This window comes from Brevundimonas sp. (genome assembly GCF_041648055.1).
In the GTDB taxonomy this organism is placed as follows: Bacteria; Pseudomonadota; Alphaproteobacteria; order Caulobacterales; family Caulobacteraceae; genus Brevundimonas.
In genome coordinates this window covers 564451-677612 of record NZ_JBAZPS010000001.1, presented here as the reverse complement: position 1 = coordinate 677612, position 113162 = coordinate 564451, and the positions used below count along the sequence as shown (strand labels likewise).

Below are 113162 nucleotides of genomic sequence, written 5' to 3'. Positions count from 1 at the left end.
CGATGCCGGCGATCTCGTGACCTGGCACGATGGGATAGCGGGTATTGCCCAGGTCGTTCTTCACGATGTGCAGGTCGGAGTGGCAGACGCCCGCGAACTTGATCGCGATGGCCACATCATCCGGACCCGGATCGCGCCGCTCGAAGCTGTAAGGTGCCAGTGGCTTGTCGGAAGCGGTGGCGGCAAAGGCGCGGGTGGCGATGGGCATGGGCTGGTCTCCGTGATCAGGGGTTCAGGTGTGGCTGGCGGACCCGCTTCGCAACGCCATCAGCCCAGTTTCTTTATCAGCGCCTGCGCCGCCGCCGGGTTGCGCACCTTTGCGCCCGAGATGAAATAGGCGAAGACGTCACCGCGTTTCGCCCAGGCCTTCGTTTGTTTCGCCACCGCATCCAGTTCGTCCGAGGTCATGCCCGTGGGCTCATCCTCGCGGCTGGACATCAGCCGGGCATAGGTGAAGTCGGCTGTCGGCTGGTCGATCCGGGGCCATTCGGGCGCTTCGTCATCGACGGCATAGACGATGGCTGCACCGTATTTTGCGGCTAAGTCGTAGAACTGCTGCGTGTCGAACGTCGGGCTGCGGACCTCCAAAGCGTGGCGCAGACGCAGGCCGTCCTTCTCGGTCGGCAATAGTTTCAGGAAGCCCTCGAAGTCCTCGGCATCGAACTTTTTGGTGGCCATGAACTGCCAGTTGATCGGCCCCAGCTTGTCGCCCAGCGCCGTCAGCCCCTGGTCCAGAAACCGGTCGAAACTCTCCTTGCCGTCGCTCAGCACCTTGCGATTGGTGCAGTAGCGGCTGGCCTTGACCGAGAAGACGAACCCTTCGGGCGTCTCGTCTCGCCATTTCATCCAGCTGTCGGGCTTGAAGGTGGAATAGTAGGTGCCGTTGATCTCGATGCTCGTCAGCGCCCGGCTGGCGAACTCCAGCTCGCGCTTCTGGACCAGATCGGACGGATAGAAGACGCCTCGCCACGGCTCATAGGTCCAGCCGCCGATGCCTGCGTAAATCTGACCGCTCATGTCCCGCCTCTTGTCCAGGAGACAGATTACGCATCGTCGATGGCACACGCCAGCGGATAGCGGTGTGGTTTCTCAGCCCGCGATCGCCGCCTGCATCCCGGCCAACAGGCTGGCCGCGGTGATGGGTTTGGGGACGTGGTGATCGGCACCGGCGGCGAAGGCTTGATCCCGATGTTCGGCCATGGCGTTGGCGCTGAGCATGACGACGGGCGTACGCGGGCGGGCAGGGCTGCCGGCTTCGAGATCGCGGATCGCGCGCGTGGCGGTCAGGCCGTCCATCACCGGCATCTGCATGTCCATCAGGACGATGTCGAACAGGCCGCGCTGGAATGCCGCCAGGGCCTGCGCACCGTCGTCCACGGTGACTACCTCCGCCCCGTGTGTGCCGAGGATGAGCTGGACCACACGCTGATTGGTGGGATGGTCCTCGGCCAGCAGGACGCGTAGGGCGGGCAGGGGGACATCCGCGACCTCGGGCTGGCGAGGTTCGGCCCTGGCAAGGCCAGTCTCCAGGCGCACGAGCGGCAGCTCGACTATGAACCGGCTCCCGACACCGGGGGTGGAGGTCGCCGAGATGTGCCCGCCCATCAGCTCCACCAGGGCCAGGCAGATCGACAGTCCCAGACCCGAGCCGCCGAACCGCCGGGTGATGCTGCTGTCGGCCTGGCTGAAACGGTCGAACAGGCGTCGGGCGTGATCCGGACCGAAGCCCACCCCGGTATCCTCGACTTCAAAGCGCAGCAGAGCGTGGCCGTCCTCGTCATCTGAGACGGCGAAGCGGACAGTGACCGAGCCGGTCGCGGTAAACTTGACGGCATTGGACAGCAGATTACCCAGCACCTGGCGGATACGGGTGCTGTCGCCGATGAAGGTGCCGTGAGCATCGGCCGGGCGCTCGACGATGAAGGCCAACTCGCGATCTTCGGCGCGCAGTCGCATCAGATCGAGGGGTGCGGCGATGGCTTCGTCCAGATCGAAGGCGCGGGCCTCGATGTCCAGCTGTCCGGCCTCGATCTTGGAGACGTCCAGGATGTCGGAGACCAGCCGCTCAAGTGTGCCGCCGGAGGCCGAGATCAGCGAGACCATCTCGGCCTGTTCGGGGCTGAGGGCGGTGCGGGACAGTGCGTCGACGATGCCGATGACGCCGTTCAGGGGCGTGCGAATCTCGTGGCTCATATTGGCCAGGAAGTCGGACTTGGCGCGGTTGGCTGTTTCGGCGGCGGTCTTGGCCTCGATCAGGGCGCGTTCGGCAGCGACCTTCTCGGTGACATCGCGGGCCACGCCATAGATGCGGTCGCCAAAACGGTGGGCGCGCCATTCAAGGGTGACGTCGTGGCCGTCCCTGTGGCGATAGCGGTTCACGTGACCGACGACGGGGTCGCCTGGTCGGCGGTTTTCCACCTCGACGACGCTGTCCAGGGTGCCCGCCTCGTCCTCGGGATTGAGCAGGTCCAGCAGGCGCCGACCCTCGATCTCATGCGGGTGGTAACCCAGGACGGTGAACCAGGACGCGCTGGCCTTGACCACCAGACCGTCCAGATCGCGAACGACCAGCAGGTCGAGCGAGACGTCAAAGAAGGTGTCCAGATCGACCCGCGCAACGTCACCGGTACCGACGACGTCGGGCGAGGTGGCGAGGGTCAGACAGGTCATCGGCAACGCTTCCTGCTGGGAACACCACTCATCTACCTGCGAGGGGTTAAGGTCACCTTTGCGGTGACAGATCAGTAGGCGAAATCACGGTAGATTCGCTCGACGTCGCCCTGCCAGTCGCCGTGATACAGCTCCAGCAGGCGTTCCGCCGGGGTGATGCCGCTGTCGGCGATGTCTTCCAGTTCGGACAGATAGCCGCGCTCGTCGACCATGCCGCCGCTGAAGCGGGCGCGGTTCTTGAGGCCCTGTTTGGCGATATTGACCAGGTCGACGGCGATGTCGCGCACACTGCGGCCCGCGACTTCGGCCTTGAGGCCCAGGCGGGTAACGTCGCGGCGCAGGCGTTCGTGGTCGGCGATGTCCCAGTCCTTGACCAGATCCCAGGCGGCAGCCAGCGATGGCGCATCATAAAGGATGCCGGCCCACAGCGCCTGCAGCGCGCAGATCCGACTCCACGGACCGCCGTCGGCCCCGCGCATCTCCAGATAGGCCTTCAGCCGGACCTCGGGAAAAAGAGTGGTCAGGTGGTCGTTCCAGTCCTTCAGCGTCGCGCGCTCGCCCGGCAGGGCGGGCAGACCGTCAGTCATGAACGACCGGAACGACTGGCCGGACAGGTCGACATAGGTCTCGCCGCGCTTGGCGAAATACATCGGCACGTCTAGCGCGTAGTCGGCGTAGCGTTCGAAGCCGAAGCCGTCCTGGAAGACGAAGTCCAGCATGCCGGTGCGGTCTGGATCGGTGTCGGTCCAGACATTGGCGCGGGCGCTGAGGAAGCCGTTCGGCTTGCCTTCGGTAAAGGGCGAACACGCGAACAGGGCGGTGGCGATCGGCTGCAGCGCCAGGGAGGTGCGGAACTTGGCCACCATGTCGGCTTCGCTGTCGAAGTCCAGGTTCGACTGAATGGTGCAGGTGCGCAACATCATGTCCAGGCCCAGCGTGCCCTTCTTGGGCATATAGGCGCGCATGATGCCATAGCGGCCCTTGGGCATGATGGGCACGTCCTCGCGCCGCCACATCGGGTCGAAGCCTGCGCCCAGGAAACCGAGGTTCAGCTGGTCGGCGACCTGTTTGACCTCCATCAGGTGGCGGCCGGTCTCATCGCAGATTTCGTGCACATCCTTCAGCGGGGCACCGGACAGTTCGAACTGCCCGCCGGGCTCCAGGCTGATGGAGGCGGTCATGCCCTCTGAATTCTTGCGCTCCAGGGCGATGACGTGGCCAGCCTCCTCGACGGGGGTCCAGCCGAAGCGCTGCAGGCCGGTCAGCATGGCCAGGATGCCGCTGTCGCCCTCATAGGTCGGGCGCCGCAGGGTGGTGCGGTCAAAACCGAACTTCTCGTGCTCGGCCCCGATACGCCACTGGTCGCGGGGCTTGATGCCCTTCGACATGGCCCCGATCAGATCATCTCTGGAAAGCGGCGCGTGATCGGCCATCTGTAACCCCTGCTGTCGCGGCTAGATGGTGGGAAAAGCAGCACTACTCAAGAGGCTGTCGGCTTGCAGCTTATCTTTCCCAGTCGCCGGCTGCCGCCTGCCACAGGGTCATGGCGGCGATCGCGGCAGTGTCGGCCCGCAGGATGCGCGGACCCAGCGAGACGGCGGTGGTGAAGGGCAGGGCGCGCAGCCGCTCGCGCTCTTCGGGCGAGAAGCCACCTTCCGGACCGATCAGGATCGCCCAGGGACCCTTGGGGGCGTCGTTAAGAGCCGCCAGTGCCGGCGCGCCGCCCGTTTCGTCGCAGAACATCAGGCGGCGGCCGTCCTCCCAGCCGTCGAGAATGTCCGACAATTTCACCGGGTTGTCGATGACTGGCACGTCCAGACGCCCCGTCTGTTCGGCGGCCTCTTCGGCGATGGCGTCCAGACGGTCCAGGCGGATGCGGTCGGTATTGGTGCGCTGGGTCAGGGTCAGGCGAACCCGGCGGGCGCCCAGTTCGGCGGCCTTCTCGACGATGGTTTCGACCCGCGCCTTCTTGACCACGGCCACGATCAGGTCGAGGTCGGGGCCGAAGGTCTGGGGCCGCACAAGTTCCTGCGCCTTCAGGATGACGCCCTTCTTGAGCACCTCGGCGACCACGCAGCGCCACTCGCCGTCCTGGCCATTGAAGACCAGCAGGTCGTCACCTGTCTTCAGCCGCATCACCTGGGTCAGGTAGCGCGACTGGTCGAGCGTCGGCGCGACTGCGGCACCGGCAGACAGAGGCTGGGGGACGTGGAGGCGGATCATGTCCGGCTCTGTGCCGTCAGAGCGTCCGTGCGATCAAGAGCTTCATGATCTCGTTGGTGCCGCCATAGATGCGCTGGACGCGGGCGTCCTTGTACAGCTGGGCGATCGGGTATTCGTTCATATAGCCATAGCCGCCGTGCAGCTGGAGCATCTCGTCGATGGTCTCGCCCTGGATGTCGGTGACCCAGTATTTGGCCATGGAGGCGGTGGCGGCGTCGAGCTGCCCCTTCAGATGCAGGCCGATGCAGTGGTCGGTGAAGACCTTGGCGACGGTCAGCTTGGTCTTGACCTCGGCCAGTTTGAACTGGGTGTTCTGGAAGTCGAGGATGCGTTTGCCGAAGGCCTTGCGCTCTTTCACATAGGCGATGGTCTCGGACAGGCCACGCTCGGCGGCGGCGACGCCCTGGACGGCGATGTTCAGCCGCTCCTGCGGCAGCTGCTGCATCAGCTGGACGAAGCCCTGGCCCTCGTTGCCGCCGATGACGTTTTCGGCGGGGATCTTGACGTCATTGAAGAACAGCTCGGAGGTATCGTTGGCCTCCATGCCGATCTTGTGCAGGTTCCGGCCGCGTTCGAACCCTTCTGCACCGTCGGTCTCGACGACGATCAGCGATGTGCCCTTGGCACCCTCGGCCGGATCGGTCTTGGCCACCACGATGATGAAGTTGGCCAGCTGGCCGTTGGTGATGAAGGTCTTGGAGCCGTTCAGGACGTAGCCGTTGCCCGACTTGACCGCGGTGGTCTTGATGCCCTGCAGGTCCGAGCCCGCGCCCGGCTCGGTCATGGCGATGGCCCCGACCAGCTCGCCCGAGACCAGCTTCGGCAGCCAGCGCTGCTTCTGCTCCTCGGTGCCGTAGTGCCAGATGTAGGGCATGACGATCGCATTGTGCAGGCTGATGCCGAAGTGGTCGGCCCCCTTCCAGCCCAGCTGACGCATCAGCACGACCTCGTGGCGATAGTCGCCGCCCATGCCGCCGTCTTCCTCGGGCATGGAAATCCCCAGCAGGCCCGCATCGCCCGCATCATTCCAGAGCTGGCGCGGCACCGAGCTGTCGGCGATCCACTGCGCGAACTTCTCGGGCGGTGCGTGCTCGTCGATCCATTTTCCTACGCTGTCGGAGAAGAGGGTGATCTCCTCATCCTGCATGAAGTCGGGGTCGGGGCTGTTGAGGATGTTCATGAGCGGCGTAACTCCAAATCAGGTCTAATCGCGAACGAGGCGAGCGTCAGTCACGTGGCCGTCCTTCATACGAAGCACGAGCCACTCGGAGTCCAGGGACAGCCAGCTTCTTTCCGGACCAAGACGGTAAACAACGTCCCACTCCGAAAAATAGCCGGTGAGAGGTGGCGGACCCAACAAGTCGATGACCTCTGCTTGTGACTTACCGATCAGAACGCCGGTTCTGACGAGGTCATCAGCCATCGGATTCCTGCCGCCGCTCCAATAATCTGCCTTGGCCCACATGTCCGGGTCAAAGGTGGGCTTGGTGGTCGCCCAACCTGCGATGCCACCGAGCGCAGCAGCAACAGCGAGGGCAGCAACCCTCAGGATCAGAACGCCTCCGCTGGAAGCGCCATCAGAACGTCAGCACCGGTCTTCAGCTTGGCCAGGTGGGCGTGGGCGTCGGGCAGGATGCGTTCGACGAAATAGCGGCCGGTGGCGATCTTGTTGGCATAGAAGGGATCGTCGGAACCTGCGTCGATCTTTGCCTGCGCGGCCTTGGCCATCTGGGCCCAGAGGTAGGCCAGGGCCGTGATGCCGAACAGGTTCAGGTAATCGGTCGAAGCGGCACCGGCATTGTCGGGATTGGCCATGCCGTTCTGCATCAGCCACATGGTCGCCTCCTGCAGCTTCTTCTTGGCATCGGCCAGACCCTCGACGAAGGGCTGGATAGGACCTTCGCCGCCATTTTCAGCCACGAAGGCGTCGATGTCGGCGAACCAGCTCATGATGGCACGGCCGCCCTGCGACGGCAGCTTGCGACCGACAAGGTCCAGCGCCTGAATGCCGTTGGTGCCTTCGTAGATCATGGTGATCCGCGCATCGCGCAGATACTGCGAGGCCTGGAAATGCTCGGTATAGCCGGACCCGCCGTGGACCTGCATGGCCAGGCTGGCGACGTGGAAGCCCTTGTCGGTCAGATAGGCCTTCAGCACCGGGGTGATCAGGCCCATGTAGTCATTGGCCTTCTGCGCTTCGGCGGCGTCTTCGGAGCGTTGCAGGTCGGCCTGGAGCGCGGTCCACAGGATGAAGGCCTGGCCCCCTTCGACGAAGGCCTTGGCCTCCATCAGCATGCGGCGCACGTCGGGGTGGACCATGATGCTGTCGGCGGGGCCGTCGGGGTTCTTGGGTCCGGTCAGGCTGCGGCCCTGCAGGCGGTCCTTGGCGAACTCGACGGCGGCCTGATAGGCGGCGTCGCCGATGGCCAGGCCTTGCAGGCCGGTGCCCAGGCGGGCCTCGTTCATGACCACGAACATGTTGTTCATGCCCCGGCCTTCCTCGCCGATCAGCCAGCCGGTGGCCTCGTCATATTGCATGACGGCCGTGGCGTTGCCGTGGATGCCCATCTTGTGCTCCAGGCCCGCGCACATCAGGCTGTTGCGCTCACCCAGGCTGCCGTCGTCGTTGACCATGACCTTGGGCACCAGGAACAGCGACAGGCCCTTGATCCCGGCGGGCGCACCTTCGACGCGGGCCAGGACGGTGTGGATGATGTTGTCGGTGAAGTCGTGCTCGCCGGCCGAGATCCAGATCTTCTGGCCGGTGATCTTGTAGGTGCCGTCGCCCTGCGGGACCGCCTTGGTCCGCACCATGCCCAGATCCGTGCCGCACTGGGGCTCGGTCAGGTTCATCGTGCCACCCCACTCGCCGGTCGCCATCTTGGGCAGGTATTTGGCCTTAAGCTCTTCCGAGGCGTTGGCATGGATGCCGGCATAGGCCCCGGCGGTCAGACCCGGATACATCGAGAAGGCGGCGGAGGCGGCGGCGGTGAACTGGCCGAAGGCCATCGACACCACGGCGGGCATGCCCTGTCCGCCATAGGCCGGATCGGCCGCCAGCGCCGGCCAGCCCGCCTCGACCATGGCCTTGTAGGCCTCCTTCCAGCCCTTGGGCCCGGTGACCACGCCATTGTCCCAATGGCAGCCTTCCTTGTCGCCCGAGTGGTTGATCGGGGCGATGACTTCCTCGGCGAATTTGGCCCCTTCTTCCAGGATCTGACCGACCAGATCGGACGAGACGTCGGCAAAGCCGGGCTGGTTGGCGTAGCGATCAATCTCCAGAACCTCATTGAGGATGAAGGTCAGGTCGCGGACGGGGGCCTTGTAAGCCATGGGTCAGGCTCTCGCTTTGAAGGGGTGAAAGGTGTGGTCGGGGTTCATGCGGGCCTGAAGCAGGCTGGCATATTCTTCGGCACCGGGCAGCAGGTCGGGGCGGTATTCGCCCAGCTTGCGCTCCATGACAGCGCAGGCCTCCTCGGCGGTCTCGATGGCGGCATCCAGGTCTTCGCGCTGCTGTTTCAGGGCGGCGATCTGGGCGCGGTGTCGACGCAGCGCCACGGCCATCTGATGGGTGTTGTGATCGTCGTGATCGTAGAGATCGAGCATCTGCTGGATCTCGACCAGGGAAAAGCCGATGCGGCGTCCGCGCAGGATCAGCTTCAGCCGGGCGCGGTCGCGGGCGTCATAGACGCGGGTCTGGCCCTTGCGCGCAGGGGTAAGCAGGCCCTTGTCTTCGTAGAAACGCAGGGCCCTGGCCGTCGCGCCGAACTCTCGGCACAACTGGCGGATGGAGTAGGTGCGATGATCGTCGGCGGTCGCCATGGGCAACGTCATAACTTGACGTGCACGTAAAGGGAAGCCTTGGCGCACTCAGGATGGTAGGGATGCGACAATGGCCCGCAAACACGTCAACGATGCCGGTACCGCCAAGCGCGATCTGCCCAGCAAGGTATGCGCGGTCTGCGGCCTGCCGTTTAGCTGGCGGCGCAAATGGGCGCGCGACTGGGATCAGGTGAAGGTCTGCTCGGACCGGTGCCGGGCGTCGAAGCCGAAGGCCTAGCGGACCTCGCGGCCCCGGAACCACAGCACCGGCAAGGTCATGGCGATCAGGATGGCATTGGTGATGGCCGGTCCGGCTTCCAGACCCAAGGCATGGACAACCAGCATGATGGTTTCCAGCGCCAGCAGGCCTGCGGCGGCGGTCAGCATCAGCGGACGGCCGTGCTTCCAGGACACGACCGGGGCCAGCAGCAGGATGGCCAGCACGATCTCGGCGACACCCAGGCCGCGCACCATGTTGGCGGGCATCAGCGCGGGCCAGCTCATCAGCTGGACCAGATTGGTCATCGGCTCGGTCAGCTTGGCATAGCCGGCGGCGGCGAAGAACATCGCCAGCCAGCCCTGCAGCGTCCACAGGGTGAGGTTGCGGTAGCTCGCGAACAGGCGCGAACGTGCGGGGGTCAGAACCTGAGAGGTCATATGATTATACGCCGGGGAGGGCGCTCGCTTCTTGATTGGTAACAGTCGCGATATCGGATTGAGCCCGCCGGTTCGCAAGGGTCTTATAGCCGCGCTTGTGCGATTTGTCATCAACAGATGACATCAGCTGATGACTTATTGTTTCGGGCGGCGGAAATGCCACACGGACCTGGCGGTCAGAGGCGTGACTGGCGGGCCTGTTCGATCCGATCCAGCTTGGCGTACAGAGCTGACCAGTCGTCACGATCGGCGATGTCGGCCCAAATCGTCTCGACCTCGTCGATCAGCATCTCTTCCGGCTCGGGCTGGGCGAAAACGGGGTGTTCTAGACGTTCGGGTCGGTCCGGCGTGTGTTCGAACAGGGCAAAGCGGAAGGCGTCAAAGGCTTCGCCCTGGTACAGCTTGCCGCGCGGCCCGCCGAGCGCCCGGGCCGAAGAGGCGAAGCCGGCGAACCAGTCGTGGAACAGTGGCTCCCAGCGCAGGGCCTCGCCGCCCTCCTTGAGCAGGGCCAGGGTCGCGTCCAGTAGCCGCTGGTCCGCCGCCTCGCCGAGGCTGAGCACGCCGAGGCGGGACAGGAAGGCCGCGCGCAGTTCGCGGATATAGGCGGGACCAAAGCCATTAAGGGCGTCGGTCAGGGGTTCGGCCTCGGCGACCAGTTTCAGCGCGCCGCCCAACTGGGTCAGAGCCCAGAACACGGCTTCGGGCTGGCGGGCGAAGGCATACAGGCCGGTCTGGTCGAAATAGGCGGCGGTGAACTCGGGCTGGTATGAGGGCAGGAAGCGCCACGGGCCGTAGTCGAAGCTTTCGCCCGTGACGTTCAGATTGTCGGTGTTCAGGACGCCGTGAACGAAGCCTGCCGCCACCCACCGCGCCGCCAGCCGGGCCGAGGCCTGAACGACGGCAGCATAGAAGGCCGGGGTGTCTCCCGCCGTGACGCCGGGATGGTAGAGAGCGCGCGCATGCTCGACCAGGGTCTCGACCAGGTCCGGCCGGTTCAGATAGGCCGCTCGCTGGAAGGTGCCGAACCGGATGTGGCTGTGCGACAGTCGCACCAGGACGGCGGACCGGGTCGGTGACGGCTCGTCGCCGCGCTCCAGCGCCTCGCCCGTTTCGATCAGAGACAGGGCGCGACTGGTGGGCACGCCTTGCGCCTCCAGCATGGCGGCGGCCAGTACCTCGCGCATGCCGCCCTTCAGCGTCAGTCGCCCATCACCGCCTCGCGACCAGGGCGTAATGCCCGAGCCTTTGGTGCCGAGGTCGAGCAATCTCTGTTCTGGGGCGCTATCGTTCGCGACGCGATCGCTCTCTGCTTGAGTGTAGGATGTTTCGCGCATCTGGGCCGCCAGGAACCCGCGTCCGTCGCCAAGGTCGGCATTGTAGTGACGGAACTGGTGGCCATGATAGCGCATGGCGATGGGGCCGGGCTGGCCGGGCAGGGGCTCGAACCGCCCGAAAAGGGTGATCCATTCGGCATCGGTCAGTGTGTCCAGCCCGACCGTCGCAGCGGCCCGGTCGTTGCGAATACGCAGAATAGTTTGCGGAAAATCCGCCGGCTTCACGGCATCGCCAAACCCATCGCCTAGGGCAAAGAATTGTGGATCAGGGCGATAGGCGGACGAAACGGGCATCGGGCGCAGATGCGACCTGTATCCGTCCTGCGCAACCGTCCGTGGCCCGGTTCGTACCCGAACCTGTGCTGCGGGTGCGTCTGCTTGGTGTCGATGCAGTTCCAGATCGGGCGGACGCTACTGCTGCGGGCGCGATCACGCCGGGATCCCCGGCGACGCAAGAAAGTGGTCGTCGCAGATGCGGATACTGAGGTCAGTCAGGCGAATATTGACCTAAGGTCATCGTTTTTTGTCGCTTTTGCGTCACAGTTTGGCGTCTCGGACGGTTGAAATGTGTCGTGATGTTGTGCGGCTCCTTGTCGCTGACTCTGGCTTGCCTTACCCAAAAGGTTGGACTTTCCGCGCTCCATCAGAAGAGGGCGGTCCAAGGGATCAGGAAACGCCGCGGTGACCGCTCAATGCGGGGCCCCGGCATAACGTCGGGGAAGCCATATGCGCCTTACCAATCTGCTTCGTTCCACAGCCTCGGTCGCCGTCGTCGGTGCCGTGGCCTTCGGCTTCGCCGGTGTCGCTTCGGCCCAGTCCGTGCCGCAGGACGGCCCTACCACCATCGACGACATCATCGTCACCGCCCAGAAGCGCGAACAGAACCTTCAGGACGTGCCGATCGTGGTCACCAGCCTGTCAGCCGAAACCCTGCAAGACGCGGGTGTGCGCGACATCAAGGACCTGCAGATCCTGACGCCGGGCCTAACCGTCACCTCGACCTCGTCGGAAGCCTCGACCACGGCGCGTATCCGCGGCGTCGGCACGGTGGGTGACAACCCTGGCCTCGAAAGCTCGGTCGGCGTGGTCATCGACGGCGTCTATCGCTCGCGCAACTCGGTCGGCTTCGGTGATCTGGGCGAGCTGAGCCGCATCGAGGTTCTGAAGGGACCGCAAGGCACCCTGTTCGGCAAGAACACCTCGGCCGGCGTCATCAACATCATCTCGGAAGCTCCCTCCTTCACGCCGGGCTTCAACGCCGAAATCGGCGTCGGCAACTATGGAGCGATGAATGCCTCGGGTTCGGTGACCGGCCCTATCAGCGATCAGCTGGCCTTCCGCGTGTATGCAGGTCGTCGTGTTCGTGATGGCTTTATGAATATCGACGTAGGTGACGGACCGCGTCCCGAGACTGACGACAACAACCAGGATTTTTCGACTGTCCGCGGCCAACTGCTCTGGCTGCCAAACGATAACACCTCCTTCCGCCTGATTGCCGACTACTCCAGCCGCGACGAGTATTGCTGCGTAGGCACCCAGATCCGGACCGGTCCAACCTATCCGTTCGTCGATGGTCTTTCGAACGGCACGGGCCAGCGTCCGCCCGCGACGGGCTTTGGACCCCTGCCGTTCTCGCGTACCGGCTACGCAAACCGCTCCAGCGGCCAGGAAGTCGAGGACAAGGGCGTGTCGCTTGAAGCCAACTTCGACATGCCGTCGCTGTTCGGCGGTGCCACCCTGACGTCGGTTACGTCGTGGCGTAAATGGACGTCGTCGCTGGGTCAGGATGTAGACTACACGGGCGCTGACCTGCTGTACCGCGTACAGGATGGCGATTATGGTTATTCCGTCGGGAACCTCACCCAGGAGTTCCGTCTCGCCGGCCAGACCGATCGATTCGACTGGCTGGTCGGCGTGTTTGCCACCAAGGAGGACATCGGTCGTACCGACAGCTACTACTTTGGCTCGGACTATACCCCCTACCTCTCGTTTATTCTCAGCGCGGCCTTAAACCGTGCCAACCCCGCGCTGCCGGTCAGCCCCAATGACATTGGCTGCTTCACCGCTGTGGGTCAGACGCCCGCTGGTCTGGGCGGCTGCCTGGCTACGGGCGGAGCGGCCGGCGGTGGTGGCATCGGCTTCATCACCGGCCAGGGCGTCGAGGACAACTACGATCAGGAATCGACCTCGATCGCACTGTTCACCAACAACAGCTGGCACGTCACCGACGCCTTCGACATCACCCTGGGCCTTCGGTACACCATGGATGACAAGAGCCTCGACGCGCAGCAGCGCAATGTGAACGGAAACGGCAACACCTGTAATGCCACTCTGGCCAACGCAGCATCGATCGGTGCCGTTCTGGGAGCGAGCGCACCGACGATCATTGGCAACATCTGCCTGCCTTGGGCCAATTCGGCCTACAATAACCGCAACATTTCGGAGAGCTTCGACGATACCGAATTGAGCGGTACCATCAAGGCAGCCTATCGCCTGAATGACTCAGTTCTGGCCTATGTATCCTATGCTCGTGGCTACAAGAGCTTTGGCTATAACCTAGATCGCGTGCAGTCGGGCATCACCCCCTCCGCTTCGCTGCTCTTCGATTCCGAAGTCGTGGACAGCTACGAAGCTGGCGTGAAGATGACGCTGCTGGATCGTACCCTGCTGCTGAACGCCACCTACTTCGACCAGACGTTCGAGAACTTCCAGCTCAACACCTTCCTGGGTACCGCCTACGTGGTGGAATCCATTCCTGAGCTGACCTCGCGCGGCGTCGATGCCGATTTCGTGTGGTTCTCGCCGGTCGAAGGTTTGAGCTTCCAGGGTGGTGTCACCTACACAGACGCCAAGTACGGCAACTTCACCGCCGCAGATCTGACTGCTCCGGGTAACTTCCCGCAACTGTCGCTGCTCCCGGGCGCGCGCGCTTCGTTCGCTCCGGAATGGTCAGGTACTCTGTCGATCAATTACGATCGGAACCTGGGCAATGGCCTGCGCGGCGGGTTCAGCCTGGCCGGCAAGTATGTGACCGACTACAACACCGGCTCCGATCTTCTGCCCTACAAGCAGCAAGATGGCTTTGCTACCGTCAATGGTCGCATCATGCTGGGCACCGAGGACGAGCGTTGGACGGCCGAGTTCTGGGTCCAGAACCTGACCGACGAAGAGTATGTCCAGGTCGCGTACAACGCTCCGCTGCAAGGCTCGGCATTCCAGACCACGATCCAGCCTAACGGGACCTTCTATAACCCGGCGCTGGACACCCAGACCTATGATGCGTTCCTGGGTGCACCGCGGACCTACGGCGCGACCTTGCGCTTCAAATACTGATCCCGCCGGATTACGAGGAACAAGCTGGGCCGATCGGGAAACCGGTCGGCCCTTTTTGCTTCGCGGATGACGCAGCGCACCGGAGGCACCTGAGCGCCTAGGCCGCCATTATTGGTCTTTGAAGGCCGCATCCCACCAGAGAAAGGCCCGCCGGTCTGACCGGCGGGCCTTGCAGTTCTTGGTCCGGAACGCTCTTGGCCTATTCGGCCGGCTGTGCGGTCGGCGCGCCAGTACTGACCTTGCGCTGGCCCGCGAACATCCGGCCCAGGCGTCTACGGCCCCAACCAGCGACGTCATCCACGATGGTGAAGATGGCCGGGATATAGAGCAGCGAAAGGAAGGTCGAGGAGATCAACCCGCCGACCACGGCTATGGCCATGGGCTGGCGAAACTCGACATCAGCACCCCAGCCGATGGCGACAGGCAGCATGCCCGCGCCCATGGCGAAGGTGGTCATCAGGATGGGGCGTGCCCGCTTGTGTGCGGCATCCAGGATGGCCTCATGACGGGTCATGCCATCCTTCTCGGCGATGATCACATAGTCGACCAGCAGGATGGAGTTCTTGGCTGCGATTCCCATCAGCATCAGCACCCCGATCAGCGAGGAGATCGAGAAACTGGACCCGCCCAGCAGCAGGGCCAGGAAGGCCCCTCCGATGGCGAGTGGAAGGGCCGCCATGATGGTAATCGGATAGGCGAAGCTTTTGAACAGCAGGACCAGAACGGCATACATGAGCAGAATGCCGGTCAGGAAGGCGATGGAAAAGCCGGAGACCATCTCCTGAATGAACTCTTCGTCGCCGGCGGCGACCTGACGAACGCCCTCGGGCAGATTCTGTACGGACGGCAGTTCCAGGACCGCAGCCGAGGCCTCGCCAGACCGTATGCCGTTCAGTTCTGCAGTGATTGAGGCGATACGTGAGCGATCCTGGCGCAGGACCTGTGACGGTCCGGAGCCGAATTGAATGTCCGCTACCGCACTGAGGGGAACTGTCGCGCCTGAAGCGGTGGGAACGCGAAGGTTCTCAATAACCGACAGGTCCTCTCGTGCCTCCGGGCTGAGAAGAATCCGGATTGGAATCTGACGATCGCCGAGATTGAATTTGGCCAGGGCCTGGTCAACGTCGCCGAGAGTAGCGACGCGCACGGCCTGGCTGATCGCCTGGGCCGAGACACCCGCCAATGCCGCCTGATCGGGTCGGGGTGTGACCACGATCTCGGGTCGGGCGATGGCAGCTGTATTGATGACGTTGGCCAGGCCGGGCACGCCGCGCATCTCGGTTTCAACCGCTCGGGCAGCATTGGCCAGTGTCTCCGGGTCGTCGCCCAGGAGGGCGAAGGTATAGGTGGTGCCGTCGCTGGGCCCACCGCCCGCGATGACGACGCCGGCCCCGATGCGGGCCCCTGGAATGGACTTCCAGCCGTCAACCATTTCGCGGGCGAAGGCCTGCTGGCTGAGGTCACGATCGCCCTTGCCCACCATGTCGGCATAGACGGTGGCCTGATTGACGTCCTGGCCGCCGATCGCGGCATAGACGGACACCACCTCGTCGCGGGCCTGAAGATCGTGGGTCAGGCGCTGAACGATAGCGTCCGTTTCACGCAGGGTCGATCCGGGTGGGGTCTCGATCGAGAAGGCCGCACGGCCTTGATCGCCGGAGGGCTGGAACTCAAACGGCACCCGCGTGGCGATGAAGCCTGAAAACAGGAACAGTCCGATGCCCATGGCGAACACCTTCCAGCGGTTCCCTAGGCACCACTTCAGCATCTTGAGATAGCGCGGCATCCACGACGGGTCGCGGTCTTCGTGGTTGGTGTGACGCAGCAGATAGGCCGCCATCAGTGGCGTCAGGGTCCGCGCCACCACCAGCGAGAAGGCGACCGAGATACAGGCGGCCAGAGCAAAGGCCTTGAAGAACTGGCCGATGATGCCCGGCATGAAGCCGACCGGAGCGAAGACCGCGATGATGGTGGCCGTGGTGGCCACGACCGCCAGACCGATCTCGTCAGCTGCCTCCATCGAGGCGTCATAGGGCGATTTGCCGTCGCGCATGTGCCGGACGATGTTCTCGATCTCCACGATGGCGTCATCGACCAGAATGCCAATGGTCAGCGACAGGGCCAGCAGAGTGACCACGTTCAGAGACTGGTTCAGTGGCTCCAGGATCAGGAAGGTGGGGATCAGCGACAGCGGCATGGCCGTGGCCGCGATCAGGGTCGCCCGCCAGTCCCGTAGGAAGATGAAGACCACGACCACGGCCAGGGCCGCACCCAGCAGCAGGGCCTCCAGCGAGGCGAGGTAGCTCTCCTCGATATACTCCACGCTGGCCGTGACCTGTTCGATCTCCAGCTGGGGGTTGGCCTCGTCCAGTTCGGCGACGCGTTCGCGCACGCGCTCGGCGACCTGAACCTCCGACGCCTCACGCGACCGCAGGAAGCTGAAGGTGACGGCCTCCTGACCGTTGAAACGCGCCAGACGGCGTGGCTCGGTCCAGCTGTCGCTGACGGTGCCCAGCTGATCCAGGCGGATGGTTCGGCCACCCGACAGGGGAATCAGCGTCCCGGCCAGCTGGTCCACCGAACCGGCCGAGCCCAGGGTGCGAATGGCCCGCTCGGAGCCCGCCACGGTCACACGGCCGCCCGGCAGGTTGTTGTTGACGGCCGTCAGGGCCTGACTGACCTGGGCCGCCGTGACGCCGTAGGCACCAAGACGGCTGGGATCGAGTTCGACCCTGATCTCCCGATCCACGCCCCCGGAGCGATTGACCTCTCCGACGCCGGGAATAGCCAGAAGCTCTCGAGCAGCCGTATTGTCGATGAACCAGCTGATCTGCTCCGGGCTCATGGAACCCGAGCGGACGACATAGGTGATCAGGGCGTCGCCGGTGATGTCGATACGCGCGACCGTCGGCTCCTGCATGTCCTGAGGCAGGTCGGCGCGCAGTTGGCTGACGGCGTTTCGGGTATCGTTGGTCGCGCGCTCGACGTCGGTTTCCAGCTCGAACTGGACCGTGGTGATCGAGACGCCGTCCAGGATCTGGGAGCTGATCTGGCGCACGCCCGATTGGCCGGCCAGGGCGTCCTCGATCAGGCGGGTGACTTGTGTTTCCATCTCGGCCGGGGCTGCGCCGGGGCGTGCGGCTGTGATCGAGACCAGCGGGAAGGCGATGTCTGGGTTGTTGTTGATCCGCATCCCCATAAAGCCGACGATCCCGCCGACGGTCAGCAGGATGAACATCAGGATGATCGGGATGGGGTTCTTGATCGACCAGGACGAAATGTTGTTCATGACGTCACTTCCGAGCAGGCGCGGTCGTCTGTTGAGCCGGGGCGGCAGGACGTTGGGCGGCCTGGACGGTCACACGGTCCCCTTCATTCAGGAAGCCCGCGCCTGACACAACGATACGCGCGCCCGGCTGGACATTGGCCACGGCAGTTCGATCTGCGGAACGATTGACGACCGTCACGGGAATGAAGCGGACCGTGTTATTGGTCTGCAGGATGAACACGCCTGCGCGGTTGTCGCGGTACAGCACCGAGGCGGTGGGCACGGTCACGCCGGGTTGGGAGCCGACGTCGATCCGGGCGCTCGCAAACATGCCGGGCTTGAGCCCGCTGTTGGACGCCAGGGCGATGCGGGCGATGCCCAACCGGGTCTCGGGATTGACTTCGGACGTCACGATGCGGACCGTCCCGCTGGTTTCGCCGGCCTGATCAGATGTAATTGCGGCCGTCATACCGGCCCGGATCAGGGGCAGGTCGGTCTCCGGCACCTGGGCATCCAGCTCCAGACGTCCGTCGCGGACCATGCGGAACAGCTCGGTGCCCGCGGCGACGATCTGGCCGCGGGTCACGCTGCGGCTGATGATCAGGCCTGAGACGGGCGCGCGGATGGTCGCCTGGCTGAGCTGGGTCTGGGATTGCGCCAGGGTGGCGCGGGCCTGGGCCACTCCGGCCTGTGAGCTGCGCTGGTTGGCCAGGGCCGTGTCCAGCGAGGCCTGGCTGAGGAAGCCGCGGTCCTCCAACTGCTGGGCGCGATCCAGGGCCGCGTCGTCACGGGCGGCATTGGCCTGGGCCGTCTGGAGAGCAGCCTGCTGCTGGCGCACGGCAGCCGAAAGGAGCGCGGTATTCAACTGCACCAGGGGCTGGCCCTGGCGCACATAGCTGCCTTCATCGACCAGGACGGCCGTGGCGACCAGTCCGCCGGTCTCGGCCCCGATCGGCACTTCTTCCCAGGCCGAAACGCTGCCCGACGCGGTCACGACGCGAGGCAAGGCGGTTTCGGTGGCGGTGGCGACGGTCACGGTCTGGCTGGACGCGCCGGCCCCGTCCTTCTTTTCGGCCTCGCCATGTCCGCCGCAGGCGGCGACAGTCAGTCCGAGGGCTACGACAAGGCCCAGGGCGCGGAGGGTTTGGGTTGAGCGCACGAGAAATCCCCTGAGATGCGGCATTGGGAGCCCGCAGCCCGTGTAGAAACAGATGGCTTAAGTCATCAAGCGTTGATTACCCTGTTCATGGGCCGATCTCAAACGCTGACGCACACTCTTACAGCGAAGTAATCCGCAAGGCGGGATGGCGGCGGACGCCGTGCCGCTTTGGCGAACGGCACAGGCCGTGCTAACCGCGCCCCAGCATGACGACACCTCCTATCGACCGAATCCGCAACTTCTCCGTGGTGGCCCATATCGACCACGGCAAATCGACCCTGTCCGACCGCCTGATCCAGGTGACCGGAGGCCTGACGGCGCGCGAGATGTCGTCGCAAGTCCTTGATAACATGGACATCGAGAAGGAGCGGGGGATCACGATCAAGGCGCAGACGGTGCGCCTGAACTATCGGGCCCAGGATGGGCTGGACTACGTCCTGAACCTGATGGACACGCCGGGGCATGTGGACTTTGCCTATGAGGTGAGCCGGTCGCTGGCGGCGTGCGAGGGCAGTCTGCTGGTGGTCGATGCGTCGCAGGGGGTCGAGGCGCAGACCCTGGCCAATGTCTATCAGGCCATCGACAACAACCATGAGATCGTGCCGGTCCTGAACAAGATCGACCTGCCGGCGGCAGAGCCCGAGCGCGTCCGCCAGCAGATCGAGGACGTCATCGGCATCGACGCCAGTGACGCCGTCATGTGCAGCGCCAAGTCCGGCATCGGCATCGAGGATGTGCTGGAGGCCATCGTCACCCGCCTGCCGGCCCCCAAGGGCGACCCCAATGCGCCGCTGAAGGCCCTGCTGGTCGACGCCTGGTACGACGCCTATCTGGGCGTGGTCGTGCTGGTGCGCGTGTTCGACGGCACGCTGAAGGCGGGCCAGCGCGTCAAGATGATGCAGAACGGCTCGACCCACCTGATCGACCGGGTCGGGGTCTTCCTGCCCAAGAACACCCCGGTCGAGAGCCTGGGGCCGGGCGAGGTCGGCTTCATCACCGCCCAGATCAAGGAGGTCGCCCACGCCGCCGTCGGCGACACCATTACCGATGAGAAGAAACCCACGGCCGAGCCGTTGAAGGGGTTCAAGGAAGTCCAGTCCGTCGTCTTCTGCGGCCTGTTCCCGGTCGATGCCGCCGATTTCGAGGACCTGCGCGCCGCCATCGGCCGCCTGCGCCTGAACGACGCCAGCTTCACCTATGAGATGGAAAGCTCGGCCGCCCTGGGCTTCGGCTTCCGCTGCGGCTTCCTGGGCCTGCTGCATCTGGAGATCATCCAGGAGCGCCTCAGCCGCGAGTTCAATCTGGACCTGATCGCGACGGCCCCCTCGGTCGTCTACAAGATCCAGAAGCGCGACGGCACCGAGATCGACCTGCACAACCCCGCCGACCTGCCCGATGTGATGCAGATCGAGACGATCAGCGAGCCCTGGATCAAGGCCACCATCCTGACCCCCGACGAATATCTGGGCGGCGTCATCAAGCTGTGTCAGGACCGCCGCGGCAGCCAGATCGAACTGTCCTACGTCGGCACCCGCGCCCTGGTGGTCTATGAGCTGCCGCTGAACGAAGTGGTCTTCGACTTCTACGACCGGCTGAAATCCATCTCCAAGGGCTATGCCTCGTTCGACTACGAGATCACGGACTACAAGGTCGGCGACCTGGTCAAGATGAGCATCCTGGTCAATGCCGAGCCGGTCGACGCCCTGTCCATGCTGGTCCACCGCGGCCGGGCCGAAACGCGCGGACGCGGCATGGTCGAGAAGATGAAGGAGCTGATCCCGCCCCACATGTTCGTCATCCCGATCCAGGCGGCCATCGGCGGCAAGATCATCGCCCGCGAAACCGTCCGCGCCCTGCGCAAGGATGTGACGTCCAAATGCTACGGCGGCGACGCCACCCGCAAGAAGAAGCTGCTGGAGAAGCAGAAGGCCGGCAAGAAGCGCATGCGCCAGTTCGGCAAGGTGGAGATCCCGCAGGAGGCGTTCATCGCCGCGCTGAAGATGGATGAGGATTGAGGGGGCTATGCCAAGTGCCGTTAGCCGATCAGCTTGCGCGCGTCGGCGGCTCCTGACAGGTTCATTACGAGTCAGACAATAGGGGCGGGCAATGATTGAACTCTACGGCGTGAGCCACGACGCGGTCATCAAAAGCGCCGTCGGTCAGGCGAGCACTAACTACAGATTTGCTCTTGATAGAATATTTCCACTGATTGACAAATTCCAAGAACAGCGCAAGGTTCAGCGCAAGAAATTCTATGAAAGACTAAGAGGCGACATCCTGAAGGGATGTCAGATGCCGCCGATTACACTAGCTTTCGTCGATGAGGCGATGGCGTCTTCGCTCGACTCCAAAGCCCTTTCGGATTTTATCAATAACAATATCTCGCAGGGTTATGTACTCGACGGCATGCAAAGGCTCAACACGCTGAGCGACGCCTCGATCGAGAACGATTTCGACGACCAACTAAAGCTTCCTGTCAATGTAATCATCGCCGAACGGTACGACCTGCTTCTGTACCGCATGATTACGTTAAATAACGGTCAGAAGCCGATGACCGCTCGACACCAAATCGAGATGTTGACGAAAGGTATGCTCGACATCGGTGATATTGGCATAAACGTTTTCTCTGAGAAAGAGACGGAAACCGCAAAGCCTCCGCCTGGATCCTTCCGAAGGAGCGACATTGCGGAAGCCTACACGGCGTTCCTAACAGACAGTGTCCACAACCAGAACGCCCGGATTATTGAGTCGAAGTTAGACGAAATTCTTGTCGGCAAAGTGATGGACAGCGACATCACTGAATCCGAAATCTCATTCCATGACATTCTCGGTCTCGTTGCGAAGTTCGCCGCAGACGTTAAGGGGCGGGATTGGCTCCGGCTAGGCAATAATCTGATTGGCTTTACAGTTGGAGCGAAGCGGAGTTACGGAACGCTTTCCAAGTTCGATTCTGAGCGTTTCGGCAGCCTTACCGAACTTTTCGAAGAGGCGTTTGAGGCAATCAACGTTTCGAAGGTGAATGTAGGGAAAACGCGCCGGGAGCTTTCCCGTGACTTCATTGAGAAGGTTGACCAGTTCGCGGCGCGGGATGTCGACGAAGTGACCGAGGCCTTCCATGAGGCCACTTTGGTGGACTGACGTGGCCGGCATCCTCACTCTCAATGAGCCGGGACACGGAGGGTACCAGCCTGCCGCGCCCTTCGGCCTGCATTCTGATGGAGTGCCTCCGCACGAAATTCTTCGTCTGCTCCTTGGGAGCGTAAATGTCACGGAGAGTTCAACTGGGGCACTGACACAGTTTGAATTTAGCCGTTGAGGGGTGTGCCACCCCGAGACACGACCTCCAGACCAACTCTGGAGATGTCCCAATGCGGCACAGAACTGATTTTGTCTCGATCCCCTTCGCCAACCTGGCTGTCCGCCGCCGCTGTGTGGACGGCTCCGTCCAGTTCGTCGGCGCTATCGATGGCCGCGACTGTGTTCACTCTCCCACTTTCGAAGGTGCGGTCCAGTCTTTGCTGCGTCGTGCCTGTCACGTCGCTGTCCATTAGGTCAAAGTTATAGTAACGGCCACAGCGGAAGGAACTTTGTTCGGCTTAGGGCCGAGTCAATCTGTTCGGATATAGTGTAACGAGCGCTATCAATAATTAGGCTGGACTCCACGTTAACGATGTGGGAACGCTGAACGCGAAAAGCGGACTCATGACGGCGTTTTTGGACTCGATCTGCGCAAGACGAGTCTATCGAGTGGTTGGATTTGGTCGCTCGGCACTATTTTGGTAAGAGTCGCCTGAGGCGCAGGAGGCAGTTGATGAACAAGGCAGAACGCGCCGCTCTCCTTCAGGAATTGAAACGCACCACCGGCCAGATCAACCCGGACGGCAGCCCGTTCATCGACGACGGGGAAATCACCGATCCGAAGGTGTTGTCCCGGTTCTCCCAACCCTCTCGCGAGAAGATCAAGGCGCTCGCCGAGCGTATGGCGCGCAAGCCGCCGACTGACCGGGTCAAGAACTAACCCGGCCTGGCAGCGAGGCGCGCGTCACATGACGTATCTCCCGCTGGGCCACGGTCTTCGCCAGCACTTCCTCGGCCCGCAGGTCAAGCCGGGCGGACAGGAACCGTTCGTTGGAACCCTATCGCCGCACGGAGGAGAAGTAGCCCGTGATCAGGATCAAACGCCCGGATTGGCGCCGGACCATCCCGGAGGATCAAGACGGCGGCTTGATTCCCTGGCGACTCAATCTGGCCCCGGGGCGGCGTTCGCGATGGCAAAGTCCAAGCCCTGAGAGATTGTGCCAAAGCAAGGGCGCTGCTTCGTCGAACGGCGTTCTTGGCCAACGCGAGGGCGGGTGGCCGCTCCGGTCGATGCTCGCGAGACGGCAGATCAATCGGGGTGACTACGGCCTGAGATCAGTCCGGACCGGCCCGAGGCGGTAAGGGCCAGACGCCACGGCCCCTTGCTGAAGGATTGCGGGCACGCTAATAACCGACTGATCAGTTATTAGGACGACCCTCAATGTTGCCTCCCGGTGAACCCAAATGGCGCCGCCGCGCGGCTGACCGGCCCAAAGAGATCATCTCGGCCGCGCTTGAGGTCTTTTCCGAGCACGGCTTCACCCGAGCCCGGCTGGACGACATCGCCAGGGCGGCAGGGGTCTCGAAAGGCGCGCTCTACCTGTATTTCGAAACGAAACAGGATCTGTTCAAGGCCGTGGTCCAGGACGCCATCGAACCGAGACTGCTGAAGATTCGAACCGGCGCCGGGACCGAAATCCCCTTCGACGAAGCCGCGCGGCTGGGCGTCGGCGTTCTCGTCTCCGCGATCCAGTCGAATCCCCGCATCGGCGGAGTGTTGAAGCTGATTGTCGCGGAAAGCCGGAACCTGCCCGAACTGGCCCTGATCTGGCATCAAACCGTGATAACGCCGCTGCTTTCTCTGATCTCAGACATCATCCGTCGCGGTCAACGGTCCGGCGACGTCCGGTCCGGCGACCCCGAATTGTTCGCCATGGGGCTGTTGGGTCCACTCGTACTGGGGCTGCTGTGGCGGGAAACCTTCGAACCCATCGGGGCCGACCCGTTGCCGCTTGAGGCGCTCGCATCCCAGCACCTGGACACGGTCCTCAAGGGAATGAAGGCGTGAGGCGCCGGCTCATCTACAGGATCGCCGCCGTTGTCGGTGTCGTCGCGACGGGGGCCGCGGTCTGGTCGTTTCTACAGACCGACCAGACGAACCGGCCCCTTTCCGGCTACGTCGAAGGCGAGTCGGTCTATCTCGCGGCGCCCGCCTCCGGCGCGCTCGAAGCCCTGTATGTACGGGAAGGCGACCGCGTCCAGACCGGCGCGGTGACCTTCCAGATCGACCCCGGCGTGCAGCAGGCCCAGGAGCGCGGCGCGGCGGCGTCCGTCGAGGCCGCCCGAGCCCGCGCGGACGATCTCCGCACGGGACAGAGGGCGCAGGAACTCGAGGTGTTCGACACCGAACTCGCCGCCGCCCAGGCGCAGCTCCGGGAAGCCGAAGCCAGCTATGCCCGGATCGAACCCCTGGTGCGCCGGGGCATCTACGCGCCGGCCAGGCTCGACCAGGAGCGAGCGAACCGGGACACGGCGAGGGCGCAGGTCGAGGCCGTCCGCCGTCGCCGGGAGGTGGCCACGCTCGGTGCGCGGGAAGACGCGCTGCGCGCCGCCGAACAACAGATCCGCCAGGCCGAGGGCGGCCTGAACGAAGCCGAGGTTCGCCTGCGCACCCTCTCTCCCCGGGCGCCGGTGGAAGCCCGTGTCGAGGAAATATTCTTCCGCCAAGGCGAATTCGTCCCCGCCAATCAACCCGTCCTCGCGCTGCTGCCCGACGCAGAGGTCAAGTTGCGGTTCTTCGTGCCGGAGCGCGAGTTGATCCACTATCGACCCGGGGCCGTGGTCAGGTTCAGCTGTGATGGCTGCGGTGCGCCGCGCAAGGCCCGGATCACCTGGATCAGCCCGCGACCCGAGTTCACTCCGCCTATCCTCTACAGTCAGGGGAGCCGGGATCGGCTGGTCTTTATGATCGAGGCGGCGCCGGAAAATCCACGCTCGCTCCAGCCGGGTTTGCCGGTCGATGTTCAGCGGTTGCGAGGCACAAGATGACTGTTGCAAGTCCGGTTATCGATGTGCGGGGCCTTAACAAGTCGTTCGGAGCCCTCCACGCGGTTCAGGACTTTGGCATCACCGTCGAGCGGGGACGAATATGCGGATTTCTCGGTCCGAACGGGGCCGGGAAGACGACCACGCTTCGTCTCTTGTGCGGTCTGCTGACGCCAGACAGCGGCCAGGGTGAGGTTCTTGGCTACAATGTCATGAGCCAGTCCGAGCTGATCAAACGCCGGGTCGGCTACATGACCCAGAAATTCTCGCTCTATGACGACCTGTCCATCGAGCAGAACCTGATCTTCACCAGCCGGGTTCACGAACTGGACCGCCGGGCCGCCCGGGTCGAGGCCGCACTCGAACGTTTGGGGCTGGTCAAGCGGCGGCGACAGTTGGCAGGCACCCTCTCCGGCGGCTGGAAGCAACGTCTGGCGCTGGCCGCCGCGACGCTGCACGAACCCGAGTTGCTCCTGCTCGACGAGCCGACCGCCGGCGTCGATCCCGAAGCCCGGCGGACCTTCTGGGACGAAATCCATGCGCTCTCCGACGAGGGCATGACCGTTCTGGTGTCCACGCATTACATGGACGAGGCGGAACGGTGTCACGAGATCGCCTATATCGCCGGAGGTCGAACGCTGGCCCGGGGTACGGCCGACCAGGTCATCGATGAGTCCGGCCTGACCACATTCCTCGCGGAAGGACCGAACGTCGGGCGGCTCATTGCACGCCTCCGGAACCAGGCCGGCGTCGAGATGGCGACGGTGTTCGGCACGACCTTGCACGTCTCCGGCCGGGATCGCCCGGCGCTCGAAGACGCCATCGCGCCCTTCCGCGGCCCGCAAGTCGTCTGGAAGGAGACGCGGCCCACCCTGGAGGACGTGTTCATCCAGTTGACGGCCGACCTTCAGCGAGAGTCGGACTGATGCTCTCTGCGACCCGCATCTGGGCTGTGATGGCCAAGGAATTCATCCAGCTCACGCGCGATCACCTCGCCTACGCCATGATTCTCATCATGCCGATCCTCCAGCTGGTGCTGTTCGGCTATGCGATCAATGACGATCCGCGAAACCTGCCGACCGCCGTCTATGTGCAGGACCACGGAAGCTTTTCGCGCTCGTTTCTGAGCGCCCTGACGAACAGCGGTTATTTTCGCATAACGCAGTCGGCGAACAGCCAGGCCGAGCTGGACAGGTCCCTGGCTCGCGGCGAGGTCCAGTTCGCCGTGGTGATCCCGCAGGATTTCACGCGTCGGGTTGTCCGCGGGGAAAATCCCACGATCCTGATCGAAGCCGACGCCGCGGATCCTTCGGCGACGGGCGGAGCTCTGGCCGCGCTCGCCGGCCTTCCGGGCCAAGCGCTGGCTCGCGACCTGACCGGCCCGCTGGTCCGGTCGACCCAGGGCGCCCCGTTCGAGGTCATCGTTCACAGGCGTTACAATCCGGAGGGCATCACCGCCTTCAACATCGTTCCCGGCCTGCTCGGGGTCATTCTGTCGATGACCCTGGTCATGATGACGTCGCTGGCCATGGCGCGCGAGCGGGAGCGCGGTACGCTGGAAAGCCTGCTGGCGACGCCTGTGCGGCCGCTCGAAGTCATGATCGGCAAGCTCGCCCCCTATGTCGGTGTGGGCGTTGTCCAGGTGACCCTCTTCCTGGTGATGGCTCGGCTCCTGTTCGACGTCCCCATGGTCGGCGGCTGGGACGCCCTTGTTGTCGGCGTCATGCTCTTCATCGTGGGATCGTTGGCCCTCGGCTTCTTCCTGTCCACCCTCGCCCAGACCCAGATGCAGGCCATGCAGATGTCCATCTTCTACATCCTGCCGTCCATGCTGCTCTCCGGATTCCTGTTCCCCTTCCGCGGCATGCCGGACTGGGCCCAGGCCCTGGGCTCATTGATCCCGGTCACCCATTTCCTGAGGATCGTCCGCGGCGCCCTGCTGAAGGGCGTCGGTCTGGCCGACGCCTGGCCAAGCGTGATGGCGCTGGCCGCCTTCGTCGTCGTCGTCACGGCCCTCGCGATCATGCGCTACCGGACCACTCTCGACTGATATCGCGTCAAGCACCCCGTTTGGCCGCCTAAGCGGCGATGCTTCTCGATTCCGCGGCCTCTGACGACCACCAGCGATGCATCGCCCCAAGCGCGGTCCGGCATTCATTCAGGCCCGATGGGGTCAAGGCGTATCCGGATTTTGACCGTGTGCGGATGGCGCCAGGATCAAGCGCCGTGCGCAACTCAGAAACATAAACATAAACGCTACGGCGGCTGAGCCCAAAACAACTGGCGCTGACGATCTCGCCTTGGGCCCGCCAGAGCATGGAAAGCACCCGCGCGCGGCCTGCGGACACACCAAACCACTGCACGAATGCAAGGTCTTCGGCGACCAGGACATCGTTCGCAGCGGGCCTAGAATGCATGTCGACAATATGATTTGCCTGCTATTTATTTGCAACCTATATGGCGGGAATGACCACCACCGACATCCCGCTCGGCCGCGCGATCGGCTTGGCAAGCCGCAAATGGCGTCTGCGTCTGGACGAGCGCCTCAGGCACCTCAACCTGACGCAGGCCCGTTGGCATGTTCTGCTTGAACTCAAAAAAGCGGACAGGATGTTGAGCCAGAAAGATCTGGCGGCGCGCATCGGCATCGAGCCTCCCACGCTCGTCCGTCAGCTGGACGACCTGGAACGACGCGGACTTGTTCGCCGCGAGGCGATCGAAGGAGACCGAAGGACCAACGCTGTCTACCTGACAGAGGCCGCCGGGCCCGTTCTGGATGCGATTCTGGAGATCGCCGAACAGGTCCGGCGCGAGATCACCGGGGGATTGTCCAGGGACGACCTGACCACCGCCACCCGGGTCATTGCGCACATCAACGAAAGACTAGACGACAAATGAGCGACGCTCCCTCGCCTCCCCCCGCCGCCCCGAAGGAAAAGTCCAAACGAGGGCGGCGCAGGCTGATCATCCTCGTCGGCGTCGTCGTAGCCGTCGTCGCACTCGTTTTCGGCTGGATTCACCTGCGGGCGGGAAGTGTGTCGACCAACGACGCGCGCATCGCCGCTCACGTCGTCGCCGTCAGCAGCGAGGTCTCGGGACGGGTGGTTGATCTTCAGGTCCGCGCGGGCCAACGGGTCCGCGCCGGGCAGCTCCTGGCGCGAATTGATCCCGCGGACTCTCGACTGGCCCTCGAACGGATCGATGCGGAGATCGCGCGGATCGAGGCCCAGCAGAGCCAGCTCCGGGCGCAACAGGCGGCGGTGGTGAGGCGCGTCGGAGAGCAGATGGGCGTGTCGGCGGCCGGAGTGTCAGCAGCCCAGGCGGAGGCTCTGGCCCGCCAGGCGGAAGTCGCTGCGGCGCGCAGCGCCTTCGAGCGGTCAAGGACCCTGTTCGAGCGGGGCCTGGTGGCCCAGAGCCGTTTTGACGAGGATCAGGCCCGTCTTCGCGCGGCCGAACAAAATGCGGCGCGCGCCCAGGCTCAAATCGCGGGGTCGCGGGCCCAGGTCGGCGTCACCCGCGAAGGCTCCAGCGAGGTCGAGGTGCTGGAGGCGCAGGTCGCCGCCCTTGAGGCTCAGAAGCAAGGGTTGCTGGCTCAACGCGGTCAGCAGAATCTGGATCTCGGCCGTCGGGAAATTCGCGCCGCGTTCGACGGCGTGGTCGATCAGACCTTCGTCGATCCGGGAGAGTTCGTCGCCGCCGGCACGCGGCTGCTGATGTATCACAACCCGTCTGAGATCTGGATCGATGCTAACGTGAGGGAGACCGAGGTCCGCAAGATCACCATCGGGGCCCCTGCGCGGGTGAAGATCGACGCCTATCCCGGCCAGACTTTCGAGGCTCGGGTCTCTCAGGTGGGCGGGGCAGCGACCAGTCAGTTCGCCCTGCTTCCCAATCCCAACCCCAGCGGGAATTTCACCAAGGTTACCCAGCGTATCCCGGTCCGACTGGAGGTCGCCCAGCAGGAAGGGCGGTTGCGTCCTGGCATGATGGTCGAGGTGACGATAGATGTCGTCGACTGACGCCTTTTTCGTCCGCTTCGGCCCCGGTTACCGGTGGCTGGCCACCCTGACCGCGATGGTCGCCGCGATCGCGGTGGTGCTGTCTTCGACGATCGTCAATGTCGCGATCCCGGCGATCATGGGTCAGTTCGGCATCGACTCGATCCAGGCCCAGTGGCTGTCGACCGGTTTTCTGGCGGCCATGACGGTGACCATGCTGATGACGGCATGGTGCGAACGCGCGTTCGGCCAGCGGATGACGATGATCGGCGCGCTGGCGCTGTTCCTGTTCGGCTCCGTTATCGGCGGCGTCGCGCCGGATCAGACGGTGCTGGTGATTTCACGCATCCTTCAGGGCTTGGCCGCCGGCCTCGTCCAGCCGCTGGCCATGGTGGTGATGTTCCAGGTCTTCCCACCGCAGCAGCGAGGGGCGGCGATGGGCATTTTCGGCATCGGGGTCGTGCTGGCGCCGGCCCTCGGTCCTTGGGTGGGCGGGGTTCTGATGGACAATTTCGATTGGCGCTTCCTCTTCTATCTGGGGATTCCGTTCGGAGTCGTCGGTATCGTCCTCGCCAACCTGTTCTTGCCGTCGCGGAACCCGGACCTTGACCGGCAACGGCTCGACTGGCCGGCGATCGTCTATCTTTCCGTATTTCTGTTGTCCGTGCTTCAGGCCATCTCGAGCGGCCAGCGCCTGGGGTGGGACTCCAACACCGTGCTCGGTGAAATCGCACTGGCCGTCGCGGCCGGCGGCGCCTTCCTCTGGCATGAACACCGAACCCCGCATCCGATGCTCGATCTCAGGCTGTTCGCAAACGCGCCCTTCGCCGCAGCCTGTGTCGTCAGCTTTGTCCTTGGGGCCGGACTGTTCGGCTCGACCTATCTCCTGCCCATCTTTGTCCAGCAGATCCAGAATCTGACGCCAACCCAGGCCGGGCTGCTGCTGATGCCGGCCGGGTTCGCCCTCGTCTTCGTATTTCCACTCGCCGGCAAACTCAGCGATCTCGCCCCTCCGGGCGTGCTCATCGGTCTCGGCATGGCCATTTTCGCCTATGCCTCCTGGTTGCTCTCGCATGTCAGCGTCGATACCGCCTTCTGGACGTTGGCTTGGTGGACGGTGATCAGCCGGGTCGGCATGGGGTTCGTCTTTCCGTCGCTGAGCGCCGGTTCGCTGACCGTCCTGCCGCCACAGCTCCTCAGCCAGGGGTCAGGCGCGATGAATTTCACCCGACAACTCGGCGGCGCCCTGGGCACCGGCCTGCTTGCGGTCATCGTGGAACGGCGCACCGCCTTCCACGGCGATCTCATCGCCGCCACCCAGACGCCGGACAACGTCGCCACCTCGGCCTATGTTCAGGGCGCCGGCCGGGTGATCGGCGAACTCGGCGTCAGCGGGCTGGACCAGGCCGCCGCCTCCGGTTGGCTGCTGGGCCAGACGGTCGTCTATCAGGCCGCGGCGGCCGCTTATCGCGACGGTTTTCTGATCACGGCGGTCGTCTTCGCGGGGGCCCTCCTGCCCACCTACATTCTTCATCGCGCCCTGCAATCCAACCGCAAGCCTTCCGCCGCACCGCCGACGGCGCTGGAGGCCGAGGGTGACATCGAAGCCGGGTTCGCGCTCGAACCGGTCCTGGCGGATGATCCCGGTCCCCAGGCAAAGCGCGGCGCGGCATGACGACGTCGCGAAGAGCTTCACTCGTTTTCCGGGCGAATGGATGAGGACTGAATGTCCACCAATGTGCGCACGACGGCGGTGAACCGGGGGCCGCGCGCCCGGATTTGCTCGCGCGCGAGGTGCGGCTGCAAGGCGTTGAGTCGCGTGGCGAAGCCGATCATCAGATCGAGCACGGCGAGAGCGATGTCCTCGGCGAGCTCGGCCGGCAAGCCGGGGGTCCGCTGCGCCAGCAGCGCGGAAAATACGCCCACGCTTTGCCCCACCGACGTCGCGACCGTTTCCCGGACGGTGTGAAAGGTCTCGTCCTCGGTGAGCAGGAATCCCATGAGGGCACACCCTTCCGGCGCGACCAGGATCTCAAGACACCGACGCACGAACTCCTCCAACCAGTCTTCCCCTTGGCCGGCGTCCGTCAGGGATGCCCGAACATGCGAGCGCCAACGCTCCAGCGCGTCCCGGATGGCGGCCTCGATGAGCTGGTCCTTGGAGTTATACCGTTGATAGATCGTCCGTTTGCTCATGCGCGCATGACGCGCCACCGCTTCGATGGTGGTGCGGGAATACCCTTGGTCGACGAAGATCCGCCACGTCGCGGCCAGCAGGTCCGGCTCTATGAGCTCAGCCTTGTCGTGTGGCGGACGTCCGACCTTGGGAGCACGCGCGGTCGACTTGTCAAAAGCGGAGGCGTTCGGAGGCATTTCCACGTTGTAGGGAACTCGGCCCAAATGAGCGAGTTCCTACGCGGTAACGGTACGGCGTATTACCCTTGTTAATGGACGAGCCCATGCAGAACCTTCGTGCCGCGCTGATTGCATTTCTTGGGTTGACCTTGGGCGCCTGCGCGACCGTGGATCGCGCGCCGGAAATGTCGCTTGCGGAGCTGGAGCGGGGCCTGATCGCCACCCAGGATCCGAGAATCGCCCCTGGCGATGAAGCCCGGCTGGAGCGAATCGCCGAGGACTTCCGGAGGCGGCTCGCGGGCAGCGATCATCGCCGATCCATCCTCGCCCTGTCGGGAGGGGGTGCAAACGGAGCGTACGGCGCAGGCCTTGTGGTCGGCTGGACCCAGCGGGGCGACCGGCCCGAGTTCGACATCGTGACGGGCGTGAGCACCGGCGCGCTTGCGGCGCCCTACGCCTTCCTGGGGCCGGACTGGGACGACGAGCTGGCGGCGGCCTATTCCGAAGGCAAGACCGAGGGGCTGTTGAGCTGGCGCAGCTTCGCCGCCTTTCTCTCCCCGGGGCTTTTCAGTCCCCGAACGCTGGAAGCCCTCGTCGAAGAGCACGTGACGCCGGCCTTGCTGGCGGAAATCGCCCGGGAGAACCGGGAGGGGCGAAGGCTCTTTGTCGCCACCACCAATCTGGATTCAGGCGAGACGGTCATCTGGGACATGGGACTCATGGCGGAGGCGGGCGACGAAAACGCTCTGCGCCTGTTCCGCCAGGTTCTGCTCGCGTCGGCGAGCATTCCGGGCGTCTTCCCTCCGGTGCTGATCGCGGGGGTGACCGAGGGCGGGACGGTGCGTCAGGAAATGCACGTCGACGGGGGCGTGAACACGCCCTTCCTGGGAGTTCCGGAAGGCATGATCCTGAGCGCGGAAACGCTGCCCGGCTGGCGTGGCAGCGAGCTGTTCATCATCGTCAACGGCAAGTTGGCACAGGAATCCCGCGAGACACGGGGAAGTCTGCCGGCGGTCCTTGCCCGTTCGTACAACAGCATGAGCCGAGCGTCGTTGCGCACCAGTCTCGCCGCCCAGGGAGCTTTCGCGCGCCGGAACGGCATGCGCGTGAGCGTGGCCGCCATTCCGCCGGAGGTCGAAGCGTCTGCCCTCGATTTCGATCAGAACGCCATGATGACCCTCTTCGAAGAGGGTCGCCGCCGCGCGGCGAGCGGCGCCGCCTGGGCCCCGTTGGACATCGAACTGGTGGAGCCCCCCTCCCCGCCGGACGTCGCCCGCCCCGCCGAACCGGCTTCCGAACACCAGTAACCCCCGGCACAAAATGACAGAGACGAGAAGAACTCCCCGACGGGTTCCGTCGGAGGCCGCGGTCGCTTGCCTGGCCGTGATGGCCCTCTCAACCGCGGCCAGCGCCCAGGAAGACACCCGCGAAGTCCGGGTCGCCGTCATGCAGCACGACGTTCTTCACCCCGGGTCCGCCGATCGCGAAGGTGGAGCCAATCTGGAGGTGGCGCTGCTGAGCCGTCCCATCACCGCCCTCGACGCGGTCGGCCGGCCCCGGGCCTATCTGAGCGGCTCGCTGAACAGCGACGGCGACACGAATTTCGCTTCGATCGGGTTGTCCTGGCGCCGCGCCGTCTCGGACCGGGTCAGCGGGGAGTTTCAGTTCGGTTATGCCGTACATGACGGGGTGCTGGACACGGACGATCCCGTGGAGGCGCGGTCCCGGCTTCTGCTGGGCTCGCGAGACCTCTTCCGCACCGCCCTGGGCCTTGACTGGGAAGTCTCAGCGGACGTCAGCATCGGGGTGCAATGGGTGCATCTGTCCCATGGACAGATCCTGGGAGATGGACGCAATCAGGGCATCGACACCGCCGGCCTGGTGATGACCTACCGGTTTCGCTGACGGACGGGGATGCCCGCCAGGAGGATCCAATCCGCCATGGCGGTTCCCCGCATTCACGACTTTCGCCCGCCTGAGTTGACGGAGACGGAAGAGGGGCGTCAACTCAGCGCTTCGGTTATCCTCGCCTTTGGCGCGCGAGCGCGGTCTCGCGGAGCGTCCTCGACCTTCGGGAGGCCGGTTGATCGGCGGAGGCCGCAGGTTGAGTCGACAAAGCGGAGCGATCGACCGGGACAAGCAGAACGCCATTCTTGAGGCTGCGATCGATGTTGCGGGCGGCGCAAGGCCCTCCCTGGCCGCGGTCGCCAGCAGGGCGGGGGTATCTCGCCAGACCGTTTACAATCAGTTCGGCGACGCGCAGGGCCTGAGGCGTGCGGTTCTCATCTGGTGCGAGGCAGCGCTCCGGGAACCGTTTCAGAATTTTCCCACCCAATCGGACACCCGAACCACCTTGGCCGCCTATGCGGAATCCGCCTTGAGGCATATGCGCACCGCCCGGTACCAGCGCGCGATCCGCGCCGTCGGCCGGGTCCTGCCCGACGACAAGACCCTGGCGAATGCGATCTGCGCTGAAATCTCGGAAGCGTGCACGTCGAGCCTCAAAGACTTCCTTGAGCGGGAGATGAGAGCAGGACGCCTGGAGGGCGCGGATCCGGACGAGGCCGCCGCTGAGTTTCGCGCCATGACGCTGACGCGGACCCAACTGCGCATGCTCGCGGGCTTGTTCGACGCCGCCGAGATCGGCGACCCCTCAAAAGAGGCCCGCACCGCTGCTGACCGATTTCTACGGCTGATGGGTGCGGGCGCGAGGAAACATAGTCCCTCTTCACGGTTGGACTCCAACGACCGTCGGGTGGAACGCCAGCCTTAGCGCAGGGGGCGAACGCCCAGCGGCGCGGCCGGCGGGCGGCAGTTTCTTTGCAGGCCGACGCCCTTGAGGAATGATCGGCGCACCAAACCCGCCTGAATTGATTGCTGAACCCGGCGGCTGTGCTGTTCCGCGCCGGACAGACGGCGGACCCAGCTGCGCATGGGAATGAAGTCCGTCACCGTGTCTCGAACGACGTCCAGCGCGGCACCGGCGGCGATGTCTTCCGTTCGTTCGACGCTCGCCCGTTCAGGATCGTCAAGATCGGGTCCCAGCGCCTCGTCCAGGCGTGCGACCTCGGCCGATATCAATCTGCACCCGCTGAGGCCTGCAAGCTCATAGGGATGGACGACTGCTTCGGTCAGAACGGCGGGAATCGCGTCGCGGCGCACATTCAGATCTTCGAGCGGTGTCGCTGCGGCGTCGGCGACACCCGCCCTGAACGTCTGCGTCCCCCGGTGAAGGGACATGCCGCCATTGCATGCCGCCAGCGGGGCGACGAGCAGGAGAAACGCTATGGATTTTCGCAGCATGATGGTCCTCAACCAGACGACTGACGCGGCAGGGGAAGCGCAGCGCGGCCGAGGACCGCGCTGCGCCGGGAGGAAGGACACCCAGACAAGGGCATTGACGAAACTCATTTGGGTACCCGAGCGTTCCATTTCGGGTCTTCGTCTTGAAGGCGTTTTGTGGCGGGCTCGTCTGTGCGGAAGATTTCAATGCTGATGGCTTGCGCTATGGTGGGCGTCGGGTCCTGCGGACAGAAGGAAGGGGCTCCGGAACCGGTCGAAGCGGTTCCTCTGGAGGCGCCAATGGCGGCCACCGATGACCCGGAGATCAGCGACGTCAATTCGCCCGAGGGATATCTTGTCGCCGCCTGCTATGACGACCTGTATATCCTCGCGGCGGCGAAGGCGATCAAGGCCCGATCCCCGGACCCAGAGATCAGGGCTCTGGCCACCCGTCTGGAGACACGACACGTCCAGTTGCTGGCGATTCAGTCAACCTTTCTGGCGGATCTCGGCGGGGCAGCAGCCCCCTCGCGCCTGTCGGCCCGGCATGCCGCCTATGTCGCCGATCTCGAAGCCGCCGCTCCGCGGGAGCGTGATCGGCTCTGGTTGACGCAGCAAATCACCGTGCTGCTCGACTCCTCTCTGCTGCACACCACCTTCTCGCTTCACGCCGACGATCCACGTCTGAAGTCTCATGCCCAGGCAGCCAGCCTCTCGGCCCAGAACCATCTGGACGAAGTCCGCCGCCTCGGAGGTGACAAGCTGCGGCCCCTGGCCGCCTGAAACACTTGGTGATCCGGGTGAAAGGGGTGCGGGCGCACGCGTCCGAACGTCTCCACCTGACGGTGTCGGAGGCTGAGGGGGGCCAGGGTTGCAGAATTTCCGAGGGCGGCGTCACCGTGTCGACGGCGACCCGCGCGGAGGGTGTGAGGCGTTTCATCCGTGCTTCTTCGTCAGAAGTGCAGGTAGTGAGGGGTCTCTTTGACGTTCATCGGATGAGAGCCTCTGCGCCAATGATCGTGCAATTATGAGACGCGACCTGGCTTGATCTCCTGAACCCCCATCAGGAGTTCACGGAACCTCCTTGAGCTTCGGCTGGGATTTGTTCGAACAGCGTTTGTCGAACGTTCCCGACTTGTGTTCCGCTAGGTCCATCTTCTTCCGGCGGGCCGAAGCTAAGGCGGCCAGCGTCCGGTAGCCATGATCTCGTCTTCTAAGGCAGTGGCTTGGAGAAAAGCTTGGCGATCATGGGTTCATAGACGTCCCGCTGGCCGCGACAGCAGTCGGCGACTAGGAACAGAAGCAGGTCCTGCACATGAGGCATGTTGGCTCGGTAGAGAATTTCACGGCTGATCCGGTCGCTTGTTATCAGGTGCGCCTTCTTGAGGACCGACAAATGCGACGACAGGCTGCTCGCCGGCAGCTTGGCGTTCGGCGTCGAACGGTTCAGCTTCTCCAGCATTGCGGTCGGCTTCATCCCGTCGGGCTCCGCGTCGATCAGCATTTTAAAGACCTCCAGCCTGGGCTCGTGACCCAGTGCCGAAAGAGACTCGACCGCAATCCTCGTTTCCATATTTTGAACCTAGTCGAATAGCCGTATTGGTCAAGCCCCCACCAATTGTCGCAATCGGTGGGGTGGGTTAAAGATCAGTTCGAGCAACTTTCCGTCGTTTCCGGTTTGTTCATGTGGCGGATTGTCGCTATCTCAACAAATATGATGTCACGATGGTTGACACCGCTGAGGTCTATACGTCGCGATTACTGACACAGCATGTCAGGAATCTTGACACGGGAGGACTGGAACCTCGAAGTCCTAATTATTTTCCGTAGGTTATCCGAACGAAGCCTATGGCCGACTTTGATCGATACACACAGGAATAACGGCGTTGCCCCAAAGCAACATATTACGAGATTTCGCGTATTATCGTATCGACAAGCGTTGACCTGCTTTTGGCTCATGACGCATACGCTTGTCGATGGTCAACCAACTCAGCACCAGCAAGAGGTCCGCGATCCTCCGGGATATGATGGAACGCCAGGGCATCAACGCGCTGGCGCGGACCAAAGAGGGGAACACGGGGCAGTCTGGCCGCCCGAGCCAGGTGACGGTCCTGAAGCTGCTTGCTGACGCGGGCGATACCGCCATCGACTTCCTCGACCAAAAGATGCGTGATCTCCCCGTCAGGTATGTCGAGGCCGACGAGATGTTCGCCTTTGTCGGCATCCGGGGCTTGACCCTGTTGAAGAACCAGATGCGCGCACCCAAGGGGCAGGGCGTCTTCTGGATTTGGATGGCCATCGACCCCATCAGTAAGCTGATCGTCGCCTGGCATGTCGGCGGTCGAGGGAACGCGGACGCAAAAATTTTCATCGCCGACCTGAAGGCGCGGTGCGCTGACCGCATCCAACTGACGACCGACTCGCACCGCGCCTACTTCGAGGCGGTCGGGTCGGAGTTCGGCGACGACATCGATTATGCGACGGTGAAAAAGCAGGACGACAACGAGCAGCAACTGGTCGTTGAGGAATACACCGGCGTGAAAATGCCTTACCGGCCGAAGAAGCGTCCCAAGCGTGAAATGCACCCGCCCGTCGTTCGCAGCGGAGCCCCGGATGAGGACTGGATCACAACCAATCACATCGAAAGCTTCTTCCAGAAGCTGCGCCAGAACCTGGGGCGGTTCGCGCGGAAGTCGGCGCTCCACTCGAAAACGCTGATCAATCTCAAGCGGGCGCTCGCGCTCTACATCTATCACTACAACTTTCAGCGCATCCACATGACGATCAAGACGACGCCGGCGATGGAGGCCGGCATCGATGACGACCGGTGGACCTGGGAGAACTTTATGGACCTCGTCGATGAAAGGGCGGCGGCTCAAAAGGCAGCCCGGCGTGCCGGTCAGTTGGAGGCCGGCCGCCACGTTGATGACGAGAACATCATCCGCCTGAAAGCCCCCCGCGACGAGCAGGCGGGCGAATACACCGTCATGGTCAACCTGCACCAGAAATACGCCAAGATTCACCTGACCGCCTGCGTGCATCTGCGCGACACCCCTGGCCGGCAGAGCAAGAGGGGCGACTCTCACAAATTCCAGTGCGAAACCTTCGACGCCGCTCAGAACCTCGCCTACGACTTCATGCCCGACGACGTGGATGTCTGCAAAATCTGCCTTGGCGCGTATCACCGCCTCGACACTGGACGCGGCAAGGGCGGCAGCAACCTGAAGCACTAGCGGCGGCAGACGAACGGCGCGTCGTCACCGACGCGCCGTTTATGGTCAGCCCCACTCCGACAGCAGCATCGCCATGACCTTGGACGGGTCTTCTGCGATGGCGACCTCGACACCATCGACGAGGCCGATGAAGCGGTCGTTCGCGACATCGGGATCGACGACGATCGTGATGGTGCGCTCGCCCTTATGAACGACGATCTTGTAGTCTTGGCCTGTCATTGCCGTGCTCCGAAGACAGAGGCGGTGTTGCCTCCGTCATGTCGGGCGCAAGACTCTTGCTACGGCTGGCCCAGCGGCGGAGGGGCCTGAATTTCAAACTGTGTCAGTGCCTCAACTGGTCGAACAGCGGCTCTCGCCACCAATGAATTTCGTCAGGCCACACGGAGGATGTGCAGGCCCGACAAAATATCCCTTTTTCTCTTCGACGGCGACATTACACTCGAAGAGTACGCAAATTTTGTAACAAGTCTTTCTCAACGAAATGGGACATTCTTTGAGAGTCTTCGACAGGAACTAACGCTCGCCCTGCATGCAAAGAAAGCAGGAAGGTTTACAGAATCATTCCTATACTTTTATCGTCTGCTGGAGATGATTGCTGTAGTGTTCCCTCTACTGTATGCGACGACGCAGTCAGACTTTAGTCGATCGCATGATTTCCTTCGCTCGCTCCTATCAAACGAGAAAGATGGTGATCTTAAAGTATTAGCGACCGCGGTGCCGGTGATCGCCCGCCAAGCCAATCTTACCGCTGTCACGTTTGATTTCTCGATAGCTGGATCAGATGCGGCGTGGGTCAGGCTTCTAAAGGCACAAATCGAGCGCTGCGGTATAAGCAATACAGGTGGCTTTGAGTTCGAGTCTGACACCGACATCCTGTTTCATGTGCCGTTCAACTCAATGCCCAATCTACTTGTTCAGTTTCGAAATCGGATGTTTCACTACCGGGTAGGACAGTCAAACTTCAACTTAGGTGCTCTCGGCGGCTCCGAACGAATTTGCCAGATGTTGGTGTCAGAAGCGGCCCATTGGTTCGCGCTGATCTACGCAGAGATCCTTCGTGTGATGGCGAGGAGGCAGTTTTGACCGTCTCTAACTTGCATGGTCGCGCTAGAATTTGGCTCATCGTAACGACTGTGGGCGCGCCTTCGTGCTCTTGCTCTATGCATCCTGCTGCCCGCGCTTATGGTCGCACAAGACGATGATCGGAGTGGGAGTCGAGACCAGTGGATGAACTTCTTTGGATCAAAGCTGTAGACCGCCAGATGAGGCGGGACTGGTGCATAAGCGTGGCGGATGCAGGACTCGATGAGAATGATCTCAGGCGCTACTGGTTGACCGGCGACGATCCGGCGGCATTCGTCGCGTGGTTTGCAGAAAAGTACGACTTGATCCGCTTCGAGACTCGGCTTTTCAGAAGCGCGCCTTCCAAGCCTCAGCCTCCAGCGTGACCGAGGCCTCCAGAGGCGGGGGCAGGATGAACAGGCCGGGTGTCGCCGACAGGTCGTGCAGGCGATAGAGCCGCCAGTCGGCGGGGCGTTCCATGGAGACCTCGCGCTCGGTGCGGGTCAGCCAGAAGGGGGTTGTCGGGCCGCCTCGGGTGGCCTTGACCTCGATCAGGCGCTCGGTGCCGGTGGGCTCGAAGCTGCGAATGTCATAGCCCGCGCCGTCGCCGCGTTCCTGGCTGGTCCATTCGATGCGGCGGGCGAGATCGGGACGGTCGGCGGCGATCAGGCGGGCGCGTTCGTGGTGCAGGACGTGTTCCTCGCCCAGCAGGCCGAGGGCGCGGTTGCGGTGGTCGCGGGCGGCGGGGTCGTATTTACGGACCAGGCGGGCGAGGCCCTCTGGGCGCGGGGTGCGGGGCTGGCCGGGGGGAGGGGTTTCGGTGAGGGTGAGGGGGCGGATGGCTGGGGCGGTGCTGTCGTAGGTCGAACCGTCCTCATGGAAACCTCGAAAAGGCTGCACGTGGGGCCGGGCCCCCTCCACCGCCTTCGGCGGTCCCCCTCCCCCGATGGGGGAGGAATGCGTCGTCGGTGAGGACTTCGGGGTGGCTGTCGAGGTGGCGGTCGATGGCGTCGAAGATGGCGGATTGGTAGTTGGTCAGGGGGCGGTAGCCGCGCACGATGGGCAGACCCAGTTCGGCGGCGACGGCCGAGATGTTCATGTGTTTGAACTCGACCGAGCGGTGGCTGCGTCCGGTGCGTTCCATCAGGGCGCGGGCGCGGTGGGCCTTGACGAAGGGCTGACCGGCGGCGTCGAGGGCGAGCATGGCGAAATAGTCCGCGACGATGGCGTCGAGCTCTTCGTCCTGCCAGTCGGTTCCGGTTTTCGAAGTATCGGCCACGGTGTCTCCCTGAGGCCAGGCTAGACGGCTTGGCGGGGAATGCCAGGGCGGAAGGCGGCGTCGGTTCCGGATGGATACGATTGGATATCGCCCACTGGATTTGTTGGTGACATGGGCGTTTGCGGGGCGATCTGTGCACTTTGCCCGCCATAGGTCGCGGCGGGGCTAGGCTCGTGGGCATGACACAGGCGAAACAGATGACGGAAAACGTGGCCGATGCACCGGCGATGGCGAGGACCGATCCGCGGCGTGGGCGGGAGCGGCGGCCGTACAAGATCCGGGGGCCGGAGACCTGGGCGCTGATCCGCGAGAGCTATCTGGCGGGGGCGTCGGCGCGGCAGCTGGCGGCGCGTTACGACGTGACGGAATGGGCCATATGGCGCCGCGCGTGGAAAAAGGGCTGGACCAAGCAGGACCGGGTCGAGCCGGTGCCGCCGCCCGCGCTGGGACCGCTGACGCCTGAGGTCGACGGGGGTGCGGGGTCTGTCGATGGGCCTGCCGATCCGGGTGCCCTGTCGCGCGAGGCCTTGGCCGGCGTGGCGCGGGCAATGAAGCAGAGCCGTCTGGACGAGGCGCGCAAGCTGGCGCAACTGGCCGTGTCGCTGGGGCGGCTGGGGGAGGGGCCGGGGCGAGGCAACTTTACCCTGAACGACATGGTGCGGGTTGTCTTCGATGACGCATACTGCGTCGAGGTGATGGGGATTGACCCCGATGGACCGCCGGACCCCGACAAGAGCCTGTATTGGGAGCTGCTGCAGCAGACCCGCGAAGTCCGCGAGGAGGCGCAGGTGGAGTTGAAGACCGAGGGATATCGCGAAGGCCGGGCCGAGCTGAGGGCCGAGCTGGGGCTGGAGCCGGAAGCGGACCCGGAGCCGGGCGCGGAAGGGGCGGCGATCTACCGGTTCTATGCGGGCAGGGTGTATCGAAGGCGTCAGGCGTGAATGCCAGCCTCTGCACAGGCTCCCGGCACAGCGGCCCGGAACCCGATCCTCTCCTCACCATTTGAGCACCCATGAAAACAGCCATCGTCACCGGAGCCGCAGGCCTGATCGGCCGGGGGATATGTCAGGCCCTGATCGCGGAGGGCTGGACCGTCGCGGCGTTCGATCTGAAGCCGGGGCCGCAAGGGACGCGGTCGGTGATCTGTGATGTCGGGGACGAGGCGTCGGTGAAGGCGGCGTTTGGCGAGCTGGGGTGGGAGGCGCTGGACCTGCTGGTCAACAATGCGGGGATCGCCCAGCCGGATCGGGGGCCGATGGCCGAGCTGTCGCTGGCCGAGTGGCGCAAGGTGACGGACAGCCACCTGACCGGGGCGTTCCTGATGAGCCGGGCGGCGATACCGCTGCTGGGGGAGGCGGGGACTGGGACGGGGGCCATCATCAACATGGTCTCTACGCGGGCCTTCATGTCCGAGCCGAACACCGAGGCCTATGCCGCCTCCAAGGGGGCGCTGGTCGCCCTGACGCATGCCATGGCGATCAGCCTGGGGCCGCAGGTGCGGGTCAATGCCATCGCGCCGGGCTGGATCACCGATGACGACGACCTGAGGCCGGTCGACCATCAGCAGCATCCGGCCGGCCGGGTGGGGCGGCCCGAGGATATCGCGCAGGCGGTGCTCTATCTGGCCGGGGCGGGGTTCGTGACGGGTCAGGTGCTGAGCGTCGACGGCGGGATGACCCGCAAGATGATCTACGCGGAGTAGGGAGCGGGTGCTGAGGGCCTGACGGAGCCGAGGATTGGCTTAAACAGGTGGCGGGCCAGGTGGCGAACCACGGGCACGACCACGCCATCGCCCGTCAGGTGCAGCGCGTCGCCTTGGCCCGTAGGCAGCCGATAGCGGTCGGGCAGTCCCATCAGGCGGGCGGTCTCGCGCGGGGACATCAGCCGCGAGCGGAGGCGGTCGCCGGTGACTTCCAGCACGATCTGGCGGCTGGAGCCGCCGCCGGGGGTGCGCAGACAGCCGGCGATGCCGTCGAAACGGACCTCGGCCCGCTGGATGCGGTGGCCGTTCTCCTGGCGGGTGCGGCGGTAGGCCGTGCCGTGGGTCAGGGTTCCGTTGCGGCGGGCGGCGGCCAGCTTCTGCAGGTTCAGCGGGCTCATCTGGGACAGCAGACGGGCGGTCTGGTCCGGGGTGTGCCAGGGGGTGTCGGGGCCGTCGGGTTCGATCAGGTCCGTCAGGGTGAGGGTGCGCGGCGGGGGCTCGGGCAGGGTCCACCACAGGGTGCGGGCGGCGACGTCGGGCGGCAGGGCGTGGACGGCGCGAATGACGGCTGGCGGGTGGAAGGGGCCTTGCGGGTCGGGGCTGTGCAGCCGATCGCGCAGGGCGACGCGGTCGTGCGCGCCGATGACGAACAGACGGGGCCGGGACTGGGGCAGGAACCGTTCGGCGTCGATGACCAGGGCCCCGGGGCGATAGCCGCCCTCGGACAGGGTGCGCATCAGCACGGCGAAGTCGGCCCCGCCGCGCGACGTCAGGGTGCCGCAGACATTCTCGATGGCGACGATGGCGGGCGCGCGGTTGTCGGCGGCCAGCCCCTCGATCACGCGCCAGAAGCCGTGGAAGGCTCCGGAACGGTGGCCTGCCAAGCCTCGCCCGGCTCCGGCCAGCGACAGGTCCTGGCAGGGGAAGGAGGCCCAGGCCAGGTCGGCCTGACCGGGCAGTTGATGAGGCGTGATGTCGGCGACGTCGCCGAGGTGGAGCGCATCGTTTCCCCAATTGGCGCGGTAGGCGGCGGCCTTCTTCGCATCGATGTCGTTGGCGAATCGGCAGGTCCAGTCAGGGTCCAGACCGGCGCGGACCATGCCGCCGCCGGCGAAGAATTCGTAGACCTCAGCCACGGTCGTCTATGACGGTCAGCTCGGGCCAGCGGGCGCGGGCGCTGGCCACGGCCTTGTCCCAGCCCTTGGCGCGTGGGCGGTTCGGATTAGGGCGCAGGGTCATGGCGAACAGGTCGTCCAGGCCGAAGGGGGCGGCGACGGTGATGCGGTCGTCCGCCTCCAGCCGGATGCCGACGGCAAAGGCCGGGGCGACGAAGCGGGACAGGGCCTCATCGGTGTCGCACAATGGCTCATAGGGCTCGCCGAAGCGGTCGTGGAACCACAGGTGGACGCGGGCCTGATTGCGCACCTCGACGAGGTCGCTCAGGGGCGGTTCAAACGCGGCGGCGGCGCGCCGGATGACGACGTCCTCGGCATCGTATGAGGTGTCGGGATCGAAATAGCCCAGGTCGTAGTCCTTGATGCCATAGCCGATCGCGCGGCCGGTCCGGGCGTTCCAGACAGCCTGATAGACCGCGCCGGAGAAGACGCGCCAGTCGGGCAGGCCGAGGACGCGGACGGTTGTCAGGACCTGCATCAACTCGGGTTGAGCGCGGACGATGGCGATGAGGCGGGTCTCCAGATCGTCCATTCTCAGAGGTCGCGCACGGGCCAGGCGTGATCCAGCGGCCCGTGGCCGCCGCCCAGGCCCGGCGCGCGGCGGATGGCTTCCGAGACATAGGCCCAGGCGTTGGCGACGGCGGTCTCCAGCGGCAGGCCGCGTGCCAGACCGGCGGCGCAGGCGCTGGCCAGGGTGCAGCCGGTGCCATGGGTGTGCCGCGTCTCGATGCGCGGCCCCTCCAGCAGGGTCTCGCCGGTCGAGGAGATCAGGACGTCGATCACGGTCTCGCCCGGCACATGGCCGCCCTTCATCAGCACGGCCTGTGCACCCATGCCCAGCAGGAAGGCACCCGCCCGACGCTGACCGTCCAGGTCGGTGATGGTGAGACCTGTCAGGGCCTCGGCCTCGGGCGCATTGGGGGTCAGCAGGGCCGCGCGCGGGATCATCAGGCTGCGGACGGCGGCGACGGCGTCGGCGTCCAGCAGGGGGTGGCCGCCCTTGGCGATCATGACGGGATCGACGACGGCGGGGGCCGGGGTGGTGTCCAGAAGGGCGGCGACGCGCTCGATCACGGCGATGGAGCCCAGCATGCCGGTCTTGACGGCATCGGTGCCGATGTCGTCCAGCACGGCGCGGGCCTGTTCCTCGATCAGGTCCAGCGGGAGGGGATGCACGCCGTGGACGCCCAGGGTGTTCTGGACGGTGATGGCGGTGATCGCGGTGGCGGCGAACCCGCCCAGCATCGTGATGGCCTTGATGTCCCCCTGAATGCCCGCGCCGCCGCCGGAATCGGACCCGGCGATGATCAGGACGCGGCCGAGGTCGGCGGGGGGCGGTTGGGTGTGGGCGGGCATGTTTCTGAGATGGCCGAAGGAGGCGATCAGGGCAAGCGGTCGATGGCCGACAGCGCCGCCTGCACCTTCAGCGCCTGGACCGTCTCGCGCACGTCATGCACCCGGATGACGGCGGCACCGTTTCGGGCGGCCTCCAGGGCAAGCGCCAGTGAGCCGCCCAGCCGGTCGGTAGCATTCGTGGCGGTCGGGTCGATGGACTGGATCGTGCGCTTGCGGCTGGCTCCGTAGAGGATGGGCAGGCCGGTGGCGGTGAGGCGGTGCAGATGCCGGGTCAGGGCCAGATTGTGAGCGGCGGTCTTGCCGAAGCCGATGCCGGGGTCCAGCCAGATGCGGTCGGGCGCGAGGCCTGCGGCCATGACCTCTCCGGCCCGCGCGGCCAGCCAGTCGGCGACCTCGGCGACCACGTCGTCGTACTGCGGGGCGTCCTGCATGGTCTGCGGCTGGCCCTGCATATGCATCAGCACGACGTCGCATTGCAGCGCGATGGCGGTGGCGACGCTGTCTGGCGCAAAGCTCAGGGCGGTGACGTCATTCCAGATATTGGCCCCGGCGGCGACGGCGATGCGGGCGACCGGGGGCTTCATGGTGTCGATGCTGATGGCCCCCGACCATCCGGCGTCGCGCAGCCCGGCGATGACGGGGGCGGTGCGGGCGATCTCGGTGTCGACGTCCACGGGCGTCGCGCCGGGCCGGGTGCTCTCGCCGCCGATGTCGAGGATGTCCGCGCCCTGTTCGGCCAGCTTCAGGCCGTGAGCGATGGCGGCCTGGACGGTGTCGTACTGGCCACCGTCCGAGAAGCTGTCGGGCGTGACGTTGACGATGCCCATGACGCGCGGGCGGGACGGGGGACGGGAGTGGGCCATCAGCTCTTGCCGCCGATCAGACCGGCGATGGCGTCCAGATAGGTGCCGAAGGCCTTGCGGCCCGCTGCCGTGATGGTGACGCGGGTCAGGGGCTTGTTGTCCTTGAAGCTCTTGGCGATGGCGACATAGCCGGCCTCTTCAAGCTTCTTCAGATGGACCGACAGATTGCCCTGGGTCGCCTCCAGCGCGTTCTTCAGCTCGGTGAAGTCGGCGGTGTCTGCATCGACCAGATAGACCATGATCCCCAGCCGCAGGCGGCCGTGGATGACGTCGTCTATGCGTCCGAGGTCGGCCAGGCCCATGCGTCAGGCCCGATTTGCCGCACGCGCGTCGCGCAGCATGATCCAGCCGGGCAGGGCGAAGAGCAGGAACAGGGCGGCGGCGCAGACGCCCAGATAACAGTCGACCTGACGGACCAGAAGGCCCAGGGCCACGGCCGTGACCCAGCCGCCGATGGACGTCGCCAGCATCCAGGGCTTGCGCTTCAGGGTATAGACCAGCAGCCAGGCCGACCCCTGAAGACAGAAGACCACGGCGGGATAGTAGAGCCAGACGGCGAAGTCCTGGTCCCGCATGGCTCCGACACCGAAGATGATGATGACGGCGACATTGGCCATGCCTGCGCTGCTGAAGGCGGCGTTCAGGATGCGGGTCGCCAGGGGGCCGCGCGTGCCGCCGACGCCGTCGGCCTTGTCCTTCTGGATGGCCCAGACGAGGACGCTCAGGAAGGCGACGCTGATGCCAATGACGAAGGCCAGATTGGCCAGGTCTGGCCAACGGATGACGCCTGTCGCCTGACCGATGTGGAAGAGGCACTGTAGCCCGTACAGAAGCCCGCCTGCCAGATAGGCGACGGCCAGGGTCAGTTGCGGCTTGCCGCCGCCCTCGACGATGGCGCGCATGAAGGCCAGGTCGTCTTCGGCGGAATGCAGGCGGGGGGGGGTGGGCATGGCGAGGTCTCCGGCAACCGGCTCGTCCCTGAGGTGAACGAGCCGGTTCCTGTTGGCAAGCTATTCGGCGGGCACGGCGTGAGGAACTGGAGCCTTGCGCCACGGGACGCGGCGGCCGTTCAGCGCCTTGCCGACGAAGGTGTGGCGCACCAGCAGTTCGTAGCTGATCAGCGAGACGGCCAGGACGCCGAGGACGATGCTTCCCAACTTGCCCCACCAGGGCAGGGCGACCTCCAGAATCAGCACCTGTCCGGCCATGACCAGCGGCAGATGGATCAGATAGATCCAGTAGGAGGCGTCGGCCAGATAGCGCCGCACGACGCTGTAGCCGCTCAAGAACCGGAGAGACAGGCTGATCGCGGCGAAGGTCGCGGTGAAGACGGCGAAGGCATAGACGGCGGCGGCGAAGGCCTTCGTCGACGGATCGGATATCGGCATCAGCGATGGGACGGGCCCGCCGGAAATCATCAGGGCTCCGGTGCCCGTGCCGACGGCCACGAGGCTGAACAGGGGCCACAGCCGCTCGATCCGGGGCAGCAGGTCGCGGCGGCGATCCAGCAGGATGCCGAGCGTGAACGCCAGGCCGAAGGCGACGACGGCGGCGGGATTGGGCACGAAGCCCTTGTCGGGCGTCGGAATGCCGAAGAAGGCGATCCAGTCCGGCGTCAGCCACAGGGCCAAGGCCAGGGGTGCGGCCAGGACGGCGGGTGTCCACGGACCGATCAGGATGTTGGTCAGACGATCCAGATTCCTGACGAGGCTTCCGTCGCGGTCGATACGCTGGCTGATCAGGCGGACGGCGAGGAAGACGCCGTAGAAGAGCAGCAGCACCCACAGGAACCACAGGTGCAGCAGGGGGAAGGTCTCCAGCGTCAGGGGTGGGGGTGGCGGGCCGTCGGTCGGGATGGCGCCGCCGTTGTCGATGGCCGCCTTCCAGACGATGACGGCGATGACGGCCGGAAAGACGACCCACCACATGCCAAACATGGGGTTGGCGATGCGGCCGGCCCGGTCCTTGACGAAGCCCCAGACACCGCGACGCCTCAGCAACAGATGGGCGAACAGGCCTGCGATGAGGAAGAAGGTCGTCATCCGGAACAGGTGGATGGCGAAAAACAGCACGCTTACACCGGTCGAGGTCTGGTCGTCCGGAAACAGCCAGATTGGCGTCGGCAGATAGGACAGGCTGGCGTGCAGGACGACGCCGAGTATCAGGGCGATGCCGCGCAGGGCGTCGAGTCCATGGAGGCGTTCGGCGTGTGGTGTGGTGGACGGCATGGGATTCCCCTCTCGGTCTGACCATGCAATACATAAGACAAGTTTGAAATGCAAACATGTTGATTCGGTCGTGTGTATGGTCTGGCTCTGTGCGGCGTTCGAAGGGCCCCGCATCTGAAAATATGCTCGACTTCCGTCAGGTCATCACGGAATGTTACAGACTGGTGGATCTGGAGATATTGCCCAATGCCCATGACATCGCGCGCCGGATTTCAGGTCGATGAGGCATTGGCGAGCTTCATCGAAACGGAGGCGCTGCCGGGGCTAGGGCTCGAGGCGGCGAGTTTCTGGAATGGCGTGGCCGACATTTTTGGCTGGGCTGCGCCTGAGAACCGGCGCTTGCTGGCCATCCGGGACGATCTTCAGGACCGCATCGACGGCTGGAACCGCGAACGGAGGGGCCAGCCCTATGACGTGGCGGCCTCGCGCGCCTTTCTGACCCACATCGGCTATCTGGTTGAGGCACCCGCGTCCTTCACCGTCGATCCGCGCAATGTCGATGCCGAGGTTGCGACCCTGGCGGGGCCGCAGCTGGTGGTTCCGATCCTGAACGCGCGCTTTGTGTTGAACGCCGCCAATGCCCGGTGGGGAAGCCTGTACGATGCGCTTTATGGCACGGATGCGCTGGGCGACCTGCCGCCCGCCGGACCCTTTGATGCGGCACGGGGGGTGCGGGTCGTAGCGCGCGCCAAGGCGTTTCTGGACGAAGCCGTGCCGCTGGCCGAGGGCAGTTGGGCCGACCTGGCCGCCCCGCTGGCCGGCATCGCTCTGCGTCACCCCGAACAGTATGTCGGACACAGCGACAGTTCGCGCTTATTTCGACACAACGGCCTGCATATCGAGGTGGTGTTCGATCCAACCCATCCGATCGGCGCGACCGATCCGGCGGGCATCGCTGATGTCATCCTGGAATCCGCCCTGTCGACCATCGTGGATCTGGAGGATTCCGTCGCAGCCGTCGATGCGGCGGACAAGATCGCGGCCTACCGCAACTGGCTGGGCCTGATGAAGGGCGATCTGGTCGAGACCTTCGACAAGGGCGGGCGGTCGATGACGCGGGCGCTCAACCCTGACCGGATGTTCACCGACCCGGACGGGACGACCGTCACCCTGCCGGGCCGGGCCCTGCTGTTCGTGCGCAATGTCGGGCATCTGATGACGACCCCGGCGATGCGTCTGGCCGACGGCACCGAGGCTCCGGAAGGCGTGCTGGATGCCATCGTCACCAGCCTGATCGCCATGCACGATGTGAAGGGGCAGGGGGCGTTCCGAAACAGCCGGGCGGGTTCAATCTATATCGTCAAACCCAAGATGCACGGGCCCGACGAGGCCTCCTTCACCAACCGCCTGTTCGACGCGGTCGAGGATATGATCGGTGCTCCGCGCCGCACGATCAAGGTCGGGGTGATGGACGAAGAGCGCCGCACCTCGGTCAATCTGGCCGCCTGTATCCAGGCGGTGAAGGACCGGATCGTCTTCATCAACACCGGCTTTCTGGACCGCACCGGCGACGAGATCCACACCGTCATGCAGTACGGCCCGGTGGTCCGAAAGGGCGACATCAAGTCCGCCGCCTGGATCGCCGCCTATGAGGCGCGCAACGTCGCCATCGGCCTGAAGCACGGCCTGTCCGGTCGCGCCCAGATCGGCAAGGGCATGTGGGCTGCGCCCGACCGCATGGCCGACATGCTGGACCAGAAGGCGGCGCATCCGAAGACGGGTGCCAACACCGCCTGGGTGCCGTCACCCACGGCCGCGACCCTGCATGCCCTGCACTATCATCAGACCGACGTGTTCGCGCTGCGAGACGCGATCGCTGGCACAGCGACGCCCGATCTGGACCTGCTGCTGACCCCGCCGCTGGCGGAAGGGCGCAATTGGTCAGATGCCGAGGTGGCCGAGGAACTGGACAACAACGCGCAAGGCTTGCTGGGCTATGTCGTGCGGTGGATCGATCAGGGCGTCGGCTGTTCAAAGGTGCCGGACATCCACGACATCGGCCTGATGGAAGACCGCGCGACCCTGCGGATCTCGTCCCAGCACATGGCCAACTGGCTGCTGCACGGCGTCTGCACACGCGAGCAGGTCGAGGCGGCGCTTTTGCGTATGGCAGCCAAGGTCGATGCCCAGAACGCGGGCGACCCGCTTTACCAGCCGATGGCCCGCGATCCCGAGGCCAGCCTGGCGTTTCAGGCGGCGCGGGCGCTGGTGTTCGAGGGTATTGATCAGCCGAACGGTTATACCGAGCCGCTGCTGCACGCCTACAGGCTCAAGACGAAGGCGGCGGGCTGACTACTCGCTGCCGGATCGCCACAGGTTGTTGGTCAGCGGCTCGATCAGATAGGCCAGCGCCGTGCGCTTGCGCAGCAGGACGACGACCTCGACAGGGGCACCCGGACGGATGGTGTCGGCCGACCGGCCCAGCTTCGCCAGTTCCTCGGCCGGTACCACGATCTCGACCCGGAAGAAGGTCGCGCCGGTCTGTTCGACGGTAAAGCTGTCGGCCGAGATACGCGTCACCCTGCCGTGGATGATGGGTGGATTGCTCTCGCGCAGGCCAGGAAACTTCACCTCGGTCTGCTGCCCGGGCTCCAGATTGTCGACATCGTTGGGGCTGATCTGGGCGACGATGACCTGGGAGGCTTCGCTGGGCACCACCTCCATCAGCGTCTGGCCGGCCTGAATGACGCCGCCCTGGGTGAAGATGGTCAGGCCCACCACCTGGCCCGTAGCGGGGGCGCGGACCTCGCTGCGCGCGATCTGGGCGCGCAGTTCGGCCAGGCGCGGACGAAGTTCGTTCAGCTGGACATCGATCAGCCGGAACTGTTCGGCCACGTCCTCGCCCAGTTTCGTCGAGACGCCGGACATTTCTAGCCTGGCCTGGCCGATCGCTTCCCGGGACTGGGCGATCTGTGACCGCAGCGCGCCCTGTTCGCCATCCAGCTGGGCAGCGGCGCGTTCAAGCGCCCTGACCCGCGTCTGCGGGGCATAGCCTTGCGCCGCAAGACTGCGCATGCCGGTCAGCTCTTCCTGTATCAGGCGCTGCTGTTCGACATTGGCGGCGATCTGACCCTGGTAGCCGACGATCTGCTCGTTCAGCTGGTTAACGCGCTGGCCCAGTACGCCGGTTTCGGTCGAGCGGCCGGTCCGGCGGGCGTTGAACTGGGCTTGCTGGATACGCAGAGATTCCTGGGCCAGGGCGGCGTCGTCGGCGTCGAGGCTGGCGAATTCCGCAGGGGTTGGAATACTGGCCAGGCGATCGCGCTCCGCGACCAGTCGTGCCCGCTGGGCCAGCAGGGCATAGACCTGACCGGCCACGCCGCGCTCTGTCGCAGTCAGCTCGCCGGTGCCAACACGCAACAGGACCTGGCCCTGACGGACTGTGTCACCCTCCTCGACCAGCAGGGCACTGACTACGCCTCCGTCCCGGTGCTGGACCGCCTGGCGATTGCCGGACACGGCAACCGAGCCCTGGGCGTAGGCCCCTTGATCCAGGGGGGCAAAGGCGGCCCAGCCGAGGAATATCACGAAGAAGGCCACGATGATGGTTCCGCCGATCATCAGCTCGCGGCGCGGGGCGTCGGTGACGACGGTGGGTTCGGGTGGCTGGGGGGCCGTGGGTTCAGCGGCTTGGGGGGCAGCGTGCGTCATGATGCGGGTCGCGGACCGCGCGGCTGATTCTGAAGTTGCTGAGCCTGGCTTTGGGATTGGCTCTGAGCCTGGGACGGCTGTTGCGGCTGGCTGGCCGGCGGGGTCGGGCGCCCGGCCGTGGCGCGCATCTTCTCCAGTACCTCTTCGCGTGGACCTTCCTGCTGAACCATGCCGTCTCGCATGACCAGAAGGCGATCGACGCGGGCCAGAACCCCGGCCCGGTGCGCGATCACGACCACGGCGGCTCCACGCGCGGCCGCGCCCAGGATGGCCTGCATCAGAGCGGCCTCTCCTTCCTGATCGAGGTTGGAGTTCGGCTCGTCCAGGACCAGCAGGACGGGTTCGCCATACAAGGCCCGCGCCAAGGCAACACGCTGGGCCTGACCTGCCGACAGGCCCTGGCCGAAGGGCCCCAGGATGGTGTCGTAACCCTTGGGAAGCCGAAGGATCAGCTCATGGGCACCCGCCGCCATTGCCGCCTTGACGGCACCGGCGTCCGCGACGTCCTGGGTTACGCCGGTGGCGGTGGCAAATCGCGAGATGTTGTCCTTGATCGAACCGGCGAACAGGCTGGGCACCTGGGGCAGGTAGCCGATGTATCGAGCCAGTTCGTCGCCGTCGCGAGCATCGTATTCGGCCCCGTCCAGTCGGATGGCCCCGGCCTGGGGCTTGAACGCTCCGGCGATAACGCGGGCCAGGGTGGTCTTGCCCGAGCCGCTGGCCCCGACGATGCCCAGGGTCTGGCCGGGTTGCAGGGCGAAGGCGACGCCGCGCAACTGTGGCGTCTCGGTATCGGGGAATTTGACCGTAATGCCCTCGACCTGAAGCCGTCCGCGCGGGGCGGGAAGGGCCGTTCGTTCACGCTCTACGCCAGCGGTGCCTGCAAACAGATCGGTCAGTGTCTTCCAGCTGGCGACGGCCTGGACCAGGCTGGGCCAGACGCCGACCAGAAGTTCGATGGGCGCGACCGCGCGGCTGAGCAGGACGGAGGCGGCGATGATCGAGCCCGGCGTGATGTCGCCCTTGACGGCCAGGTAGGCCGCCAGCCCCAGTGCCGCTGACTGCATCACCAGCCGCAGGAATTTGATCGCGCCGGAATAGCGCCCTCCTGCCAACTGCGCGTCGGCCTGGGCGGCGGTCGCGTGCTGACGCTGGTCGATCTGGCGCGCGATCGACGACTGACGCATGCCCAGGGCGCGGACGACTTCAGACTGGCCGGCAATGCTTTCCTGGGCAGAATAGGCGTGGTTCTGGGACTGGATCGCCTTGTTCAGGCGGGGACGGGTGTCCCGCTCGTTCAGCCAGGCCAGCGCGAAAAGAATCATTCCGCCGACGAGGGTCAGCACCCCGATCAGCGGATGGAGCAGAAAGCAGCAGGCCAGGTAGATCGGTGTCCACGGCGCATCGAACAGGGCCAGCATCCCTTGGCCGCCGATGGCCCCGCGCACATTGTCGAACTCGCGCAGGGCATGGGTGTTGGGGGACTTGCTCTGCAAATCCATGACCCGCGACAGGACCTTGCCAGACAGCATCCGGTCCAGACGAAGTCCGGCGCGCAGCATCAATCGACCGCGCAGCCAGTCCAGCCCGGACAAGGCGGCCAGGGCGAACAGGGCCACCACCGTGATCAGAACCAGCGTCGTCAGACCACCGGTCGGCACGACCCGGTCATAGACCTGCATCATGTAGAGGGTCGGTGTCAGGTACAGCAGATTGACCAGGGCGGAGAACACCGCCGCCCAGACGAAATGGGTCCTGCACGCCTTCAGCGCCTCGGCCAGGGGCTCCGTGCCCGGTTTACTGGGAAGCAGGTTCTTGAACACGAAGGCGGACACAGTCCTTGCGATTGAGCAGATATTTTAGCGCGTTACCGCGATCACGGATAGCCGGAGGCCTTTCAGGAACGGCGCGAACCCGGTCCGGGATGCATCGCCCTTTTCAAACGCCAGCTTGACACCCTCACACAGTATGTAGCACACACTGTGTGTCACACACTATGTGACATCTTCAATGCGAGCTTGCTGATGCCCGAGGGCACCGACATCTTCGAGACCATGCGGCTGGAGCTGCGGCGCGGGTCATTGGTCCTGGCCGTGCTGGCCTGTCTGCGTACCGAACGCTACGGCTACAGCCTGCGTCAGGCCCTGGCCGCCGACGGGCTGGAGATGGAGGAAAGCACCCTCTATCCGCTGCTGCGCCGACTGGAGAGCCAGGGTTTGTTGGATAGCGAGTGGCGCGAGGAGGAGAAGCGCAAGAAGCGTTTCTATCGCCTGTCCCCGCAGGGCGTGACCCTGCTGGCCGCCCTGACTGATGAATGGCGGGGCATCAATGCCTCGCTCGACAAGATTCTCTGACATTTCTGATCTGGAGGGGACCCGAGATGGACCTGATCGACCACTATCTGAACGCCGTCGCCGCCCAACTGCCGCAGGCCGAGCGCGACGACATCATCGCCGAACTGCGCGACCTGATCCTGAGCCGTTTCGAGGCGAAGGAGGAGGCGCTGGGCCGCGAGCTGACCGATGAGGAAAGGGAGGCCATCCTGCGCGAAATCGGTCATCCGCTGACCGTGGCCGGGCGCTATCGCAAGGGGCCGCAGTCCTTGATCGGACCTGAGCTGTTTCCGTGGTGGCTGTTCGCGGTCAAGGCCGGGCTGCTGGTGATGATCGCCATTCAGGTGGTTGTAGCGGTGGTCCATGTGGCGACAGGCACCAGCGATGTGGGGGAGGCTATCGGCAATGCGTTCAGCGGCGCGTTCGAATCCGGCCTGTTCATCATCGGTCTGGCTACCGTGGCCGGGGCCCTGTTCGAGCACAACGGCTACAGGCCCGACTTCATGACCCATTGGCGGGTGAAGGACCTGCCGATGTTCAATCTGTCCGATCCGGACCGGTGGAGCGAGACCCTGCAAGGGCGATCGGGCCAAGGTCGATCAGGTCAGGGACGAACGGCCAGGCCTGCAAGATCGTCGAGCGGAGTGTGGCGGTCCCAGGCCGTGCAAGGTCGCTGGCCGGGCGGAGAGGCTGTGTTCGGTATCGTCGCCCTGCTGGTCTTCATTTCCTGGTGGACGGGGGTGTGGTCGATTTCGGACCTGGACAACATCGCGATTTCCGGTGGTCGGGCCGAGGTCGTTCCATCCTCGATCTGGCAGGCGAACTTCGTGCCGATTCTTCTGCTGGCCATTGGTCAGATGTGGATCGAGATCCTCCGCCTGTTCCGGCCGCAATGGGTGCGTTTCCGGGCTGCGCTTCAGGTGGTTGCCTCCGGCGTCGGCCTGGCCATCGCGTGGACCATCTTTCAGTGGGGCCACTGGTTCACTCTCAGTGACAACGGGTCCTCGGTCCGGATTGCCGGGGACTGGGTGCTGCTGGATTTCGACCGGTTACACGCCGTAGGCGAGGGATCGCGTGATCTGATCGGTGCCGGCAGCACCCTGTCGCTGATCCTGACCTGGGTCATGGTGGCGGTGATGATCTCTCTGGTCTTCTCGATGGCCCGCCATGCCTGGAGCGCGATACGCGGCTAGGTCCCATCACCGCCATGTCCGAAAACCGCGAGACATGGGGCGTGGCCCGGCGCATTCTTCGCTCATGGAAACGCCCGCCGACATTCTGGATCAGGAGGCCTGCTATCGCGCCGTGCTGACGCGGGATGCGCGGTTCGACGGACGATTCTTCGGCTGCGTGAAGACCACCGGCATCTACTGCCGTCCGGTCTGCCCGGCCCGCACGCCCCGGCGCGAGAACATGACTTTTGTCCTCAGCGCAGCGGCGGCAGAAGAGGCGGGGTTTCGCGCCTGTCTACGCTGCCGCCCCGAGACCGCCCCGGACATGGGCGCCTGGCGCGGGACGTCGAATACGGTCAGCCGGGCCCTGGCCCTGATCGAGGCGGGGGCGCTGGACGAGGGCAGTCTGGAGCAACTGGCCGAGCGGCTCGGCGTCGGAGAGCGCCACCTGCGCCGACTGTTCCGCCAGCATCTGGGGGCCGCCCCGATCAGCGTCGCCCAGACGCGGCGCGTGCTGCTGGCCAAGGCGCTGATCCATCAGACCGACCTGACCATGGCCCAGGTGGCCCTGGCTTCGGGCTTTGGCAGTGTCCGGCGTTTCAACGAGACGTTTCAGGCGCTGTATGACCGCCCGCCGTCGGCGCTGCGTCGCCGTGGCGAGCGGATGGGCGACGGCGGAGTGCGGCTCAGCCTGCCTTACCGCCCGCCCTATGACTGGGACGCGATGCTGGTGGCCCTGTCCGCACGCGGAGACACGGTCGAGGGTCTGCGCTGGTCGCGTTCGCTGAAGGATGCGATCGATGGAGCCGAAGGCTTGGTCTCGGTCCTGCCAGGAGCCGCTGGTCGCGTCGATGTGTGTGTGGAGGTCGACGACCTGCGCGCTGTGCCCGGCGTGCTGTCTCGCGTTCGCCGCGTCTTCGATCTGGCCGCCGATCCGGAGGCTATTGGGCGCGATCTGTCGGCCGATCCGGCTCTGGCACCCTTGATCCGGTCCCGGCCGGGACTGCGACTGGCGGGCTTATGGATCGACCCCGATCCGACGGCACCCAGCGACCGGCTCGAAGTCGCAACTCTGGCACCTCGCGCGGAGGCCTGGCGGCCCTGGCGTGCCTATGGCGTGCTGTATGTGAACCTGGCGGGCCTCACCGCCGCCGATCTGGAGGAGAGTGATGTCAAGAACGCGGCCTGAACCCTTGCCCCTGACGCTGGACCGCATCGACACGCCCGTGGGGCAGGTTTTGTTGATCACCGACGCAGCTGGAGCCGTCCGGGCGCTGGACTTTCACGACTACGAGGCACGCATGATGCGATTACTGGCACGGCATTGCGGGCCTTTCGAGCTGCTGCCCGGCGAGGCTCCGGCCCGGGTGAAAGACGCAGTCAGGGCTTATTTCGACGGTGACCGGACGGCGCTTGGTGACGTGATGACCCAAACCGGCGGCACCGACTTCCAGCGCGCGGTCTGGGCGGCCTTGCGGGTGATTCCGGCGGGTCAAACCCGCACCTATGCCCAGATCGCCGAAGCGGCGGGTTCCCCCCGCGCCGTGCGTGCCGCCGGCATGGCCAATGGTCAGAACCCCATTGCCCTGATCGTCCCATGCCACCGCGTCATCGGGGCAGATGGTACTCTGACCGGCTATGCGGGGGGAGTGGAGCGCAAGCGTTGGCTGTTGGCGCATGAGGCTGCTCAGTCGGGCAAGAAGCCTTGACAGTTCATCCGCACACGGGGTGATCTGCCTCCGGGATGCTGGGGAGCACTTGAAATGAATCGGCTACTGTTCGCGGTCGTCGCCACGTCGTTAGTGGCGCAGGCGTCAATGTCATCATCGCAAGACGTCGATGACTGGGAGTTTGACCAGAATGCAGCCGACGACCGGATGGTCGCGGCGGTAAGGTACGACGGGGGCGCTGCACTGGTCGTGCAGTGCCGCGCCGGTGCCCTGACTGCGGTCGTCGCGGGTCTGGGCCAGGTCGATAAGCGGCTGGTGCTGTCAGCTACACGGGCCGATGGCAGAAGCGACACGCAGGTCTGGGCACCGGGCGGCGGGCCGGGCGTCTTGCGTAGTGAAATACCGGCCAGGGACATTCGCTTCATGCGTGGAGGAGGCCTGTATTCCCTGCGCGGAGCCGACGAGGACGGGTCAGGGGTCAGGGCCGACTTCGACCTGCCGACCCAGTCCGCCAACCTGGATCGCGTGCTTAGCGAATGTGGCTGGGCACTGACCGACGACCGTGATCAACTGACGCGTGCCAGTGTCGATGTCTCTCTGGTCGATCCAGCATCGCAGCGCCCCAGCAGGCTGTCCTCGGCAAGCCGACGTGGTGCGCCACGCGCTCGGGGGCCATCGCCATCCGACACGCCCGTCGTTGCACCTGCAGAAACCCAGATCAGTTGCGTGGTGCGCGAGCGGCGACTGTCGGATTGCAGACCCGACCACGCGCGCCTGGTGGAAACCCGGGCGAGCGAGCGGATCGTGGAGGCACTGGAGGGGCGCAACATATTTGCCTCCGACGCTGCAGCTCACGAAGGAGCCGTCTTCTACGCAGGTGGGGCACGGACGATCACGGTCGTCGACTACATCAAGGTACGGTCCCGCTGATCCACCCCGGAGGCTTGCATTTCTTTCACATGCGCCTAGATTATCGCCACTTATGCTAAAAGTGAGCATAAGCCCGCAAGGAGGCGGATATGGCGGACGGAATGTTTGGGTTGTCGGACGAACTGGCGCGCGAGACCGCGCCCGTCTGGGCCAAGGTCAAGGACCATGTCACGCCGATGGAGTGGCCCGCCCAGGCCGCGTTGATCCATGAGATCAACCAGCTGAAGCGCGAGCGGGACGCCGTCATCCTGGCCCACAATTATATGACGCCGGAGATTTTTCATGGTGTCGGCGACTATGTCGGCGACAGCCTGGGCCTGGCCAAGGAGGCGGCGCGTTCGACGGCCAAGATCATCGTCCAGGCCGGCGTGCACTTCATGGCCGAGACCTCCAAGATCCTGTCGCCCGAAAAGATGGTGCTGATCCCCGACCTTAAGGCCGGCTGTTCGCTGGCGGCGTCGATCACCGGGGCGGATGTGCGGCTGATCAAGCAGCGCTATCCCGGCCTGCCGGTCGTCACCTATGTGAACACCACCGCCGATGTGAAAGCCGAGACCGATATCTGCTGCACCAGTGCCAATGCCGTTCAGGTGGTCGAATGGGCGGCGAAGGAATGGGGCGTCGACCGCGTCATCCTGATCCCGGACGAGTTCCTGGCGCGCAATGTGGCGGCCCAGACCACCGTCGGCATCATCGCCTGGCAGGGGCGCTGCGAGGTTCACGAGCGGTTCACAGCCGACGACATCGCGGAGATGCGCGCCGCCTATCCCAATGCCGAAATCCTGGCCCACCCGGAATGCCCTGAAGAGGTGCTGTCGGCCGCCGACTTCGCCGGATCGACCGCCGCCATGACCGACTATGTCATGCAGCGCCAGCCGAAGCAGGTCGTGCTGATCACCGAATGCTCCATGGCATCGAACATCAAGGGTGACGTGCCCGGCGTGGACTTCATCGGCCCGTGCAACCTGTGCCCCTATATGCAGAGGATCACCCTGACCAACATCCGCGATGCGCTGCTGCATCTGCAGTTCGAGGTGACGGTGCCTGAGGACATGGCCGAGCGCGCGCGCCTGGCGGTGCAAAGGATGGTCGATCTGCCGCCGCCGCTGGTGCCCGCCCGCTACGACCTGTTCAAGGCGCGTCACCATGTGGCGGTGGAGCTGATCTGATGCGGCGGGTGAGGCCGATCGTCAGGGGTGGCTTGTGGTCTCGCCGTGGAAAGGCCAGTTCGCAGGCATGACCGACACCAATACCCCCCGCCCGCGCGGCCCCTGGGACCCGCGTCCTGACGAGCCGAAAGCCGTCGAGACGCCTGCTCCCGCAGCGCGCAACGCCGTGGAAACCCCGCTCGACAAGGGTCAGCATCCGGCCTGGGCGCTGATCTCGACCCTGCTGCTGGGTGGTTTCATATGGTGGGTCAGCGGCAGCTGGGTCGTGGCCATGGCGGCGATCTTCGGCTTGTTCGTCCACGAATACGGGCATGTGCTGGCCATGAACGCCGTCGGTATGGGGCCGGCCCGCATCTACATCATCCCTTTTCTCGGAGGACTGGCCAAGGGTCAGCGTATGCCGGTCAGTGAGTGGCACGGCGTGCTGGTTTCTCTGGCGGGGCCAGCCTTTGGTTTGCTGGCGGCCATCCCGTTCTTTGCGCTGTATCTGACCGTCGGTGGCGGCGAGTGGCTGCTGGCGGCGGTGGTGATCGCGGCGATCAACCTCGTCAATCTCGCGCCAGCGCCCCCACTGGATGGGTCCAAGGCCATCGGTCCCGTGCTGGCGCGTATTCACCCGATGCTGGAGCGGGTGGCGATGATCGCGGTGGGCGCTCTGGTCGTCTATTGGGGCTTCGTGACGGGTCGCTGGATCCTGGCCGCCTTCCTCGCCATCGCCCTGTACGGCCACCTGCGTCGCGGAGCCTGGCGTCCGGAGGGCCGTCAGCTGACGGTCAAGGAGGCCGTCATGAGCGTGGGCCTCTTCCTCGCCACCGGCGTGGCCTGTGCCGCTGTGGGGGTCGCGGCGCTTATGCCTCTGGCTGAGGGTTCGCTATCTGAGGCCCTGCGCATCGCCGGGGCCTATCTGGGCATCCGCAGTTGAGCCGCATCCACCACGACGGGCCTCTAATCATCGGCGGGGGGCTGGCCGGTCTGTCCGTCGCGCTGGAGGCCGGGCCGCGACCGGTTCTGGTCATCACGCCCGCGCCTCTGCTTCAGGCCTCGTCCTCGGCCTGGGCCCAGGGCGGGATGGCAGCAGCCCTGTCGTTCAGCGATACCCCCGTCTTGCATGCCGCCGACACCCATGTGGCCGGGGCCGGTCTGGTCGAGCCCGAGGCCGTGCGCCTGCTGACCGAGGACGGCCGCGCCACCGTCGAATGGCTGGCCGCCCTGGGGGCCCCCTTCGACCGCGACGCCAACGGAGACTTCGCCGTCAGTCTGGAAGCAGCGCACTCCAAGGCCCGTGTCGCCCGCGTCGGCGGCGATGGTGCCGGGCGCGCCATTCTGTCGGCCCTGGTAACCTCCGTTCGCGCCGCGCCGCATGTCACCGTCTGGGAGGACGCCCGACTGCGCGGTCTGATTCAGGATGCCACCGGCCGTGTGCGCGGGGCCCTGATCGAACGCGCGGGAGGGCGACTGGTCGAGGTTCTGGCTCCTGCCGTGGTCCTGGCCACGGGTGGGGCAGGGGGCTTGTTCGCCCGCACCACCACGCCTGTCGCCCTGCTGGGCGAAGGTCTGGCCCTGACCTGGCGCGCGGGCGCCGAGATCGTCGATCCGGAGTTCGTCCAGTTTCACCCCACCGCCATGGATGTCGGCCTGGACCCCATGCCGCTGGCCACCGAAGCGCTGCGCGGTGAGGGCGCGCGCCTGATTGATCGACATGGCGACTATCTTCTGGGTCCCGAGCCTGATGCCGACCTGAAGCCCCGGGATATCGTCGCCCGCGCCGTCCATCTGGCTGTGAGCGAGGGCCGCGGCGCGTTTCTGGATGCCCGCGCCGCCATCGGCGAGCATTTCCCGACGGCCTTCCCTGCCGTTTTTGCCGCCTGCATGCGGGCCGGTATCGACCCGCGTGAGAGCCCCATCCCGGTCGCCCCGGCAGCGCATTACCACATGGGCGGGATCGCGGCGGGGCCGGATGGTCATACGACACTGCCGGGTCTTTATGCGGTCGGCGAGTGCGCTTCGACCGGGGTTCACGGGGCCAATCGGCTGGCGTCCAACTCCTTGCTGGAAGCCGCTTCGTTCGGGCGCAGAACCGGACGTGCGGCGGCGGCCGAAACCCTGCGCGACGGTCCCGTGACCGTACCTGCCGCCCCAGCTGACCTGTCAGCAGACGCCTTGGCCCGTCTTCGTGGGGTCATGAGCGACGATGTCGGCGTGGTGCGCGATGCGACCGGCCTGACCCGTGCCCTTGCCGCCATGGCCGAGCTCGAGACCAAGACACCTGACGCCCTGCCGCTGCTGACGGCCCGCTTGATTGCGGCCTCGGCCTTGGCCCGGCACGAAAGCCGGGGCGGTCACTATCGTGCGGACTACCCAGAAACCCTTCCCGAACCCGTGCACACCCGGCTGATCAAACCGGCCGAGGTGCCGATGGCGGCTGAATGACCATGATCCGGACCCTTCCCGACCTGTTGATCGAGCCCATCGTCCGCATGGCCCTGGCCGAGGATCTGGGGCGGGCTGGCGACGTCACGGCCATGGCCTGTATTCCCGTAGGCGCGCGCATGCGGGCCGACTTCGTGGCGCGAAAGCCGGGCGTGGTGGCGGGTCTGGCCTGCGTCCGCTTGGCCGTCCTCGCCATGGACCCCAAGGCGACGATCACCTTGAAACTATGGGACGGCGGTGCCTTTGAGGCCGGTGCCGTTCTGGCCGAGGTCGAGGCCGATGCCCGCGCCTTCCTGTCGGCCGAGCGGACGGCGCTGAACCTGCTAGGCCGTCTGTGCGGCATCGCCACTCTGACGAGCCGCTATGTCGCGGCGGTAGCCGGGACCAGGGCCCGCATCGCCGATACCCGCAAGACCACGCCCGGCCTGCGCGCGCTGGAGAAGCATGCGGTGCTGTGCGGCGGCGGGGTCAACCATCGCTTTGGTCTGGATGACGCCATCCTGATCAAGGACAACCACGTCGTCGTCTGTGGCGGCGTCGTGCCAGCCGTACAGGCGGCGCGCGCCTCTGTCGGACACCTGATGAAGGTCGAGATCGAGGTGGACGGGCTGGATCAGCTGGATCAGCTGCTTCCCCTGATCGATCAGGGCGTCGGGCCGGATGTGATCATGCTGGACAACTTCGACCTGCCCATGCTGCGAGAGGCGGTAGCGCGCGCCGCCGGACGGGTGACGCTGGAGGCGTCGGGCGGCGTGAATCTGCAAACAGTGCGCGGCATCGCCGAGATGGGCGTGGACGTGATCTCGGTCGGGGCCCTGACTCATTCCGCGCCATCGCTGGATATTGGTCTGGACGCCCGTATCGCGTCCTGAGGTCTATCAGGCGGTCGGCGAGACCACGACCGAGACGGTTTCCGCCGACGCTGGCGACGCCGTGGATACGCGCTGCGCATCGCGGGTAGGCGCAGGTGCCGCCTCGGTAGCGACGACGTCCGTATAGGCGACAGGACCTTTGGAGACATCCTGTGCGGTATTCAGGCTGGCCTGAACCACGCGAGGGGTGCTGTCCGATGCGGTGTAAGGGCGACCGGCATAGGCGAAGGCCGCACGCGAGCCTGCGCGTCCGCTGAAGCGATAGAACAGATGATCACCGACCTGGGCCACGCGCACCAGCGAATGGCGCCAGTTGGGGTTTACCGCGGTCGTGTGGAAGTGGGTAGCATTGCCGACGGTGCCGAACACCTGACCGGACAGGGCACCCGAGGCGATGGTGCGGGCCCGGTCCCAGGCGGCAGCGTTGCGGCGGCCCAGAACGTGGCGGTTACAGGTAAAGCTGAACTGGCAGCCCGAGTTGCGGTTCGAGCCCTGATAGACTACACCGCAGACGCTCTTGGGATAGGCCGGGTGCCGCACGCGGTTCAGCACGACCTGGGCCACGGCACGCATACCCTCGCGGCCCTCGCCGCGCGCTTCGTAATAGACGGCTTCGGTCAGGCAATCGAGATCGCGCGAGGCCTCCAGCGCACCGCCGAGGCGGAAGGGTTGAGCGGGTGTGGTGCCGTCGGTCAGGCTGACACGGCGCAGGCCCGATCCGGCCTGGGTGGCACGCAGTTGTTCCAGGCGGGCAGTGAGAAGCTCGGCTTGACGGTCTCGTTGATCCGAACCGGCGACCAGATAGGGGTCATGACGGCGGGCGATGGACAGGGCACTTTCGTCCAGGCCCGCGGCGGCTGCGAGAGCCTCTTCGGTGAAGCCGGCAGCCGTTGCTCCCTGAATCCGCTCGGCTTGTGCCCGAACGGTCGTCGCCTTTGCGGTCGACCCTGCAAAATAGGCTCCGCCGATCGCCAGACCCACCAATGCGCCGAAAGTCGCCACTGCCGTACCGGGCCGAATCCTGGCTTTACGGTCGGCAGGTGACATCACGCGCAGGGGCGACGGGTTCGACAAAGGCTCAGTCCTGTACGGCAGGGCGCTATGCCGCCCCCGGGTAGTCTCGCCGCCGTGCGATCCGCAGGACCCGAACAGGGTGTGCGCCGCAGCAGCTGCAACCATATCGACGGTCGGTGAAATGCCCGTTCCGTCGAGGACGCGCCTTAAGCCAGCCGTTTATGGCCTCAATGTGTTTGATTCGCAAGATTTGTGTGCGGCGCAACATCGCGGTGCCGGCTTTGGGCAACGCCGTGTCATGCCCCGACGCGACTGTGACGGCGTCCAGAGTGGTCATGCCAAATACTGTATTCAAAGACATGGAAACTACACAGGAAGTGGCCTGGCCAAGCGATGCCGATTGAAGCGCATGAGCGACTATTGTTTTCGGTCACCAGGTGCGAAGCCGATTTACTGTCATCTCTGGCCCGCCACATTCGGGCGGAACCCAGCCTCGTGGCTGACGTTCTGGCTTGACCATATTGCTGGAGGATACGTGATGAAACGCCTTGCCCTGACACTCGCCCTTGCCACTCTCGCCGTCGGTGCCGCCGCCTGCGGCTCGACCATCGAACAGAAGGCTGCGACCGGAGCCGTCGCTGGAGCCGTCGTGGGCGGTCCCGTAGGCGCAGCCGTTGGTGGTGCCGCCGGAGCCGCTGTCGGCCAGGCCGAACGGCCGCGCTGATTTCAATGTCGGGGTCAGGCGCGCCCGGTTGCCGGCGCGCCTGACCTTGATTTTTGCGGTCATATGGTCTTTAGGCCACCCGCTGGGCTGAGCGCCGCTCGCCTGTTGCGCAACGCGCATCCGGATACGATCAGGGATATCGACGACTCCACGCATGAGAGATTTGAAACAAACCGGCTTCAACGACCGCATCACGGCTCAGCAGGAGGCCAAGAAGGCGTTGCTGGCCCGCTTCAAGCCCAAGCCTGCGGTGCCGGACCCCGAGTTCGACAAGCTGCAAGCCAAGCGTGAGGCCGAAAAAGAAGCCATTCGCCAGCAGCACGAACTCGAAAAGGCCGAGGCCCGCCGCATCAAGGCCGACAAGGAGGCTGCCCGCATGGCTGCCGAACTGGAGGCCCAGGAAGCCGTCGATGCCGAGAAGCGCGCTGCACGCAAGGAGCGCAAGCAACTCACCAAGGAAGAGCAAAAGGCTGCTCGCGATGCCCGCTACGCTGCCCGCAAAGCTCGTCGCTAGGCTTTACTAGGTCTGGGTGGTGTCGTCGGACCCACCCAGAATCCGGGCCAGTTCCTCGCCCGAATAGGGTTTTCGCAGGAACGGCCAAGGCGCTTCCTTCAGTGCCGCATCCACATCATCGCCTGCATAGCCGGACGTCAGTACGACCCGCATAGCCGGGTAGTCGTGCGCCACTTTTTGCGCCAGCTCTATACCGGTCATGCCGCCGGGCATGACGATATCACTCAGCATGACATCGAACGTCTCGCCCGCCAGCAGTTCCAGGGCCCTGGGCGCGGTTTCGGCTGTCCTGACTTCAAACCCGGTTTCCTGCAACAGCTCCAGCGCCACAGCCGCGACGCTGACGTCATCCTCGACGAGCAGCAGGCGGCGATTGGACACGCTGGCGGGGCGCGCTGCGACTTCTGGCTCCGGTACCGTCACACCGTCAGGAAGCGGCGGCAGGTATAGCTTGATCTGGGTCCCCCGCCCGGGCCTGGACCTTACTCTTGCCGCACCGCCGCTCTGGCGAGCGAAACCGTAGACCTGGCTGAGGCCCAGACCGGTGCCTTTGCCAACAGACTTGGTGGTGAAGAAGGGCTCGAACACCCGTGCCATGACTTCGGCATCCATGCCCGAGCCATTGTCCGACACGGTCACGCAGACATACTGACCCGCCGGCAAGTCGACGACATCGCCGGTATGGACCTCGCAGCTCTGGGTCTGGATGCCGATGCGGCCACCGTCCTTCACGGCGTGGCGGGCATTGACCACCAGATTGAGCAGGGCCGCCTCGAACTGGGCGACATCGACGTTCACAGGCGCCCCGCCACGGCGCAGCCGCAGCCTCAGTTCGACCGCCTCGCCCACGGCGCGCTTCAACAAAGGCTCGCCTTCCTGAATATGGGCGTTCAGATCTACGGGCTGGGGCCGCAGGGTCTGACGGCGCGAGAAGGCCAGTAGTTGGTGCGTCAGGCCCTCGCCCCGGCGGGCGGCAGCCAGGGCGGCCTCGCCCAGCTTCTGGCGCTTGGCTGCGTCATTGGGCGACCTCAGGATGATATCCAGCGCCCCGATGACGACGGTCAGCAGATTGTTGAAATCGTGCGCCACCCCGCCGGTCAGCCGACCAATCGCCTCCATGCGCTGGGCATGCATCAGGTCGGCCTCGGCCCGCGCCTTTTCTGCCAGCGCCTGATTGACCCGGTCTTCCAGCAGTTCGTTGATCCGCTTCAGATCGTCTTCGGCCCGGCGCGCCTCCGTGATGTCGAAGGCCACACCGACGAAGCCGATGACCTCGCCGCCCGAGCTCAGGCGCGGTCGCGAAAAGGATCGCAGCCAGCGATAGACGCCGTCCGCCCGGCGATATCGGGCCTCCATGGCGAACGGGCGTCCCGTCGCTTCGCCCTCGATCGACTGCTGCAGGATCAGTTCCTGATCCTCCGGATGGATCATGTCGCGCCAGTCGCCGGTTCGCGCGTCCTCATAGCTGCCACCGTGATAGGCGACATAGGCCTGGTTGACGAAGGCGCGTGTCCGATCCTGCTGGGTCACCCAGATCAGGACGGGAGCGGTATCGGCGATGTCGCGGAACCGGCTTTCGCTCTCGCGCAGGGCCGCCTCGGCGCATTTGGCAGCGGTGATATCGACCAGCACGGCTACGAAGCCGATCACTTCACCTGACGCCGCCTCCAGCGCTCTCAGGCTTGTCACGGCCCAAACAACCGTGCCGTCAGGCCGGATATAGCGCTTCTCGACATGGCCCTCACCGCCGGCCAGCGCGGCCTGAAGGGCCTCCTGCGTCGGCGCGATGTCTTCGGGGTGGGTGACGTCGCTGGTTTTGACGCCAACCAGGGTTTCCGGCGTCCGACCGATGATCTGGGCAAACCGGGCATTTCCCGACACGACCCGGCCGTCCAGTCCGACGCGGGCGATCCCCGCTGCGGCCTGATCGACCATGGCGTGGAGCTGGGTTTCCGTCTCCGTGGCCCTGTTCTCACTGGCTTTCAATTCGACGACCGACGCGTCCAGCCGTTTGACGATCTTGCGCAGGGCGGCCGCGACGATAGCGGCGAACAGGCCGACGATGATGAAGTTGATCGTGGTCACACGAGCCAGTTGGTCCACAACGGCCTGACCGAACAGGGCGACGTCCAGCATCAGCCAGCCACCGACCAAACTGGCAAAGACGGCTGTCAGTCCAGCTATTCGACCCGCCGCCAGGCTGGCCACGATCACGCCGGGAAGCAGGATCATGAAACCGGGAATGTCGCCATAGATCATCGACAGCGTCTGTCTGACCGCCAGCATCACTGCCGCGCAGACCAAGCCGATGAGTGCGGATTGCCACCAGGCCAGCGCCGGAAGTCGCGCCAGGCGGGTCACGCCGGCGTCGATATCGAATGCGCGACCGAAAGGCTTGCTGTTGGCCATTATCCCCCTGGATGCCTCCTGGAGAGACAGCGTCGCAACGTATTGGACCGGATCGCGTTCCTGCAAGCGCGGCGGTTGCGGACCGTATGCCCAATCCCCAACTGCCAAGCTACATATTCATCGAAGGATCGACCATGACCGCCACCATTCATACCGGATTGACCAAGGCCGAACGCGGCGATGTGGCCGAGGAACTGACCAAGGTGCTGGCCGACAGCTTTGCCGTCTATCTGAAGACGCACGGCTATCACTGGAACGTCCGTGGCCCCGAGTTTTTCAGCTTCCACAATCTGCTGGAGCAGCAGTACACCGACATGTGGAACGCGCTGGACGACATCGCCGAGCGCATCCGTGCCCTGGGTGTGTTGGCCCCACAGAGCTATTCGGCCTTCGGCAATCTGACCTCGATCAAGGACGGCGATCCTGAAAAGGAGGCCACCGACATGCTCAAGGAACTGATGCAGGACCACGAGACCCTGATCGCCACGACCCGCAAGGCTGTGGATATCGCTTCGGACGCCGGTGACGAAGCCTCGGCCGATCTGATGACCCAGCGCCTGGCCGCGCACGAGAAGTTTGCCTGGATGCTGCGCTCGACCCTAGGCGGACGGTAACCGAACCGCGGTTCCCGGCCTGAAAACCGCCGCGCTTTTCGATCATCAAGCGCGGCTGCTTGCGCCCGGGCGGGTTTGGAGTTCGGTTTGAACAAGGTCTGGACAGCGATGAAACGCGCGGCGCGGCCGCACGGGGTGGTGGCCGTCCTGGGGGCGGCCATCCTCGGCGCGAGTCTGGCTGCCGGTTCGGCCCAGCCCCTGGAAAGCGACGCCCGGACCGAGGCCGTGCGCCGGCTCGCGCAGGGGGATCTGGGTCCCGAAGGGCTGGCCGCCATCCGCGCCGGGATGGACACATCCCAGCTGGCGCTGGCAATTCGCCATGACCCGAACCTGCGCCGCGCCGCCTTCTATGACCTGACGCCCGGCTGGGAGACCCTGTCGCTTGGCGGCAAGCCGACACTGGATTTCGGCCAGTCGGGTCTGGAGGCGCAGCGGATCAATGCGGCCACGCCCGCCAGCGGCCTGCTGCGTCCGGCCCGGCCCTTCGTCTTCCGCCCGGCCAGTGCGGCCGACCGCCAGCGCGCCCTGCGCTGCCTGACGCAAGGCATCTATTACGAAGCCGCCCTGGAGCCGACTGAGGGCCAGGAGGCGGTGGCCCAGGTGATCCTGAACCGCGTCCGCGATCTGAACTATCCCAACAGCATCTGCGGCGTGGTGTTCGAGGGGGCCGATCGTACCACCGGCTGTCAGTTCAGCTTTACCTGCATGGGGGCCTTGGCTCAGGCCCCGGTCGGATGGGCGTGGAAGCGGTCACAGACCGTGGCCGAACGCATGCTGTCCGGCCATGTGGCGACCAAGGTCGGCACCGCGACCCACTATCATGCTGATTACGTTCACCCTTGGTGGGCCACGACCCTGAACAAGCTGACGCAGATCGGGGCGCACATCTTCTATCGCTGGAAGGGCATGAGCGGAGAGACATCGGCTTTTCGTCAGGCCTATTCGGGTCGGGAACCTGTGATCGACGAGGCCCGACTGTCGCGGCCTCGACTCCAGCTCGTCGCTACGGACGAGGCCGCCCTGGCCGAGGCGGTCGTCAACGGAGAGACGACCGGCCCGCGCACGGTCGAGATCAACGGCCAGACGCGTGTCGTCGGTGTCGTGTCCCTGGGCGGTCGCCGTCAGCCGACGCCGGAAGAGATCGCCGCCATCAACAAGCGCTTGGCGGACTATGAGCGACCCGCAGAGCCTGCGCCCACGGCTCCTGCACCGGCGGGCGTCACGGTCATGCCGGTCGAGGAGGTCGGACGCCCCGTGCGCTGAACCGTCATTATTACGGCTCCGCTTTGCAACGGCTCCGTTTCATGTGCATTTCCCAACAAATCCCTTGGCGATAAATCGCCGCAGCCAGGCTCCTGTGTGTCCTCGACCTCGATTGAAACCGATGAGACGGCGCGCCTGTCTGCCCTGAAGGCCTATGGCGTCCTGTACACGGCACCGGAGGCGGCCTTCGATGACATCGTCGGATTGGCGGCGCGGTTGTGTGAAGCGCCTACGGCTCTGATCAGCCTGGTGGGCGAGCACGAGCAGTGGTTCAAGGCTCGCGTCGGGCTGGACGCCTGTTCTACGCCACGCGATGTCTCGTTCTGCGATCATGCGATGCACGGCGACGACATCATGGTCGTGCCCGATGCGACCCTCGATCCCCGCTTTGCTGACAATGCGCTGGTGACGGGCGAACCGCATATCCGCTTCTATGCTGGTGCCCCCCTGGTCAGCAGCGATGGGCAGCCTTTGGGGTCGCTGTGTGTCATCGACAGCCATCCGCGCCCCCAGGGTCTGACGGACCTCCAGGCCCACGCCCTGAGTGTTCTGGCGAAACAGGTCCTGACTCAGCTGGAGCTGCGCAAGGCCCTGATCACGGGCCAGGCGACAGGCGTGCAACTGGCCGACAGCGAGGCACGATTTCAGGCCATCGCCGACTCCATGCCCCAGATGGTATGGTCCACCCTGCCGGACGGTTTCCACGACTACTATAATGCTCGCTGGTATGAGTTTACGGGCGTCCCGGCCGGATCGACGGACGGTGAGGGCTGGAACGGCATGTTCCATGCCGACGATCAGGAACGGGCCCGCCAGCGCTGGACCTATTCGCTGCAAACTGGCGAGCCCTATGAGATCGAATACCGCCTGCGTCGCCACGACGGTGTCTATCGCTGGACCTTGGGACGGGCGAACCCGATCCGCGATAACGAAGGCCGCATCACCCGCTGGTTCGGTACCTGCACTGACATCGACGATCTCAAGCGGGCCGAGCAGACCAAGGAACTGGTCAGCCAGGAACTCAGCCACCGGATCAAGAATATCTTCGCCGTGGTCTCGGCCCTGATCGCCCTGTCGGCCCGGCAGTATCCGGAGGCCAAGGGCTTTGCTGCTGCCGTACGCACCCGCATCAATGCCCTGGCCCAGGCGCATGAGTTCGTGCGCCCGCACAGCGACGCCTCCGCGCCTTCGATGGGCGACACGACGCTGCATGCCTTTCTGAACGCCCTGTTCAGTCCCTATGCGCGACTGGACGGCACGCCCCGTGTGATCGTGGCGGGCGATAATGCCGTCTTTGACGACCAGGCCGCGACCTCGGTCGCCCTGCTGTTTCATGAACTGGCGACCAATGCCTACAAATACGGCGCATTGTCCGCACAGGACGGTCTGGTCACCCTGACGACACGGCAGGATGGCGACCGCTTCATCCTGGAGTGGGTCGAGCAAGGTGGGCCGCCCGTGGAAGGAGAGCCGAAGCGCCAAGGCTTCGGGTCTTCGCTGGCTTCCTTGTCCGTAGAAGGCCAGTTGGGCGGCACACTGGTGCGCGAATGGCACAGCGAGGGTCTCAAGGTGGTGGCCAGCCTGCCTGCAACAGCCTTGTCCCGCCGCCGTGCGGCACAAAATGCCGCATGACGCCGGTTTCTGGAAACCGCGCATCATCGTCCGCGTTGTGATGGATAGCCGACACACGGTTCATTCAGCTTCGGAGCACTAAGGTAACGACTATGTCTGCGCGTATCCTCATCATCGAAGACGAGGCCATCGTTGCGATGGAACTTCGCTTCGTCCTCGAGGACCTGGGCTATCAGGTCGTCGGCACCGCTGCGGAAGCGCGCACGGCGCGTGAGATCGTGCGTGAGGAAGACATAGATCTGGCCTTGGTGGACATTCACCTCTCCGACGGTCCTACCGGTGTGGAACTGGGCCGCGAGCTGGGCCAGGAAAAGGGCGTCACCGTCCTGTTCATGACGGCCAATCCCGGCATGGTGCGTGGCGGTGTGATTGGAACGCTTGGGGTTCTGACCAAACCTACCGATGAACGTGCGGTCGAAACAGCCGTAGAATATGCTCTGCGCCGTCGCCAGGGTCGGCCCATCGAATACGCCCCGCCGGGCCTGCAGCTCTTCGCCTGACGCGAGTGGTCACCTCGCTGAGAACAAGCCACGGTGAGCTTGAACAGTTGATCTATGTCAGCACGGATACGCGCGCTGTCACCAACCCTCTACGCGCCGCTGACATTCTGGCCGAGGCTCGTCGCAATAATGCGCGTGATGACATCACGGGCGTGCTGACCTTTACGGGTGGCCAGTTCATTCAGGTTCTGGAAGGGCATCCGGATCAGCTGGAAGACCTGCTCGCCCGGTTGGTCGTGGATCACCGCCACCGAGATCTCAGAATTCTGGCGCGTCGCCCGATTGTTCACCGCGATTTTCGGGGCTGGGATATGGTCAGTCCGCGGCTCGCCCGCGCCCAGATCGATCGCCTGAACGCACTGCTGCCCCAGACGCCTACGGATCTCGACGCCTATGTCGATCTGCTGGCGGAAGCGGTCCATCGGCAGGCCAGCGCTCTTACCGAATACGGTTACGACCCAACACCGGAAGCGCGGGAGACCAAGTCGGACCAGTCGCCGTCCGCCTGATTTACTTACCAGACGCCGATCTTTTCCGCTTCCTTGTGGCTGATCGGATTGTTGGCCTTGGCGTGATCCTCTTCCGCCAGGAACCGTACCGCCTCCAACGCCGCCATACAGCCCATGCCGGCTGCGGTGACCGCCTGGCGATAGATATCGTCGGTCACGTCGCCCGCAGCCCAGACGCCCTCAATGGCTGTGGCGGCCGTGCCGGGCTTCACCACCAGATAGCCGCCCTGCTTGGTCTCCAACTGGCCTGCGAAGAGCTCTGACGACGGCGCATGGCCGATGGCGATGAAGACGCCGTCGGCGGTCAGTCCGTGCGTCTGTCCGGTCTTAACGTTCTTGATGCGGGCACCCGTGACATTGACCCCGCCGAAGTCGTTGGTCTCACCCAGGATTTCGTCGATGGCGCTGTCCCAGATGACCTCGACCTTGGGATTGGACAGCAGGCGTTCCTGAAGGATCTTCTCGGCCCGGAACTCGTCGCGGCGGTGCACGACGGTGACCTTGGACGCAAAATTGGTCAGGAACAGCGCCTCTTCCACCGCCGTATTGCCGCCGCCGACCACGATCACGTCCTTGCCGCGGTAGAAGAAGCCGTCGCAGGTGGCGCAGGCGGAAACGCCAAAGCCCTGGTATTTCGCCTCGCTCTCCAGCCCCAGCCATTTCGCCTGGGCTCCAGTGGAGATGATCACCGTCTCGGCCAGCAGCTCCGTTCCGCTGTCGAGCGTCAGGCGGAATGGGCGCTGGCTCAGGTCGGCCTTGACCACGATGTCCTCGATGATCTCTGTGCCGACATGTTCGGCCTGGGCCCGCATCTGCTCCATCAGCCAAGGACCCTGAATGACGTCGGCGAAGCCGGGATAGTTCTCGACATCGGTGGTGATGGTCAGCTGACCGCCGGGCTGGAGCCCCGCGATCACCACGGGCTGCAACAGGGCGCGCGCGGCATAGATGGCGGCGGTCCAGCCGGCGGGGCCGGAACCGATGATGGCGACGCGGAGGGTACGGGGGGTGCTCATGACACCTATTTAGGCGGTGATTCCGCTTTGTGCGATGCTAGGCTGACGGTTCTTCACAGGCAGGGCAGGGTATTCACATGGAAGGTCGCAGTTCGATCGGGATCGGCGTCGCGCTGGGCGTCTGTATCGGGACGGCCCTTGGCGTGGCTCTGGACAATGTGGCCCTGTGGCTCTCGCTGGGTATCGCTATCGGCGTCGGCATAGGCGTCGCCTTCGATCAGCGGAGGGCCAAGGCGCACAAGGCTGACAAGGGCGGCGACGGTTCTGGATTCAGTGACGGCGGGGGCCGCGACAAGACGGTTGATACCAGCGACGGCTCCGATGGTGGTGGAGACGGCGGCGGCGGGGGCGGCGATTAGGCCTCCAATCGCTCTGCGATGATCCGCGCCGCACGCTCGGTCTCGTTCAGCGGCTCATAGCTCCAGCTTTCCAGCCGCCCGTCGAAGGCTCGCGCCGCCCCGCGGTCGTGCAGGTCCTGATGCAGCCGCGAGAACTTGTCGGCCGGCTTGGTCGCCACCATCGGCAGGATGTGGACCGGTGTGCCGGTCGAGGCGGCCTCGGCGGCCATGTTAGCGCTATCCTCCGTGACCAGGATGTGGTCGGCGAACTGCAAGAAGGCGAAATAGGGGTTCGGACCTTCGCCGTTCCAAATCAGGCCGGGCAGATGCGCCAGCCGGGCCGTCATCGCCGCCTTGGCCTCCTCGGGCGTGCGCCGGGAATAGGTCAACATCAACGAGCCGCCCGCCGCTTCAATCGTCGTCGCGATGCGATCGGCCAGTTCGATGGCCTGGGCGTCGGGCAGATCGTGGGCACGGGACTTGCCACCGATCAGGACCGCGACACGGGGGTGGGGCAGGGGCTCCAGCATTTCTGCGAACGCTGATGCGCCCTCTGCCAGACGGGCGGGCGAGATGCGATGCGGCGATCCGGTGATGGACAGGATGTTGGGACCCTCGATCCCATCATGCCGGGGCGCGACGACCAGATCATAGTCCCCCGTCCGCCAACGCGGATCCTGCGTCTGGACCACGAAGGTCTTCCCGCCCGAGCGCCGTTTGGCCTCGATCGACAGCGGCAGGGTGGCCCGCCCCGTCGCGATCCAGACGTCCGGCCACGGCTCACTGGCGTACGGAATGGGATCGTCGGACGCCGCATCCAGCATCCACTTAGCCTTAAGCGCTGACGGCAGTTTGTCGAAGCCCTTACGCCAGCGCACCCGCTTCACGGTGATGACCGACGGCAAAAGGCGCTGGAGGGCTTCCGCCAACCCCAGCGCCTGATTTTCCATACCGGCCCGGCCGTCCGAGACGACCCAGAGCGAAAGCGGCGACCTGTCGGTCGCTACTTCCACTCGACCTTGAGGATTTCGTAGGCCTTGACGCCGCCGGGAGTGTTCACCTCGACCACGTCGCCGACCTCCTTGGAGATCATGGCGCGGGCGATCGGCGAGGCGACAGAGATCTTGCCCTGCTTCACGTCGGCTTCATGCTCGCCGACGATCTGGTAGCGGCCTTCTTCCTCAGTGTCTTCGTCCACCACGGTGACCGTGGCGCCGAACTTGACCTGGTTTCCGCTCAGCTTGGACACATCGATCACCTGGGCGCGGCTGATCTTGTCCTCGATGTCGGCAATCTGGCCTTCGATCCAGCCCTGTCGCTCCTTGGCGGCGTGATATTCGGCGTTCTCCGAGAGATCGCCATGCTCGCGCGCTTCCGAGATGGCCGAGATTACGCTCGGCCGCTCCACGGACTTCAATTGCTTCAGCTGATCGTCGAGGACACGGTAGCCCTCGGCCGTCATCGGCACTTTTTCCATATGTCGTGAGTTTCTTAGCTATCGCCCGACTGACAAATTGACCGGCACTTGTGATCGCAGGGCGCTTGCGACCGGCCAAAGAGGGTAGGGCACCCCGTCAAAACGTTCAAGACCCTATGGCCGATTGGCGACCCGTGTTCCGGCAACCCGGCGACGAGACAGAGCCCGGATGTGTTTCATCAGGCTCCAGGCCAGCCAGCCGAGGATAGCCATGCCGATGGCCATGAAAGCCACGGACACGATGAAGATGCCGGCCGCAATGAAGGCGAGCACGAAGGACAGGGCGGCGGCCAGGGCGGCGACGATTTGAATGGTTTTCAGGCGCATGAAGCCGTTAACGTGCGATCGATCCCGCGGTTGCTGCCGTCCAGCTCAACAGCCTGTGACTGTGTCCTGTTTGCCGCTTCGGGCGCTCCCGTCAGGCGTAGCTGTAGGGCCCACCCCGCTCCAGCGCCCGCTGATAGGCGGGGCGGGCGTGAATCTTCTTCAGGAACGCTGTCAGACGCGGCTTGTCGGCATAGGGTGCCCGGCTGGCACCGGCCTCGATGGGGAAGCTCATCATGATGTCGGCCGCGCTGAAATCGTCGCCCGCGAACCATTCCGACTTGCCCAGTTCGGCCTCCCAATAGGCCGTGTGGGACGCGATCTGCGGATCGATGAAACTGTCCTGGGCCTTGCCGCTGATGGCCTTGACCAGCGGCCGCACGAGGCCGGGCGAGCGTTTGGGAAGCTGGCCGAAGATCAGTTTCAGCAACAGGGGCGTCATGGCCGACCCCTCGGCATAGTGCAGCCAGTAGGTATAGCGCCGCCCGGCCTCGGAGCCGGTGGCCGGACGCAGCGCCGCACCGTTCGGGCCCTCCAGCAGATATTCAACGATGGCCCCTGTCTCGGCCACGCGTACCGCCCCGTCATCGACGACCGGCGACTTGCCTAGGGGGTGGATGGCCTTCAGCTCTGGCGGGGCCAGCATGGTGGCCGGATTGCGCTCGTAGCGTTTGACCTCATAGGGCCGTCCCATCTCTTCCAGCAACCACAGCACGCGCTGCGAGCGGGAATCGGCGAGGTGGTGGACGGTGATCATGAGGACGCTCCGAAAGCCTTCAGGCTGGGCGGCCACTCACGCATGTTGACGCTGCGTCCGTCCAGCCCTTTCGCGATCAGGCGCGGCGGCCGCTCCAGCGCTGACGCGGATGCGCTTTGGATTTGGTGCCGGGGCGCTGGGATTGCGTCTGCGACGGGTTTGCTGCGCGGCGATCCCGGCGCGCCTCCCACAGCTGGAACGCCAAGGTCGCCAGCGCCAGCTTGCCCGCATGCCGTCCGGCCACGCGGCGTCCGCCCTTGCTGAACAGCAGGCCGCCGACCAGGGTCACCAGGCTGGGCGAAATCTTCGGAATAGGCATGGATCAAGTCTCCTTCGGCGACCTAACGCGCCACAGCCTTGGCCGTTCATTGCGGCGCTCCCCTGCGACATCGCTTCGCAGAGGCCGATTCACGCGCTAGCGTCACCGCATGGCCCAATCCCGCACCGCTGCCGTCATGTCGTCCCTGTCGCTCCGGGTGCTGGTCGCCCTGATCGCCGGCCTGGCCGCAGGAGCGGCGGCCCAGGCCTGGGGCATTCCCGGCGGCACCGCCAGTGTGGCGGCCATCGACGCTCTCGGCCAGCTTTGGCTGAATGCCCTGAGGATGACGATCATTCCGCTGGTCTTTGCCCTTCTGGTCACCGGCATCGCCTCGATCGCGGATGCGACCTCTACGGGGCGGCTGGCGGTCAAGGCGCTGATCGTCTTTGCCGTCCTGCTGGTCTTCGCCACCGTCTATGCCTTCGCCGCCTCCATGGGGCTGCACGCGATCTGGCCAATCAATATCGCCGAGGCCCAGGCCTTGCTGGGTGGCATTTCCCCGGATCAGGCCGCCGCCGTCGCCGAGGGGGCAAAGTCCGGCGGCTTCGGGGCCTTTGTCGCGGGACTGGCCCCGTCCAACCCGATCAAGGCTGCGGCGGACGACGCCATCCTGGCCATCGTGGTCTTCGCCATTGCGTTTGGGTTCGCCACCACCCGCCTGCCGGGCCGGTTGCGCCAGCCCATAGCCATCTTCTTCGAGGCCGTGGCCCAGGCCATGATCGTGATCGTGCAATGGGTGCTGTGGGCCGCGCCGGTCGGGGTCTTTGCCCTGGCCATGGGCGTGGGCCTGCGGGCCGGTATCGGGGCGGCGGGGGTGCTGGCCCACTATATCGCCATCGTCAGCCTGGCCATCATCGGCCTGATCCTGATCCTCTACGCAGTGGCCACGCTCTGGGGCCGGATCGGCCTGGGCCGGTTCGCGCAGGGCATCGCCCCGGCACAGGTCGTGGCCTTCTCGACCCAGTCGTCGCTGGCCAGCCTGCCGATCATGGTCGAGCGGGCGGTCGGTCGCCTGGGCGTATCGGGCGCGACGGCGGGACTGGTCCTGCCGCTGGCCGTCGCCGTCTTCCGCATCACCTCGCCCGTCGCCAACCTAGCCGTCGTCATCTATTGCGCCCACCTGTTCGGGGTTCAGATCACCCTGCCGGTCATGGTCGCAGGCGGCCTGACCGCCATGGCCATCAGCGTCGGCACCGTCGGCCTGCCGGGCCAGATTTCCTTCTTCGCCAGCGTCGCCCCCATTGCGCTTGCCATGGGCGTGCCGCTCGAACTACTGCCCCTGTTGCTGGCGGTCGAGGTCATCCCCGACATCTTCCGCACCGTCGGCAACGTCACCGCCGACCTGACCGCCGCCCGCATCGTGGAAGGCCGCGACGCCGTCGCCGACCCGGAGGCGGCGGCGGGGATTTAGGACGCTCAGAATGATGAAGCCGACAAACAGACTGCCGGTCATCCGTGCGTCTGCATTCGGCCAGGGAGAATGCCAGGCTGCATCCCTGAGCTGTCCATCGCAAAAGACCGGCGCGAACGGTGAAATCTGTCTAGACTGTTCGTTCAGCCATCGTTCAGAGCCTGGGGCCTAATCACACCGTCATGTCACGGATTTTAGTCATTGCTGCTGCCGCCCTGATGGCTTGGGCCCCTCTGTCAGAGGCGGCTGCGCAGGATCGCGGGGCGCGTGGGCGAGGCCCTGAGCGCGAGCAATCGCGTGAGCCGCAGCGGGAGCGGCCGTCCATCAGTGCGGGTGAGGCTTTGTCCATTGCGCGAAGCCGTGCGCGCGGCGCACGTTTCGTCGGCACCATGGCATCCGGAGGCGGGACCTATGTGTTTCGCTTCGAGAGCCCCGAGGGCCGGATTTTCGATATTACCGTCGACGCCCGCACGGGCCGCGCGGGAGGAGGCTGAATGCGTGTTCTGCTGGTAGAAGACGACGTCGATCTGTCGCGTCAGTTGAAGACCGCCCTGGGCGACGCCGGCTATGCCGTCGACCACGCCGCCGATGGCGAAGAGGCGCATTTCCTGGGCGACACCGAACCCTATGACGTGGTGGTGCTGGACCTGGGCCTGCCCAAGATCGACGGCGTGTCCGTTCTGGAACGCTGGCGGCGCGACGGCAAGACGACGCCGGTGCTGATCCTGACGGCGCGCGGAGCATGGTCGGACAAGGTGTCGGGCTTCGATGCCGGGGCCGACGACTATCTGACCAAGCCCTTCCATACGGAGGAGCTGCTGGCCCGCCTGCGCGCCCTGCTGCGCCGCTCAGCGGGGATCGCCTCGGCGACCCTGTCGTGCGGCGGCCTGCGGCTGGATCCCCGCGCGGCCCGCGCCACGGTCAACGGCGAGCCCCTGCGTCTGACGTCGCTGGAGTACCGCCTGCTGCATTACATGATGATGCATCAAGGCCGGGTCATCAGCCGGACCGAGCTGGTCGAACATCTGTACGATCAGGATTTCGACCGCGATTCCAACACCATCGAGGTCTTCGTCGGCCGCCTGCGCAAGAAGATCGGCTCCGACCGGATCGAGACGGTGCGTGGCCTGGGCTATCGCCTGACGCCGCTGGCGGGTGAGTCCGAAGCGGCGTGAGCCCAGCCAGCGATCAGGGGGATGAACCGACGTCGGAGCCGGTCGCCGCGCCCCGGTCCTGGGGTCGCTATTTCGGACGGCCAGGGCGGTCGCTGACGCGGCGTCTGATCTGGTTGGCTTCGGCCTGGATCATCGTGGCGCTGGTGCTGACCGGCTATGTTCTGACATCCCAGTTCCAGGAATCGGCTCTGCGCCGGCTGGGCACCACCTTGCTGGACACCATCGACGAGACGGTGGTGGCGACCAACGCCACCGAGTTCAGCGTCGTGACCCGTCCCATAGGAGATGCGCGGACGCAGCGACTGCTGTCCGGAAAATACTGGGTCGTGGCCGAGGTCCGGCCGAGTGGGGCGGTGCATTTCCTGTCGCGTTCGGCCTCTCTGCCGGGCGGGGAGCTGACCGTGCCTGCCGAACTGCCCGCGCGTCTCGCTGAGGCCAAGGGGCAGGTCATCAGCTATAATGACATCGGCCCCAAGGACGAGCCCCTTCGGGTCGCCGCCAGCATGAAGCAACTGCCGGGACGGACGCCGCCGGTCATCTTCATCGCTGCCATCGATCGCTCCGATGTGGATGCCGATACGCGCCAGTTTGCGCGCGTCACCTGGATCGCCCTGCTGATCCTGGGCCTGGGTCTGGTCGCGGCCGTGTTCATTCAGGTCCAGATCGGCCTGCGCCCCCTGTTCGGGCTGCGCAACGAGATCGCCGATGTCCGCAAGGGCCGGGCGGCCCGGGTGGTTCAGCACTATCCGATCGAGATCCAGCCGCTGGCTGAGCAGGTCAATCGCCTGCTGGATGCCAATCAGGATACGGTGGAGCGCCAGCGCACCCACGTCGGCAACCTGGCCCATGCGCTGAAGACGCCTCTGTCGGTCATGCTGGCCGAGGCGGGAAATCAGTCGGGCCAACTGCCCGATCTGGTACGCAAACAGTCCGAGATCATGAAGGCCCAGGTCGAGCATCACCTGCGCCGCGCCCGCGCCGCCGCCCGGGCCCAGAGCCTGGGCGAACGCACCCCCATCGGCGACGTGCTGGACGAGATGGCGGTGATGCTGGAGCGGGTGTTCGAAGAGAAGGGCGTCGAGATTGACTGGCGGGCACCGGACGACCTGGCCTTCCGCGGAGAGCGGCAGGACCTGCAGGAAATCCTGGGCAATCTGATGGAGAATGCCTCGAAATGGTCGAAGCGCCGGGTACGCATCTCCGCCGGCCCGACCGGTCTCGGCCAGATGGTGGTGGTCGTCGAAGACGACGGCCCTGGCCTGCCCGCCGATCAGCGCGAGGCGGCGCTGGAGCGCGGGGCGCGCATGGACGAGACGACGCCGGGTTCGGGCCTGGGTCTGTCGATCGTGGTCGAGCTGACCCGGGCCTACGGCGGGCGGATCACCCTGGGCGACAGCGACATGGGTGGGCTGAAGGTGCTGCTGGAGCTGCCCAGCGCCGAGCTTTGATGCGTTTCGACAGCGAATTTTAACTCCGGCATGATCAGAACGGCCAAGGTCGCATCGACCCTGGCTCTCGGGATTACAGTATGTCCGGGCTGACGAACGCCCAGCGCGAAGGCTTGCGTGCCCTGATGTCGGGGCTGAATGACGTGCGCCTGGGCAAGGTCGCCACGGCTGTTCGAGCCATGCCGGGCGAAACTGCGGAGGCCCTGCAGGTGATGATCGGCGTCGAACTGCGCGAGCGAAAGCGCAAGCTCAGGGTACTAAGGCCTCTGTTGCCCATGTTTCGTGCCCGGCGAGACGACGTGCAGGCGCTGACGTTTCCACCCGTTGTACTGGATCGGCTTTGGGCTGCCGCGCGGACGGCGGAGCCCGAACTGCTGACCCGCCTGGACGGAGGTGAGGCCGAGGCGGCGTTGGTGGCCGAGCGGTTGGGAATCGCGGCAGCGAACGCGGTGCGGGACAGGCCCGACGACATCTGGCCGGACGCCTATGTGGAGGCGTTGGAAAACTTGATCCTGTGTCTGGACCTGCTAGCCGTGGCGCGGCGGGCGGCGGCGGGTCTGGAGGGTTGGCTGAAACGCCCCGACGAGGAGCAACTTGCGGCCCTGCGTTTGGTACTGCGCGATGCGGAGGCGATCAGTCCCGAAGGGCCGCGCGCCCTTCTCGACATCCTGTTCGCCCACATGGACGATGCGGTGCTTGTCCTGCGTCTGCTGCCGCACTTGTCGGGAGCGGCAGCCTCGGTCTCGCTGATGAGCGGCTCGGAGTTCGGTGTTTTCGTCGACCGCCTTGTGGCCGCGATGCAGATGCGGGCCGGCCGGATCAATACCTTCCGGCCAGGTCGAAACATGGCCGGCCTGGAGGCCGTCATGGACGATCTGGACTGGTGCGCCACCGTCCTGGCCGAGATGGACGTGGTCCTGGATCCCGAACCTCACAGCGCATGGGGCCAGGTCATGCGCAAGACCCGTCAGTCGGTGGGGGGCACGCTGTCCAATCTGATCGCGGCCAGTGGCTCGGCGGTCGAGGCTGGCCTGCCGATGACACGCACGCCGCTGGCCGGGCGGATGACCCGGCGCACGCCGCGGCTGTATGCCGAGACGACGCCGGGACCCGATGCGGCAGGGCCTCTGTTGAAGTTCGTTGCCGGTTTGCGAAAGACCGCCCCGGTGTTCGGTTGCGAGGCCGAGCGCCAGAGACTGGTGGAGGCGCTCACCATTCGCTTGAGCGACTATGCCGACGAGGCCCTGACGCTCGTCAACAATGGCGACGTCGCGGACAAGCCAGGGGCCCTGAAACAGATCAAGCGGGCCGCGACCTGGCTGGCTCTGATCGAGGCCAGGGATGCGGCCCGGTCCGTGCGACGGCGGGTCGCGGTGGCCGACGGCGTCGCACCTGCCGACAAGGCCTCGTCCGACGCCGCCTGATCGGCTAAACGGCGCACAATGACGGTTTTCTGGATCATGACAGCCCTGGTTGCGGCCCTGGCCGGCCTGCTGGTGCTCAGTGCGGCGCGGCGCGGGTCCGATGCGGCGGGCGAGGCCGAGACGGTGGCGGCCGCCGTCGAACTGTCCGAACTGGATCGGCTGAAGGATCGGGGGCTGCTGGACGAGGCGGGTTGGACCGCCGCGCGGGCCGAGGCCGGACGGCGCATCCTGTCGGCGGAACGTCAGGCGGCACCCGTGATGGCGGGACGACAGGACCGGACCTGGGTGCTGGGCGGGATCGGTCTGGCGGTGGCGGCGACGCTGGGGCTGTATTTCCTGATCGCCACCCCGGGTCTGCCCGATCAAGGCTTCGAGAGCCGTGTCGACGACTGGGCCACCTCGCCCGAGACGCTGGAAGCCCCTCAGATCGCGGCCGTCGTGGCCCGCGTCGTGCGCGACCGACCGGACGATCGCCAGGCACTGCTGATGCTGGGGGCCGCGCGGTTCGAAGCCAATGATCCGCTGGCAGCGGCCTCGGCCTTCCGCCGGGCACTGGAGCTGGATGCGGAGGATCCGCAGGCTTGGGCGCGGTTGGGCGAAAGCCTGGTGCGGGCCAATGGCGGCATCGTCGGCGCGGATGCGGAGGCGGCGTTCCGGGAATCGCTGAGCCGCGACGCCGATCAGCTGGGTGCCCGTTACTTCCTGGGCGAGGCGGCGCTGACGCGGGTCGAGACGACCGTAGTACGCCAGATGTGGTTGCCGCTGATCGCGGCGCTTGACCCTGCCGATCCTCGCCGAACCGATCTGGAGCGTCGCCTGCCGCCCGAGGGGGCCGCACGATGAGCTGGCTGCCAAAATCGCCCAAGGCGCGGCGCAGGCTGTGGGTCGTGGCGGCCGTCGCGCCGATCCTGGCCCTGGCCGTCGGCCTGTCGCTGTATGCCATGCGCGACAGCGTCACCTTCTTCTTCTCGCCCTCAGAAGCCACGGTAGAAAAGGCTCCGGCGGGTCGCGTGGTTCGGTTGGGCGGGCTGGTCGAGGCGGGCAGCGTGTCCAATCCCGGCTCCGGCGAGGTCGCCTTTGCTGTCACCGACAATGTCGCCACGACGCGCGTCGTCTATCGCGGCGACCTGCCCGACCTGTTCCGCGAGGGGCAGGGGATCGTGGCGCAGGGAGCCTTCCTGCCCGACCGCACCTTCCGCGCCACCCAGGTCCTGGCCAAGCACGACGAGAACTACATGCCGCGCGAGGTTTCCGACCGCCTGAAGGAAACCGGCGAATGGCGACCGGCTGAGGCGAGCCAGCCGTGATTATAGAGCTTGGGGCCTTCGCCCTCATCCTGGCGCTCGTGCTGTCAGTGCTGCAGACGGGTTTCGCCGTAGCCGGGCGGCTGCGGCGCAGTCCGGTTCTTGCCGGTGCGGCCGAGGGCGCGGCTCTGGCGAGTGCGCTGGCGGTGGCTCTGGCCTTCGCCGTCCTGATCTTCGCCTTCGTGATCTCGGACTTCTCGGTCTCCAATGTCGCGGCCAACAGCCACACCGACAAGCCGATGCTCTACAAGGTCGCCGGGGCCTGGGGCAGCCACGAAGGCTCGCTGGTGCTGTGGTGCCTGGTCCTGACCGGGTTCGGGGCGGTGCTGGCGCGGGCGCGCGGCCTGCCGTTCGGGCTAAAGGCCTGCGCCGTCGCCACGCAAGGCGCTCTGGGGGTGATGTTCATCGCCTTTGCCGTCTTCACCTCCAATCCGTTTGCGCGGCTGAACCCGGCCCCCTTCCAGGGCGCATCGCTGAACCCCCTGCTGCAGGACCCGGCCTTGGCCTTCCATCCGCCGCTGCTCTATGCGGGCTATGTCGGGCTGTCGGTCTGTTTCTCGCTGGCGGTGGCCGCCCTGATCGAGGGCCGGCCCAACTCCAGCTTCTGGCCTGCCTGGGGACGGTGGGTGCGGCCCTGGGCCCTGGCCAGCTGGGCCTTTCTGACCGTCGGCATCGGGCTGGGCAGCTTCTGGGCCTATTATGAACTGGGCTGGGGCGGCTGGTGGTTCTGGGACCCGGTCGAGAATGCCAGCTTCATGCCGTGGCTGGTGGCTGCGGCCCTGCTGCACAGCGCCGTGGTGACCGAGCGGCGTGGAGCCCTGGCCGGATGGACGACCTTCCTGGCACTGCTGGCCTTCACCTTCTCCATGCTGGGGGCGTTTCTTGTGCGGTCCGGCGTCCTGACCAGCGTGCATGCGTTTGCGGTCGATCCTCAGCGCGGCCTGATGCTGCTGGCCATTCTGGGCGTGACGGCGGGGCTGGCCTTTGCCCTGTTCGCCTGGCGCGCGCCCAGGCTTAAGGGTGGCGGCCTGTTCGCCCCGGTCAGTCGTGAAGGCGCTCTGGTCCTGAACAACCTGTTCCTGACGGCGGCCGCGGCGACGGTGCTGCTGGGCACCCTGTATCCCCTGCTCCTTGAGGCGACGTCCGGCGCGACCATCTCGGTCGGCCCGCCCTATTTCGCCCTGACCTTCACGCCCCTGATGGCCGTGGCCTTCCTGATCCTGCCCGCCGGGCCCCTACTGGCGTGGAAGCGGGGCGATCTGAGAGGCGTGAGCCAGCGTCTGATCGTGGCGGCGGGGCTGGCGCTTCTGGTCGCGCTGTTGGGCTGGATGGCGTTCGAGCCGAAGAAGGCGCTGTCGGCTCTGGGCATCGGCCTGGGCGGCTGGTTGATCCTGGGCAGTCTGGCGGAATGGGCTGAACGGGTGCGGCTCTTCCGGGTGCCGGTGGCCGAGACCTGGCGGCGCGCGCGTGGCCTGCCGCTGGGAGCCTGGGGCATGACCCTGGCGCATGCGGGCCTGGGCGTCTTCGTCCTGGGGGCGGTGGTCGAGACGGGATACCGGCTGGAGGCTGCGCGCCCCTTGGCCATCGGCCAGTCCATCGAGGCTGGGCCCTGGATCGTGCGTCTGGATGCGGTGCAGGTCGTCGAGGGCCCCAACTATCTGGCGGAGCAGGGGCGTCTGACGGTGGACCGCGCCGACGGCCGTTCGCCCTCGACCGTCACCGCCGAACGGCGCTTCTTCCCGGCGGGTGGCCAGACGACGACCGAGGTGGGGCTGGATTTCCGGGGTCTGGACGATGTCTATGTGGTGCTGGGCGAGCGGGCGCGGGCGTCCGACGGAGCCGCCGCCTGGAATGTGCGTGTGTGGTTCAATCCCTGGGCGCGGCTGATCTTCCTGGGGCCGACGATCATGGCCCTGGGCGGGGCGCTGTCGCTGTTCGACCGGCGGCTGAGGGTTGGGGTGGGCAGGCGACGGACTTCGGCTAAGGCGGTGAAGGCGTGAAGCGGATTTTGCTCATCGCCGCGACGTGCTTCGCATTGGGCACGCCCGCCTTGGCCCAAGAGCCGCCCGCCGCGCCCGACCGGCCCTTGCCCGATGCCGCCCAGGAAGCCCGCGCCCAGGCCCTGTTCGACGACATCCGCTGCGTGGTCTGTCAGCATGAGGCCATTGCCGACAGTCCGGCAGGGATCGCAGGCGACATGCGCGGCCTGGTGCGGGACCAGATCGCCGATGGAGCCAGCGACCAGCAGATCCGCACCGATCTGGTCCGGCGCTACGGCGATTTCGTCCTGTTTAAGCCGCCGGTGCGGGGCGGGACCTGGCTGCTGTGGTTCGGGCCGCTGATCCTGATGCTGGCGGCGGGGGCACTGATCCTGCTGCGCGGACGGCGTCGTCCGGTCGAGGTCGCGCCCCTGACGCCGGAAGAGGACGCGCGCCTCAGCGATATTTTGAAGCAGGAGGCGGTTCGCCGCGATCCTGACGCAAAGCCGTCCAACGACTAGCGTTTCGCGGCGGCAGGATTGCCCCACGGGGACAGTGCGTTAGGCTGTCGCTTCTGACTGATGACTGAGCGGATGCATTCGCGTTCGCCAAGGGAAGACAAGGCTGTCGATGATGAAGCGTAAGGAGTTCATGCTGGGGGCCGTCGCGGGTCTCTTCTTTGCCGCCGCCGCCACGGCGGGCGGGGTGATCGACTGGCCGACCGCTGAGGCCGGGCCCGTCGCGGGCGTCTCGGGCCGGGTCAATGCCAGTGCCGGGGCCAATGGCGTCGCCTTCGCCCCGCCGCAGGGGGCTCCCCTCAGCTTCGCCGACATCTTTGCCCAAGTCTCGCCAGCGGTCGTCCAGATCGAGGTCGAGACGCGGCGCGAGGCTGGTCCTCAGGACAGCCTGATCCAGATTCCGGGCCTGCCCTTCGCCATCCCCAATCCAAATCAGGGCCAGCAGGACGAGGACGGCGGCGTGCGCGGTCGCGGGGCCGGCTCCGGCTTCTTCATCTCCGCTGACGGCTTCATCGTCACCAACAACCACGTGGTCGAAGATGCGACGGAGATCACGGTCAAGCTGGCGGACGGACGTGAGATCGAGGCGACGGTCGTCGGCCGCGACGAGGCGACCGATCTGGCCGTCATCAAGGTCGATGGCTCTGACTATCCCTTTGTCAGCTTCGAGGAGTCGGCCCAGCCGCGTGTGGGTGACTGGGTCGTCGCCGTCGGCAATCCCTTCGGCCTGGGTGGCACGGCCACGGCCGGTATTGTCTCGGCCCTGGGTCGCGGCAGCCTGGACAGCCGCACACCTTACACGGACTACATCCAGATCGACGCGGCCATCAACACCGGCAACTCCGGCGGTCCGACCTTCGACATCTATGGCCGCGTGATCGGGGTGAACTCTGCAATCATCTCGCCAGGCATGAATGGAGGATCGGTCGGCATCGGCTTTGCCATTCCGGCTTCGGTCGCCAAGCCCACGACGGACCGGCTGATGCGTGGCGAGACCATCGCGCGAGGCTATCTGGGCGCGACGCTACAATCGTTGTCTCGGCCACAATGGCGCGCCTTGGGTCTGCCGGACGATTTCAAGGGAGCCTATGTCGCTGACGTGACTCCGGGAGCTCCCGCCGCAGAGGCTGGCCTGCGTCAAGGCGATTACATGGTGAGCGTCAACGGCACGGTGGTTGATGGAAGCACTGAAGCAACCCGCGAGGTCGCTCGCGTCAGTCCGGGTGAGAACATTCGCCTGGAAATCATACGTGACGGCCGTCGTCAGACACTGAACGTGCGATCGGGAACACGACCTTCAGAAGCTGAACTGGCTGCGCTCAACTCGGGGCCGGGCGGGTCAACGGCTCCGGCTCAACCACCCGCAACCCCGGGTCAGGTCGTCGAGGGTTTGACATTGTCGGCCATCACGCCCGCTTTGCGCCAGCGATACGAGATTCCCGATGCTGTCACGGGCGTCGTCATCACGGACGTTGCGCGGGGCTCAGCAGCAGCCGGTGAGCGTCTGCAAGCCGGCCTGGTCATCACGAGGGTCGATAATAAGATAGTCAACACTCCCGCCGAGGCAGAAGCGGCCATTGAGGCCGTCCGCGCGTCGGGTCGCCCCGGTGTGCTGCTATTCATCCGGACGCCACAAGGCGGAGTGCCTATCGTCCTTCCGCTCGCGGACGACTGATCGTCCGAAGTCTGTCCAACCCTTAACTCACGGGTTCGCCGCCGATGCGCTAACATCGGCGGCGAATCTGTATCTGGGAGGGGCTGAACATGCGCATTCTGGTCGTCGAGGACGATGCCGAGGCCGCGACCGCCATGGTCCGGGGTCTGACCGAGGCGGGGCACGAGCCGACCCACGCCGTGGACGGGGCCTTCGGCCTTCTGGAGGCTCAGAAGGGCGGCTATGACGTCTATGTCGTGGACCGTATGATGCCGCGCCTGGACGGCATCGGCATGGTCGAGACCTTGCGCAAGGATGGCGACCAGACCCCGGTCCTGTTCCTGTCGGCCTTGGGCGAGGTCGACGACCGCGTCGCGGGCCTGAAGGCCGGGGCCGACGACTATCTGGTCAAACCCTATGCCTTTTCCGAACTGATCGCCCGGGTTGAGGCCCTGTCGCGCCGCCGCGAGACCGGCAGCGTGGCCACCATGCTGAAGGTCGGCGATCTGGAGATGAACCTGATCAGCCGCGACGTGCATCGCGCCGGCCGCGAGATCGACCTGCAGCCGCGCGAGTTTCAGCTTCTGGAGTTTTTGATGCGCCACGCAGGCCAGTCGGTGACCCGCACCATGCTGCTGGAGAAGGTCTGGGAATACCATTTCGACCCCCAGACCAATGTCATCGACGTCCACATCAGCCGCCTGCGCGCCAAGATCGACAAGGGCTTCGACCACGCCATGCTGCAGACCGTGCGTGGGGCGGGTTACAGGTTGGAGGCCTAGGCCCCACAGCTTCAGATGCGTCTTCCCTCTCTCCTTCGCCGCACGCCCTTCCGGCTGACTCTGCTGTTCCTCGCCCTGTTCGCGGCGGCGGCGGCGGCGATCCTGGCCTATGTCTATGTCGCCTCGGCGTCCGAGGCGCGGGCGCGGACCCAGGCCGAGGTGACCAGCGAGCTGACGGTGCTGACCGATATCTATCGGCTGCGGGGGCTGGATGCGCTGAACGCCGCCGTGGTGGATCGCACCATCACGGGCGGTTCCTACCTCTATATGCTGATGGACCCGCAAGGGGCGCTGATCACGGGCAGCCTGACCGAGACGCCCATCGACATCGTGCCGCAAGGCACGGCCGACAGCGGGGCGACGCCGACGTGGGATACCTTTCGCTATACCGACAATGACGCCAGCGGGCGGGTGACGCGGCCGGAATCGCTGGGGGTCCAGGTCCGGCTGGCGGGCGGCGAAATCCTGTTCGTCGGCCAGTCGATGGGCGACACCGAGGCGTATCTGGCGCGGCTGACCCAGGCGTTGTGGGGGGCGATGGGGATCGTCCTGCTGCTGGGTCTGGCGGGCGGTCTGCTGATCAGCCGCAATCTCGAGCGGTCGATGCGTCGACTGCAGACGGTGGTCACCGGTGTGCAGGAGGGTGATCTGAAGGTGCGTGCCGCCGTGCGCCAGAACGGCGACGAACTGGACGAGCTGGGTCAGGGGTTGAACACCATGCTGGACCGGCTGGAGGGGTCGATGGCCTCCATCAGGCATGCAGGCGACGCCATCGCCCACGACCTGCGCTCGCCCCTGACCCGCATGCGGGCCAAGCTCGAGGTCGCGCTGATGGATGCCGAGGACGGCAAGATCGACGGCGTCGATGCGGTCCAGCTGGCGCTTGATGAGGCGGACAGCCTGCTGAAGACCTTCAACACCGTGCTGGCCATCGCCCGGTTGCAGGCGGCGGCGGGCCATACGCCGGACCCCAAACTGTTCGACGCCGCCGATCTGGCCGCCGACATGGCCGAGCTGTACGAGCCCGCCAGCGAGGACAAGGGGCTGGAGTTCTCGGCCGAGATCGAGCGCGGCCTGATGATCGAGGCCAACCAGCCCTTCCTGGCCCAGGCCCTGGCCAACATCATCGACAATGCCATCAAATACACCCCGACCGGCGGGGCCGTGATGCTGAGAGCACGACGTCGTTCATCCGGCGAGATCGAGTTTTCGGTCACCGACACCGGCCCGGGCGTTCCCGAAGACGACCGTGCGCGCGTCACCGAGCGGTTCGTGCGCCTGGACAACAGCCGCACCGAGGCGGGGTCGGGTCTGGGCCTGTCATTGGTCGCGGCGGTGATGGAGGCCCACGGCGGGCGTATCCAGCTGGACGAAGGGCCCGGCGTCTACAACGGCTTCGGCCCCGGCCTGCGCGTGGCCCTGGTGGTTCCGGCGGCGGGCGGATGAGGCTGGCGGACAGTCTGCGCCCCTGCGGGCCTGTGGTCAGTGCCGGAGCCGCCGACCGTGCGCACGAGCGGCTGACCGAGGCGGCGAACGACGGCGGGTGGGCCACGACGCTGGAGGCCGCCTGGTCTGGTCTGGCTCCGGTCTTTGCCGCCGCTCCCTATCTTTTCGGTCTGGCGCGTCGGTGGCCGGACACCTTGCGGGCTTTGCTGGAGAGCGATCCCGATCAGGCGCTCGACGCCCTTCTGGCCCGCACCGACGCCCTGACCGGCGGGGCGGACGATATCCGTGCGCCTCTGCGTCGCCTCAAGGCCGAACTGCATCTGCTGACCGCCCTGTGCGATCTTGGCGGGGTCTGGAACCTGGATCAGGTGACGGGCGCACTCAGCCGGTTCGCCGATGCTTCGACCCAGGCGGCCCTGCGCGCCGTGGCCCAGGACCAGCGCGAGCGGGGCAAGCTGGTCTCGCCGCCCGATGATCCGCGCGGACCTGTGCCCGGCCTGTTCGGCCTGGCCATGGGCAAGCATGGCGCGTTCGAGCTGAACTACTCCTCCGACATCGACATCAGCCTGTTCTGGGAGCCCGACGCCCTGATCCCCGCCCTGGCCGAGGGGGTGGAGCCCCAGCGGTTCGTCGACCGCATGGCTCAGGCCCTGTCGACCCTGATGCAGGAGCGGACGGGCGACGGCTATGTGTTCCGCGTCGATCTGCGGCTGCGGCCCGATCCGTCCTCGACCCCGCCAGTCGTCGCCGTACCCTTCGCCCTGTCCTATTACGAAGGGGTCGGCCAGAACTGGGAGCGGGCGGCCTTCATCAAGTCGCGCGCCATGCTGGGCGACATCGGCGCAGGGCAGTCTTTTCTGAAGGCGCTGAAGCCTTTCATCTGGCGTCGCAGTCTCGACTATCCCGCCATCCTCGACATCCAGTCGATCAAGCGACAGATCCACGTCCACAAGACCGGCGAGGGCCTGGAGGCGGCGGGGGCAAACTTGAAGCTGGGGCGTGGCGGGATCCGCGAGATCGAATTCTTCGCCCAGACCCAGCAACTGATCCTGGGCGGGCGCGATCCGGTCCTGCGCAGTCCACGGACCGTCGATGCCCTGGCCCGGCTGCGCGATGCCGGTCATGTGAGCGCCGAGGTCTGCGCCGAGCTGACCGCCGCCTATGTGCGCCTGCGCGGGCTGGAACACCGTGTCCAGATGCTGGATGACGAACAGACCCACAGCCTGCCGGTCGACCCGGTACGCCGGGCCATGGTCGCGGCCCTGGCCGGAAAGGGCGATCTGGCCGCCTTCGACGCCGACGTCGAGACCCTGCTGGTCCGGGTCAACACCCGCTATGGCGAGCTGTTCGAGGGCGAGGAGGAATTGTCGTCCTCCTATGGCTCGCTGGTCTTCACCGGGGTGGAGAACGATCCGGAGACGCTGGCCACTCTCGGCCGGATGGGGTTTGCCGAGCCGGCCTCCGTCGCCGACACCATCCGCAGCTGGCATCACGGCCGGATCCCCGCGACCCGCAGTGCCCGCGGGCGGGAACTGTTCACCCGTCTGGCCCCGCGCTTGCTGACCCAGCTGGCCGATCTGTTTCAGGATGATCCCGGCGCGGTGGATCCCGCCTTCCGCCGCTTCGCCGTCTTCTTCTCGGGCCTGAACAGCGGCGTTCAGGTCCAGGCGCTTTTCCTGGCCCAGCCGAAACTGTTCGATCTGGTGCTGGGACTTCTCGCCTTTGCGCCCCGGCTGGCGCGGACGCTGGGGCGCTATCCGGCAGCGCTGGACAGCATGCTGGATGCGCGGTTTCAGACCACGCTGGGCGTCAACACCGGCCTGTTCGACCAGATGGCTTCCGAAGCCCGCGCCGCCCCCGATTTCGAGGAGGCGATGAACGCCGTGCGCCGTTTGCACCGCGACCAGATGTTCCGCATCGGGGTGCAGGTCCTGACTGGCCGGATCGATCCCGAGGAGGCGGGCCGCGCCCATGCCGCCCTGGCCGATGCGGTCATCACAGCCCTGGCCCCCGTCGCCATGACCGAGACGGAGCGTCAGGGCGGGCACCTGCCCGGCGGCGTCGTCGCCGTTGTCGCCCTGGGCAAGGCCGGGTCGCGCGAGATGACGGCCAGCTCCGACCTGGACCTGATGACGGTCTATGACGCGCCGGACGAGGTCGTGTCCGACGCCAAGGGCTGGGCGGCCGGGGTCTTCCAGGCCCGATTCACCCAGCGACTGATCGCGGCCTTGTCGGCGCATACGGCAGAGGGCGGCCTGTATGAGGTCGACATGCGGCTGCGGCCCGGCGCGGCCAAGGGGCCGGTGTCCCTGCGGCTGTCGGCCCTGATCGACTACTATGCCGGCGAGGCGGACACCTGGGAGTTCATGGCCTTGACCCGCGCCCGCGTCGTCTGGGCCAGCGATGCTGCGTTTGGAGAGCGGGTGACGCAGGCTTTGGCCGACATCCTGCGACGCCCCCGTCCGGGCATCGATGTCGTCGCAGACGCAAGACGCATGCGCGACCTGATGAGCCGCGAGCGGCCGGGGCAAGGGGCGTGGGACCTGAAACTGGCCCCCGGCGGTCAGGTCGATGCCGAGTTCGTGGCCCAGGTGCGGCAACTGACGGCCGCGGCGAAGGGCGGGGCGCTGACCGTCTCGACGCTGAAGGCTCTTGCTGAGGACCCGGCCCTGTCCGACGCCTGGCGCTTGCAGCAGGCCCTGAGCCAGCTGCTGAGCGCCGCCTTCGACGAGCGCCCGGACCCGTCACAGGAGCCTGCCGGGCTGCGCCGCCGTCTGGCCGAGGCGGCGGGATGCCCGGATTTCGAGGCGCTGACCGATCGGTTGGCACAGGTCCAGCGACAGGCGCGCGAGGCGTTCGATCGGGCGCTCCCACCACTCGCGACGGAATGACGACACTGTCGCGTTTGATCTCCTGACAGGGCGACCCGACCGCTGCGGCGGTTTCAGGAGACAACCGGAATGAAGAAGACTATCGTGATCGGTGGCATGGTCGCCGTGACCTTTGCCGCCCTGGCTGGCGGCGTCATGGCGCAGCAGGCCAATCGCCCGGCGCGCGCCGAGGCCGAGATGACCCAGGCCGCATTCGTCGACGCCCGCGTGGCCCGTCTGACGGCCGCAGATGCCAACAACGATGGCACCGTGACCGCCGAGGAACACCAAGCCGCTCGTCAGGCGAAGCATGCCGAGCGCTCCGAGGCCCGCTTTGCCCGCATGGACAGCAACGGTGACGGCTCCATCAGCCGGGCCGAGTTCGACGCGTCGCGTGAAGCTCGTGCCGGGCGTGGACCGCGTGCCGAGCGCGCAGGCATGCGTGGCCCACGTGGCGGTCGCGGTGGCGATCGCGCCGCTCGCATGGCGGATCATGGCCCGGTAGTGATCGCCGATGCTCGTGCCAAGGCCGAGCAGGCCTTTGCCCGCATGGACACCGACAGCGACGGCACCGTCACCGCCGCCGAGCGTCAGGCTGTGCGTGGCGAACGCCGGGCCCGCATGAGCGAGCGCCGTGCTGAGCGTCAGGCCGCGCCTGCGCCGATGGCGGAGTAGCCCATGTCCGGGGCGGCGATCAGCGCTGTGATGCAACTCGCCGCCCCGGCGCGTGTTTCGGCTCGACCCGGATCAGGATTCTGGTCCAGAACAGCGCTCTGGCGGGAGCGAACCGATGAGGCCGGATTGGCGCTGACCGCCGACCCTGATGAAGATCTGGTGCGCCGCGTGGGTCAGGGTGATCCGGCGGCCATTCAGGCGATGGTGGCGCGCAAGCTGCCGCGCATGCTGGCGCTTGCCCACCGCATGTTGAACGACGCCACTGAAGCCGAGGACGTGGCCCAAGAGGCGATGTTGAGGGCTTGGAAACAGGCCCCGCGCTGGACGCCGGGGACTGCCAAGTTCGACACCTGGCTGCACCGGGTCGGGTTGAACCTCTGCTACGACCGGCTGCGCAAGCGGCGCGAGATCGCCACTGACAGCCTGCCTGATCGTGCTGACGACGGCCCGGCCCCCGATCGCGGACTGATGGCGGCGGACACCGGCGCACGGGTGGAGGCGTCCCTGGCCCGGTTGCCGGATCGCCAGCGCGAGGCCATCGTGCTGTGCCACTATCAGGAACTGACCAATATCGAGGCTGCTGCATTGATGAAGATCAGCGTGGACGCACTCGAAAGCCTGTTGTCACGCGGACGGCGGGCATTGAGACTGGCCCTGGCCGATATCCGGCCCGGAGCCGAAGGAGCATGACGACCATGACCCCGGCGCGATTCATCGCCCTGACAGAGGCTTACGGTGCGGACCGCCGACGCTGGCCCGAGGCCGAGCGCGCGACGGCCGATGCCTTCGCGGTCCAGCATCCTGATATGGCCGGGCAGATTCTGGCCGACGCTGATAGTCTGGACGCTTTGTTGTTCGCCTCGCGTCCTCCACAGCCATCGGCGGCCCTGCGTGATCGCGTGATCGCGGCGGCTATCGTTCGTGCTCCGCGCAAGAGCTGGCTGAGCCGTTTGGGCCTTGCCATGGGCGCGGGTTGGGCGGCGGCGGCCTGTGCGGGCGTGGTGGCGGGCGTGGTCATGACCGATCAGTTCACCGCCAATGCCCAGGCGGATGCCGTGCTGTATCAATCGACCCTGGTCGGGGTGGACGACACCGAGGTTCTGGGATGACGTCGCGTGGCCTGAAGATCGCGCTAGGCCTGTCGGTGGCGCTGAACCTGTTCGCCGTAGGGGCCGGGACGACCCTTTATCTGTCGCAGGCACGGATCGCACAACAGGTGGAGGCCCAGACCCGGCCCCAGCGCGAAGGCTCGCCGCAGCGCCTGTTTGACCGCCTTTCTGCCGAAGAGCGGCCGCGCATCCGCGCTGCGATGCGCGCTTCGGCCCTGGCCGCCCGTCCTGATTTCGAGATGGCCCGCGAGCGGCGTCGGGAGGCGATCGCCATGGCGGCTACCGAGGACTTCGATCAGGACCGCCTGACGGCCTTGCTGGCGGATTCGCGCGAGGCGGACCAGCGGGGTCGTGCGCGCATGGAGCGCGACACAGTCGCCCTTCTGGCAACGGTCGAGGGCCAGGACCGCGTCGTCCTGGCGGAAATTCTCAAAAAGCGCCGTGAGCGCAACCGTTCTTCCAGCAATGGAAGGAGTGCGCCCTCACAGCCCGGAACCAACTAGGTCTCAGGCCGCGCGGGCCTGTGCCGGAGCGGTGGCGGGTTGTGCTGCACCTGGCCGCACGATCGGAATGTCGAAGCTGACTGTCGTACCCCGACCCGGCTCGCTCTCCAGCAGCAGTTTGCCGCCGTGCAGTTCGATCAGAGACTTCGTTAAGGCCAAGCCCAGGCCGGTGCCTTGGGTCGTCTTGGAATGCTGGCCTTCGACCTGTTCGAACGGTTGGGCCAGACGCGCCAGATTCTTGGCGGCGATGCCGATGCCGGTGTCGGTGACCGCGACGCGCAGGCGTTCGTCATCCAGCTGGGACAGGGCCACAACGATGTCGCCGCCCTCTGGCGTGAACTTCACGGCGTTGGAGATCAGGTTCAGCATGACCTGTTTCAGCCCGCGCTGATCCGCCTCAATGTCGGGCAGATCGGGGGCGTCGATGATCAGCTTCAGACCCGACTCCTCGATCTTGCCGCGCATCAGCAGGGCGGCATCGGTGGCCACCTCCTTCAGCGATACCCGTTCATAGTGCAGGGTGACCTTGCCTGCCTCGATCTTGGCCATGTCCAGAATGTCATTGATCAGGCTGAGCAAATGCTGGCCTGATTTCAGGATGTCTGCGGCATAGCCCTTGTATTTTTCATGCCCCAGCGGCCCGAACATCTCGTTGAACATGATCTCCGAGAAGCCGTTGATGGCGTTCAGCGGTGTGCGCAGTTCGTGGCTCATATTGGCCAGGAACTCTGACTTGGCCTGGTTGGCGGCCTCGGCGCGGGTCATGGCCACTTCGTATTTGCGAGCCAGCAGGCGCAGCTTGTCCTCGCGGTCCTCCAGTTCGGTGATGGTGGAGTGCAGGGTGTCGGTGACGCGCTGCCGCTCGGCCTCCTTGTTCTTGATGGCCGTGATGTCGGCGGCGGTGACGACCGAGCCGCCGTCGGAGGTGTAGCGCTCGATCATCTGCAGCCAGCGGCCATCGTTCAGCTCGATCTCGCGCGCGCCGGCCCGGCCACTTGTGGCCGGCTGATCGGATTTGATGGCCAGTGCGGCGATCTGGTTCAGATCCTGCTTGAAGGCACCGCGGCGCAGAACGCCTTCTCCGAAGTCGAAGGTGTCCTGGAATGCCTGGTTCCACAGGATCAAGCGTCCGCCCTTGTCGAACAGGACGAAGGCGTCGGATACGCTTTCAATGCCGTCGCGCAGGCGCCCCTCGGCAGCCTGGGCCTGCGCCTTTGCCCGGCGGGCCTCTGTGGTGTCCAATGCGATTCCCAGAACATTGGTGAAGCCCTGCTCGCCGCGGTCTCCGCGCGCCTGGCCCCTCGCATCGATCCACCGCGCCTTCCCCTTGGCGTCCGGTACCGGAAAGCTGACATCGAAGGTGCCGAACATCTGGGCCTGTTGCAGGGCGTGCAGGACTGCGGCGTGATAGCTGTGGTGGATCTGGGCCAGCACGGTCTTCACGGGCAGGGACCCGCCTTCTTCCAGTCCAAGAAGACCTGCCATGAAGTCCGAGACGGTGATGATCTCGGCCTCCGTATCCCATTCCCAGACGCCACAGCGAGATGCCTCGACGGCCCCGCGAAACCGTTGCTCCGAAGCGGCCCAGGCCTTGCTGATACCTTGCTGACGTCGCTCGACCATCAGAACGAGCGCAATCACCGCGATGCCAAGGCCGGCGGGTATGATGAAGATCCAGATATTGCTCAGCAGCCCGGCCGGTCCGGTACCCTTGGCCGATGTGGCAACCGCGATCAGGCTCGAGTCGCCGATTGGTATGGCTGTTCGACGAACCAGCCCCTCGCCAATTCTGAGCTCATCGGCTTGGCCGTCAGCCCGGATCGGGCGGATGGTCAAACCCAGAGAGCGCCCATCGCGCGAGGAACTGGCCAGCACCGCAGAGGTGCCTGACATAAGCCAGAGTTCAGCACCCTTGCGAGGCTCCAGCGCCGGCAAGCTGACACGGGCGATCAGGTTCGACCCACCGTCAAAGCTGCGCCGGATCAGCAAGGCCTCGCCGTCGCGAGACAGGTCGGGCCGGTTGGTCATGGCTTCAAAAGCATCAGGCTGTGCGCCCGCGCTGGCCAGGACGTCGCCCGATGCGTCTATGACGGCGAAGGCGCTTTCAGGTGCAGCGGCCCGGGCTACGGCTACCATCTGCGATGCATTGCCGGAGGCTGCTACAGCGGCGCGGCCAGCAGCCTGGGCCGGCGCAATTTTCCGTGCCGTGTCCAGCGCGAGCAGCCGTGCCTCGCGGTCGACCGCCTCCATGCGCAGCCCGTCCTGCTCCAGATCGGGCCGGGCCATTTCACGCGCGAACAGCATCACGCCCAAGGCAATAACCAGGGTCAAGGCCAGGATGCCGACCCTCAGCCAAGCGGGCGCGCCCTGGCGACGGTCGGTCGCGCGACGCCCCTCGGCAGTTATGCGGCGCTCGGTGCTCCGCAAGCGATCATCCCCCAACCCAAATCAGTAGAGGCAGAATCTAGGCTGCGTCGCGGATTCGTGTCGAGGACTGGTTTACCGATCGTCAACGCTTTCAGGCGGCGTGTGACTCGGAAGACTCTCGCCTTGTGGATTTGGTCTTTGGCCGGGCCAGAACGTCGGTGATGGTCTGCAACAGACTGCGGGCCTGCCGGGCCAGTTGTACCATTTCCGGGGGGGCGTCATCGGGGTCCTGATCGACCGATTCCACCAGTTGGGAGGCGATGACCATCAGCTTGGGAGCCGCTGCAATCAGCCGGGCCTGAAACTCGATATGGTCAGGGTCACGGTCATACTCTGCGCCCGGCACACGCCAGCCACCCCAGTCCATGCGGTCGGTGACCACGACGGGATAGGTGCCGGGGAAGGGATGATGGGCGCAGTCTTCAGGTTGCTGCCACTTGTTGCGTACCCGCATCAGCCGCCACAGGCCCATGTTGGCAGAGGAGGCGTCCTCGGTCGGGACAAACAGTTCATTGGCCTGGAACTCGCGTCCCAGGCCAACTTCATAGGTAACCCGGATAGGTTCGGAAAAGCCTTTGGCCCAGACCGGCTTCACCTTCTCGACCTCGGCCCACGCCCCGACGCACTTCACCCAGACGGTCTGACCCTTTTGAAACTGTGCGAGCGCCATGTTCGATGTCCTCTTTCGAGGCCACCGTGCCAATCAGCCGTGAACAGTCGGTTCCGCAAAAAGGTTAAGGGCGTGCAGGCCCAGCCTAGCGGGAAATAGATTCCAGGGCTTCGCCCGCATATTTTTCCTTCACACGGGTCGACAGGTCGCCCAGCGAGACGACGCCGACCAGACGCCCATCCTTGTCCAGAACCGGCAGGCGGCGGATCTGACGGCTGGCCATGGCGTCCAGCACGGTTTTCAGATCGTCGTCGGCCCGCGCTGTCATCGGATCGCGAGACAGGCATTCCAGCACCGTGGCGGTCGCCGCCGCTCCCGAGGCCAGGCCGCGCACGACGATGTCGCGGTCGGTAATCGTCCCGATCAGCTGATCGCCGTCGGCCACGGGCATGAAACCGAAATTGCCATCCTTCATGCGCACGGCCACTTCGTGCAGGGTGTCGGTGGGCCGGGCGACCTGGACGTCCTTGCTCATTACGTCACGGACTTTCATGGGGTGTCTCCTGCAGTTTCGATTGCAGGCACAACCCTTGCCGTGGGCTGGGGTTCCGAGATGCTGCCGTCAGGGCCGCGCCTGGGCCGGCAATCCCTGCGCCGCCCGCACCATCTGGACGAGCTCCGCGCGCTGGCCATAGGCATCCTCGCCCCGGGCGGCCTGCGCCTGTGCCAGGATCGCATCCCAGCCATAGCCCGCGTCCATCCACGGATCGTCGCGCAGCTTCTGACCGAAGGCGGCGACGGCCAGGGCCCAGCGGGTGCTCTCCGGTGGCGAGCCCGCACCATTATCGCTGTTGGATAGGACGCGCTGGATCAGGCGCGAGGTGTCGCCGCCTGGCAGCTTGAACCGGACCTGGACGAAGCCGACCTCGCCGTCAGGATCGCCGCCGCCGACGCCGATGGACTGATTGGCCTCATAGCGGCGCTCCGGGATCTGGCTGGGGCCACCCACGGGCGTGATCTCATACAGGGCGGTGACGGATGCCCCCGACCCGACCTCACCCGCATCGATGCGGTCGTTGTTGAAATCTTCCTCGTTCAGCAGCCGGGTCTCATAGCCGATCAGTCTGTATTCGCTGACGCGGGCGGGGTTGAACTCGACCTGGATCTTGACGTCGTCGGCGATGGGAAAGGCCCCTTTGTCGAAGGCCGGGCCAAACAGACGACGCGCCTCGTTCAGGTTGTCGACATAGGCGGCGGTGCCATTGCCGGCCTGGCTGATCGCCTGCATCCGCGCGTCCTGATAGTTGCCGCGCCCGAAGCCATAGACCGACAGATAGATGCCGGTTTCCCGCTTGCTGGCGACATAGTCCTCCAGCCGCTGGTTGTCGGTCTGGCCTACATTGAAGTCGCCGTCGGTGAACATCAGGATGCGGTTGACCTTGTCGCGGGCAAAGCCGGCCTGGGCCTGGTCATAGGCATTGGTCATGCCCGTCGCGCCTGCCGTTCCGCCCGAGGCATACAGGCTGGCGACCGCGCAGCGCAGCTTCAGTTTCTGGTCGCCCGGCGTCGGTGCCAGGGTCGTGCCTGCCCCTTCGGCATAATAGGTGACCGCAACCGTATCCTGGGGGCGCAGGCGGTCGATGATCAGGTTCATCGACTTCTGCGCCAGGGCCAGCTTGTCCGTGCTGTTCATCGAGCCGGACACATCTACGAGGAAGGTCAGGTTCAGCGGACGCCGCTCGCCCTCGGGCAGTTCATAACCTTGCAGGCCGATATGGACGATTTGGCGACCCGGCGACCAGGGCGAGGCGACCACTGCCGTGGTGATGGCGAACGGTTCGGACGCCGAACGCGGCAGGGCGTAGCCATAGTCGAAATAGTTGACCATCTCCTCGATCCGCACCGCATCGACCAGCGGACGACGCCCCTCGTCCACGAAGCGGCGAACATTGGCATAGGCGGCGGTGTCGACGTCGATGGAGAAGGTCGAAACGGGCTCGTCGGCCACGCGCTTGACCGGATTGGGCGTAGCGTCGGGATAGCGCTCTGTGTCGGCGGGACGGGGCGGAATGCCGGGCGGCAGGGGGCGATGAACCGGGGGCGGCGCATAGGTAGATCCGCTTGCTGCCGCTTCCGACCGCTGCACACGACTGCCGGTGACGACGACACCGTCGAGCGTCGTCTGGCCGTTGGGCAGTGTCTGTACAACGCGCGGACGCGCGGGCGCGGGCGGGGGCGACAGGGGCATGGGGGGCGATGGCGGCGGCGGTGTGAGGCGATAGCGCGTGCGGTCATCCCCATCACCGGCTACCGGGAGGATGAAGCCATAGGGTCGGCATGCGGCCGCCGACACTGCACCATCGACGGGCTTGTTCGCATCGAAGCTGTCCCGGTTTTGCGCGGCGACGGAGAACGTAGCCCCCGGCGCGGTCAGGCTGAAGGCCATCACGGCCGTGACGGCGGCGGTCATTGGGCGGTCGATCATGGCGGGGCCTTCCCTGTCGTCTGATGTCGATGAGGCAGACCGCCGTTGGGCGAAACTGTGGCGGCCTCCGGACGAGAGATGCGGTCCCGTCCTGTCCCTCACAGGGTGGCGCAATCGGGCCACAGCCCCCACTATCGGAATCTGACGGACCAGGGGGACACGATGGCCGAGGCGAGCACAGGCGTTCAACTGGTCCAGGTGGCGGCCTTGCTGGGGGCCGGCGTCGTGGCCGTGCCGCTGTTTCGCAAGCTGGGACTGGGCTCGGTCCTGGGTTATCTGGCCGCCGGACTGGCTATCGGCCCGTTCGGATTCAAGCTGTTCGCCGAGCCGGAGACGGTGCTGCACGTCGCAGAATTCGGCGTGGTCATCTTCCTGTTCATCATCGGGCTGGAGATGCGGCCCGCGAAACTGTGGAATCTGCGACGCGAAATTTTCGGCCTGGGCGTGGCCCAAGTGGGACTCAGCGGGCTGCTGCTGACCCTGGCGGCGATCGCCTTCGGCGTGCCTGCGCATATCGCCTTCATCGTCGCCATGGGCTTCGTCCTGTCATCCACCGCGGTCATCATGCAGGGTCTCGATGAGCGCAATGAGCTGAACACCCCGGCGGGTCAGCGGGCGGTGTCTATCCTGCTGCTGGAAGACCTGGCCATCGTGCCGTTGCTGGCCATCGTCGCCATTCTGGCCAGCACCATGGGCACGGCGGTCGACGGTCCGCCGCTTTGGCAGACCATCGCTCTGGGCCTGGGGGCCATCGTCGCGGTGGTGGTGGCGGGGCGTTATCTGCTGAACCCGGTGTTTCGTTTCCTGGCCCGGCATGGCGGGCGCGAGATCATGAGCGCCGCCGCGCTGCTGGTGGTCGTGGGGGCCGCGCTGATCATGACCCTGGGCGGACTGTCCATGGCCATGGGGGCCTTCCTGGCCGGGGTGCTGCTGTCCGATTCCAGCTTCCGCCATCAGCTGGAAGCCGATGTCGAGCCATTCAGGGGCCTGTTGCTGGGCATCTTCTTCGTCAGCGTGGGCATGTCGCTGAACCTCGCTGTGGTCCTGGCCGACTGGCCGATCATCGTCGGCGGACTGGCCCTGTTCATGGTCGTCAAGGCCGCGGCCATCTATGGCGTGGCGCGGCTGCTGAAGGCCTCCAATCGCGAGGCCGTCGAACGGGCCGCCATGTTCGCGCAAGGCGGCGAGTTCGCCTTCGTCCTGTATGCCGCCGCCCTGGCCGCGGGGGTGCTGGATGCCCGGTCCAGTGCCATCGCCACCGCCCTGGTTATCCTGTCCATGGCCCTGACGCCGTTGACAACACTGGTCGTGCGCCGCCTGATGCCGCCCGCGCCGGAACTGTCGCCGGACGACGCCGAGGGTGTGGATCACGCCAGCGGCCTGCGTGAGCGGGTCCTGATCATCGGCTTTGGCCGCTTCGCCCAGGTCGTGTCCCAGCCCCTGCTGGCGCGCGACGTCGACGTGTCGATCATCGACTACGACGTGGAGATGATCCAGGCCGCCGGGAACTTCGGCTTCAAGGTCTATTATGGCGACGGGGCGCGGCTGGACGTGCTGCGGGCTTCGGGTGCCGCCAAGGCCGAGACCATCCTGGTCTGCGTCGACAAGGCCGAAGTGGCCGACCGTATCGTCGAACTGGTCAAGGCCGAATTCCCCCTGACCAAGCTGTTCGTGCGGGCCTTCGACCGGGGCCATTCGATGCGTCTGGTTCAGGCCGGGGTGGAGTATCAGCTGCGCGAAACTTTCGAGAGCGCGCTGGTCTTCGGCCATCAGGTGCTGATCGACCTGGGCTTCAGCCAGGATGAGGCCAGCGAGACCATCGAGGATGTCCGTCGCCGCGACGAGGAGCGGTTTACCCTGCAACTGGCGGGCGGCCTCGCTGCCGGACGCGGTCTGATGCGCGGCAATGCCGTCACGCCCCAGCCCGCCCCCTACATCAAGCCCCGCCGCGAGGGTCAGGCACTCAACGAGGAAGCGGCTGAGGCTCTGGAGGAAGAAGATGCCCGCGAAAAAGCCGGTGTCTGATGACACCGGCTCCTTCATTCGGTCATTGACGCAAGCGTTTACATCGCGGCCTTGATCTGTTCGGCCATACGCAGGTGGCCTTCGATCGCGGGCACGACCTTGCGGGCGTGGGCGGCCAGCGGCGAGTCTGCATCGGCGAAACCGCGATGCAGGGTCAGGGCCTCGTTGTGCGCAGCGATCTGCTGATCGATGAAGACGCGGTCGAAGTCCGCGGCCGAGGCCGACCGCAGATTGTCGATCAGCCCCTGGCGACGCTCGTCCAGATCGGTCGGGGGCGTGGTGTCAGGCGCAGCTTGCGGCAGCATGGCCTTCATCTCGTTCGAGGCGGTGGTGTGGTCGGTCTTGATCATCTGCGCCAGTTCCTTGACCTGGGCATTCTGTGACCGCTCCAGGGCGATGTCGGCGGACTGGATCTCGTACATGTCGCCCATGGCGGCGTTGGGGATATAGGCCGACTGCATGTTGGACCCCATGACGGCTGCCGAGGTCTGGCCGACGGGCGCGGACATGGCGTCCTGGGCTGCATCGACAGGTTCGGACGCTTGTTCGGAGTTGCAGGCGCTCAGCAGGGCCAGGCAGGCGGTGCCGGCGAGAAGGGTTCTGATCATCGGTATTCCTCCAAAGTGGGGACAGGACCACAAAACCGTTCGCCAGCCTGATCGTTCCTGTGTCCGATGTCAGACATAGGGTGACCATCTCCAGGTTCGCCAGCGGCTGCGGCATGGTGTAGACGCCGCCCCGATGAACCGCCGCCTCTCGATCGCCCCTATGATGGACTGGACCGACCGGCACTGCCGGGCGTTCCATCGCACCCTCACGACCCGGGCCCTGCTCTATACGGAGATGGTCACGGCCCCCGCCGTGCTCCACGGCGATCAGGCGCGGCTGCTGGGCTTTGACGCGGTCGAGCATCCAGTGGCGTTGCAACTGGGCGGGTCGGACCCGGATCAGCTGGCCCAGGCCGCGCGGATCGGGGAACAGTACGGATATGACGAGATCAATCTGAACGTCGGCTGCCCGTCCGACCGGGTCCAGTCGGGCCGGTTCGGGGCCTGTCTGATGCGCGAGCCGGAACTGGTCGCCGACTGCATGGCCGCCATCAAGGGCGCGGTCGCCGTGCCCGCCACCGTCAAATGCCGCATCGGCGTGGATGATCAGGACCCGGAGCAATCGCTTTTCGCCACGGTCGATGCCTGCGCTGCTGTCGGCATCGACACCTTCATCGTCCATGCCCGCAAGGCCTGGCTGAAAGGTCTGTCGCCCAAGGAAAACCGCGACGTCCCGCCTCTGGACTATGCCCTGGTTCGGCGGCTGAAGCGCGAGCGGCCGCATCTGTCGATCAGCATCAACGGCGGCATCGCTTCGCTGGACGAGGCCGAGGCCCATCTGGACGACACCGACGGTGTGGCTCTGGACGGCGTCATGCTGGGCCGCGCCGCCTATCACGAGCCCGGTCTGCTGGGTCAGGCGGATCGCCGACTGTATGGAGCCGATACGGCGGACGTGGATGCCTTCACCGCCATCGAACGCTACAAGCCCTATCTGGCCGCGCGGCTGGAGGAGGGGGTGTCGCTGCCGTCGATGACGCGCCACATGCTGGGCCTGATGCATGGCCGACCCGGAGCGCGGGCCTTCCGCCGCATCCTGACGGTCGAGGCCCTCGGTCCGAATGCGGGGCTGGAAGTCCTGGACCGCGCCGCCGACGCGGTGCGCGAGGCGGAGGAACGGCGACAGGCCGCATGACGCCGCCGCACCGTTAATGATGCGCGGGCGACACGCCCGGCGCGCGATGTATGGCTACGCTTCGAGGAATTGTGGCGAGGATGAGGCGTTCGCGTTAACGTCTGCATCTGGAGCCACGCCATGTCAGACACGCCGCCTGTCAACTCGAAAGCCGCCCTCAGGATCGTCCCCGGCGAGGCCGAAATCTATGATCTGATGCGCCAGCCGGAGACCACCTCCGAGCGTGTCAAACGCCTCCAGCAGGAGGCTCGCGCCTTGGCCGTCGAACAGGTCGAGGCGCTGGAAATCCTGCTGATGCAGGCGTCGCAACTGGCCCGCGAGATTGCCGAGGGTGGCGACGCCTATCCGGTCGGCGCGCGCGAACTGGCCGGGCGCATGGCCTCGGACCTGCCGACCAAGGTCGAGACGCTGAAGGCCATCATCAGCCGCGTCTAGACGGCTGTGCGTACCGGTCGATCGCGGATCCGCTTCGCCAGCCGGAACACCACGATCGCCAGGATCACCAGCACCAGCGGGATGATCACCGGGGCCAGGAAGGCCACGATCACCGTCAGCACCGCCAGGACATCCTCGATCAGCGACACGATCGGATTGCCCAGCCCCCCGGTGGTGGCCGTCGATCCGACCCGTACCCCCGTCTGCGCCGCGTTGAAGGCCAGGGCCGTGGGGGCCCCCACAATGATGCCCGCGACCGCCGCCGTGGCGGGATCGACACCCCAGAAGACGCTGCCCGCCGCCACAGCTCCCGCAATAGGTCGGGTGACATAGCCGACGGCATTCAGCGCATGGTCCACCGCCGGGACCTTGTCACCCGCAAACTCCGCCACCGCCGCGACGGCCAGGGCCGAGATCGCCGGCCACGAGCCCAGCCAGCCCATCTGGTCATTCAGCCGGATGCCGAACATCTCGAACTTGGCCGCCAGGGCCAGCATCAGCAGGGGCAGAAAGGTGCGCAGACCCGTCGCCGAGGCTAGCCCCAACCCCAGCAGCGCGGGCAGAGCCCAGGTCTGAAGCGGGCCGACAGCCGCGCCCACCTCTGTCAGATCCAGTCCCGGCATGGCCTCTACTCCTCACGCATCTGTGTGGCTGAACGCATGATGCGCGGGAACGGCGCGTCGCTCCATGGTCTTTTCAAGGGACCCGAACTGATGCGCCAACAGGAGAGCCCCACCATGACCGACCGTTTCGAACCCCGTGCCGAAAGCATCGCCGACCAGGAGCGCGACATCCAGTCCGGCATCGACGCCAAAGCGAGTGGCGGCTCTGACGACAAGTATGGCGGGGCTATGCAGGCCGGGGCGCGGCGCTATCCCGAGCCGCCCTTTCCGAAGCAGCATCAGACCAAGCCCGGAGACGAGGCCGCTCTGGATCCCGCGCCGATGTACGATGCGCCGTTCTGGAAAGGGTCGGGCAAGCTCGATGGCATGGCGGCCATCATCACAGGCGGTGATTCCGGCATCGGTCGCGCGGTCGCCGTCCTGTTCGCACGCGAAGGCTGCGACGTCGCCATCTGCCATCTCGACGAGGACAAGGATGCCGAGAACGCCCGCGCCGCTGTCGAGGCCGAGGGCCGCCGGGCCATCCTCCTGCAGGGCGACGTCTCCGATCCCCGCTTCTGCGAGGCCGCGGTCAAGGCCACGCTGGACGCCTTCGGACGGCTGGACGTCGTGGTTCCCAATGCCGCCTTCCAGCAGCATGTCGAGGCGCTGGAGGACCTGACGTTCGAGCATTTCGACCGGACGCTGAAGACCAACCTCTATGGCTACTTCAACCTGGTGAAGGCGGCGGTGCCGCACATGAAGGCAGGCGGTTCGATCGTCATGACCGGTTCGGTCACCGGCATGATGGGCAGCAAGAATCTGCTGGACTATTCGATGACCAAGGGCGGCATTCACGCCTTCGCCCGGTCGCTGGGCACCCATCTGGCTCCGCGCGGCATTCGTGTGAACGTGGTCGCGCCCGGCCCGGTCTGGACGCCACTGAACCCCGCCGATCAGGAGGCTGACAAGGTCGCCCAGTTCGGAGGCGACACCGTCATGAAACGCCCCGCCCAGCCCGAGGAGATGGCCCCTGCCTATGTGTTCCTGGCCTCACCTCAGATGTCGAGTTACATCACTGGCGAAGTCCTGCCGTTGATTGGCGGTTACGGCGGAGGGTGAAGAGGCCGCGTCTGGTTGATTATTTCGACCGCGCTGGAACGTCAGGCCAGGATGTCCAGCAGAGTGCCGGTCATTTCATTGGCCGACCGCAGCACTGCCGCATTGGCCTTCAGCGCCACCTCCGCCTGGATGCGTTCGACGCTTTCCGCGGCCAGGTTGTCGAGCGGAGCGACTGCCGTGCGCCGGGCGCTGGCGTCGAAGCGGGCGGTGGCGGCGGCGATACCCGAGGCGGCAACTGAAAAGGCCTGCATGGCGCGGCTCCGTTTCTTGGAGCCGCGATTGTGCACATCCTTGATTATCGCAGTGCTGATGAGGATGGTGAACGGGCTTCAGCCGCCCTTTTGCCCAGGAAACCGCCCGACCTTGGTCGGTCCACCGCGTCCGAAGCGGACCATGCGGTAAGGATATCCGGGATAGAGGGCCGCTATGTGCCTTACGCCCTGCAAGGCTACGGTGGGATGTTCGCCCCCGCCCATGGTCAGAACAATGGTGTCGCCGCCGGAACCCTCTTCGTAGGTCGGCTCATAGCCCTCTTCAGTCCAGCGACGCGCGACGTCTGCGGATGTTACGGCCCAGAAGGTGAAGCCCACGACGCGTCCGTTCTCCGACGCCAGGACATAGTGGCCGCGACGCACCGCCGCCGACAGGGTGGCGACCATCCGACCGAAAGGCAGATCACCGAACGGCTTGCGCCCCGCCATGAAGATGACTGCTGCGGCAAGGGCCGCGTCCGAGCGCTCCATTCGTCCGATCTTCAGTGCCATTGTACCTCACGTTTCCGTTACCGGAATGATGAATTGCATCCACCATCTCGAACGATTCGTAGATGCGGTTGCAAGCAACCGAATAGCAAGCATTGCCATTGTACATAACAAGCTATGCCATAGTCTTAAAGATTTATTGTGCCAATCTGAAACTATTGTCACCGAGACTCCGTTACCTGCCCCAATGACCAATTCAGGTCAAAAATCGGCGCGCTTTGTGCCGTTTAGGGAGTGGGACATGCCTACATTCAACGGAACTTCTGGCAACGATTTCTTGCTGGATACCGCAGGTGACGACATCCTGAACGGCCTTGGCGGCCTGGACGTCGTCAGCGTCAATACGGGTCGCGACGTAGTCGACGGCGGCGAGGATTTTGACCGGCTGCTGGTCAACTACGGATCGGCGACGACGGGCATCGTCAACTTTGCCGACAATGGTTTCGACAATGCGGCCGGCAACAGCACCAACAGCGTGCGCTTCACCAACGTCGAATCCCTGGTGGTGACCACGGGCTCGGGCGACGACAGCATCCGCACCTTCTTCCGTCCCGACAGCAACAGCGACACCATCGTGTCCGGTAACGACTTCATCAGCCTGGGGGCCGGCAACGACCGCGGCGTCGGTGGTGGCGGAGACGACACGCTCTACGGCGGAGACGGCGATGACGTCCTGGACGGCGATGGTTCGATCTTCGGCAAGTTCGGGGCTTCGCGCACCGTTGGCGACCGCTCCTTCACCGGTAACGACACCCTGTTCGGCGAGGGCGGAGACGATCTGCTGCAAGGCGGTGCGGGAGACGACATCCTGGACGGCGGGATCGGCAACGACACGCTTCTCGGTGACGGTGTTGTGCTGAGCTATACCGACCGGTCCAACAACGGTGGCGGCGGTACGCTGAATCAGGTCGATCGCTTTGGCGGCAATGATTCAGGCAAAGACACCCTGCGCGGCGGCGACGGTGACGACATCCTGGAAGGCCGTCTGGGCAATGACATCATTTTCGGCGACGCAGGCAACGACCTGGCCCGCTTCAACATCTCGCGCGACGGCAGCGACCTGACCGACATGGGCACAGGCGACGATATCGTCGAGATCGACGTCAACGCCAACTCCGATCGCTCAAGCGCCATTCGCGTGACCTTCACCAGCGCCGAGGTCGGCAACGGCAACGCCAACGACGGCGGTACCATGACCAACCAGGACGGCGGACTGGCTGTGCGCATGCAGTCTGAGGACTACAATGACGGCCTGTTCGGCGAAGTCAGCCGGTTCGATGATGAAGGTGTGACCTTCGTGGCTCAGGGCTCTGCCCTGTTCGACGTACGTGATCTGGTCTCCGGAGCGCAGCGCGGCAATCTGTTCAGCACGGTTACATTGGGCACGAACGTGGCCGACACCTATGCCGGGACGGACAATGCCGACTACGTCAATGCTGGCGCCGGTGACGATGTGGTCACGACCGGTGCGGGCAACGATTTCCTGGTCGGCGGCGGCGGCAACGACAGCCTTGACGGCGGGATCGGCAACGACACCTTCATCGGCGGTGGCGGTGACGACATCATGATCGGTGGTGACGGCATCGATACTGTCAACTACGGCCCGGCGACCGCAGGGGCCACGGTGCGCCTATTCGGCGGCACCAGCTCGGACGGGCAGGGCGGCACGGACACCCTGACGGGCATTGAGAACGCCGTCGGCGGTTCGTTCAATGACGTCCTGATTGGCAGCACGGCAGACAACGACCTGACAGGCGGCGCGGGCAATGACGTTCTGGTCGGCCTGGACGGTAACGACACCTTGCGGGGCGGTGCCGGATCCAACGAGATTTACGGTGGTCTGGGCAATGATGCCTATATCGTCGAAAACGAAGGCGACACCATTGTGGAACTCGCAGGCGAAGGTACGGATACGGTGCTGACGGCGCTGGGCACCTACAACGCCCTGGCCACCAACGTCGAGAACCTGACCTTCACCTCGGCCATCGACCACGTGGGCTTCGGCAATGCGGGTGACAATGTCATCACCGGCTCCACTGGGCGCGATGTCCTGCTGGGTCTGGACGGCAACGACACTCTGATTGGCGGTACGGGCGTGGCCAATGAGCTGTACGGCGGTGCGGGTGACGACACCTATATCCTGACGGCGGTGGGCGACACCATCGTCGAGGCGGCAGGCGGCGGTATCGATACTGTGCGCACCACCGACAACAACACGACCCTGGCCGCCAATGTCGAGAACCTGATCTACGCCGGTCAGGGCGGAGCCTTCCTGAGCGGCAACGCCGAGGCCAACACCATCACCGGCGGTTCGGGGGCTGACACCCTGACGGGCGGGATGGGCAACGACATCCTGAACGGTGGTGCTGGAACCGACGTCGCCGTTCTGTCGGGCGTGCGGGCGGATTACACGATCGTGGCAACCGCCAATGGCTATCAGGTGACCGACAATACGGCCAACCGTGACGGTATCGATCAGCTGTCAGGCGTCGAAAATGTTCGGTTCTCCGACGGCACCACGGTCGCTCTGGCCGATATTGTGGCGGCGGCTCCTTTCGCTACGGATGACTTTGTTATGAAGTCTGAAATCAGCGGTCCGTCCGTCATGCCTCTGGCGCTGGACGACGATCTGTTCGGCCGCGAAAACGGCATGGCGGGTCTGTTCCCTGATCAGGACAGTGTCCAGTATGATCCCATGCTGGCTCAGTGGTCGGACATCGCAGCTGTAGCGCCGCACGAGAGTCGCGACGCCTGGGGCCTATAAGCCTCCCACTTACAAATCCCTGGCGTAAGGCAGAGGGCCGGTGTTTCGCACCGGCCCTCTTGTCTGTCAGATTGCGCACTTGCCGTGCCGGATCAGCGGGGGCAGGATTTCGGTCATGAGCACGCCGCACATTCACACGCCCGCTTCCGGTGAACGTTTCGCCTCGTTCAGCCAGTTCTACCCGTATTACATCCACGAGCATTCCAACCGGACGTGCCGGCGGATCCATGTGGTGGGGTCGGCGCTGGTGGTCGGGGTGGCGGTCCTGGCGCTGGTGACGCTGAATGCCTGGTGGCTGCTGGCCATGCCGGTGATCGGCTATGGCTTTGCCTGGGTCGGGCATTTCTTCTTCGAGAAGAACCGGCCCGCCACGTTCAAATACCCGCTGTGGAGTCTGATGGGCGACTGGCGGATGTTCTTCGAAACGATCAGCGGGCGCCGAAAGTTCTAGTTGGACGCCCCGACGGAGCCCGAGGCCGAAGCCATCAGGGTCGACTGGCTGGGGGTCGCGTCCCACGACGGCGGGCAACCGTCAAAGCGGCCGGCGTCGGCGATGGTCAGGGTGCGGATGTTCAGGTGCATCGCCTGGCGCATCGAGCCACGACCGTGGCCGGTATAGAGATCGACCTTCTGGCCCTTGATGCCGCCGCCGATGTCGGACGCGTACCAGTAGCCGTCATGGATGGTGCCGTCGGCCATGCGCAGACCCACGGTCTCGCGGATGAACAGGCGGGTGCGGCGGGGAATGTAGCGGGGGTCCACGGCCACGGTCCGCATGGCGATCGGGCGGCAACCGAGCGAATCGTTGCCCGTCGCTCCACCACCCCCGGCGTGATAAAGGCGCGCCGAGGCGCTCCAGCGGGCATCGCCCTGCATGTGGGCCAGTTGGTCGGCGGTCAGGGCAGCCTCGGCATCGCCGCTGTCGGAACCTTCGGTCGTGGAGGCGGTTGTTACGACAGCGCGGTCGGCAGCGACCGCAGCTTCGTAGGACACCGGTTCTCCGGAAACGGGGAAGGCCATCGCCCATAAAAGGGCGAACGCAGCGGCTGTGCCGAGCATGGTGATACTCATTGAATCACCGGTCCCGACGCGTCCGGCCCGGCGCTTGTCGTTTCTAATTGTGGCAAAAACCGGACATCGGGGCTAGCTGCGACCTCTCGCCCGATTCAGCCGTGGAAAACCACAGGTTCGTAGTGATCAGCGTGGGGTGCCGCTGACTATGTGGGTCGCACCGATAAGCAGTATTCGCAGTCTATGTGTATTTTGCTGTACGGATATGCTCGACGAAGATGCGGCGTTGTTCTGCATTCGCGTGCGTGATTTTTGTATTGGCAACGCACCACTACCGATGTCGCCAATTGACTGTCCGCCCCGCCTGGAGCTGTGGATAACTCTGACCTGTGTGAGCGGGAACCGAGGCGTGGTTCGACCTGCAACGAAAATGGTCTAAGGGCAGGGATTATCGATCCCGGGAGCCTGACCATGAAGCGTTTCGTCGTTGCCGCCGCTGCGGCCTGTGCCCTGGCCGTTGCGGCTGCGCCTGTCGTGGTTTCGGCGTGGGGCAACACCGGACACCGGCTGATCGGCGTGGCGGCGGTGCGCGCGCTGCCTGACGATCTTCCCGCCTTCCTGCGCACGGCGGCCGCCGCGACCGAGGTCGGTGAACTGGCGCGCGAACCCGACCGCTGGAAAGGCGCAGGTCAGCCGCACGACCGCGAGCGCGACACGGCCCACTTCGTCGACATGCTGGATGACGGCCGCATCATGGTCGCGGGCGGTCCGTCCATAGACGCCCTGCCGGAGCTGAAGCACCAGTACGATGCCGCCCTCATCGCCGCAGGCAGCTCGGTGAACGAGGCCGGCTATCTGCCCTATGCCATCATTTACGGCTATCAGCAGCTGGTGCGCGACTTCGCCTATTGGCGCGTGCTGAATGCCATCGAGGCGCGCGAGACCGATCCGGGCAAACGGGCCTGGTATCGTGAGGACCGCATCCGGCGCGAGGCTCTGGTCCTGCGCGACATGGGCGTGCTGGGCCACTACATCGGCGACGGGTCGCAGCCGCACCATACGACCATCCACTACAATGGCTGGGACCGGAACACGCCCAATCCCGAGGGCTTCACCACCTCGCGCCAGACGCACGGCCTGTTCGAGGGGGCCTTCACGGCTCGCGTCGCGCGCCTTGATCTGGTCGAGGCGGGCATGGCCCAGCCGCGTGTCGACGGGTTCGACATGAAGGCACGGGTCCCGGCCTATCTGAAAACCACCCTGGCCGAGGTGACCCCCTTCTATCGGCTGGAGAAGGACGGCGGCTTCCGTGACGGCGACCCCCGCGGCGCGACCTTCACCGTGGCCCGTCTGTCGGCAGCAGCGGCGGAGCTGCGCGACTTCTACACCGCCGCCTGGCGAGCCTCTGCCGAGGTCTCCATCGGCTGGCCGGCGGTCAAGGTCGCAGAGGTCGAGGCCGGGACGGCCGATCCCTGGCTGGCCATGTACGGCGAGGACTGATTGTCCGAGCCTTCGATCCTGACGCCTCCGGTCGTCATCCTCGACAAGTCCCAGATGGCGGAGAACATCGGGGCGGTGGCCAGGGTGATGGCCAACTTCGGCCTGTCGGAGCTGCGGCTGGTCGCACCCCGTGATGGCTGGCCGCAGGAGCGGGCCTGGGCGACCGCCTCGGGCGCGGACTGGGTGCTGGAGGGCGTCGGGGTGTTCGAGACGGTGGCCGAGGCCATCGCCGATCTGCAGGTCGTCCACGCCGCCACCGCCCGCCCGCGCGAGACACGCCAGCCGGTGCGCACCCCGCGCGAGACGGCGCGCACCCTGTATGACGACCGGGCCTCGGGGCTGAACGTCGGCCTGCTGTTCGGGGGCGAACGGGCGGGGCTGGAGACCTCCGACATCGCCCTGTGCCAGGGCATCGTCACCATCCCCATCGACCCGCGCCATCAGAGCCTGAACCTGGCCCAGGCTGTGGCGATCAACGCCTATGAGTGGCGGGCGACCGTGCTGGACGCGCCCCCGCCCAACTTCCGCGAGGCCGAGCCGCCCGCCGACGGTGCCCTGACATTGGGCATGTACGAACATCTGGAGCGGGAGCTGGACGCCGCCGGCTTCTTTCATCCGCCCGAGAAGTTCCGCTCGATGAGCCAGAACCTGCGCGTCATGCTGGGCCGTGCTGCCTTTACGGCCCAGGAGGTGGCGACGTTCCGGGGCGTGATCACGGCGCTGTCGAAAGGGCGGGGCCGGGTGCTGGCGCGGCTGGCGGCGGAGAAGAAGGACGCTGGCTGAGCTGCCCTTGCGTCTCGCGGCGGGCTTCTGTAGTCACCGCGCCGTTGGGGAGTAGCCGCCGGCAAGGATCAGCCGGGATCGCGTCAACACACTCGTCGTTCCCATGCGACGTGGTGCGATCAGCGGATTTCATATCCGCCTGGCGAGACCAGCGTGCTTTGCGACCCCACCGGCGGGGCCGTGAACGCGCTGTCCCGTGTGTCCGGCGAGTGCTCGTTTCCATGACCCCCATCTCCATCGCCGTGCTGTCGCTCAGCATGTCGGCCGACGCCTTTGCCGCCTCCGTGGGGCGCGGGGCGGCGCATCGTCCCAACTTTTCCACCGCCGTCAGGAACGGTCTGGTGTTCGGCCTGATCGAGGCGATCACCCCCCTGATCGGCTGGGCCCTGGGGCTGGCGGCGGCAGGGTTCGTCGAGCGGGTCGATCACTGGATCGCCTTCGGTCTTCTGGCGGCGGTCGGCGGCAAGATGCTGTGGGAATCGTTCCAGCCGGTCGAGGCGGACGACGGGCGCAGGGCCGCGCGGCGCGGCGTGCTGGCCCTGATCGCCACGGCCATCGGCACCAGCATCGATGCGGCTGCCGTGGGCGTGGGTCTGGCCTTCATCGGGGCCAACATCTGGATCATAGCCGCCGCGATCGGCTTCACCACCTTCGTCATGACCACGATCGGCATGCTGATCGGACGGGCGGTTGGTCTGAAGTTCGGCAAGATCGCCGAGATGATCGGCGGCGTGGCCCTGATCGGTCTGGGGACGATGATCCTGCTGGAGCACACCGGGGTGATCCGCTGAGGTCCATTGTCTTCACCCACGCTCATGAAATTAGGTGACACCCACCCTGCGAAATTGGATGCGGGACTGTACGTCAGCCAAAGGCCTGAAGGCGGCCTTGCCCGTTGCATTATCGATGAGAAAGACCAGTGCGGGCCGGGCAAACACTGATCCGGAGCACAATTCTAACAAGGGGTGGCAGTGACCCGGTTCAAGGGCTTTACAGACGGAAATCGCCCTGTCGCGCGGGGGCCAGAGTCTCCACATTGACCCTGATCGGGCGGGACTATCATGGTCCGGATTACACGATCGCGTCTGAGTTCAACTGTGCGAGGAAGGGCGGCAGGGTCCGGGTCGCGGGACCATACAGACCCAGGTCGAAGCGGTGGCTGCCGCTGGTCGGGGCCAGGTCGAATTCCACAGTCTGCGCCCCCGCCGCCCGGGCGATCTCGACGAACCCGGCAGCGGACCAGACCGCGCCGGAGGTCCCGACGGACAGGAACAGGTCGCAGGCCTCCAGCGCCGCCTCGATCCGCTCCATCTGAAGCGGGATCTCCCCGAACCAGACAATGTGGGGGCGCAAGGTGCCGCGCGGGTGATGGGGCGAGGGCTGATCGGTCGCCAGAGCGCCGGGCCAGTCGGAGACGCTGCCCGACACGGTGCAGCGCGCCTTCAGCAGTTCGCCATGCATGTGGATCAGGTCGAAACCGGCAGCGGGTGGCGCTTCCACATGCGCCCGGTCGTGCAGGTCGTCGACATTCTGGGTGACCAGCAGGAATTCGCCCTGCCAACGCGCCGCAAGTTCGGCCAAAGCGATGTGCGCGGCATTGGGCACGACGGTAGCCAGCAGACGACGCCGCTGATTGTAGAAGTCCTGCACCTGTGCCGGATCGCGCGCAAAGGCCTCGGGCGTGGCCACATCCTCGATCCGATGCCCCATCCACAGCCCGTCCGACGCCCGAAACGTCGGCACGCCACTCTCGGCCGATATACCGGCCCCGGTCAGGATGACGAGGTTGCGGTGGGTCATGGGGTTCCATAGCATCTGCGGTCTGTCATACAGCAGC

112 protein-coding genes and 1 riboswitch (1 of these 113 running past the window's edge) are annotated in these 113162 nt (G+C 65.5%); of the genes, 65 read left to right on the top strand and 47 right to left on the bottom strand.

Annotation, left to right across the window (positions count from 1 at the left end):
* From WC585_RS03265 to WC585_RS03225, 9 genes are all read right to left on the bottom strand, one after another.
* Window positions 1-208: the beginning of an NAD(P)-dependent alcohol dehydrogenase gene (locus WC585_RS03265; RefSeq protein ID WP_373256119.1), read on the bottom strand. 857 nt of this gene lie to the left of the window's left edge; the window shows 208 of its 1065 coding nt (coding positions 1-208); its start codon is at window positions 206-208; its stop codon lies off the left edge, out of view.
* A 59-nt stretch (window positions 209-267) separates the two neighbouring features.
* A complete protein-coding gene (locus WC585_RS03260; protein WP_373256117.1) occupies window positions 268-1017 on the bottom strand; it encodes a DUF72 domain-containing protein in 750 nt (249 codons plus the stop codon).
* 72 nt (window positions 1018-1089) lie between these two features.
* Window positions 1090-2670 carry an ATP-binding protein gene (locus WC585_RS03255; protein ID WP_373256116.1) on the bottom strand — a complete coding sequence of 527 codons (1581 nt, stop codon included), beginning with the start codon at window positions 2668-2670 and terminating at the stop codon, window positions 1090-1092.
* Window positions 2671-2741: 71 nt separating this feature from the next.
* Window positions 2742-4103 carry a glutamate--cysteine ligase gene (locus WC585_RS03250; RefSeq protein ID WP_373256114.1) on the bottom strand — a complete coding sequence of 454 codons (1362 nt, stop codon included), beginning with the start codon at window positions 4101-4103 and terminating at the stop codon, window positions 2742-2744.
* A gap of 70 nt (window positions 4104-4173) precedes the next feature.
* Window positions 4174-4893, bottom strand: a complete 720-nt coding sequence (locus tag WC585_RS03245; RefSeq protein WP_373256113.1) for a 16S rRNA (uracil(1498)-N(3))-methyltransferase — start codon at window positions 4891-4893, stop codon at window positions 4174-4176.
* Window positions 4894-4909: 16 nt separating this feature from the next.
* The gene (locus WC585_RS03240) at window positions 4910-6073 is read right to left on the bottom strand and encodes an acyl-CoA dehydrogenase family protein (RefSeq protein ID WP_373256111.1); all 1164 of its coding nucleotides are present in this window, start codon (window positions 6071-6073) and stop codon (window positions 4910-4912) included.
* A gap of 24 nt (window positions 6074-6097) precedes the next feature.
* Complete coding sequence (locus WC585_RS03235; protein ID WP_373256110.1) at window positions 6098-6316, bottom strand: hypothetical protein; 219 nt, start codon at window positions 6314-6316, stop codon at window positions 6098-6100.
* Window positions 6317-6444: 128 nt separating this feature from the next.
* On the bottom strand, window positions 6445-8226 hold the full coding sequence (locus WC585_RS03230) for an acyl-CoA dehydrogenase C-terminal domain-containing protein (RefSeq protein ID WP_373256109.1): 1782 nt from the start codon (window positions 8224-8226) through the stop codon (window positions 6445-6447).
* Window positions 8227-8229: 3 nt separating this feature from the next.
* Entirely contained in the window at window positions 8230-8715 is a 486-nt protein-coding gene (locus WC585_RS03225) for a MerR family DNA-binding transcriptional regulator (protein WP_373256108.1), read from the bottom strand.
* 70 nt (window positions 8716-8785) lie between these two features.
* On the opposite strand from WC585_RS03225, the gene WC585_RS03220 reads away from it, so the two are divergent.
* Window positions 8786-8953: a DUF2256 domain-containing protein gene (locus WC585_RS03220; RefSeq protein WP_373256106.1), complete on the top strand. Its 168-nt coding sequence runs from the start codon at window positions 8786-8788 to the stop codon at window positions 8951-8953.
* Here the strand turns inward: WC585_RS03220 and WC585_RS03215 are convergent.
* Both WC585_RS03215 and WC585_RS03210 read right to left on the bottom strand, forming a co-directional pair.
* On the bottom strand, window positions 8950-9372 hold the full coding sequence (locus WC585_RS03215; RefSeq protein ID WP_373256104.1) for a DoxX family protein: 423 nt from the start codon (window positions 9370-9372) through the stop codon (window positions 8950-8952). The genes WC585_RS03220 and WC585_RS03215 overlap by 4 nt on opposite strands.
* Before the next feature lie 176 nt (window positions 9373-9548).
* Window positions 9549-11000: a protein adenylyltransferase SelO family protein gene (locus WC585_RS03210; protein WP_373256102.1), complete on the bottom strand. Its 1452-nt coding sequence runs from the start codon at window positions 10998-11000 to the stop codon at window positions 9549-9551.
* 432 nt (window positions 11001-11432) lie between these two features.
* Between WC585_RS03210 and WC585_RS03205 the strand changes: the two genes are divergently transcribed.
* Entirely contained in the window at window positions 11433-14039 is a 2607-nt protein-coding gene (locus WC585_RS03205; protein ID WP_373256101.1) for a TonB-dependent receptor, read from the top strand.
* A 199-nt stretch (window positions 14040-14238) separates the two neighbouring features.
* On the opposite strand, the gene WC585_RS03200 is transcribed toward WC585_RS03205, so the two are convergent.
* Both WC585_RS03200 and WC585_RS03195 read right to left on the bottom strand, forming a co-directional pair.
* On the bottom strand, window positions 14239-17328 hold the full coding sequence (locus tag WC585_RS03200) for an efflux RND transporter permease subunit (RefSeq protein WP_373256099.1): 3090 nt from the start codon (window positions 17326-17328) through the stop codon (window positions 14239-14241).
* 4 nt (window positions 17329-17332) lie between these two features.
* Window positions 17333-18466 (bottom strand): efflux RND transporter periplasmic adaptor subunit, encoded by a 1134-nt coding sequence (locus WC585_RS03195; RefSeq protein WP_373256098.1) that lies wholly within the window; start codon window positions 18464-18466, stop codon window positions 17333-17335.
* Between the two features lie 206 nt (window positions 18467-18672).
* Between WC585_RS03195 and lepA the strand changes: the two genes are divergently transcribed.
* A complete protein-coding gene (gene lepA, locus WC585_RS03190) occupies window positions 18673-20481 on the top strand; it encodes a translation elongation factor 4 (RefSeq protein ID WP_373256097.1) in 1809 nt (602 codons plus the stop codon).
* Window positions 20482-20572: 91 nt separating this feature from the next.
* The gene (locus WC585_RS03185) at window positions 20573-21604 is read left to right on the top strand and encodes a hypothetical protein (protein ID WP_373256096.1); all 1032 of its coding nucleotides are present in this window, start codon (window positions 20573-20575) and stop codon (window positions 21602-21604) included.
* Between the two features lie 167 nt (window positions 21605-21771).
* Here the strand turns inward: WC585_RS03185 and WC585_RS03180 are convergent, their stop codons facing one another.
* Window positions 21772-22002, bottom strand: coding sequence for a hypothetical protein (locus tag WC585_RS03180; RefSeq protein WP_373256094.1), 231 nt, complete (start codon window positions 22000-22002; stop codon window positions 21772-21774).
* Window positions 22003-22277: 275 nt separating this feature from the next.
* On the opposite strand from WC585_RS03180, the gene WC585_RS03175 reads away from it, so the two are divergent.
* The 9 genes from WC585_RS03175 to WC585_RS03135 all read left to right on the top strand — a co-directional run bounded on the left by WC585_RS03175 (window position 22278) and on the right by WC585_RS03135 (window position 30262).
* Window positions 22278-22484 (top strand): hypothetical protein, encoded by a 207-nt coding sequence (locus WC585_RS03175; RefSeq protein ID WP_092307178.1) that lies wholly within the window; start codon window positions 22278-22280, stop codon window positions 22482-22484.
* A gap of 501 nt (window positions 22485-22985) precedes the next feature.
* Complete coding sequence (locus tag WC585_RS03170; protein WP_373256092.1) at window positions 22986-23612, top strand: TetR/AcrR family transcriptional regulator; 627 nt, start codon at window positions 22986-22988, stop codon at window positions 23610-23612.
* Window positions 23609-24592 (top strand): HlyD family secretion protein, encoded by a 984-nt coding sequence (locus tag WC585_RS03165; protein WP_373256090.1) that lies wholly within the window; start codon window positions 23609-23611, stop codon window positions 24590-24592. Before WC585_RS03170 ends, WC585_RS03165 begins: the two co-directional genes overlap by 4 nt.
* The gene (locus WC585_RS03160) at window positions 24564-24629 is read left to right on the top strand and encodes a hypothetical protein (protein ID WP_373256782.1); all 66 of its coding nucleotides are present in this window, start codon (window positions 24564-24566) and stop codon (window positions 24627-24629) included. Before WC585_RS03165 ends, WC585_RS03160 begins: the two co-directional genes overlap by 29 nt.
* Window positions 24616-25515 carry an ABC transporter ATP-binding protein gene (locus tag WC585_RS03155; protein WP_373256781.1) on the top strand — a complete coding sequence of 300 codons (900 nt, stop codon included), beginning with the start codon at window positions 24616-24618 and terminating at the stop codon, window positions 25513-25515. The genes WC585_RS03160 and WC585_RS03155 overlap by 14 nt, the downstream gene beginning before the upstream one ends.
* On the top strand, window positions 25515-26639 hold the full coding sequence (locus WC585_RS03150) for an ABC transporter permease (protein ID WP_373256089.1): 1125 nt from the start codon (window positions 25515-25517) through the stop codon (window positions 26637-26639). Before WC585_RS03155 ends, WC585_RS03150 begins: the two co-directional genes overlap by 1 nt.
* Before the next feature lie 416 nt (window positions 26640-27055).
* The gene (locus tag WC585_RS03145) at window positions 27056-27487 is read left to right on the top strand and encodes a MarR family transcriptional regulator (protein WP_373256087.1); all 432 of its coding nucleotides are present in this window, start codon (window positions 27056-27058) and stop codon (window positions 27485-27487) included.
* On the top strand, window positions 27484-28608 hold the full coding sequence (locus WC585_RS03140) for an HlyD family secretion protein (RefSeq protein ID WP_373256085.1): 1125 nt from the start codon (window positions 27484-27486) through the stop codon (window positions 28606-28608). Before WC585_RS03145 ends, WC585_RS03140 begins: the two co-directional genes overlap by 4 nt.
* On the top strand, window positions 28595-30262 hold the full coding sequence (locus WC585_RS03135) for a DHA2 family efflux MFS transporter permease subunit (RefSeq protein ID WP_373256084.1): 1668 nt from the start codon (window positions 28595-28597) through the stop codon (window positions 30260-30262). The genes WC585_RS03140 and WC585_RS03135 overlap by 14 nt, the downstream gene beginning before the upstream one ends.
* Window positions 30263-30279: 17 nt before the next feature.
* On the opposite strand, the gene WC585_RS03130 is transcribed toward WC585_RS03135, so the two are convergent.
* Window positions 30280-30987: a TetR/AcrR family transcriptional regulator gene (locus WC585_RS03130; protein ID WP_373256082.1), complete on the bottom strand. Its 708-nt coding sequence runs from the start codon at window positions 30985-30987 to the stop codon at window positions 30280-30282.
* Between the two features lie 59 nt (window positions 30988-31046).
* Here WC585_RS03130 and WC585_RS03125 point away from each other — a divergent pair, with 59 nt between their 5' ends.
* The 3 genes from WC585_RS03125 (at window position 31047) to WC585_RS03115 (ending at window position 33715) form a co-directional block, all read left to right on the top strand.
* Window positions 31047-32249, top strand: coding sequence for a patatin-like phospholipase family protein (locus WC585_RS03125; RefSeq protein ID WP_373256080.1), 1203 nt, complete (start codon window positions 31047-31049; stop codon window positions 32247-32249).
* A 79-nt stretch (window positions 32250-32328) separates the two neighbouring features.
* Window positions 32329-32847, top strand: a complete 519-nt coding sequence (locus WC585_RS03120) for a hypothetical protein (RefSeq protein WP_373256078.1) — start codon at window positions 32329-32331, stop codon at window positions 32845-32847.
* 178 nt (window positions 32848-33025) lie between these two features.
* The gene (locus WC585_RS03115) at window positions 33026-33715 is read left to right on the top strand and encodes a TetR/AcrR family transcriptional regulator (protein WP_373256077.1); all 690 of its coding nucleotides are present in this window, start codon (window positions 33026-33028) and stop codon (window positions 33713-33715) included.
* On the opposite strand, the gene WC585_RS03110 is transcribed toward WC585_RS03115, so the two are convergent.
* Window positions 33712-34245: a hypothetical protein gene (locus WC585_RS03110; RefSeq protein ID WP_373256076.1), complete on the bottom strand. Its 534-nt coding sequence runs from the start codon at window positions 34243-34245 to the stop codon at window positions 33712-33714. The two genes, WC585_RS03115 and WC585_RS03110, sit on opposite strands and share 4 nt — an antisense overlap.
* A gap of 279 nt (window positions 34246-34524) precedes the next feature.
* Here WC585_RS03110 and WC585_RS03105 point away from each other — a divergent pair, with 279 nt between their 5' ends.
* Window positions 34525-35007 carry a DUF4142 domain-containing protein gene (locus tag WC585_RS03105; protein WP_373256074.1) on the top strand — a complete coding sequence of 161 codons (483 nt, stop codon included), beginning with the start codon at window positions 34525-34527 and terminating at the stop codon, window positions 35005-35007.
* 430 nt (window positions 35008-35437) lie between these two features.
* Here WC585_RS03105 and WC585_RS03100 read toward each other — a convergent pair whose 3' ends face one another.
* The gene (locus tag WC585_RS03100; protein WP_373256072.1) at window positions 35438-35728 is read right to left on the bottom strand and encodes a transcriptional regulator; all 291 of its coding nucleotides are present in this window, start codon (window positions 35726-35728) and stop codon (window positions 35438-35440) included.
* Between the two features lie 466 nt (window positions 35729-36194).
* On the opposite strand from WC585_RS03100, the gene WC585_RS03095 reads away from it, so the two are divergent.
* A complete protein-coding gene (locus WC585_RS03095) occupies window positions 36195-37457 on the top strand; it encodes a hypothetical protein (RefSeq protein ID WP_373256071.1) in 1263 nt (420 codons plus the stop codon).
* 45 nt (window positions 37458-37502) lie between these two features.
* Here WC585_RS03095 and WC585_RS03090 read toward each other — a convergent pair whose 3' ends face one another.
* Window positions 37503-37676, bottom strand: coding sequence for a hypothetical protein (locus WC585_RS03090; RefSeq protein ID WP_335624387.1), 174 nt, complete (start codon window positions 37674-37676; stop codon window positions 37503-37505).
* A 168-nt stretch (window positions 37677-37844) separates the two neighbouring features.
* Between WC585_RS03090 and WC585_RS03085 the strand changes: the two genes are divergently transcribed.
* Window positions 37845-38540 carry a hypothetical protein gene (locus WC585_RS03085; RefSeq protein WP_373256069.1) on the top strand — a complete coding sequence of 232 codons (696 nt, stop codon included), beginning with the start codon at window positions 37845-37847 and terminating at the stop codon, window positions 38538-38540.
* A gap of 327 nt (window positions 38541-38867) precedes the next feature.
* Here WC585_RS03085 and WC585_RS03080 read toward each other — a convergent pair whose 3' ends face one another.
* Both WC585_RS03080 and WC585_RS03075 read right to left on the bottom strand, forming a co-directional pair.
* Window positions 38868-39419 (bottom strand): DUF3883 domain-containing protein, encoded by a 552-nt coding sequence (locus tag WC585_RS03080; RefSeq protein WP_373256067.1) that lies wholly within the window; start codon window positions 39417-39419, stop codon window positions 38868-38870.
* Window positions 39394-39798 carry a hypothetical protein gene (locus tag WC585_RS03075; RefSeq protein WP_373256065.1) on the bottom strand — a complete coding sequence of 135 codons (405 nt, stop codon included), beginning with the start codon at window positions 39796-39798 and terminating at the stop codon, window positions 39394-39396. Before WC585_RS03075 ends, WC585_RS03080 begins: the two co-directional genes overlap by 26 nt.
* Window positions 39799-39977: 179 nt before the next feature.
* Between WC585_RS03075 and WC585_RS03070 the strand changes: the two genes are divergently transcribed.
* Complete coding sequence (locus WC585_RS03070; protein WP_373256064.1) at window positions 39978-40739, top strand: hypothetical protein; 762 nt, start codon at window positions 39978-39980, stop codon at window positions 40737-40739.
* Window positions 40740-40810: 71 nt separating this feature from the next.
* Window positions 40811-41500: an SDR family oxidoreductase gene (locus tag WC585_RS03065; protein ID WP_373256062.1), complete on the top strand. Its 690-nt coding sequence runs from the start codon at window positions 40811-40813 to the stop codon at window positions 41498-41500.
* On the opposite strand, the gene WC585_RS03060 is transcribed toward WC585_RS03065, so the two are convergent.
* The 7 genes from WC585_RS03060 to WC585_RS03030 are packed head-to-tail and all read right to left on the bottom strand — an operon-like array spanning window position 41488 to window position 47122.
* Entirely contained in the window at window positions 41488-42636 is a 1149-nt protein-coding gene (locus WC585_RS03060; protein ID WP_373256060.1) for a DNA cytosine methyltransferase, read from the bottom strand. The genes WC585_RS03065 and WC585_RS03060 overlap by 13 nt on opposite strands.
* Window positions 42629-43207: a nucleotidyltransferase family protein gene (locus WC585_RS03055; protein ID WP_373256059.1), complete on the bottom strand. Its 579-nt coding sequence runs from the start codon at window positions 43205-43207 to the stop codon at window positions 42629-42631. Before WC585_RS03055 ends, WC585_RS03060 begins: the two co-directional genes overlap by 8 nt.
* Window positions 43208-43209: 2 nt before the next feature.
* Window positions 43210-44031 (bottom strand): bifunctional hydroxymethylpyrimidine kinase/phosphomethylpyrimidine kinase, encoded by an 822-nt coding sequence (gene thiD / locus WC585_RS03050; RefSeq protein ID WP_373256057.1) that lies wholly within the window; start codon window positions 44029-44031, stop codon window positions 43210-43212.
* A 26-nt stretch (window positions 44032-44057) separates the two neighbouring features.
* Entirely contained in the window at window positions 44058-44894 is an 837-nt protein-coding gene (folP, locus tag WC585_RS03045) for a dihydropteroate synthase (RefSeq protein WP_373256056.1), read from the bottom strand.
* Window positions 44894-45196 (bottom strand): winged helix-turn-helix domain-containing protein, encoded by a 303-nt coding sequence (locus WC585_RS03040; RefSeq protein WP_373256055.1) that lies wholly within the window; start codon window positions 45194-45196, stop codon window positions 44894-44896. The genes folP and WC585_RS03040 overlap by 1 nt, the downstream gene beginning before the upstream one ends.
* 3 nt (window positions 45197-45199) lie before the next feature.
* The gene (locus WC585_RS03035; protein ID WP_373256053.1) at window positions 45200-45844 is read right to left on the bottom strand and encodes a hypothetical protein; all 645 of its coding nucleotides are present in this window, start codon (window positions 45842-45844) and stop codon (window positions 45200-45202) included.
* Between the two features lie 60 nt (window positions 45845-45904).
* Window positions 45905-47122 (bottom strand): acyltransferase family protein, encoded by a 1218-nt coding sequence (locus WC585_RS03030; RefSeq protein WP_373256051.1) that lies wholly within the window; start codon window positions 47120-47122, stop codon window positions 45905-45907.
* A 186-nt stretch (window positions 47123-47308) separates the two neighbouring features.
* Here WC585_RS03030 and WC585_RS03025 point away from each other — a divergent pair, with 186 nt between their 5' ends.
* Window positions 47309-49414, top strand: coding sequence for a malate synthase G (locus WC585_RS03025; protein WP_373256049.1), 2106 nt, complete (start codon window positions 47309-47311; stop codon window positions 49412-49414).
* On the opposite strand, the gene WC585_RS03020 is transcribed toward WC585_RS03025, so the two are convergent.
* The gene (locus WC585_RS03020) at window positions 49415-50773 is read right to left on the bottom strand and encodes an HlyD family type I secretion periplasmic adaptor subunit (protein ID WP_373256048.1); all 1359 of its coding nucleotides are present in this window, start codon (window positions 50771-50773) and stop codon (window positions 49415-49417) included.
* Window positions 50770-52596, bottom strand: a complete 1827-nt coding sequence (locus WC585_RS03015; RefSeq protein WP_373256046.1) for a type I secretion system permease/ATPase — start codon at window positions 52594-52596, stop codon at window positions 50770-50772. The genes WC585_RS03020 and WC585_RS03015 overlap by 4 nt, the downstream gene beginning before the upstream one ends.
* Window positions 52597-52797: 201 nt before the next feature.
* Between WC585_RS03015 and WC585_RS03010 the strand changes: the two genes are divergently transcribed.
* The 9 genes from WC585_RS03010 (at window position 52798) to nadC (ending at window position 61349) form a co-directional block, all read left to right on the top strand.
* Entirely contained in the window at window positions 52798-53127 is a 330-nt protein-coding gene (locus tag WC585_RS03010; RefSeq protein WP_373256044.1) for a PadR family transcriptional regulator, read from the top strand.
* A 26-nt stretch (window positions 53128-53153) separates the two neighbouring features.
* Window positions 53154-54299, top strand: a complete 1146-nt coding sequence (locus WC585_RS03005; RefSeq protein ID WP_373256043.1) for a hypothetical protein — start codon at window positions 53154-53156, stop codon at window positions 54297-54299.
* A 64-nt stretch (window positions 54300-54363) separates the two neighbouring features.
* Entirely contained in the window at window positions 54364-55467 is a 1104-nt protein-coding gene (locus tag WC585_RS03000; RefSeq protein WP_373256040.1) for a bifunctional transcriptional activator/DNA repair enzyme AdaA, read from the top strand.
* Window positions 55448-55987: a methylated-DNA--[protein]-cysteine S-methyltransferase gene (locus WC585_RS02995; protein WP_373256038.1), complete on the top strand. Its 540-nt coding sequence runs from the start codon at window positions 55448-55450 to the stop codon at window positions 55985-55987. The genes WC585_RS03000 and WC585_RS02995 overlap by 20 nt, the downstream gene beginning before the upstream one ends.
* Window positions 55988-56095: 108 nt before the next feature.
* Window positions 56096-56878, top strand: a complete 783-nt coding sequence (locus WC585_RS02990; RefSeq protein WP_373256037.1) for a hypothetical protein — start codon at window positions 56096-56098, stop codon at window positions 56876-56878.
* 89 nt (window positions 56879-56967) lie between these two features.
* The gene (gene nadA / locus WC585_RS02985) at window positions 56968-58047 is read left to right on the top strand and encodes a quinolinate synthase NadA (protein ID WP_373256036.1); all 1080 of its coding nucleotides are present in this window, start codon (window positions 56968-56970) and stop codon (window positions 58045-58047) included.
* A gap of 67 nt (window positions 58048-58114) precedes the next feature.
* Window positions 58115-58969: a metalloprotease gene (locus tag WC585_RS02980; RefSeq protein ID WP_373256034.1), complete on the top strand. Its 855-nt coding sequence runs from the start codon at window positions 58115-58117 to the stop codon at window positions 58967-58969.
* The gene (locus tag WC585_RS02975) at window positions 58966-60477 is read left to right on the top strand and encodes an L-aspartate oxidase (protein WP_373256033.1); all 1512 of its coding nucleotides are present in this window, start codon (window positions 58966-58968) and stop codon (window positions 60475-60477) included. Before WC585_RS02980 ends, WC585_RS02975 begins: the two co-directional genes overlap by 4 nt.
* Before the next feature lie 2 nt (window positions 60478-60479).
* Window positions 60480-61349 carry a carboxylating nicotinate-nucleotide diphosphorylase gene (nadC, locus tag WC585_RS02970; protein WP_373256780.1) on the top strand — a complete coding sequence of 290 codons (870 nt, stop codon included), beginning with the start codon at window positions 60480-60482 and terminating at the stop codon, window positions 61347-61349.
* A gap of 6 nt (window positions 61350-61355) precedes the next feature.
* On the opposite strand, the gene WC585_RS02965 is transcribed toward nadC, so the two are convergent.
* Window positions 61356-62351, bottom strand: a complete 996-nt coding sequence (locus WC585_RS02965) for a cell wall hydrolase (protein ID WP_373256032.1) — start codon at window positions 62349-62351, stop codon at window positions 61356-61358.
* 550 nt (window positions 62352-62901) lie between these two features.
* On the opposite strand from WC585_RS02965, the gene WC585_RS02960 reads away from it, so the two are divergent.
* Together WC585_RS02960 and WC585_RS02955 are read left to right on the top strand one after the other, a co-directional pair.
* Window positions 62902-63087, top strand: a complete 186-nt coding sequence (locus WC585_RS02960; RefSeq protein ID WP_373256030.1) for a hypothetical protein — start codon at window positions 62902-62904, stop codon at window positions 63085-63087.
* A gap of 154 nt (window positions 63088-63241) precedes the next feature.
* The gene (locus WC585_RS02955) at window positions 63242-63601 is read left to right on the top strand and encodes a DUF6481 family protein (RefSeq protein ID WP_373256028.1); all 360 of its coding nucleotides are present in this window, start codon (window positions 63242-63244) and stop codon (window positions 63599-63601) included.
* A 6-nt stretch (window positions 63602-63607) separates the two neighbouring features.
* Here WC585_RS02955 and WC585_RS02950 read toward each other — a convergent pair whose 3' ends face one another.
* On the bottom strand, window positions 63608-66010 hold the full coding sequence (locus WC585_RS02950) for a PAS domain S-box protein (RefSeq protein ID WP_373256027.1): 2403 nt from the start codon (window positions 66008-66010) through the stop codon (window positions 63608-63610).
* Between the two features lie 134 nt (window positions 66011-66144).
* Here WC585_RS02950 and WC585_RS02945 point away from each other — a divergent pair, with 134 nt between their 5' ends.
* The 5 genes from WC585_RS02945 (at window position 66145) to WC585_RS02925 (ending at window position 70528) form a co-directional block, all read left to right on the top strand.
* Window positions 66145-66624: a Dps family protein gene (locus WC585_RS02945; RefSeq protein WP_373256026.1), complete on the top strand. Its 480-nt coding sequence runs from the start codon at window positions 66145-66147 to the stop codon at window positions 66622-66624.
* A gap of 87 nt (window positions 66625-66711) precedes the next feature.
* Window positions 66712-67887: a cell wall hydrolase gene (locus WC585_RS02940; RefSeq protein WP_373256025.1), complete on the top strand. Its 1176-nt coding sequence runs from the start codon at window positions 66712-66714 to the stop codon at window positions 67885-67887.
* 96 nt (window positions 67888-67983) lie between these two features.
* Window positions 67984-69519 carry a PAS domain-containing protein gene (locus WC585_RS02935; protein WP_373256024.1) on the top strand — a complete coding sequence of 512 codons (1536 nt, stop codon included), beginning with the start codon at window positions 67984-67986 and terminating at the stop codon, window positions 69517-69519.
* Between the two features lie 44 nt (window positions 69520-69563).
* Window positions 69564-70019, top strand: a complete 456-nt coding sequence (locus WC585_RS02930; RefSeq protein WP_373256779.1) for a response regulator — start codon at window positions 69564-69566, stop codon at window positions 70017-70019.
* A 47-nt stretch (window positions 70020-70066) separates the two neighbouring features.
* On the top strand, window positions 70067-70528 hold the full coding sequence (locus WC585_RS02925) for a BLUF domain-containing protein (protein ID WP_373256022.1): 462 nt from the start codon (window positions 70067-70069) through the stop codon (window positions 70526-70528).
* Window positions 70529-70533: 5 nt separating this feature from the next.
* On the opposite strand, the gene trxB is transcribed toward WC585_RS02925, so the two are convergent.
* Complete coding sequence (gene trxB, locus WC585_RS02920) at window positions 70534-71544, bottom strand: thioredoxin-disulfide reductase (protein WP_373256020.1); 1011 nt, start codon at window positions 71542-71544, stop codon at window positions 70534-70536.
* Between the two features lie 77 nt (window positions 71545-71621).
* Between trxB and WC585_RS02915 the strand changes: the two genes are divergently transcribed.
* The gene (locus WC585_RS02915) at window positions 71622-71903 is read left to right on the top strand and encodes a hypothetical protein (RefSeq protein ID WP_373256019.1); all 282 of its coding nucleotides are present in this window, start codon (window positions 71622-71624) and stop codon (window positions 71901-71903) included.
* Here WC585_RS02915 and WC585_RS02910 read toward each other — a convergent pair.
* The 5 genes from WC585_RS02910 to WC585_RS02890 form a co-directional block, all read right to left on the bottom strand.
* Window positions 71900-72895, bottom strand: coding sequence for a mitochondrial fission ELM1 family protein (locus WC585_RS02910; protein ID WP_373256018.1), 996 nt, complete (start codon window positions 72893-72895; stop codon window positions 71900-71902). The genes WC585_RS02915 and WC585_RS02910 overlap by 4 nt on opposite strands.
* Complete coding sequence (gene greA, locus WC585_RS02905) at window positions 72886-73359, bottom strand: transcription elongation factor GreA (RefSeq protein WP_373256017.1); 474 nt, start codon at window positions 73357-73359, stop codon at window positions 72886-72888. Before greA ends, WC585_RS02910 begins: the two co-directional genes overlap by 10 nt.
* Before the next feature lie 114 nt (window positions 73360-73473).
* Window positions 73474-73686, bottom strand: coding sequence for a hypothetical protein (locus tag WC585_RS02900; RefSeq protein ID WP_373256016.1), 213 nt, complete (start codon window positions 73684-73686; stop codon window positions 73474-73476).
* 91 nt (window positions 73687-73777) lie between these two features.
* Window positions 73778-74440: a glutathione S-transferase gene (locus tag WC585_RS02895; protein WP_373256014.1), complete on the bottom strand. Its 663-nt coding sequence runs from the start codon at window positions 74438-74440 to the stop codon at window positions 73778-73780.
* 76 nt (window positions 74441-74516) lie between these two features.
* Complete coding sequence (locus WC585_RS02890; RefSeq protein ID WP_373256013.1) at window positions 74517-74759, bottom strand: cysteine protease; 243 nt, start codon at window positions 74757-74759, stop codon at window positions 74517-74519.
* Window positions 74760-74868: 109 nt separating this feature from the next.
* On the opposite strand from WC585_RS02890, the gene WC585_RS02885 reads away from it, so the two are divergent.
* The 17 genes from WC585_RS02885 (at window position 74869) to WC585_RS02805 (ending at window position 93057) form a co-directional block, all read left to right on the top strand.
* Window positions 74869-76170 (top strand): dicarboxylate/amino acid:cation symporter, encoded by a 1302-nt coding sequence (locus WC585_RS02885; protein WP_373256012.1) that lies wholly within the window; start codon window positions 74869-74871, stop codon window positions 76168-76170.
* Window positions 76171-76352: 182 nt separating this feature from the next.
* Entirely contained in the window at window positions 76353-76664 is a 312-nt protein-coding gene (locus WC585_RS02880; protein ID WP_373256011.1) for a PepSY domain-containing protein, read from the top strand.
* Window positions 76665-77345 (top strand): response regulator transcription factor, encoded by a 681-nt coding sequence (locus tag WC585_RS02875; RefSeq protein WP_292173049.1) that lies wholly within the window; start codon window positions 76665-76667, stop codon window positions 77343-77345.
* Complete coding sequence (locus tag WC585_RS02870) at window positions 77342-78793, top strand: sensor histidine kinase (protein WP_373256009.1); 1452 nt, start codon at window positions 77342-77344, stop codon at window positions 78791-78793. Before WC585_RS02875 ends, WC585_RS02870 begins: the two co-directional genes overlap by 4 nt.
* Before the next feature lie 80 nt (window positions 78794-78873).
* Complete coding sequence (locus WC585_RS02865) at window positions 78874-80217, top strand: hypothetical protein (protein ID WP_373256008.1); 1344 nt, start codon at window positions 78874-78876, stop codon at window positions 80215-80217.
* A gap of 36 nt (window positions 80218-80253) precedes the next feature.
* Window positions 80254-81060 carry a c-type cytochrome biogenesis protein CcmI gene (ccmI, locus tag WC585_RS02860; RefSeq protein WP_373256006.1) on the top strand — a complete coding sequence of 269 codons (807 nt, stop codon included), beginning with the start codon at window positions 80254-80256 and terminating at the stop codon, window positions 81058-81060.
* Complete coding sequence (ccmE, locus tag WC585_RS02855) at window positions 81057-81524, top strand: cytochrome c maturation protein CcmE (protein WP_373256005.1); 468 nt, start codon at window positions 81057-81059, stop codon at window positions 81522-81524. Before ccmI ends, ccmE begins: the two co-directional genes overlap by 4 nt.
* Window positions 81521-83521 (top strand): heme lyase CcmF/NrfE family subunit, encoded by a 2001-nt coding sequence (locus WC585_RS02850; protein WP_373256003.1) that lies wholly within the window; start codon window positions 81521-81523, stop codon window positions 83519-83521. Before ccmE ends, WC585_RS02850 begins: the two co-directional genes overlap by 4 nt.
* Window positions 83518-84021, top strand: coding sequence for a cytochrome c-type biogenesis protein CcmH (locus tag WC585_RS02845; RefSeq protein WP_373256002.1), 504 nt, complete (start codon window positions 83518-83520; stop codon window positions 84019-84021). Before WC585_RS02850 ends, WC585_RS02845 begins: the two co-directional genes overlap by 4 nt.
* 109 nt (window positions 84022-84130) lie before the next feature.
* Entirely contained in the window at window positions 84131-85693 is a 1563-nt protein-coding gene (locus WC585_RS02840) for a trypsin-like peptidase domain-containing protein (protein ID WP_373256001.1), read from the top strand.
* 89 nt (window positions 85694-85782) lie between these two features.
* Window positions 85783-86454 (top strand): response regulator transcription factor, encoded by a 672-nt coding sequence (locus WC585_RS02835; RefSeq protein WP_373256000.1) that lies wholly within the window; start codon window positions 85783-85785, stop codon window positions 86452-86454.
* Window positions 86455-86469: 15 nt separating this feature from the next.
* Window positions 86470-87900, top strand: coding sequence for a sensor histidine kinase (locus WC585_RS02830; protein WP_373255999.1), 1431 nt, complete (start codon window positions 86470-86472; stop codon window positions 87898-87900).
* Entirely contained in the window at window positions 87897-90791 is a 2895-nt protein-coding gene (locus tag WC585_RS02825) for a bifunctional [glutamine synthetase] adenylyltransferase/[glutamine synthetase]-adenylyl-L-tyrosine phosphorylase (RefSeq protein WP_373255997.1), read from the top strand. The genes WC585_RS02830 and WC585_RS02825 overlap by 4 nt, the downstream gene beginning before the upstream one ends.
* A 69-nt stretch (window positions 90792-90860) precedes the next feature.
* Complete coding sequence (locus WC585_RS02820) at window positions 90861-91445, top strand: EF-hand domain-containing protein (protein ID WP_373255996.1); 585 nt, start codon at window positions 90861-90863, stop codon at window positions 91443-91445.
* Window positions 91446-91571: 126 nt separating this feature from the next.
* Window positions 91572-92135, top strand: a complete 564-nt coding sequence (locus tag WC585_RS02815; RefSeq protein ID WP_373255995.1) for an RNA polymerase sigma factor — start codon at window positions 91572-91574, stop codon at window positions 92133-92135.
* Window positions 92132-92554 carry a hypothetical protein gene (locus tag WC585_RS02810; protein ID WP_373255994.1) on the top strand — a complete coding sequence of 141 codons (423 nt, stop codon included), beginning with the start codon at window positions 92132-92134 and terminating at the stop codon, window positions 92552-92554. The genes WC585_RS02815 and WC585_RS02810 overlap by 4 nt, the downstream gene beginning before the upstream one ends.
* Window positions 92551-93057 carry a periplasmic heavy metal sensor gene (locus WC585_RS02805; RefSeq protein WP_373255993.1) on the top strand — a complete coding sequence of 169 codons (507 nt, stop codon included), beginning with the start codon at window positions 92551-92553 and terminating at the stop codon, window positions 93055-93057. Before WC585_RS02810 ends, WC585_RS02805 begins: the two co-directional genes overlap by 4 nt.
* Before the next feature lie 3 nt (window positions 93058-93060).
* Here WC585_RS02805 and WC585_RS02800 read toward each other — a convergent pair whose 3' ends face one another.
* From WC585_RS02800 to WC585_RS02785, 4 genes are all read right to left on the bottom strand, one after another.
* A complete protein-coding gene (locus WC585_RS02800; RefSeq protein WP_373255992.1) occupies window positions 93061-95484 on the bottom strand; it encodes an ATP-binding protein in 2424 nt (807 codons plus the stop codon).
* Between the two features lie 91 nt (window positions 95485-95575).
* Entirely contained in the window at window positions 95576-96154 is a 579-nt protein-coding gene (locus tag WC585_RS02795) for a hypothetical protein (RefSeq protein WP_373255991.1), read from the bottom strand.
* A gap of 85 nt (window positions 96155-96239) precedes the next feature.
* On the bottom strand, window positions 96240-96647 hold the full coding sequence (locus WC585_RS02790; protein WP_373255990.1) for a CBS domain-containing protein: 408 nt from the start codon (window positions 96645-96647) through the stop codon (window positions 96240-96242).
* A gap of 69 nt (window positions 96648-96716) precedes the next feature.
* Window positions 96717-98579, bottom strand: coding sequence for a von Willebrand factor type A domain-containing protein (locus WC585_RS02785; RefSeq protein ID WP_373255989.1), 1863 nt, complete (start codon window positions 98577-98579; stop codon window positions 96717-96719).
* A 162-nt stretch (window positions 98580-98741) separates the two neighbouring features.
* On the opposite strand from WC585_RS02785, the gene WC585_RS02780 reads away from it, so the two are divergent.
* The gene (locus WC585_RS02780) at window positions 98742-100604 is read left to right on the top strand and encodes a monovalent cation:proton antiporter-2 (CPA2) family protein (protein ID WP_373255988.1); all 1863 of its coding nucleotides are present in this window, start codon (window positions 98742-98744) and stop codon (window positions 100602-100604) included.
* A 38-nt stretch (window positions 100605-100642) separates the two neighbouring features.
* Here the strand turns inward: WC585_RS02780 and WC585_RS02775 are convergent, their stop codons facing one another.
* Window positions 100643-101212, bottom strand: a complete 570-nt coding sequence (locus WC585_RS02775) for a DUF4142 domain-containing protein (protein WP_373255987.1) — start codon at window positions 101210-101212, stop codon at window positions 100643-100645.
* A 133-nt stretch (window positions 101213-101345) separates the two neighbouring features.
* Between WC585_RS02775 and dusA the strand changes: the two genes are divergently transcribed.
* Window positions 101346-102347, top strand: a complete 1002-nt coding sequence (gene dusA / locus WC585_RS02770; RefSeq protein ID WP_373255986.1) for a tRNA dihydrouridine(20/20a) synthase DusA — start codon at window positions 101346-101348, stop codon at window positions 102345-102347.
* A gap of 120 nt (window positions 102348-102467) precedes the next feature.
* Complete coding sequence (locus tag WC585_RS02765) at window positions 102468-102782, top strand: hypothetical protein (protein ID WP_373255985.1); 315 nt, start codon at window positions 102468-102470, stop codon at window positions 102780-102782.
* Here the strand turns inward: WC585_RS02765 and WC585_RS02760 are convergent.
* Window positions 102779-103405 carry a DUF4126 domain-containing protein gene (locus WC585_RS02760; RefSeq protein WP_373255984.1) on the bottom strand — a complete coding sequence of 209 codons (627 nt, stop codon included), beginning with the start codon at window positions 103403-103405 and terminating at the stop codon, window positions 102779-102781. The two genes, WC585_RS02765 and WC585_RS02760, sit on opposite strands and share 4 nt — an antisense overlap.
* A 114-nt stretch (window positions 103406-103519) precedes the next feature.
* On the opposite strand from WC585_RS02760, the gene WC585_RS02755 reads away from it, so the two are divergent.
* Window positions 103520-104506, top strand: coding sequence for an SDR family oxidoreductase (locus WC585_RS02755; protein ID WP_373255983.1), 987 nt, complete (start codon window positions 103520-103522; stop codon window positions 104504-104506).
* A gap of 41 nt (window positions 104507-104547) precedes the next feature.
* Here WC585_RS02755 and WC585_RS02750 read toward each other — a convergent pair whose 3' ends face one another.
* Complete coding sequence (locus WC585_RS02750) at window positions 104548-104757, bottom strand: flagellar hook protein FlgE (RefSeq protein ID WP_373255982.1); 210 nt, start codon at window positions 104755-104757, stop codon at window positions 104548-104550.
* A 78-nt stretch (window positions 104758-104835) separates the two neighbouring features.
* Complete coding sequence (locus WC585_RS02745) at window positions 104836-105270, bottom strand: hypothetical protein (protein ID WP_373255981.1); 435 nt, start codon at window positions 105268-105270, stop codon at window positions 104836-104838.
* Between the two features lie 238 nt (window positions 105271-105508).
* On the opposite strand from WC585_RS02745, the gene WC585_RS02740 reads away from it, so the two are divergent.
* Window positions 105509-108031: a beta strand repeat-containing protein gene (locus WC585_RS02740; RefSeq protein WP_373255980.1), complete on the top strand. Its 2523-nt coding sequence runs from the start codon at window positions 105509-105511 to the stop codon at window positions 108029-108031.
* 115 nt (window positions 108032-108146) lie between these two features.
* On the top strand, window positions 108147-108482 hold the full coding sequence (locus WC585_RS02735; RefSeq protein ID WP_373255979.1) for an Mpo1-like protein: 336 nt from the start codon (window positions 108147-108149) through the stop codon (window positions 108480-108482).
* Here WC585_RS02735 and WC585_RS02730 read toward each other — a convergent pair.
* On the bottom strand, window positions 108479-109090 hold the full coding sequence (locus WC585_RS02730) for a 3D domain-containing protein (RefSeq protein WP_373255978.1): 612 nt from the start codon (window positions 109088-109090) through the stop codon (window positions 108479-108481). The two genes, WC585_RS02735 and WC585_RS02730, sit on opposite strands and share 4 nt — an antisense overlap.
* A gap of 423 nt (window positions 109091-109513) precedes the next feature.
* Here WC585_RS02730 and WC585_RS02725 point away from each other — a divergent pair, with 423 nt between their 5' ends.
* The 3 genes from WC585_RS02725 to WC585_RS02715 all read left to right on the top strand — a co-directional run bounded on the left by WC585_RS02725 (window position 109514) and on the right by WC585_RS02715 (window position 112116).
* Entirely contained in the window at window positions 109514-110542 is a 1029-nt protein-coding gene (locus tag WC585_RS02725; protein WP_373255977.1) for a S1/P1 Nuclease, read from the top strand.
* Window positions 110543-111325: an RNA methyltransferase gene (locus WC585_RS02720; protein WP_373255976.1), complete on the top strand. Its 783-nt coding sequence runs from the start codon at window positions 110543-110545 to the stop codon at window positions 111323-111325.
* A gap of 34 nt (window positions 111326-111359) precedes the next feature.
* Window positions 111360-111539: riboswitch (yybP-ykoY riboswitch) on the top strand.
* Window positions 111540-111546: 7 nt separating this feature from the next.
* A complete protein-coding gene (locus WC585_RS02715) occupies window positions 111547-112116 on the top strand; it encodes a manganese efflux pump MntP family protein (protein ID WP_373255975.1) in 570 nt (189 codons plus the stop codon).
* Between the two features lie 280 nt (window positions 112117-112396).
* Here the strand turns inward: WC585_RS02715 and WC585_RS02710 are convergent, their stop codons facing one another.
* Window positions 112397-113125, bottom strand: coding sequence for an NAD-dependent deacylase (locus tag WC585_RS02710; RefSeq protein ID WP_373255974.1), 729 nt, complete (start codon window positions 113123-113125; stop codon window positions 112397-112399).
* Between the last annotated feature and the right edge of the window lie 37 nt (window positions 113126-113162).

Coding starts and splice junctions, on each gene's coding strand:
- WC585_RS03240 (WP_373256111.1), bottom strand. CDS start 6,073: ATGAACATCCTCAACAGCCCCGACCCCGACTTCATGCAGGATGAGGAG.
- WC585_RS02790 (WP_373255990.1), bottom strand. CDS start 96,647: ATGAAAGTCCGTGACGTAATGAGCAAGGACGTCCAGGTCGCCCGGCCC.
- WC585_RS03065 (WP_373256062.1), top strand. CDS start 40,811: ATGAAAACAGCCATCGTCACCGGAGCCGCAGGCCTGATCGGCCGGGGG.
- WC585_RS03255 (WP_373256116.1), bottom strand. CDS start 2,670: ATGACCTGTCTGACCCTCGCCACCTCGCCCGACGTCGTCGGTACCGGT.
- WC585_RS02880 (WP_373256011.1), top strand. CDS start 76,353: ATGTCACGGATTTTAGTCATTGCTGCTGCCGCCCTGATGGCTTGGGCC.
- WC585_RS03020 (WP_373256048.1), bottom strand. CDS start 50,773: ATGACGCACGCTGCCCCCCAAGCCGCTGAACCCACGGCCCCCCAGCCA.
- WC585_RS03170 (WP_373256092.1), top strand. CDS start 22,986: ATGTTGCCTCCCGGTGAACCCAAATGGCGCCGCCGCGCGGCTGACCGG.
- WC585_RS02765 (WP_373255985.1), top strand. CDS start 102,468: ATGTCAGACACGCCGCCTGTCAACTCGAAAGCCGCCCTCAGGATCGTC.
- WC585_RS03230 (WP_373256109.1), bottom strand. CDS start 8,226: ATGGCTTACAAGGCCCCCGTCCGCGACCTGACCTTCATCCTCAATGAG.
- WC585_RS03250 (WP_373256114.1), bottom strand. CDS start 4,103: ATGGCCGATCACGCGCCGCTTTCCAGAGATGATCTGATCGGGGCCATG.
- WC585_RS02775 (WP_373255987.1), bottom strand. CDS start 101,212: ATGATCAGAACCCTTCTCGCCGGCACCGCCTGCCTGGCCCTGCTGAGC.
- WC585_RS03150 (WP_373256089.1), top strand. CDS start 25,515: ATGCTCTCTGCGACCCGCATCTGGGCTGTGATGGCCAAGGAATTCATC.
- WC585_RS03030 (WP_373256051.1), bottom strand. CDS start 47,122: ATGCCGTCCACCACACCACACGCCGAACGCCTCCATGGACTCGACGCC.
- WC585_RS02915 (WP_373256019.1), top strand. CDS start 71,622: ATGGAAGGTCGCAGTTCGATCGGGATCGGCGTCGCGCTGGGCGTCTGT.
- WC585_RS02895 (WP_373256014.1), bottom strand. CDS start 74,440: ATGATCACCGTCCACCACCTCGCCGATTCCCGCTCGCAGCGCGTGCTG.
- WC585_RS02945 (WP_373256026.1), top strand. CDS start 66,145: ATGACCGCCACCATTCATACCGGATTGACCAAGGCCGAACGCGGCGAT.
- WC585_RS02750 (WP_373255982.1), bottom strand. CDS start 104,757: ATGCAGGCCTTTTCAGTTGCCGCCTCGGGTATCGCCGCCGCCACCGCC.
- greA (WP_373256017.1), bottom strand. CDS start 73,359: ATGGAAAAAGTGCCGATGACGGCCGAGGGCTACCGTGTCCTCGACGAT.
- WC585_RS03185 (WP_373256096.1), top strand. CDS start 20,573: ATGATTGAACTCTACGGCGTGAGCCACGACGCGGTCATCAAAAGCGCC.
- folP (WP_373256056.1), bottom strand. CDS start 44,894: ATGGCCCACTCCCGTCCCCCGTCCCGCCCGCGCGTCATGGGCATCGTC.
- WC585_RS03100 (WP_373256072.1), bottom strand. CDS start 35,728: ATGCTGATCGACGCGGAGCCCGACGGGATGAAGCCGACCGCAATGCTG.
- WC585_RS03140 (WP_373256085.1), top strand. CDS start 27,484: ATGAGCGACGCTCCCTCGCCTCCCCCCGCCGCCCCGAAGGAAAAGTCC.
- WC585_RS02740 (WP_373255980.1), top strand. CDS start 105,509: ATGCCTACATTCAACGGAACTTCTGGCAACGATTTCTTGCTGGATACC.
- WC585_RS02995 (WP_373256038.1), top strand. CDS start 55,448: ATGTCAAGAACGCGGCCTGAACCCTTGCCCCTGACGCTGGACCGCATC.
- WC585_RS03210 (WP_373256102.1), bottom strand. CDS start 11,000: ATGCCCGTTTCGTCCGCCTATCGCCCTGATCCACAATTCTTTGCCCTA.
- thiD (WP_373256057.1), bottom strand. CDS start 44,031: ATGCCCGCCCACACCCAACCGCCCCCCGCCGACCTCGGCCGCGTCCTG.
- WC585_RS03220 (WP_373256106.1), top strand. CDS start 8,786: ATGGCCCGCAAACACGTCAACGATGCCGGTACCGCCAAGCGCGATCTG.
- WC585_RS02900 (WP_373256016.1), bottom strand. CDS start 73,686: ATGCGCCTGAAAACCATTCAAATCGTCGCCGCCCTGGCCGCCGCCCTG.
- WC585_RS02980 (WP_373256034.1), top strand. CDS start 58,115: ATGACCGACACCAATACCCCCCGCCCGCGCGGCCCCTGGGACCCGCGT.
- WC585_RS03125 (WP_373256080.1), top strand. CDS start 31,047: ATGCAGAACCTTCGTGCCGCGCTGATTGCATTTCTTGGGTTGACCTTG.
- WC585_RS02865 (WP_373256008.1), top strand. CDS start 78,874: ATGTCCGGGCTGACGAACGCCCAGCGCGAAGGCTTGCGTGCCCTGATG.
- WC585_RS03120 (WP_373256078.1), top strand. CDS start 32,329: ATGGCCCTCTCAACCGCGGCCAGCGCCCAGGAAGACACCCGCGAAGTC.
- WC585_RS03135 (WP_373256084.1), top strand. CDS start 28,595: ATGTCGTCGACTGACGCCTTTTTCGTCCGCTTCGGCCCCGGTTACCGG.
- WC585_RS02755 (WP_373255983.1), top strand. CDS start 103,520: ATGACCGACCGTTTCGAACCCCGTGCCGAAAGCATCGCCGACCAGGAG.
- WC585_RS03110 (WP_373256076.1), bottom strand. CDS start 34,245: ATGCTGCGAAAATCCATAGCGTTTCTCCTGCTCGTCGCCCCGCTGGCG.
- WC585_RS02735 (WP_373255979.1), top strand. CDS start 108,147: ATGAGCACGCCGCACATTCACACGCCCGCTTCCGGTGAACGTTTCGCC.
- WC585_RS02785 (WP_373255989.1), bottom strand. CDS start 98,579: ATGATCGACCGCCCAATGACCGCCGCCGTCACGGCCGTGATGGCCTTC.
- nadA (WP_373256036.1), top strand. CDS start 56,968: ATGGCGGACGGAATGTTTGGGTTGTCGGACGAACTGGCGCGCGAGACC.
- WC585_RS03025 (WP_373256049.1), top strand. CDS start 47,309: ATGCCCATGACATCGCGCGCCGGATTTCAGGTCGATGAGGCATTGGCG.
- WC585_RS02990 (WP_373256037.1), top strand. CDS start 56,096: ATGTCATCATCGCAAGACGTCGATGACTGGGAGTTTGACCAGAATGCA.
- WC585_RS03090 (WP_335624387.1), bottom strand. CDS start 37,676: ATGACAGGCCAAGACTACAAGATCGTCGTTCATAAGGGCGAGCGCACC.
- WC585_RS03085 (WP_373256069.1), top strand. CDS start 37,845: ATGTGCAGGCCCGACAAAATATCCCTTTTTCTCTTCGACGGCGACATT.
- WC585_RS03205 (WP_373256101.1), top strand. CDS start 11,433: ATGCGCCTTACCAATCTGCTTCGTTCCACAGCCTCGGTCGCCGTCGTC.
- WC585_RS03010 (WP_373256044.1), top strand. CDS start 52,798: ATGCCCGAGGGCACCGACATCTTCGAGACCATGCGGCTGGAGCTGCGG.
- WC585_RS02725 (WP_373255977.1), top strand. CDS start 109,514: ATGAAGCGTTTCGTCGTTGCCGCCGCTGCGGCCTGTGCCCTGGCCGTT.
- WC585_RS02875 (WP_292173049.1), top strand. CDS start 76,665: ATGCGTGTTCTGCTGGTAGAAGACGACGTCGATCTGTCGCGTCAGTTG.
- WC585_RS02780 (WP_373255988.1), top strand. CDS start 98,742: ATGGCCGAGGCGAGCACAGGCGTTCAACTGGTCCAGGTGGCGGCCTTG.
- WC585_RS03105 (WP_373256074.1), top strand. CDS start 34,525: ATGGCGGCCACCGATGACCCGGAGATCAGCGACGTCAATTCGCCCGAG.
- WC585_RS03235 (WP_373256110.1), bottom strand. CDS start 6,316: ATGGCTGATGACCTCGTCAGAACCGGCGTTCTGATCGGTAAGTCACAA.
- WC585_RS02810 (WP_373255994.1), top strand. CDS start 92,132: ATGACGACCATGACCCCGGCGCGATTCATCGCCCTGACAGAGGCTTAC.
- WC585_RS03215 (WP_373256104.1), bottom strand. CDS start 9,372: ATGACCTCTCAGGTTCTGACCCCCGCACGTTCGCGCCTGTTCGCGAGC.
- WC585_RS02820 (WP_373255996.1), top strand. CDS start 90,861: ATGAAGAAGACTATCGTGATCGGTGGCATGGTCGCCGTGACCTTTGCC.
- WC585_RS02830 (WP_373255999.1), top strand. CDS start 86,470: ATGCGTCTTCCCTCTCTCCTTCGCCGCACGCCCTTCCGGCTGACTCTG.
- WC585_RS03055 (WP_373256059.1), bottom strand. CDS start 43,207: ATGGACGATCTGGAGACCCGCCTCATCGCCATCGTCCGCGCTCAACCC.
- WC585_RS02960 (WP_373256030.1), top strand. CDS start 62,902: ATGAAACGCCTTGCCCTGACACTCGCCCTTGCCACTCTCGCCGTCGGT.
- WC585_RS03145 (WP_373256087.1), top strand. CDS start 27,056: ATGACCACCACCGACATCCCGCTCGGCCGCGCGATCGGCTTGGCAAGC.
- WC585_RS02840 (WP_373256001.1), top strand. CDS start 84,131: ATGATGAAGCGTAAGGAGTTCATGCTGGGGGCCGTCGCGGGTCTCTTC.
- WC585_RS03005 (WP_373256043.1), top strand. CDS start 53,154: ATGGACCTGATCGACCACTATCTGAACGCCGTCGCCGCCCAACTGCCG.
- WC585_RS03200 (WP_373256099.1), bottom strand. CDS start 17,328: ATGAACAACATTTCGTCCTGGTCGATCAAGAACCCCATCCCGATCATC.
- WC585_RS03245 (WP_373256113.1), bottom strand. CDS start 4,893: ATGATCCGCCTCCACGTCCCCCAGCCTCTGTCTGCCGGTGCCGCAGTC.
- nadC (WP_373256780.1), top strand. CDS start 60,480: ATGATCCGGACCCTTCCCGACCTGTTGATCGAGCCCATCGTCCGCATG.
- WC585_RS02745 (WP_373255981.1), bottom strand. CDS start 105,270: ATGGCACTGAAGATCGGACGAATGGAGCGCTCGGACGCGGCCCTTGCC.
- WC585_RS02890 (WP_373256013.1), bottom strand. CDS start 74,759: ATGCCTATTCCGAAGATTTCGCCCAGCCTGGTGACCCTGGTCGGCGGC.
- WC585_RS03000 (WP_373256040.1), top strand. CDS start 54,364: ATGGAAACGCCCGCCGACATTCTGGATCAGGAGGCCTGCTATCGCGCC.
- WC585_RS02730 (WP_373255978.1), bottom strand. CDS start 109,090: ATGCTCGGCACAGCCGCTGCGTTCGCCCTTTTATGGGCGATGGCCTTC.
- dusA (WP_373255986.1), top strand. CDS start 101,346: ATGAACCGCCGCCTCTCGATCGCCCCTATGATGGACTGGACCGACCGG.
- ccmI (WP_373256006.1), top strand. CDS start 80,254: ATGACAGCCCTGGTTGCGGCCCTGGCCGGCCTGCTGGTGCTCAGTGCG.
- WC585_RS03035 (WP_373256053.1), bottom strand. CDS start 45,844: ATGCCCACCCCCCCCCGCCTGCATTCCGCCGAAGACGACCTGGCCTTC.
- WC585_RS03070 (WP_373256064.1), top strand. CDS start 39,978: ATGACACAGGCGAAACAGATGACGGAAAACGTGGCCGATGCACCGGCG.
- WC585_RS03175 (WP_092307178.1), top strand. CDS start 22,278: ATGAACAAGGCAGAACGCGCCGCTCTCCTTCAGGAATTGAAACGCACC.
- WC585_RS02825 (WP_373255997.1), top strand. CDS start 87,897: ATGAGGCTGGCGGACAGTCTGCGCCCCTGCGGGCCTGTGGTCAGTGCC.
- WC585_RS03260 (WP_373256117.1), bottom strand. CDS start 1,017: ATGAGCGGTCAGATTTACGCAGGCATCGGCGGCTGGACCTATGAGCCG.
- lepA (WP_373256097.1), top strand. CDS start 18,673: ATGACGACACCTCCTATCGACCGAATCCGCAACTTCTCCGTGGTGGCC.
- WC585_RS02710 (WP_373255974.1), bottom strand. CDS start 113,125: ATGACCCACCGCAACCTCGTCATCCTGACCGGGGCCGGTATATCGGCC.
- trxB (WP_373256020.1), bottom strand. CDS start 71,544: ATGAGCACCCCCCGTACCCTCCGCGTCGCCATCATCGGTTCCGGCCCC.
- ccmE (WP_373256005.1), top strand. CDS start 81,057: ATGAGCTGGCTGCCAAAATCGCCCAAGGCGCGGCGCAGGCTGTGGGTC.
- WC585_RS02805 (WP_373255993.1), top strand. CDS start 92,551: ATGACGTCGCGTGGCCTGAAGATCGCGCTAGGCCTGTCGGTGGCGCTG.
- WC585_RS02795 (WP_373255991.1), bottom strand. CDS start 96,154: ATGGCGCTCGCACAGTTTCAAAAGGGTCAGACCGTCTGGGTGAAGTGC.
- WC585_RS02835 (WP_373256000.1), top strand. CDS start 85,783: ATGCGCATTCTGGTCGTCGAGGACGATGCCGAGGCCGCGACCGCCATG.
- WC585_RS02715 (WP_373255975.1), top strand. CDS start 111,547: ATGACCCCCATCTCCATCGCCGTGCTGTCGCTCAGCATGTCGGCCGAC.
- WC585_RS02950 (WP_373256027.1), bottom strand. CDS start 66,010: ATGGCCAACAGCAAGCCTTTCGGTCGCGCATTCGATATCGACGCCGGC.
- WC585_RS02885 (WP_373256012.1), top strand. CDS start 74,869: ATGGCCCAATCCCGCACCGCTGCCGTCATGTCGTCCCTGTCGCTCCGG.
- WC585_RS02760 (WP_373255984.1), bottom strand. CDS start 103,405: ATGCCGGGACTGGATCTGACAGAGGTGGGCGCGGCTGTCGGCCCGCTT.
- WC585_RS02955 (WP_373256028.1), top strand. CDS start 63,242: ATGAGAGATTTGAAACAAACCGGCTTCAACGACCGCATCACGGCTCAG.
- WC585_RS03040 (WP_373256055.1), bottom strand. CDS start 45,196: ATGGGCCTGGCCGACCTCGGACGCATAGACGACGTCATCCACGGCCGC.
- WC585_RS03225 (WP_373256108.1), bottom strand. CDS start 8,715: ATGGCGACCGCCGACGATCATCGCACCTACTCCATCCGCCAGTTGTGC.